104 protein-coding genes and 1 tRNA gene (1 of these 105 running past the window's edge) are annotated in these 115,343 nt (G+C 38.9%); 67 read left to right on the top strand and 38 right to left on the bottom strand.

Annotated features, from left to right (window positions below; all coding sequences use genetic code 11):
- Both rbp and P1K33_RS09585 read right to left on the bottom strand, forming a co-directional pair.
- Positions 1-127 carry the start of an RNA-binding regulator gene (rbp, locus tag P1K33_RS09590; RefSeq protein ID WP_284652736.1) on the bottom strand. It extends 245 nt beyond the left edge of the window, so only the first 127 of its 372 coding nucleotides appear in the window; it begins with the start codon at positions 125-127; its stop codon lies off the left edge, out of view.
- A 129-nt stretch (positions 128-256) separates the two neighbouring features.
- A complete protein-coding gene (locus P1K33_RS09585) occupies positions 257-1,012 on the bottom strand; it encodes a DUF6252 domain-containing protein (RefSeq protein ID WP_284652735.1) in 756 nt (251 codons plus the stop codon).
- 199 nt (positions 1,013-1,211) lie between these two features.
- On the opposite strand from P1K33_RS09585, the gene P1K33_RS09580 reads away from it, so the two are divergent.
- The 7 genes from P1K33_RS09580 (at position 1,212) to P1K33_RS09550 (ending at position 7,076) form a co-directional block, all read left to right on the top strand.
- Positions 1,212-1,865, top strand: coding sequence for a 30S ribosomal protein S16 (locus tag P1K33_RS09580; RefSeq protein WP_284652734.1), 654 nt, complete (start codon positions 1,212-1,214; stop codon positions 1,863-1,865).
- A 14-nt stretch (positions 1,866-1,879) separates the two neighbouring features.
- Complete coding sequence (rimM, locus tag P1K33_RS09575) at positions 1,880-2,404, top strand: ribosome maturation factor RimM (protein WP_284652733.1); 525 nt, start codon at positions 1,880-1,882, stop codon at positions 2,402-2,404.
- A gap of 139 nt (positions 2,405-2,543) precedes the next feature.
- Positions 2,544-3,233 (top strand): tRNA1(Val) (adenine(37)-N6)-methyltransferase, encoded by a 690-nt coding sequence (locus P1K33_RS09570; RefSeq protein WP_284652732.1) that lies wholly within the window; start codon positions 2,544-2,546, stop codon positions 3,231-3,233.
- A 103-nt stretch (positions 3,234-3,336) separates the two neighbouring features.
- Positions 3,337-4,071, top strand: a complete 735-nt coding sequence (locus tag P1K33_RS09565) for a BamP family beta-assembly machinery protein (protein ID WP_284652731.1) — start codon at positions 3,337-3,339, stop codon at positions 4,069-4,071.
- Positions 4,072-4,237: 166 nt separating this feature from the next.
- Positions 4,238-5,416, top strand: a complete 1,179-nt coding sequence (locus P1K33_RS09560; protein ID WP_284652730.1) for an acyl-CoA dehydrogenase family protein — start codon at positions 4,238-4,240, stop codon at positions 5,414-5,416.
- A gap of 122 nt (positions 5,417-5,538) precedes the next feature.
- A complete protein-coding gene (locus P1K33_RS09555) occupies positions 5,539-6,321 on the top strand; it encodes a DUF3050 domain-containing protein (RefSeq protein WP_284652729.1) in 783 nt (260 codons plus the stop codon).
- Between the two features lie 47 nt (positions 6,322-6,368).
- Positions 6,369-7,076 carry an SGNH/GDSL hydrolase family protein gene (locus P1K33_RS09550; protein WP_284652728.1) on the top strand — a complete coding sequence of 236 codons (708 nt, stop codon included), beginning with the start codon at positions 6,369-6,371 and terminating at the stop codon, positions 7,074-7,076.
- On the opposite strand, the gene P1K33_RS09545 is transcribed toward P1K33_RS09550, so the two are convergent.
- The 9 genes from P1K33_RS09545 to trmB form a co-directional block, all read right to left on the bottom strand.
- Positions 7,077-7,409, bottom strand: coding sequence for a 2Fe-2S iron-sulfur cluster-binding family protein (locus P1K33_RS09545; protein ID WP_284652727.1), 333 nt, complete (start codon positions 7,407-7,409; stop codon positions 7,077-7,079).
- Between the two features lie 6 nt (positions 7,410-7,415).
- Positions 7,416-7,979 (bottom strand): ferritin family protein, encoded by a 564-nt coding sequence (locus P1K33_RS09540; RefSeq protein ID WP_284652726.1) that lies wholly within the window; start codon positions 7,977-7,979, stop codon positions 7,416-7,418.
- A complete protein-coding gene (locus tag P1K33_RS09535) occupies positions 7,980-9,032 on the bottom strand; it encodes an NAD(P)/FAD-dependent oxidoreductase (RefSeq protein WP_284652725.1) in 1,053 nt (350 codons plus the stop codon).
- An 85-nt stretch (positions 9,033-9,117) separates the two neighbouring features.
- Positions 9,118-10,317 (bottom strand): porin family protein, encoded by a 1,200-nt coding sequence (locus P1K33_RS09530; protein WP_284652724.1) that lies wholly within the window; start codon positions 10,315-10,317, stop codon positions 9,118-9,120.
- A 4-nt stretch (positions 10,318-10,321) separates the two neighbouring features.
- Positions 10,322-10,561 carry a NifU family protein gene (locus P1K33_RS09525; protein ID WP_284652723.1) on the bottom strand — a complete coding sequence of 80 codons (240 nt, stop codon included), beginning with the start codon at positions 10,559-10,561 and terminating at the stop codon, positions 10,322-10,324.
- A 1-nt stretch (position 10,562) separates the two neighbouring features.
- Complete coding sequence (locus tag P1K33_RS09520) at positions 10,563-11,699, bottom strand: Mrp/NBP35 family ATP-binding protein (protein WP_284652722.1); 1,137 nt, start codon at positions 11,697-11,699, stop codon at positions 10,563-10,565.
- 168 nt (positions 11,700-11,867) lie between these two features.
- On the bottom strand, positions 11,868-12,194 hold the full coding sequence (locus tag P1K33_RS09515; RefSeq protein WP_284652721.1) for an MGMT family protein: 327 nt from the start codon (positions 12,192-12,194) through the stop codon (positions 11,868-11,870).
- 1 nt (position 12,195) lies between these two features.
- Positions 12,196-12,822 carry a lysine transporter LysE gene (locus P1K33_RS09510; RefSeq protein ID WP_284652720.1) on the bottom strand — a complete coding sequence of 209 codons (627 nt, stop codon included), beginning with the start codon at positions 12,820-12,822 and terminating at the stop codon, positions 12,196-12,198.
- Entirely contained in the window at positions 12,823-13,497 is a 675-nt protein-coding gene (gene trmB / locus P1K33_RS09505) for a tRNA (guanosine(46)-N7)-methyltransferase TrmB (RefSeq protein ID WP_284652905.1), read from the bottom strand.
- 118 nt (positions 13,498-13,615) lie between these two features.
- Here trmB and P1K33_RS09500 point away from each other — a divergent pair, with 118 nt between their 5' ends.
- Both P1K33_RS09500 and P1K33_RS09495 read left to right on the top strand, forming a co-directional pair.
- Positions 13,616-14,437: a UDP-2,3-diacylglucosamine diphosphatase gene (locus P1K33_RS09500; RefSeq protein ID WP_284652719.1), complete on the top strand. Its 822-nt coding sequence runs from the start codon at positions 13,616-13,618 to the stop codon at positions 14,435-14,437.
- A gap of 10 nt (positions 14,438-14,447) precedes the next feature.
- On the top strand, positions 14,448-15,503 hold the full coding sequence (locus tag P1K33_RS09495) for a glycosyltransferase (RefSeq protein ID WP_284652718.1): 1,056 nt from the start codon (positions 14,448-14,450) through the stop codon (positions 15,501-15,503).
- On the opposite strand, the gene P1K33_RS09490 is transcribed toward P1K33_RS09495, so the two are convergent.
- The gene (locus tag P1K33_RS09490; protein ID WP_284652717.1) at positions 15,477-16,520 is read right to left on the bottom strand and encodes a sensor histidine kinase; all 1,044 of its coding nucleotides are present in this window, start codon (positions 16,518-16,520) and stop codon (positions 15,477-15,479) included. The two genes, P1K33_RS09495 and P1K33_RS09490, sit on opposite strands and share 27 nt — an antisense overlap.
- Complete coding sequence (locus tag P1K33_RS09485; protein ID WP_284652716.1) at positions 16,521-17,204, bottom strand: response regulator transcription factor; 684 nt, start codon at positions 17,202-17,204, stop codon at positions 16,521-16,523.
- A gap of 194 nt (positions 17,205-17,398) precedes the next feature.
- Between P1K33_RS09485 and P1K33_RS09480 the strand changes: the two genes are divergently transcribed.
- The 7 genes from P1K33_RS09480 (at position 17,399) to P1K33_RS09450 (ending at position 27,760) form a co-directional block, all read left to right on the top strand.
- The gene (locus P1K33_RS09480; protein ID WP_284652715.1) at positions 17,399-20,146 is read left to right on the top strand and encodes a TonB-dependent receptor; all 2,748 of its coding nucleotides are present in this window, start codon (positions 17,399-17,401) and stop codon (positions 20,144-20,146) included.
- Between the two features lie 188 nt (positions 20,147-20,334).
- Positions 20,335-21,513, top strand: coding sequence for a beta-helix domain-containing protein (locus tag P1K33_RS09475; protein ID WP_284652714.1), 1,179 nt, complete (start codon positions 20,335-20,337; stop codon positions 21,511-21,513).
- A gap of 107 nt (positions 21,514-21,620) precedes the next feature.
- Positions 21,621-21,932, top strand: coding sequence for a T9SS type A sorting domain-containing protein (locus P1K33_RS09470; protein WP_284652713.1), 312 nt, complete (start codon positions 21,621-21,623; stop codon positions 21,930-21,932).
- 104 nt (positions 21,933-22,036) lie between these two features.
- Positions 22,037-23,938, top strand: a complete 1,902-nt coding sequence (locus P1K33_RS09465) for a T9SS type A sorting domain-containing protein (protein ID WP_284652712.1) — start codon at positions 22,037-22,039, stop codon at positions 23,936-23,938.
- 175 nt (positions 23,939-24,113) lie between these two features.
- Positions 24,114-25,988 (top strand): right-handed parallel beta-helix repeat-containing protein, encoded by a 1,875-nt coding sequence (locus tag P1K33_RS09460; protein WP_284652711.1) that lies wholly within the window; start codon positions 24,114-24,116, stop codon positions 25,986-25,988.
- Positions 25,989-26,074: 86 nt separating this feature from the next.
- Positions 26,075-27,055, top strand: coding sequence for a LuxE/PaaK family acyltransferase (locus P1K33_RS09455; RefSeq protein WP_284652710.1), 981 nt, complete (start codon positions 26,075-26,077; stop codon positions 27,053-27,055).
- 39 nt (positions 27,056-27,094) lie between these two features.
- The gene (locus P1K33_RS09450) at positions 27,095-27,760 is read left to right on the top strand and encodes a hypothetical protein (protein ID WP_284652709.1); all 666 of its coding nucleotides are present in this window, start codon (positions 27,095-27,097) and stop codon (positions 27,758-27,760) included.
- A gap of 29 nt (positions 27,761-27,789) precedes the next feature.
- Here P1K33_RS09450 and tyrS read toward each other — a convergent pair whose 3' ends face one another.
- Entirely contained in the window at positions 27,790-29,082 is a 1,293-nt protein-coding gene (tyrS, locus tag P1K33_RS09445) for a tyrosine--tRNA ligase (RefSeq protein WP_284652708.1), read from the bottom strand.
- Positions 29,083-29,177: 95 nt separating this feature from the next.
- Here tyrS and P1K33_RS09440 point away from each other — a divergent pair, with 95 nt between their 5' ends.
- A complete protein-coding gene (locus P1K33_RS09440) occupies positions 29,178-30,188 on the top strand; it encodes an NAD-dependent epimerase/dehydratase family protein (protein WP_284652707.1) in 1,011 nt (336 codons plus the stop codon).
- Here the strand turns inward: P1K33_RS09440 and P1K33_RS09435 are convergent, their stop codons facing one another.
- The 3 genes from P1K33_RS09435 to P1K33_RS09425 are packed head-to-tail and all read right to left on the bottom strand — an operon-like array spanning position 30,189 to position 32,655.
- Complete coding sequence (locus tag P1K33_RS09435; protein WP_284652706.1) at positions 30,189-30,566, bottom strand: DUF4296 domain-containing protein; 378 nt, start codon at positions 30,564-30,566, stop codon at positions 30,189-30,191.
- Between the two features lie 10 nt (positions 30,567-30,576).
- On the bottom strand, positions 30,577-31,917 hold the full coding sequence (locus tag P1K33_RS09430) for a dihydroorotase (RefSeq protein WP_284652705.1): 1,341 nt from the start codon (positions 31,915-31,917) through the stop codon (positions 30,577-30,579).
- 12 nt (positions 31,918-31,929) lie between these two features.
- A complete protein-coding gene (locus P1K33_RS09425; RefSeq protein ID WP_284652704.1) occupies positions 31,930-32,655 on the bottom strand; it encodes a polyprenol monophosphomannose synthase in 726 nt (241 codons plus the stop codon).
- Positions 32,656-32,760: 105 nt separating this feature from the next.
- Here P1K33_RS09425 and P1K33_RS09420 point away from each other — a divergent pair, with 105 nt between their 5' ends.
- The 3 genes from P1K33_RS09420 (at position 32,761) to P1K33_RS09410 (ending at position 36,276) form a co-directional block, all read left to right on the top strand.
- Entirely contained in the window at positions 32,761-33,435 is a 675-nt protein-coding gene (locus P1K33_RS09420) for a DUF4271 domain-containing protein (RefSeq protein WP_284652703.1), read from the top strand.
- Positions 33,436-33,446: 11 nt separating this feature from the next.
- Positions 33,447-34,196, top strand: coding sequence for a uroporphyrinogen-III synthase (locus P1K33_RS09415; RefSeq protein WP_121314971.1), 750 nt, complete (start codon positions 33,447-33,449; stop codon positions 34,194-34,196).
- 97 nt (positions 34,197-34,293) lie between these two features.
- The gene (locus tag P1K33_RS09410; RefSeq protein WP_284652702.1) at positions 34,294-36,276 is read left to right on the top strand and encodes an O-antigen ligase family protein; all 1,983 of its coding nucleotides are present in this window, start codon (positions 34,294-34,296) and stop codon (positions 36,274-36,276) included.
- 61 nt (positions 36,277-36,337) lie between these two features.
- Here P1K33_RS09410 and pckA read toward each other — a convergent pair whose 3' ends face one another.
- Both pckA and P1K33_RS09400 read right to left on the bottom strand, forming a co-directional pair.
- The gene (pckA, locus tag P1K33_RS09405) at positions 36,338-37,963 is read right to left on the bottom strand and encodes a phosphoenolpyruvate carboxykinase (ATP) (RefSeq protein WP_284652701.1); all 1,626 of its coding nucleotides are present in this window, start codon (positions 37,961-37,963) and stop codon (positions 36,338-36,340) included.
- 81 nt (positions 37,964-38,044) lie between these two features.
- Positions 38,045-38,431, bottom strand: coding sequence for a DUF423 domain-containing protein (locus P1K33_RS09400; RefSeq protein WP_284652699.1), 387 nt, complete (start codon positions 38,429-38,431; stop codon positions 38,045-38,047).
- Between the two features lie 124 nt (positions 38,432-38,555).
- Here P1K33_RS09400 and P1K33_RS09395 point away from each other — a divergent pair, with 124 nt between their 5' ends.
- The 4 genes from P1K33_RS09395 to P1K33_RS09380 all read left to right on the top strand — a co-directional run bounded on the left by P1K33_RS09395 (position 38,556) and on the right by P1K33_RS09380 (position 41,716).
- Entirely contained in the window at positions 38,556-39,317 is a 762-nt protein-coding gene (locus tag P1K33_RS09395; protein WP_284652698.1) for a DUF3108 domain-containing protein, read from the top strand.
- A gap of 11 nt (positions 39,318-39,328) precedes the next feature.
- The gene (locus P1K33_RS09390) at positions 39,329-39,652 is read left to right on the top strand and encodes a hypothetical protein (RefSeq protein WP_284652697.1); all 324 of its coding nucleotides are present in this window, start codon (positions 39,329-39,331) and stop codon (positions 39,650-39,652) included.
- Positions 39,653-39,766: 114 nt separating this feature from the next.
- Complete coding sequence (locus P1K33_RS09385; RefSeq protein ID WP_284652696.1) at positions 39,767-41,143, top strand: saccharopine dehydrogenase family protein; 1,377 nt, start codon at positions 39,767-39,769, stop codon at positions 41,141-41,143.
- Positions 41,144-41,245: 102 nt separating this feature from the next.
- On the top strand, positions 41,246-41,716 hold the full coding sequence (locus P1K33_RS09380) for an Lrp/AsnC family transcriptional regulator (protein WP_284652695.1): 471 nt from the start codon (positions 41,246-41,248) through the stop codon (positions 41,714-41,716).
- Between the two features lie 167 nt (positions 41,717-41,883).
- Here the strand turns inward: P1K33_RS09380 and P1K33_RS09375 are convergent, their stop codons facing one another.
- Positions 41,884-42,774 (bottom strand): NAD(P)H-binding protein, encoded by an 891-nt coding sequence (locus P1K33_RS09375; protein WP_284652693.1) that lies wholly within the window; start codon positions 42,772-42,774, stop codon positions 41,884-41,886.
- 82 nt (positions 42,775-42,856) lie between these two features.
- On the opposite strand from P1K33_RS09375, the gene P1K33_RS09370 reads away from it, so the two are divergent.
- Positions 42,857-43,207 carry a winged helix-turn-helix transcriptional regulator gene (locus P1K33_RS09370; protein ID WP_284652692.1) on the top strand — a complete coding sequence of 117 codons (351 nt, stop codon included), beginning with the start codon at positions 42,857-42,859 and terminating at the stop codon, positions 43,205-43,207.
- Positions 43,208-43,244: 37 nt separating this feature from the next.
- On the opposite strand, the gene P1K33_RS09365 is transcribed toward P1K33_RS09370, so the two are convergent.
- From P1K33_RS09365 to leuS, 3 genes are all read right to left on the bottom strand, one after another.
- Positions 43,245-43,940: a zinc metallopeptidase gene (locus tag P1K33_RS09365; protein ID WP_284652691.1), complete on the bottom strand. Its 696-nt coding sequence runs from the start codon at positions 43,938-43,940 to the stop codon at positions 43,245-43,247.
- Between the two features lie 71 nt (positions 43,941-44,011).
- Positions 44,012-44,197, bottom strand: a complete 186-nt coding sequence (locus P1K33_RS09360; protein WP_284652690.1) for a hypothetical protein — start codon at positions 44,195-44,197, stop codon at positions 44,012-44,014.
- A gap of 111 nt (positions 44,198-44,308) precedes the next feature.
- On the bottom strand, positions 44,309-47,149 hold the full coding sequence (gene leuS, locus P1K33_RS09355; protein ID WP_284652904.1) for a leucine--tRNA ligase: 2,841 nt from the start codon (positions 47,147-47,149) through the stop codon (positions 44,309-44,311).
- Positions 47,150-47,367: 218 nt separating this feature from the next.
- Here leuS and P1K33_RS09350 point away from each other — a divergent pair, with 218 nt between their 5' ends.
- The 4 genes from P1K33_RS09350 to truB are packed head-to-tail and all read left to right on the top strand — an operon-like array spanning position 47,368 to position 50,050.
- On the top strand, positions 47,368-48,243 hold the full coding sequence (locus P1K33_RS09350) for a cell division protein FtsX (RefSeq protein ID WP_284652689.1): 876 nt from the start codon (positions 47,368-47,370) through the stop codon (positions 48,241-48,243).
- Positions 48,244-48,296: 53 nt separating this feature from the next.
- Positions 48,297-48,539 (top strand): DUF3098 domain-containing protein, encoded by a 243-nt coding sequence (locus P1K33_RS09345; protein ID WP_284652688.1) that lies wholly within the window; start codon positions 48,297-48,299, stop codon positions 48,537-48,539.
- Positions 48,539-49,348, top strand: coding sequence for an undecaprenyl-diphosphate phosphatase (locus P1K33_RS09340; RefSeq protein ID WP_284652687.1), 810 nt, complete (start codon positions 48,539-48,541; stop codon positions 49,346-49,348). Before P1K33_RS09345 ends, P1K33_RS09340 begins: the two co-directional genes overlap by 1 nt.
- A 3-nt stretch (positions 49,349-49,351) precedes the next feature.
- Positions 49,352-50,050 (top strand): tRNA pseudouridine(55) synthase TruB, encoded by a 699-nt coding sequence (truB, locus tag P1K33_RS09335; RefSeq protein ID WP_284652686.1) that lies wholly within the window; start codon positions 49,352-49,354, stop codon positions 50,048-50,050.
- On the opposite strand, the gene P1K33_RS09330 is transcribed toward truB, so the two are convergent.
- Positions 50,010-50,639, bottom strand: coding sequence for a thioredoxin family protein (locus P1K33_RS09330; protein ID WP_284652685.1), 630 nt, complete (start codon positions 50,637-50,639; stop codon positions 50,010-50,012). The genes truB and P1K33_RS09330 overlap by 41 nt on opposite strands.
- Positions 50,640-50,863: 224 nt before the next feature.
- Here P1K33_RS09330 and pyrH point away from each other — a divergent pair, with 224 nt between their 5' ends.
- From pyrH to P1K33_RS09315, 3 genes are all read left to right on the top strand, one after another.
- A complete protein-coding gene (gene pyrH / locus P1K33_RS09325; protein ID WP_284652684.1) occupies positions 50,864-51,571 on the top strand; it encodes a UMP kinase in 708 nt (235 codons plus the stop codon).
- Positions 51,572-51,653: 82 nt separating this feature from the next.
- Positions 51,654-52,217 (top strand): ribosome recycling factor, encoded by a 564-nt coding sequence (frr, locus tag P1K33_RS09320; RefSeq protein ID WP_284652903.1) that lies wholly within the window; start codon positions 51,654-51,656, stop codon positions 52,215-52,217.
- 85 nt (positions 52,218-52,302) lie between these two features.
- The gene (locus P1K33_RS09315) at positions 52,303-54,789 is read left to right on the top strand and encodes a DUF5686 family protein (protein WP_284652683.1); all 2,487 of its coding nucleotides are present in this window, start codon (positions 52,303-52,305) and stop codon (positions 54,787-54,789) included.
- Between the two features lies 1 nt (position 54,790).
- Here the strand turns inward: P1K33_RS09315 and P1K33_RS09310 are convergent, their stop codons facing one another.
- Positions 54,791-57,061, bottom strand: coding sequence for a cation:proton antiporter (locus tag P1K33_RS09310; protein ID WP_284652682.1), 2,271 nt, complete (start codon positions 57,059-57,061; stop codon positions 54,791-54,793).
- Between the two features lie 184 nt (positions 57,062-57,245).
- Here P1K33_RS09310 and P1K33_RS09305 point away from each other — a divergent pair, with 184 nt between their 5' ends.
- The 4 genes from P1K33_RS09305 (at position 57,246) to P1K33_RS09290 (ending at position 63,333) form a co-directional block, all read left to right on the top strand.
- Complete coding sequence (locus P1K33_RS09305) at positions 57,246-59,666, top strand: efflux RND transporter permease subunit (RefSeq protein ID WP_284652681.1); 2,421 nt, start codon at positions 57,246-57,248, stop codon at positions 59,664-59,666.
- Between the two features lie 63 nt (positions 59,667-59,729).
- The gene (asnS, locus tag P1K33_RS09300; protein WP_284652680.1) at positions 59,730-61,175 is read left to right on the top strand and encodes an asparagine--tRNA ligase; all 1,446 of its coding nucleotides are present in this window, start codon (positions 59,730-59,732) and stop codon (positions 61,173-61,175) included.
- Positions 61,176-61,248: 73 nt separating this feature from the next.
- The gene (rpoN, locus tag P1K33_RS09295; RefSeq protein ID WP_284652679.1) at positions 61,249-62,715 is read left to right on the top strand and encodes an RNA polymerase factor sigma-54; all 1,467 of its coding nucleotides are present in this window, start codon (positions 61,249-61,251) and stop codon (positions 62,713-62,715) included.
- Positions 62,716-62,727: 12 nt separating this feature from the next.
- Positions 62,728-63,333, top strand: a complete 606-nt coding sequence (locus P1K33_RS09290) for a hypothetical protein (protein WP_284652678.1) — start codon at positions 62,728-62,730, stop codon at positions 63,331-63,333.
- On the opposite strand, the gene P1K33_RS09285 is transcribed toward P1K33_RS09290, so the two are convergent.
- A complete protein-coding gene (locus tag P1K33_RS09285) occupies positions 63,328-64,104 on the bottom strand; it encodes a porin family protein (protein ID WP_284652677.1) in 777 nt (258 codons plus the stop codon). The two genes, P1K33_RS09290 and P1K33_RS09285, sit on opposite strands and share 6 nt — an antisense overlap.
- 66 nt (positions 64,105-64,170) lie before the next feature.
- On the opposite strand from P1K33_RS09285, the gene P1K33_RS09280 reads away from it, so the two are divergent.
- Positions 64,171-64,257: transfer RNA gene (locus tag P1K33_RS09280), tRNA-Ser, on the top strand.
- Positions 64,258-64,331: 74 nt separating this feature from the next.
- Here P1K33_RS09280 and P1K33_RS09275 read toward each other — a convergent pair.
- The 3 genes from P1K33_RS09275 to P1K33_RS09265 form a co-directional block, all read right to left on the bottom strand.
- Positions 64,332-65,363: an asparaginase gene (locus P1K33_RS09275; RefSeq protein WP_284652676.1), complete on the bottom strand. Its 1,032-nt coding sequence runs from the start codon at positions 65,361-65,363 to the stop codon at positions 64,332-64,334.
- Positions 65,353-66,489 carry a 1-acyl-sn-glycerol-3-phosphate acyltransferase gene (locus P1K33_RS09270; RefSeq protein ID WP_284652675.1) on the bottom strand — a complete coding sequence of 379 codons (1,137 nt, stop codon included), beginning with the start codon at positions 66,487-66,489 and terminating at the stop codon, positions 65,353-65,355. Before P1K33_RS09270 ends, P1K33_RS09275 begins: the two co-directional genes overlap by 11 nt.
- Before the next feature lie 63 nt (positions 66,490-66,552).
- Positions 66,553-67,323 carry a TatD family hydrolase gene (locus P1K33_RS09265; RefSeq protein ID WP_284652674.1) on the bottom strand — a complete coding sequence of 257 codons (771 nt, stop codon included), beginning with the start codon at positions 67,321-67,323 and terminating at the stop codon, positions 66,553-66,555.
- Between the two features lie 104 nt (positions 67,324-67,427).
- Here P1K33_RS09265 and P1K33_RS09260 point away from each other — a divergent pair, with 104 nt between their 5' ends.
- The 3 genes from P1K33_RS09260 (at position 67,428) to P1K33_RS09250 (ending at position 71,002) form a co-directional block, all read left to right on the top strand.
- Positions 67,428-67,865, top strand: a complete 438-nt coding sequence (locus P1K33_RS09260) for a retropepsin-like aspartic protease (RefSeq protein ID WP_284652673.1) — start codon at positions 67,428-67,430, stop codon at positions 67,863-67,865.
- Positions 67,866-68,052: 187 nt separating this feature from the next.
- Positions 68,053-70,416, top strand: a complete 2,364-nt coding sequence (locus tag P1K33_RS09255; protein WP_284652672.1) for a T9SS type A sorting domain-containing protein — start codon at positions 68,053-68,055, stop codon at positions 70,414-70,416.
- A 190-nt stretch (positions 70,417-70,606) separates the two neighbouring features.
- Positions 70,607-71,002, top strand: a complete 396-nt coding sequence (locus P1K33_RS09250) for a hypothetical protein (protein ID WP_284652671.1) — start codon at positions 70,607-70,609, stop codon at positions 71,000-71,002.
- A 2-nt stretch (positions 71,003-71,004) separates the two neighbouring features.
- Here the strand turns inward: P1K33_RS09250 and P1K33_RS09245 are convergent, their stop codons facing one another.
- A complete protein-coding gene (locus P1K33_RS09245; protein WP_284652670.1) occupies positions 71,005-72,234 on the bottom strand; it encodes a TCR/Tet family MFS transporter in 1,230 nt (409 codons plus the stop codon).
- A gap of 163 nt (positions 72,235-72,397) precedes the next feature.
- Between P1K33_RS09245 and P1K33_RS09240 the strand changes: the two genes are divergently transcribed.
- Complete coding sequence (locus P1K33_RS09240; protein ID WP_284652669.1) at positions 72,398-73,399, top strand: hypothetical protein; 1,002 nt, start codon at positions 72,398-72,400, stop codon at positions 73,397-73,399.
- A gap of 108 nt (positions 73,400-73,507) precedes the next feature.
- Here P1K33_RS09240 and P1K33_RS09235 read toward each other — a convergent pair whose 3' ends face one another.
- The 4 genes from P1K33_RS09235 to P1K33_RS09220 form a co-directional block, all read right to left on the bottom strand.
- Positions 73,508-74,629 (bottom strand): hypothetical protein, encoded by a 1,122-nt coding sequence (locus tag P1K33_RS09235; RefSeq protein WP_284652668.1) that lies wholly within the window; start codon positions 74,627-74,629, stop codon positions 73,508-73,510.
- Positions 74,630-74,751: 122 nt separating this feature from the next.
- A complete protein-coding gene (locus P1K33_RS09230) occupies positions 74,752-76,458 on the bottom strand; it encodes a helix-turn-helix domain-containing protein (protein ID WP_284652667.1) in 1,707 nt (568 codons plus the stop codon).
- Positions 76,459-76,632: 174 nt separating this feature from the next.
- A complete protein-coding gene (gene odhB / locus P1K33_RS09225; RefSeq protein ID WP_284652666.1) occupies positions 76,633-77,865 on the bottom strand; it encodes a 2-oxoglutarate dehydrogenase complex dihydrolipoyllysine-residue succinyltransferase in 1,233 nt (410 codons plus the stop codon).
- 124 nt (positions 77,866-77,989) lie between these two features.
- Positions 77,990-80,761, bottom strand: a complete 2,772-nt coding sequence (locus P1K33_RS09220; protein WP_284652665.1) for a 2-oxoglutarate dehydrogenase E1 component — start codon at positions 80,759-80,761, stop codon at positions 77,990-77,992.
- Positions 80,762-80,877: 116 nt separating this feature from the next.
- Between P1K33_RS09220 and P1K33_RS09215 the strand changes: the two genes are divergently transcribed.
- Both P1K33_RS09215 and P1K33_RS09210 read left to right on the top strand, forming a co-directional pair.
- A complete protein-coding gene (locus P1K33_RS09215; protein ID WP_284652664.1) occupies positions 80,878-81,426 on the top strand; it encodes a hypothetical protein in 549 nt (182 codons plus the stop codon).
- A gap of 10 nt (positions 81,427-81,436) precedes the next feature.
- A complete protein-coding gene (locus P1K33_RS09210; RefSeq protein WP_284652663.1) occupies positions 81,437-81,823 on the top strand; it encodes a hypothetical protein in 387 nt (128 codons plus the stop codon).
- Here P1K33_RS09210 and P1K33_RS09205 read toward each other — a convergent pair.
- Both P1K33_RS09205 and P1K33_RS09200 read right to left on the bottom strand, forming a co-directional pair.
- Entirely contained in the window at positions 81,820-82,170 is a 351-nt protein-coding gene (locus P1K33_RS09205; protein ID WP_284652662.1) for a hypothetical protein, read from the bottom strand. The two genes, P1K33_RS09210 and P1K33_RS09205, sit on opposite strands and share 4 nt — an antisense overlap.
- Before the next feature lie 75 nt (positions 82,171-82,245).
- A complete protein-coding gene (locus P1K33_RS09200; RefSeq protein ID WP_284652661.1) occupies positions 82,246-83,220 on the bottom strand; it encodes a polyprenyl synthetase family protein in 975 nt (324 codons plus the stop codon).
- 144 nt (positions 83,221-83,364) lie between these two features.
- Between P1K33_RS09200 and P1K33_RS09195 the strand changes: the two genes are divergently transcribed.
- From P1K33_RS09195 to P1K33_RS09180, 4 genes are read left to right on the top strand one after another with little or no spacing between them, the layout of a single operon-like run.
- On the top strand, positions 83,365-83,961 hold the full coding sequence (locus P1K33_RS09195) for a TetR/AcrR family transcriptional regulator (protein ID WP_284652660.1): 597 nt from the start codon (positions 83,365-83,367) through the stop codon (positions 83,959-83,961).
- 9 nt (positions 83,962-83,970) lie between these two features.
- Positions 83,971-85,311, top strand: coding sequence for a TolC family protein (locus tag P1K33_RS09190; protein ID WP_284652659.1), 1,341 nt, complete (start codon positions 83,971-83,973; stop codon positions 85,309-85,311).
- A gap of 10 nt (positions 85,312-85,321) precedes the next feature.
- Positions 85,322-86,461: an efflux RND transporter periplasmic adaptor subunit gene (locus P1K33_RS09185; RefSeq protein ID WP_284652658.1), complete on the top strand. Its 1,140-nt coding sequence runs from the start codon at positions 85,322-85,324 to the stop codon at positions 86,459-86,461.
- Positions 86,462-86,488: 27 nt separating this feature from the next.
- Positions 86,489-89,938, top strand: coding sequence for an efflux RND transporter permease subunit (locus P1K33_RS09180; RefSeq protein WP_284652657.1), 3,450 nt, complete (start codon positions 86,489-86,491; stop codon positions 89,936-89,938).
- Between the two features lie 63 nt (positions 89,939-90,001).
- Here the strand turns inward: P1K33_RS09180 and P1K33_RS09175 are convergent, their stop codons facing one another.
- The gene (locus P1K33_RS09175) at positions 90,002-90,346 is read right to left on the bottom strand and encodes a toxin-antitoxin system YwqK family antitoxin (RefSeq protein ID WP_284652656.1); all 345 of its coding nucleotides are present in this window, start codon (positions 90,344-90,346) and stop codon (positions 90,002-90,004) included.
- 175 nt (positions 90,347-90,521) lie between these two features.
- Complete coding sequence (locus P1K33_RS09170; protein ID WP_284652655.1) at positions 90,522-91,514, bottom strand: TlpA family protein disulfide reductase; 993 nt, start codon at positions 91,512-91,514, stop codon at positions 90,522-90,524.
- A 176-nt stretch (positions 91,515-91,690) separates the two neighbouring features.
- Between P1K33_RS09170 and aspS the strand changes: the two genes are divergently transcribed.
- The 20 genes from aspS to P1K33_RS09070 all read left to right on the top strand — a co-directional run bounded on the left by aspS (position 91,691) and on the right by P1K33_RS09070 (position 115,154).
- On the top strand, positions 91,691-93,445 hold the full coding sequence (gene aspS / locus P1K33_RS09165; protein WP_284652654.1) for an aspartate--tRNA ligase: 1,755 nt from the start codon (positions 91,691-91,693) through the stop codon (positions 93,443-93,445).
- A 218-nt stretch (positions 93,446-93,663) separates the two neighbouring features.
- Entirely contained in the window at positions 93,664-93,864 is a 201-nt protein-coding gene (locus P1K33_RS09160) for a cold-shock protein (protein WP_284652653.1), read from the top strand.
- Between the two features lie 206 nt (positions 93,865-94,070).
- Positions 94,071-94,436, top strand: a complete 366-nt coding sequence (locus P1K33_RS09155; RefSeq protein WP_284652652.1) for an NADH-quinone oxidoreductase subunit A — start codon at positions 94,071-94,073, stop codon at positions 94,434-94,436.
- A gap of 82 nt (positions 94,437-94,518) precedes the next feature.
- Positions 94,519-95,064: an NADH-quinone oxidoreductase subunit B gene (locus P1K33_RS09150; protein ID WP_284652651.1), complete on the top strand. Its 546-nt coding sequence runs from the start codon at positions 94,519-94,521 to the stop codon at positions 95,062-95,064.
- Between the two features lies 1 nt (position 95,065).
- A complete protein-coding gene (locus P1K33_RS09145) occupies positions 95,066-95,590 on the top strand; it encodes an NADH-quinone oxidoreductase subunit C (protein WP_284652650.1) in 525 nt (174 codons plus the stop codon).
- Between the two features lie 17 nt (positions 95,591-95,607).
- Complete coding sequence (locus tag P1K33_RS09140; RefSeq protein ID WP_284652649.1) at positions 95,608-96,843, top strand: NADH-quinone oxidoreductase subunit D; 1,236 nt, start codon at positions 95,608-95,610, stop codon at positions 96,841-96,843.
- A gap of 82 nt (positions 96,844-96,925) precedes the next feature.
- Positions 96,926-97,456 carry a complex I 24 kDa subunit family protein gene (locus P1K33_RS09135; RefSeq protein ID WP_162126699.1) on the top strand — a complete coding sequence of 177 codons (531 nt, stop codon included), beginning with the start codon at positions 96,926-96,928 and terminating at the stop codon, positions 97,454-97,456.
- A 4-nt stretch (positions 97,457-97,460) separates the two neighbouring features.
- Positions 97,461-98,828, top strand: coding sequence for an NADH-quinone oxidoreductase subunit NuoF (gene nuoF / locus P1K33_RS09130; protein WP_284652648.1), 1,368 nt, complete (start codon positions 97,461-97,463; stop codon positions 98,826-98,828).
- 137 nt (positions 98,829-98,965) lie between these two features.
- On the top strand, positions 98,966-100,015 hold the full coding sequence (locus P1K33_RS09125; protein ID WP_284652647.1) for an NADH-quinone oxidoreductase subunit G: 1,050 nt from the start codon (positions 98,966-98,968) through the stop codon (positions 100,013-100,015).
- A complete protein-coding gene (nuoH, locus tag P1K33_RS09120; protein WP_284652646.1) occupies positions 100,008-101,039 on the top strand; it encodes an NADH-quinone oxidoreductase subunit NuoH in 1,032 nt (343 codons plus the stop codon). The genes P1K33_RS09125 and nuoH overlap by 8 nt, the downstream gene beginning before the upstream one ends.
- 12 nt (positions 101,040-101,051) lie before the next feature.
- Positions 101,052-101,603, top strand: coding sequence for a NuoI/complex I 23 kDa subunit family protein (locus P1K33_RS09115; protein ID WP_284652645.1), 552 nt, complete (start codon positions 101,052-101,054; stop codon positions 101,601-101,603).
- Positions 101,603-102,118: an NADH-quinone oxidoreductase subunit J family protein gene (locus tag P1K33_RS09110; protein WP_284652644.1), complete on the top strand. Its 516-nt coding sequence runs from the start codon at positions 101,603-101,605 to the stop codon at positions 102,116-102,118. Before P1K33_RS09115 ends, P1K33_RS09110 begins: the two co-directional genes overlap by 1 nt.
- Entirely contained in the window at positions 102,118-102,438 is a 321-nt protein-coding gene (gene nuoK / locus P1K33_RS09105; RefSeq protein WP_131474937.1) for an NADH-quinone oxidoreductase subunit NuoK, read from the top strand. The genes P1K33_RS09110 and nuoK overlap by 1 nt, the downstream gene beginning before the upstream one ends.
- A gap of 6 nt (positions 102,439-102,444) precedes the next feature.
- The gene (gene nuoL, locus P1K33_RS09100; RefSeq protein WP_284652643.1) at positions 102,445-104,346 is read left to right on the top strand and encodes an NADH-quinone oxidoreductase subunit L; all 1,902 of its coding nucleotides are present in this window, start codon (positions 102,445-102,447) and stop codon (positions 104,344-104,346) included.
- Between the two features lie 10 nt (positions 104,347-104,356).
- Entirely contained in the window at positions 104,357-105,793 is a 1,437-nt protein-coding gene (locus tag P1K33_RS09095; protein ID WP_284652642.1) for a complex I subunit 4 family protein, read from the top strand.
- Positions 105,794-105,802: 9 nt separating this feature from the next.
- Positions 105,803-107,173, top strand: coding sequence for an NADH-quinone oxidoreductase subunit N (locus tag P1K33_RS09090; RefSeq protein ID WP_284652641.1), 1,371 nt, complete (start codon positions 105,803-105,805; stop codon positions 107,171-107,173).
- Positions 107,174-107,279: 106 nt separating this feature from the next.
- Complete coding sequence (locus P1K33_RS09085; RefSeq protein ID WP_284652640.1) at positions 107,280-108,554, top strand: Y-family DNA polymerase; 1,275 nt, start codon at positions 107,280-107,282, stop codon at positions 108,552-108,554.
- Positions 108,555-108,703: 149 nt separating this feature from the next.
- On the top strand, positions 108,704-109,138 hold the full coding sequence (locus P1K33_RS09080; RefSeq protein ID WP_284652639.1) for a LexA family protein: 435 nt from the start codon (positions 108,704-108,706) through the stop codon (positions 109,136-109,138).
- 356 nt (positions 109,139-109,494) lie between these two features.
- On the top strand, positions 109,495-112,014 hold the full coding sequence (locus tag P1K33_RS09075; RefSeq protein WP_284652638.1) for a T9SS type B sorting domain-containing protein: 2,520 nt from the start codon (positions 109,495-109,497) through the stop codon (positions 112,012-112,014).
- A gap of 116 nt (positions 112,015-112,130) precedes the next feature.
- Positions 112,131-115,154, top strand: coding sequence for a T9SS type B sorting domain-containing protein (locus P1K33_RS09070; RefSeq protein ID WP_284652637.1), 3,024 nt, complete (start codon positions 112,131-112,133; stop codon positions 115,152-115,154).
- Positions 115,155-115,343 lie beyond the last annotated feature (189 nt).

Below are 115,343 nucleotides of genomic sequence, written 5' to 3'. Positions count from 1 at the left end.
CTTTACTTCTTCCAGTAAATTTATCAGTAATAATTTTTACGGAATTAACCGTACCATAAACCCCGAAAGATTCTCTTAAATCTGCTTCGTCAATACTAAACGGAAGACTCCCAACAAAAATGTTCATATTTTATATTTAAAATTCAGCTACAAAGGTAACCTAAATAAAACGTAAACGGCTATAAATTCGGACTTTATTACAAATAAATAAAAAAGCCATCCGAAGATGGCTTATGTATTGCAAATTAATTGATTCTTAAAGAGATGGATAAATTGGAATCTTATAAAACTTCCCGTATTGGAAATTCAAAATCGATCCTCCTAAAGGGTTGTTATTGGTGTTTGTCGCATTGAATTTAAACTTCCCTGTTACCGTCATATTTACCTGATCATATTCTTCAATTAAGATTTCTCCATTGCTGTTCTGAGTACTTAATACTCTAAGTTGACAATTAACATTTCCTAACGAAACAGTAACAACATCTCCAGGCACATAATCATTACCTCTTGCGGTTACCCTGACAACCGAAGTGACAACACCGGCGCTATTAGCCACTACAGCAACTGTCAATCCAGAACCCGAACCTCCGGTTGTATTGTGTGAAGAATCACAGGTATATTGCCCGTTGGTTTGAAGATCACAATCTGAAGTATAGCCTGTTCCACCATTGATTATCTCAACATTGTAAACCGGTCCGGAAATAGGCGTTGTAGCATATTCAAGCTCTACATCATTGATGTTAGATGAAAACGTAGCAAAATTATACGGATTAGTCGTGCCCAAAAGATAAGTCCCCGGATAGGCACTACTGGCATTCAATGTTAAAGTTTCATAAGCGGTCAATGCTTCAACCGATAAACGACCTGTCGATGAAACATAAGCTCTTGCGTCATTGGCCGTCCAGAGCATGTCGTCTTTTAAACCCTGGAAACCCGGATCATTAAATTTAACGTCTTCCTGACAAGAGGAAATTGCTATCGCAACTAAAATTAGGGACAAAAATCTTTTCATTTTTTCAATGTATTTCTCCACAAAAATAACTTTTTAATATAAAAATGCTAATTAAATTTGAAAAAAATAACGTTAAAATTAGACATAACAAGAACTTAGCCCTAAAAATATAATTTTCAATTAGTTTGTTTGCAAAAAATAACTATCTTTGCGCCCTTAAATAACCGAGGTCGAGTACCTCAAATTAATCAAAAAGATTATGTCAGTAAAAATTAGATTACAAAGACACGGTAAAAAACAAAAACCTTTTTACTGGATCGTAGCCGCTGATGCTAGATCAAAAAGAGATGGTAAATACCTAGAAAAATTAGGAACTTACAATCCAAACACAAACCCTGCAACTATTGATTTAAACATTGACCAAGCGGTTCAATGGTTACACAATGGTGCTCAACCAACAGATACTGCAAGAGCTATCCTTTCTTACAAAGGTGCCTTAATGAAACACCACCTTGATGGAGGAGTTCGTAAAGGAGCTTTAACGCAAGAGCAAGCTGATGCTAAATTGGCTAAATGGTTAGAAGAAAAAGCAGGTAAAGTAACCGCTAAAAAAGAAGGTTTATCAAAAGCACAAGAAGCTGCTAGAGTTAAAGCTTTAAAAGCAGAAAAAGAAGCCAATGACAAACGTGCTGCTGCCGCTGTTGAAGCTGCAAAAGTAGAAGAAGTTGCTGAAGAGGCAGCTGAAGAAGTTGTTGCTGAAACTGCTGTTGAGGAAACTCCTGCTGTTGAAGAAACTGTTGCTGAAGTAGCTGTAGAGGAAACTCCTGCTGCTGAGGAAGCTGTTGCTGAAGAAGCTCCGGCTACTGAAGAAGCACCTGCTGCTGAGGAAACCAGCGAAGAAACAGAAGCTTAATACTTCAGGCAATTATGCGTAAAGAAGATTGTTTCTATTTAGGTAAAATTGCCAAAAAGTTTAGTTTCAAAGGGGAAGTTCTGATCTATTTAGATACTGACGAACCCGAGTTATATGAAAATATGGAATCGGTATTTGTTGAATTCAACAAAAATCTGGTTCCATTTTTTATTGAAAATAGTGCCCTGCACAAAAATGACTTTCTTCGCGTACAATTCGAAGATGTTGACTCCGAAGAAGAAGCGGATAAGTTAATCGGTTGCGAAATTTATCTTCCTTTATCGATGTTGCCAAAACTGTCCGGCAACAAATTCTATTTCCATGAAGTAATTGGTTTCGAAATTGAAGACAAACGCCTTGGTGTTTTTGGAAAAATAGTTTCCATCAATGATACTTCAGCCCAACCTCTATTTGAAGTCGTAAATGGTTCCGTTGAAATTCTTGTACCCATGATTGATCAGTTTTTGGTGAAAATCGACAGAGAAAATAAAAAAGTCGTGATGGATTTACCGGAAGGCTTGGTTGAAATGTATTTATAGATTTTTGGACAAGCTGCGCTTTTAGATTGTTAGAAACGCTTCGCTTTAGAAAAAAATTTAAGAAGTCTAATAATCTAAGAAGTCCAAGGTGTCTCAATTCCAATTCAAAAAATTTACCGTTAAACAAGACCGTTGCGCCATGAAAGTAGGCACAGATGGTGTTTTGCTTGGCGCGTGGACATCAATAGAAAATCATCCTTTTTCGGTCTTGGATATTGGCGCCGGAACGGGAATTTTGGCTTTGATGTTGGCTCAAAGAAGTAATGCCGAACAAATCGACGCACTCGAAATTGACGAAAATGCATTCGAACAATGTGTGGACAATTTTGAAAACTCGCCTTGGTCTGACCGATTGTATTGCTATCACGCCGGCTTGGATGAGTTTATGGAAGAACCCGAAGACGACCCGAGCGATAGCGAACTGGCGCAGCAATACGATTTGATTATTTCGAATCCGCCGTTTTATAGCGAAGATTATAAAACCGAAAGCGAAGAAAGAGATATGGCGCGTTTTCAGGACGCTTTGCCTTTTGAGGATTTGATCGAAGCGGCTTCAGTCCTGCTTTCTGAAAACGGAATCTTCTCGGTCATCATTCCGTATAAGGAAGAAGCAAAATTTATCTTTTTGGCTAAAGAATGCAATTTGTTTCCTTTTAAGATTACCCGTGTCAAAGGCACGCCAACTACCGAAATCAAACGCAGTTTATTGGCTTTTTCATTTGTTGAAACTAAAAAAGTCGCGATTGACGAACTCATCATCGAAACCGCGAGACACCAATACACTGAAGACTACATTGCCCTGACCAAAGATTTTTACATGAAGATGTAATGCTTCGCCTACTGTTTTAAAAAAATCACAATTAACAATTCTTTATTACTAAGCGAATTTGAATTCTATAATTTAGAACTCAATATCCTAAACGCCTTTAGTATTGAAGCCATTTTTCCTCTTTTTTTTATTCTTTTTTAATGGTGCTATTGGCTTTGCCCAAAGTGAAAAAATCATTCACGGTAAAATTCTATTTGGCGAAAAAGCATTGTCTGCTATCGATATTGTTAATCTCAATTCGAGGGAAAGTACGATTACAGATAAGGATGGTCATTTTAGCATTAACGCTAAAATCAAGGACACCCTTTTCATTATCTCCAAAGAATACAACGACCGAAGAATCGCTTTGACAAAAGAACTATTAGACCAAAAAAACCTCATTCTCTATTTGGAAAAAAAACCGATTGAATTGGACGAAGTGGGTATTGTCGGGATAAAAAATCAGAAAATAACCATACAACAAGCCGATTTGGATAAAATTAAATTGGAAAAACAAGCCCGAACACTCAAAGTGCCTAATGTTTATACCGGTGAAATAGAAAACGGTGTTGATTTCATACGATTGGGAAAAGATATTATCGGATTATTCAAAAACAAAGACAAAGACAAATCCCAAAAACCACTTCCTCCTATCTCCTTCAGAGATTATCTCACTACCCATTTTGATACGAATTTTTATACCCAAAAACTCAAACTCAAACCAGAAGAAATAAGTTTGTTCATTTCCTTCTGTGAAGCCGACCCAAAAGCCAAAATCATTTCACAGCATCAGGATATATTAGAAGCCACCGGTTTTTTGATTTCGAAAAAAGAAGAGTTCCAAAAACTCGAGCGTTAATTTCAAGCCGACTAAACTTAGCCCAGATAGTAGCGGCATCCTTTTTCTCTGAAAAAGATAGAGCGAATAGCTGGAAAAAGCTCCAAAAATTATAACTATTGTTAATTGAGTTTTTGATTAAGATTATGTAGCTTTGCAAACGTTTTCGTAAACCAAATTAAAGACTATGCGACCAGATTTATTTCAAGCTCCAGATTATTATTTATTGGATGATTTACTAACCGAAGAGCACAAATTAGTGCGTGATTCAGCGCGTGCGTGGGTGAAACGCGAAGTGTCTCCAATCATCGAAGAATATGCACAACGCGCGGAATTCCCAACACAAATCATCAAAGGTTTGGGCGAAATTGGCGGATTTGGACCTTATATTCCGGAGGAATATGGCGGTGCCGGTTTAGACCAAATTTCGTATGGTTTAATCATGCAGGAGATCGAAAGAGGTGATTCGGGTGTGCGTTCTACATCATCAGTACAATCGTCTTTGGTAATGTATCCTATCTGGAAATTCGGAACGGAAGAACAACGTCAAAAATACTTGCCAAAATTAGCCACAGGTGAAATGATGGGCTGTTTTGGATTGACCGAACCTGATTTTGGTTCGAATCCAAGCGGCATGGTAACCAACTTCAAAGACATGGGCGACCATTATTTGTTGAACGGTGCCAAAATGTGGATTTCCAATGCGCCATTTGCAGACATTGCTGTGGTTTGGGCCAAAGATGAATCAGGAAGAATCCACGGATTAATCGTAGAAAGAGGCATGGAAGGTTTCACCACACCGGAAACCCATAACAAATGGTCACTTCGCGCTTCGGCCACAGGTGAATTGATTTTTGACAACGTAAAAGTGCCAAAAGAAAATTTGATGCCAGGCAAATCAGGTCTTGGTGCGCCAATGATGTGTTTGGATTCAGCTCGTTACGGAATCGCCTGGGGCGCTATCGGTGCAGCCATGGATTGTTACGACACCGCTTTGCGTTATGCTAAGGAAAGAGTACAATTTGACAAACCAATCGCGGGAACGCAATTGCAACAAAAGAAATTGGCCGAAATGATTACCGAAATCACCAAAGCACAATTATTGACCTGGAGATTGGGTGTTTTGAGAAACGAAGGCAAAGCCACTACAGCGCAAATCTCAATGGCGAAAAGAAACAACGTGAACATGGCAGTTGAAATCGCCCGCGAGGCCCGTCAGATTTTAGGCGGAATGGGAATCACCGGAGAATATTCAATCATGCGTCACATGATGAACTTAGAAAGTGTACTGACTTATGAAGGAACACACGATATTCACTTGTTGATTACCGGTGCGGACATCACAGGCATTCCGGCTTTCAAATAAAAAGATTAAACAATAAATAAAATTGATACAAAATGCTTCTCTTTTTCGGGAAGCATTTTTACATTTGTGAGGTATTGAAAAACACAATAGTGACACAATACGTAAATACCCTAAAAAAAGCTATGACAATCTCTACTATCAATAAAAAAATACAACCACAGAAAGACATTTTACTGCAACATCCGTTATACGAAAAAGTAAAAACCATTGACGACTTGCGCAAATTCCTCGAAAACCATGTGTATGCCGTATGGGATTTTATGTCGCTGTTAAAGGCATTGCAAAGCAAATTAACCTGTACGACCACGCCTTGGTTTGCTTCAGCAAATCCGGAAACGAGATATTTAATCAACGAAATTGTTTTGGCAGAAGAAAGCGATCTGACTCTGGACGGGAAGCGTTTGAGCCATTTCGAAATGTATGTCGAAGCCATGCAAAGTTGTGGCGCGGCAACCTCAGAATTGGAAGCTTTTCTGCAGAATGTTGTAGAAACCAAAAACGTTTTTATTGCCATCAAAAAAAGTGATTTACACCCCGAAGTAAAAGCATTTCTCGACTTTACTTTCCGCGTCATCGAAGAAGGAAAAGTGCACAAAATTGCGGCTGCGTTTACCTTTGGCAGAGAAGATCTGATTCCGAATATGTTTACCGAAATCCTGAAAAGTTTCCAGCAGAATTTCCCCGATGTAGATTTGACTAAATTGATTTACTATTTCGAAAGACACATCGAATTGGATGCCGATGAACACGGTCCGATGGCGATGCAGATGATTACCGAATTGTGCCAGGACGATACCCAAAAATGGAAAGAAGTGGAAGAAGTTTCCTTTTTGGCGTTGGAGAAAAGAATCGGACTCTGGAATGCTATCGAAGAAAAAATTGAAGCCAATTTAGCCTTGGTCTAAACCTAAAGCAGTTGCTTTACCGTAAATGCATGTATTAAAAATGACTTATGAAATACATTGCTAAAATATTGTTTTTGTTCTGTTTGATCTTATCGTTCATCAGTTGTAATTCTGACGTTGATGATGGCGATTTGGTGCCGGTAAATTACAAATACCTGGCCTTAGGCGACAGCTATACTTATGGTCAAAATGTTTGTGTCGATTGCCGTTTTCCCGAACAACTCAAAGACAGTGTTCTTAACTATTTGAATTTTGAAGACACTTTTAGCATCAAGCTAATTGCCCAAACCGGCTGGACGACTACCGATTTAAAATCAGCAATAGCCATCGAACCTTTGGCGAATGATTATGATTTGGTAACACTTTTAATTGGCGTCAACAATCAGTACCAAAACAAACCTTTTAGTTTATACGAACAGGAATTTGTGGAATTGGTCGAAACGGCGATAGCCCGAGGCAAAGGCGACAAAAACAACCTGATAGTCGTTTCCATTCCCGATTATGCCTATACGCCTTATGGTCAAGGCACAGGAAATCCTTCGGCTATTTCAGCAGAACTGGACACTTATAATGCCTTTGCTGAAAATTATTGTATAACCAACGGCATTACTTTTATCAACATCACTGATATCACGCGATTGGGATTGGCGCAACCCGAATTGGTAGCGACAGATGGCTTGCATCCGTCAACTATCGCTTATACTAAATTTGTGGAAAGAATTTTGCCTTTCGCCAGAATTAAATTAGGATTGTAATTAAGCCTCTGGAGCCAATTCTATTTCGAGTCCGTTAAGTTCTTCGGTGATGTGGATTTGACAACCCAAACGGCTATTATCCTTGACATTAAACGCTTCCCAAAGCATAGCCTCTTCATCGGCACTTTTTTCGGGCAACGGAAAATCATTGAGAACATAACACTGACAGGAAGCACACATCGCCATTCCGCCACAAATCCCAATCGTTCCTTCGGGCGCCAATTCATAGGCCCGAACCAATTCCATGATATTCATGTTCATATCGGTTGGTGCTTGCACTTCGTGAGCAATGCCTTCTCGGTCAGTGATGGTTATGGTAACGTCGTTTGCCATGTCAATTTATTTTTTGCAATATTGATTGGATTGTTCTACCGGGTATTTTTTATCTAAGTCGATATCATTAAAGCCTTTGCCTGTTCCCCATGAAAAAAGCTTTTCAAAAAAAGGAAGCAGTTTGCTGTCTTTTATTTTATCCAAAAAGTAGATTTCGTGTTCTTTTTCTTTGATGCCCATTTCATACAACACTTGATTATATTTGGTAATGCCTAATGAATTAAAGAAATGCATCATTCGGAAGTATTCACAAACGTTGCCGCTTTCCAATCTTCCGGCGAAATAGAATGGCATAAACCAACCGATGACATAACAACTTCTCGAAATCACTTTCCCGATGAGATGAAACTTAAACTCATACCATTTGGAAACGGAAATCCCAAAATCGTTCATGATTTCCAGTACTTCTTTTCTGTGGTTCCATTCATCGATTTCGATTTGGTGAATGGCTGTCTTTTGCGTCTTATCTTTCACTGAACCGGCATGGCCCTGATAAGCAAAAGCGGCTGCTTTCTCAGCAGAATAGGCTTTTTTTAAAAGGTCAACTAATTCAGGATGGTTTAACTGCATTTAATCTATGGCTTTAACGACTGCTTTTTCGGCTTCTTTTCTGGTTCCGTCGAATCCATCAATTCCGGAAACCGTGGTATATTTCAACACATACTTTTTCCCCGGATTCAATCGGTTGTAAACGCTTTGGCACATTAAAGTCGCTTCGTGGAAACCACACAAGATCAATTTTAATTTGCCCGGATAAATATTCACATCGCCAATGGCGTAAATCCCTTCGATGTTGGTTTGATAATCTAAGGCGTTGTTGACTTTAATCGCATTCTTTTCGATTTCCAATCCCCAATTGGCGATGGCGCCCAGTTTTGGTGTCAATCCGAAAAGCGGAATAAAATAATCGGTTTTAATGTTTCGGTGCGCACCATTTTCATCTATGTCAATAGACTCCAAATGTTCGGCACCATTTAATCCGATAACTTCTGCCGGTGTGATTAATTTTATTTTGCCTGAGTGTTTTAATTCCTGTACTTTTTCTACCGAATCCAGTGCACCACGGAACTCATTCCTGCGGTGGATCAAGGTTACGGAGGAAGCCACATCGGAAAGGAAAATACTCCAGTCGAGCGCAGAATCACCACCGCCGGCAATCACGATTTTCTTATCGCGGAATAATTCGGGATCTTTTACAAAATACTCTACGCCTTTTTCTTCGTAAAAAGCAATGTCTTCAATGATAGGTTTTCGCGGTTCAAAGGTTCCCAATCCGCCGGCAATTGCAATGGCTTTAGCATGGTGCTTTGTGCCTTTATTGGTTGTGACAATAAAAGTACCGTCTTCTAATTTGTCTATGTTTTCGGCTGTTTCGCCTAAAGTAAATCCGGGTTGGAATTGTTTGATTTGTTCCATTAAATTGGTCACCAAATCACCAGCCAATACTTCGGGATAGCCCGGAATATCATAAATGGGTTTTTTGGGATATAATTCTGCCAACTGTCCACCGGGTTGTGGCAAAGCATCAATTATGTGGCATTTAAGCTTTAATAATCCGGCTTCAAAAACAGTAAAAAGTCCTGTTGGCCCAGCACCGATTATAAGTATATCTGTTTCAATCATTTTTTGAGGTTCTAAGTTTCAGAGTCCAAAGTTGCAAAGCTGCAAAGTCTTAGACCATGATTTTTATCATTTAAATCCTTTATTTCTAAAGAAATTTGTAGGCTAACATAATTCCGACCGTGCTGAACTTGGATCTGGCACTACTGCTTTTGAACAAATTATTAACCACTTCATATCGCAATTCTAAAATATATTTTTTGTCATAGGCATAACCCAATCCTAATGCTGCTTGAGAAATCCTATTAACAACATCCAAATCCTGGGTTGCATTGCTGTAATTTAAAGTGGAATTCATAGCAAACTTATAGGTTAAATAACCGCTTAGATAGAGATTCGATTTAGAGGCTATTCCAAAATACCTGCGCAATCCGATAGACAAATCAACCGATTTGTAATTCAGTTCAGCAGTATAATCATTCACATAATCAAAATAATACGAATTGGAATATTGTTGATAACCCACTTCAACAAGCGCTGACCATCTTTTAAATTTTTCGGAAAAATTAATTTCACTTTCAACAGCTACTTCTAAGCTCGTTTTCTTTGAGAAATCTGCAGTATGACCGTCATAATTTATATAAAAATCCGAAATTCCTATCCCGGCTTTAGCGTACAACTCAAGGGTATTGTGTTTCTTTGCCCCGGAAGTTTTTTTGGTCACATCACCCGAACAAACATTATATTTTATAAAAAGCTTTGTCATGCTCGTTTCAATATACTCGAGTCTCTCTATTTCATTTTGAGTAATTGATTCACATTTCAAATCATTCAAAAGCTCTTGTCTGTAAGTTCTATTGGTTCGATAATCTCCCGCTTGCTGATCATAATAAACTTTATAAGAAAGCGGATGAATTAAATTTTCATCTTTACTGTAAAAAAATCGTAAATAATTGTCTGTTTTGTAGCTGTACAATGTTGCTTTACCTTCAACAATAACCCTGAGCAGTAATACATCGTCAACAAAATTTGTAGCCTTTATCGTGGAGGCATCGGCAATAGCATCACTCGACTTGTCAATCTTAACAGTTACCTTTTTGAATGTATATTCTTCACCTACGCTAAACTCCTGAAAGTCATCAAGCTTCATCGTATTTGAAGATGAATTCTCATCAGTCTTATATTCAAATTCTTTTGGGTTAAAGTCCCATTCCAAATTCTTTATTAAGCATTCGGTTTTTTTATTGTTATTATCGATAAAATATCCTTTTTCATATCGGCTGATTTGTGAAAACAGATCATTACAACACAAGATGATTACGATTACAAAGATGATTTTAAATTTCATATCTTTAATTAACGTTTTCTACTGTTTCTATTTGTGGTGCATACTTCTTAATGGTAGTTTCGACACCGGCTTTCATAGTGCTGATGCTCAAACTACATGAAGTACAGGCTCCCTGAAGACGCACTTTTACATGTTTCTCATCTTCAATAGAAACCAAACTGATATCACCTCCATCCGAATTCAGGAATGGCCTGATTTCATCGAGTGCTTTTTCAATGTTTAAAATCAATTCTTCGTTAGTCATCTTATTTTCCTTTAACGGCAGAACAGCCCGCCATGGTTGTTATTTTGATTGCTTCGGTTGGTGGCAAACTTTCGTTTCTGTTTACCGTTTCCTGCACTACATTTCGCGTAATTTCCTCAAAAACCCTTTCGATTACCGAGGCGGTTTGCAAGGCTGCCGGACGGCCATAATCGCCTGCTTCGCGGATGCTTTGCACCAATGGCACTTCACCTAGGAAAGGCACTTGTAAATCTTCCGCCAGGTTTTTGGCACCTTCTTTTCCGAAGATGTAATATTTGTTGTTTGGCAGTTCCTCCGGAGTGAAATAGGCCATATTTTCTATGATTCCCAATACCGGAACATTGATACTGTCGGACAAGAACATCGATACTCCTTTTTTGGCATCCGCCAAAGCCACAGCTTGTGGTGTACTTACGACAACCGCACCAGTGATTGGCAAAGACTGCATAATGGACAAGTGAATGTCTCCGGTTCCCGGTGGCAAATCGATAAGCATAAAATCCAATTCGCCCCAAGCGGCATCAAATATCATTTGGTTCAACGCTTTCGAAGCCATTGGTCCACGCCAAATCACCGCCTGACTCGGAGAAGTAAAGAATCCGATGGAAAGCAATTTGATTTCGTAGCTTTCGATTGGTTTCATTTTGGATTTGCCATCAACCTCAATCGAGATTGGTTTTTCGTTTTCCACGTCGAACATAATCGGCATTGATGGTCCGTAAATATCGGCATCCAGGATTCCGACTTTAAAACCCATTTTGGCCAAAGTCACCGCTAAATTAGCAGTCACTGTTGATTTTCCTACGCCACCTTTTCCTGAAGCTACGGCAATGATATTGCTGATGCCCGGAATGGCTTTGCCTTTGATTTCGTTAGGGTTTTGTGTTGATGTTTCTACTTTGATGTTCACTTTTACGTCAGCATCAGGAGAGAATTTCTCGTGGATTAATTTTTTGATGTCGTCTTCTGCACGTTTCTTGATGTGCATCGCCGGCGTTGAGATTACTAAATCAACTACGACTTCGTTGCCAAAGGTCAGTACGTTTTTCACGGCACCGCTCTCGACCATATTTTTTCCTTCACCGGCTATCGAAATGGTTTCTAAAGCCGATAAGATTTCTTTTCTGTCTAATTTCATCTTGTATGTTTGCGGCTCACCCTGAAAAGGTTACCGTTTTTTGTTATATTTATTTAAACTGATTTTAGATTGCAAAGATAACTTGAAAATAGTTAAAAGAGAAAAGGGAAAAGGGAAAAGTTTTTGATGGTTGGATAATTACAATTTATAACTGCCTACTGCTACTGATTACTGCTGACTAATCTCAGGCTGCCAAAAATATTGTTCAAAATTGACAATTTGATTGTCAACGACTTCTACACCTTCGTTTTCGAGGAGTTGCTGCATTAAGTTGGTTCCGTCAAAATGGTGTTTCCCCGAAAGCACTCCAATTCTATTCACGACTCTATGCGCCGGAACATCATCCCTGCCGTGACAGGCGTTCATGGCCCAACCGACCATTCGTGCAGAACGAGCGGTGCCTAAAGCCTTGGCAATGGCGCCATAAGAAGTGACTTTTCCTTCCGGAATCTGGCGCGCAATGGCGTAAACTCTTTCAAAGAAATTCTCTTCCATATTAATGATAAAGTAATTTAATTAGGGTAACAATCGTCATAAAAGTAGTGACTGAACCCATGACAATATTGATGTTCTGCATCAGGAATTCGGTCTTTTTTTCAATCTTTTTAAAGGCGACGATATAGAGGTAGAAAACACTGAACGAACCCAAAACCACGCCAATAACAAAAGAAAAAACCGGAATCTTATCAAAGCTGAAATAACCCGCCGCTGCCAAACCCATACTGGCAAAGACATAAAACGGAATCGGGATTAAATTGATCATCGACAACAACATTCCAAAAAAGAAACGATTGGATTTTCCTTTGACAATACGGTCTGCTTTAAGCTTTTTGGGTTTTTTGGCAATCCAGAAAAAATAAATACTCAAACCAGAAAAAATAAAGATGCCTATTTCCTGTAACGTCGTTACAATTTCATCGTGATTACTGATAAACCGGGCGAACATTACGGCAATAAAAGTCTGAAAAAAAACGATGGTTGAAGCACCTGCCGCAAAACTTAGCGCTTCATTTCTACTCTCCTGCAAACTGATTTTAGCTGCCGTCATATTGATTAAACCCGGAAGTACAACCGCCAAAAACGAAATGCAAAAACCCAAGACAAGAGGCAGAATAAAAGTCATCTATTTGATTTTGAAACGAATATACGTAATTGCTTTGTTGATTTCCAAATATTGTTTTTCGTAAAATGTTTGGATCCCAATTACTTCATCCGGCGCGCCTTCATTTTTGTAAACATTGTGGTTGGCATACAACACTTCGTGCCCTTCACCATGCAATAATCCAAGCGTATAACCGTGCATAAATTCACTGTCGGTTTTTAAGTTCACCACACCATCAGGTTTCAAAATTCTTTTGTACAATTTCAAAAAATCACTGTTGGTCATTCTGTGCTTGGTGCGTTTGTATTTGATTTGCGGATCAGGGAATGTAATCCAGATTTCGGACACTTCATGAGCGGCAAAAATCCCTTCAATTAATTCGATTTGTGTGCGGACAAAAGCCACATTGTGCATACCGTCTTCTACCGCAGTTTTGGCACCACGCCAAAATCTTGCCCCTTTGATATCGATGCCTATGAAGTTTTTATCGGGATAACGTTCGGCCAAACCCACAGAATATTCGCCTTTACCACAACCCAATTCGATGATGATCGGATGGTCATTTTTGAAGAAATCACTATTCCATTTGCCTTTTAGCGGAAATTGACCGCCTACTACTTCTTCTCTGGTTGGTTGGAAAACGTTTTGAAAGGTTTCGTTTTCCTTAAATCGTTTTAATTTATTCTTACTGCCCACAAACTTTAATTTTTTTGCCAAAATTACGGAAATAAAAGTCAGCACAAATAAAGTTTTGTTAATGTTTAAGTAACCTTACTGTTGCCGAAATTTCCTTGCTTTGACAAACACATTTATTTTGAAAAAAAGAAAAGTAGAAGTTGTTGTCATTTCCGATGTTCATTTAGGAACTTATGGTTGCCATGCTAAGGAATTATTGGATTATTTGTCTTCGGTTAAGCCCAAAACATTAATCCTGAACGGCGACATCATTGACATTTGGCAATTCAGAAAGTCTTATTTTCCGGCTTCGCACCTCAAAGTCATCAAGAAAATCATTTCGTTGAGTTCCAAAGGCACCAAAATTTATTACCTCACCGGAAACCACGATGAGTTCTTGAGAAAGTTTACCGATTTACATCTTGGAAATTTAAGCCTGCTCAACAAACTGGTCCTAAATTTAGATGGCAAAAAGGCTTGGATTTTTCATGGTGATGTTTTTGATGCATCCATCAATCATGCCAAATGGTTAGCCAAACTGGGTGGTTGGGGTTATGACCTGCTGATTTTAATCAATCGCTTTTTGAATTGGATTTTGGCCAAATGCAACAAAGAACCTTATTCTTTGTCAAAAAAAATAAAAGACAACGTAAAATCGGCGGTGAAATTTATCACTAATTTTGAAAATGTTTGTACCGAATTGGCCATAGAAAACCATTACGATTATGTAATTTGCGGTCACATTCACGAGCCGAAAATCACTGAGATAAAAACCGAAAAAGGAAATACAACCTATTTGAATTCGGGGGATTGGATAGAAAACCTGACGGCTCTGGAATACAACAATAAAAAATGGAAACTTCATACTCACAATCCGAATGAGTCTTTTTTGGAAGATGAACCTCATTTTGAATATGAAGACAAATTAGCCGAACAATTTATCAGCATTTTGAATAAATAATAAAAAAATAATGCCAAAAAACATACTCGTTGCGCCTTTAAATTGGGGTTTAGGTCACGCCACCCGCTGCATTCCGGTCATTAGGAAATTGGAGCAACATGGTTTTACGCCTGTCCTTGCTTCAGATGGTGTTGCCCTGAGCATTTTACAAAAGGAATTTCCACATTTACAATCAATCGCATTGCCTTCCTACGAAATTGAATATGCCAAAGATGGTGCTGATTTCAAATGGAAACTGATTAAAAACAGTCCGAAAATGATTCAGGCCATTTTGGACGAAAAGAAATTGGTCAAAAAACTGGTCAAAGAATATGAGCTGGCCGGTATTATCTCCGACAACCGCCTGGGTGTTTACAGCAAAAAAGTGCCAAGTGTTTTTATGACGCACCAATTGAATGTCTTATCTGGGAAAACCACCTGGATTTCGAGTAAGCTGCATCAATATTTCATCGGGAAATTTAATGAATGCTGGATTCCCGACATGAAGGAAAAACCCAATCTGACCGGTAAATTGGGTCATTTGAAAAGCAGTCATTTAACCCTGAAATACCTTGGTCCGTTGAGCCGTTTGGAGAAAAAGAATGCCGAATCAAAATACGAATTAATGGTTATCCTTTCCGGTCCGGAACCGCAGCGAACAATGTTAGAAGAGAAATTGACTGAAGAACTTCAAAACTATAGCGGCGATGTGATTTTCATCAAAGGAAAAGTGGAACCGGAACAAAAAAAGGAAGTTATTAAAAATGTAACCTATTACAACTTTATGACTTCCTCTGAAATTGAAACCGCATTTAATGAAAGTGAGATGGTGCTTTGCCGCTCGGGTTATACGACAGTCATGGATTTGGCCAAACTGGAAAAGAAAGCCTTTTTTATTCCGACACCGGGACAATTTGAACAGGAGTATTTGGCTAAAAGATTCAAAAGAAACGGCATTGCTCCTTTTGCCAAACAAGAGGATTTCAGAATAGAAAATTTGTTGGAAATTCAGTTGTACAAAGGATTACCGCAATTGAACGAACCGATAAACTGGAAACAGCTATTTGTACTTTTCCAGGGTGAATGAGAATTCGGAACCTTTTCCGAATTCGCTTTCCACATAGATTTTTTCGCCGTGGGCTTCGATAATATGTTTCACGATTGACAATCCAAGACCTGAACCGCCTTCACTTCTGGCACCACTTTTATCGACCCTGAAGAAACGCTCAAACAAACGCGGAATGTATTGTTTTTCGATGCCTTCACCATTGTCTCGGAAACGCACAATGATTTTGTCATTGACCAAGTCTTCGATAGTGACTTCTGTCGTTCCGTTTTCTTTTCCGTATTTAATGGAATTGGTCACCAAATTGGTGATGACCTGCTCAATTTTTTCCTTATCGGCAAAAACCTTGATGGGTTTGCTGTACTTTCGGTCGAACATCAAAATAATATTCTTTTTATCGGCTTTCATTTCAAGCAAATCAAAGACATTTTGAATCAGTTCGACAATATTGAATCTGGACAATTCGAGGTTCAAATCACCAGTTTCCAGTTTGGAAATCATGTCCAGATCTTCAACAATATAAATCAATCTTTCTACACCCTTTTCGGCGCGCTCCAAATATTTTTTACGCACATTTTTATCATTCATCGCACCATCCAACAGCGTTGACAAATAACCCTGAACCGTAAAAAGTGGTGTTTTTAATTCGTGCGAAACATTGCCCAGGAATTCACGTCGGTATTCTTCACGGACCTTGAGCGTTTCGATTTCCATTTTCTTATCGGTAGCAAACTTTTTCACCTGTCTGGTTAAAGTTGCCATATCGGTCGTAATCGGTTGGTTTCGGAAAGAAGTTGATTCCAGAAGGGAAATATCATCATAGATTTTCTTTACCCTGCGGTAAATAAATCTCTCTACGCGATACTGAATGACAAAAAAGGAAAAAACAAAAATGGAAATGGCAAAGGCTGAGACGATTGCCACAGAAAATTCATGAAAAAACCAAAGCAATAATCCAAGAAATCCGGAGGAAAAAATCGTAATATAGAGCGACGACTTTATCGCAAACGTATAGGTTTTCTTGAATTTTAGCTTCATTTATACTTCTAATTTGTAACCAACACCTTTGATGGTTTTGAATAAGTCTTCGCCAATTTTTTCGCGAAGTTTTCGAATATGAACGTCGATAGTTCTTCCGCCGACAATCACTTCATTGCCCCAAACCTTGTCGAGAATCTCTTCACGCTTGAAGACTTTTCCGGGTTTTGAAGCCAACAAATAAAACAATTCAAATTCTTTACGCGGCAGGACAATTTCTTTTCCTTCCTTGATGATTTTATATTCTTCGCGGTTGATTTCTATACCGCCAACATTGAGCGTTTCTGCATTTGCCTCGTCATTTTTCAATCGGCGCAACAAAGCTTTTACTTTACTGACCAATAATTTTGGCTTGATTGGTTTGGTAATATAATCATCGGCACCGGCATCAAAACCGGCTACCTGAGAGTAATCTTCGCTTCGGGCAGTTAAAAAAGTGATAATCACATTGCTCAATTCCGGCAGTTTGCGAATGTTTTCACAAGCTTCCATACCGTCCATTTCGGGCATCATTACATCCATAATGATGAGTTGTGGCAGCTCTTTTTTGGCTTTGGTAATGGCTTCTTTCCCATTGGTGGCCGTTACGATTTGGTATCCTTCCTGTGACAGGTTGTAGCCTACAATTTCCAGGATATCCTGCTCATCATCTACTAATAAAATCTTGATGTCTTTTTTTTTCATAACTGACGTTATTGCTTTTTTTCGGACGTAAAGGTAAAGATAATACAAAATGATTACATACGCTAAAAGTTGAGTTAACCGTAATTTAATCTGTTAACAATTTGGTAATGCTCAGCCAACAAAATGGTAATAATGAAGTAACACGTCCTTTACAATGCGGTGGTTTCTTTGCACCAAAATTAAACAGGACAGAAATGAAACTTAAATTAATTGTTACTTTTTTATTAATAAACGTTATTGGATTTGCCCAAAACAAAGGAACTATTACCGGTACATTAACGGATAAAGATTTAAACAACGAACCTTTGCCATTTGCCAATGTAGTAATAAAAGGAACTTCCATTGGAGTGACTACAGACGAAACCGGAAAATATACCATTGCTGTTGAAGCCGGAACCTATACCATCCAATTCAGCTTTTTGGGTTATGAAACCATCGAAGAGAAAATAGAGGTAAAAGCAGGAGAAACATTGACCATTAATAAAGCTTTGGGCTCAGGAAGTTATCAATTACAGGATGTGGTGATTCAAAAAACCGTAAGCCGTGAAAAAGAAACCGCTTTGTTATTGGAACAAAAAAATGCTGTGGAAATCAAGCAAAGCATTGGTGCTCAGGAATTATCAAGAAAAGGAGTTAGTGATGTGGCAACTGCCGTAACCAAAACTACCGGAATCACCAAACAGGAAGGTTCAGGAAATATATTTGTACGTGGTTTAGGTGACCGTTACAATTCAACAACAATGAATGGTTTGCCAATTCCTTCGAATGATCCTGAGAAGAAAAACATCAGTTTGGATATTTTTTCTACGGATATTGTAGAAACTGTTGGGATTGATAAAGTATACAACAGTAAATTATTTGGTGACTTTGCCGGAGGAAACGTTGATATTGTTTCTAAAGATTATAAAGGCAAAGGGTTTTTAAAATTGGATATCGGTTCTAAGATCAACACCAATGCATTGGCTGAAGATGATTTTACTTTACAAAAAGAATACAATTCGTTTGGATTTGACAGCAAGTCTATTCCGGGGAATTCATTGACCGAATATAATTTTAGCTCTTTACAGTTAGAAAGCAAAAATCCGGTTGCCGGTTCGTTTGGTCTTTCAGGTGGAAAATCATTTGATGTTGGAAGCGATGGAAAATTGAGCCTTTTTGGAACGGCCAATTATAGCAACGATTACGCCTCAATAAAAGACGGTAGTGCCAAAAGCATCAATGGCGCTGGCGTTGCGAATAAGGATTTTGAAAAATTTTCTTTCTTAAGCTTCAACACCAACTTTACCGGAATGTTGAATGCAGCTTATAAAATCAACCCAAGTAATAAAATCAATTTCAATTCTGTTTTTATCAATACGTCCTCTTTATCCAAAGAAGAATATACCGGATATTTTGTTGATGGTGCGGAAGACAACAATGGTTTTGTACGCAGAAATAAATACGATAAAAATGCACTTTGGATTAACCAATTGTTAGGTGACCACAAGTTATCGGAGCGTTCAAAATTCAACTGGGGCGTTTCTTATAACACCATTACCGGTGACCAACCGGACAGAACCCAAAACACCTTAAACAAGTACGATTTTGGCTATGTTCTTTTAGGTCAATCTGCGGCAAACAATCACCGTTATTTCCAAAAATTGGACGAAACTGAAATTGCAGCAAACTTATCGGTTGATTATAAATTCAACAAAAATGCTGAAGGTGATTATAAAGGAAAACTTACTGTAGGCTATTCCGCAAAAAGCAAAACCAGGGATTTCGAAGCGACGCAATTTAACTTTAAACCCAATACAGCTCACGCCGCTGATGTTGTTGACATCAACAATTTGGATTTGTTTTTCAATCAGCAAAATTACGCTAATGACTTCTTTGAAATTTCAACCTTCAGAGGAAACTCTCAAGCGCCTAATGCTACAAAACCTCAATTCTACAAAGGAGATTTATTTGTAAATGGTGGTTATGTGAACACTGAATACAAATTCAATAAATTGACTGCGGTTTTAGGATTAAGAGCCGAATATTTATTGCAAAAAGTAGAATGGAACACCTCATTAGACCCTGACGGAGGTGATGATGAGTTAGACAAAATTGCCTTTTTGCCAAGTTTAACCATGAAATATGAATTAAACGAAAAACAAAATCTGCGTTTCGGATTTAGCAAAACCTATACTTTACCACAATTCAAAGAAAGAGCTTTGTTTATTTATGAAGAAGTAAACGAAACCAAAATCGGAAATCCTTACTTATATGAATCGGATGATTACAATATTGATTTAAAATGGGAAATGTTCCCAAAAAGTGAAGAAGTAATTTCGGTTACCGCTTTTGGAAAATATATTCAAAATCCTATCAATGAAGTAACCATTGTTTCTTCAACTAATGACATTTCTTATGTAAATACAGGAGACTTTGGTTATGTTGCCGGTGCAGAAGTAGAATACCGAAAATTGCTTTTCAACTTTGATGAAAACAACACCAATAAACTATCTGCCGGAATCAATGCTTCTTATTTATACAGCAACCAGGAATTAAGCTCTGAAAAAGTAATCAAGGAAACCGATTACAATGTTGATTTTACCGAAGATGACAGTAAACTAACCGGTGCTTCAGACTTATTGTTGAATGCTGACATCTCTTTCTTAAAAGAATGGAACAACAAAGAAAGCAACCTTACTTCAACGATTGCTTACACCCGTTTCTCTGACCGTGTATATTCTATCGGAACCAACGGAAGAGGAAATCAGGTAGACAAAGCATTTGGTTCACTGGATTTTGTAACCAAATTAAAATTCAACAAAAACTTAGGTCTTGGATTCATTGCCAAAAACCTTTTGGACCCGGCAATCAAAAGGGTTCAGGAAAATGGTTCGGGCGATGTAAATGTATTGTCTTATAAGAAAGGCATCACCGTAAGTCTTGGAATAAATTATCAATTCTAAAAAATATCAAAAAGAGTAGCAATTGCTACTCTTTTTTGTTTAGTAAAAAGTTCAATTAACATAGGAAACATTAAATTAATATTTGATTGACTTTTAATAATCTAACAATCATATTGACTTAACTTTTAAACAACACAACAGCTGCAAATTTGTCTCAAATTAATAAAAACAAAAACAACTCAATAAAAATGAAAAAATCAATCTTAAAAGTATTTGGAATTTTTGCTTTAACAGCAAGCTTATTAACGGGATGTTCATCATCTGATGACAACGGACCTTCTTCTACATTTGAAGTAAATCCTAATGATTTCAAAGGAACTATTGCTGATGGAGAAGTAATTTTAAATGCAAACACAATTTACAACTTAACGGGAGCGTTGATTATTGCAGACGGAGCAACTTTAACAATTCCTGCCGGAACTGAAATTCATGCAACAGGTGGAACTGGTGCTTACATTGCAGTAGCACAAGGAGGAAAAATTTTCGTAAACGGAACTGCTTCAGAACCTGTGGTAATGACAAGTGGTAATGCTGTTCAGGCTCCAGCGGATTGGGGTGGATTAGTTTTGTGTGGAAGAGCTCCTATCAATACTGTTTCAGGTGGGACATCTACTGCTCAATCTGAAGTTGCCGATTTAACTTATGGAGGAACAATTTCTAATGACAGTTCAGGTTCAATCAGATATTTAAGAATTGAGTATACCGGTGCTAACTTTAGCGCAGTAAAAGAATTTAACGGTGTTTCTTTATTTGGTGTAGGTTCAGGAACTACATTTGAATATGTACAATGTTATCATGGTGCCGACGATGGATTTGAGTTCTTCGGTGGAACTGTAAACACCTCAAACTTGGTTTCTTACGGAAATGAAGATGATCAATTTGACTGGACAGAAGGTTGGAATGGAACTAACACTAACTGGTACGGTAAAGAAGCTTTCGGAAAAGGAAACAGAGGCATTGAAGCTGACAACTATGAATTTGGATTTACCAATACTCCAATTTCTAACCCTTCAATCACCAACCTTACATTAGTTGGTCCCGGAAGTACTGCTGATGCTGTGGTTTACGCAGAAAATCAAGCTTTGAAATGTAGAAGAGGAACAAAAGGAATCTTTACAAATGTTGTTTTGACAGGTTGGAAAACCGGTGTTGATGTAGAACACGATGAAACTATTGCTTTTGTTGGAACTGCCTTAAAAGTGAATAATGTACTTTTTACAGATATTACCACTAGTACAAAGGGTAAAACAACTGCGGCAACAACTGCTGATGTAACTGCTGTTGCAACTGTAGGTGCTGCAACAGGAGCCGGAAATGGTGCTTCAGCTCCAACATGGGCCGCCAACTGGACTGTAGGTTTGCAATAATCAATACCATATAAAAAGAGCATCCCGGAATTAATTTTTCGGGATGTTTTTTTTTGGTACAGTATTTGAAATATTTTTTATATCTTTGTTATAACCAAATTAGAGTCATGAAAAGAAACTACTTTTTAACTGCTTCTCTCTTCTTATTGTTTACGTTTGTGTCTTTGGCACAGGACGGGAAGCAACAAGGGGAAACTCTTGGTTTCTACCCAAACCCTGTTAGTAACGGAAAAATCTATATTACTTCAAAAACTTCTCTTGATAAAGAGATACTTATTTTTGATGTCTTGGGTAAAAAAGTATTACAAACTACAATCTCTTCCAAAGAGTTAAACATTACTACAATTCCACCGGGAGTTTATATTATCAAAATCACCGAAGGAGAAACTACCACCACTAGAAAACTAATTGTCAGATAGTTATTCTTAGGTTTTTTTAATCTTTATTTAATCATTTTTTTACATTCTTTTTTTCAGCGAACAAATATTGTCATTATATTTGTAGGCTAATTAAATTTAAAAAAATGAAAAAAATTTACTCTTTATTATTTTTTGCAGTTACCACTTTGTCATTCGGACAGGTTTTAACTGATGATTTCAACTATGCAGACAACTCGTTGCTTACAGCAAACGGATGGGTTGCTCATAGTGGTACTACTAACTTTATTGATGTTGGTGCTTCAAACGGATTGAGTTATCCAGGTTACAATACTGCTGCCAATAACGCTGCAAGACTAGATAATACCGGTGAAGATGTTAACAAATCATTCGCTGCGCCAGTTACTTCAGGAACATTATATTATTCGTTCTTAGTAAATGTTGCTTCTGGTGATGCTGGATATTTCACACATTTAGGAACAGGAACAAATTTCGCTGCCAGAATATTTGTTAAGCCATCAGCAAATGCAGGAAAAATTAATTTTGGTATTTCAAATACAGGTACAGCTTCATTTGCTGCTGCACCAACAGATTTTGATTTAAACACTACTTATCTAATCATTGTAAAATACGATGTTTCTGCAACAGGTGCTGCAAGCATCTGGGTTAAATCTGCGGGTGTTCCTGCAACAGAAGCTGCTGCCGGAACTCCGGAACACACTACTTCTGCGTCAGGTGTCGCTTCAATTGCAGGTGTATATTTAAGACAATATGTTGCCACTCAAAATATTACTCTTGATGAAATCAAAGTATACACAACTTGGTTCGGAGCAGCAGGTTGTCCTTTATCATTAGGATCTGAAACAGCTGCTTGTGATGCTGTTACCTTAAACCTTGACACATACAGTGTAAGCATTCCATTTACAGGAGGAAATTCAGGAGCATACAATTTATCAACCAATGCCGGTACAATCGGTGGTGATAATCCTTCAACCACTGAATCAGGAAGCATTACTATTTCAGGAGTTACTGAAGGAACAAACGTTACTTTAACCGTTAGCGGTGCTTGTGGGCTTACAAAAACTGTAACTGCTCCAGAATGTAAACCAATTAGTTTATTGCCTTATTATGAGCCATTTGCCTATGCTGAAGCTAGTAATTTAGGTCAAAGCCAACAATGGTCAAATGTTAACACCGGAGACAATATTATTGTTGCAGGTGGCCTTTTAACTCCGGCTTACCCAGGTTTATCTCCTAGTACAACCGGTTATGCAATTTTTGGTGCTGATGGTATGGAATGTTCAACTCCATTTACTCCAACAACTACAGGAACTGTATACTATTCTTTTATAATGAATGTTAATTCAATGGCTGGTGTTACTGATGCTAATGGTGGTTATTTTGCAACATTGGGTTCAAGCTCTACTACTTTTGGTGCAACATTATGGTCAAAAAGAGTTGATGATGGTGTTTTCAATCTTGGAATAGAAGTTAGAACTGCTAATGCTGCAAATACGACTTATGACACTACTGCTTTAGTAACCGGAACAACTTATTTTGTTGTTGTTGGATATACATTTGGTCCTGATGCTTCAGACGATACTGTTAGCCTTTGGATAAACCCTACAGTAGATGGTGCACAGCCAGCTGCCACAATTACAGATACTCATACCGGCACTGATTTAACAGGCATCTCAAACTTTATTTTGAGACAGGATAGCGCTACTGAAACACCAAGTATGAGTGTTGATGAGCTTAGAATCGGAACTACCTGGGCACAAGTTACCAATGGTACTTTAGGCACTAGCCAAAACAACATTTCTGGATTGAAAGTATATCCAAACCCTGTTGTTAACGGAACTTTATACATTGAAACTGCTGCTAATACTGAAAGAACAGTTACTGTTTATGATGTATTAGGAAAACAAGTTTTAAACACTGTAACTTCAGACAATGCAATCAACGTAAGCAACCTTAGAGGTGGCGTTTATGTAGTTAAAATTACTGAAGAAGGTAAAACTGCAACCAGAAAATTAGTGATTAAATAATCCAATTTTCGATATAGGTTATGAAAATAACCACATTATAAAAAGAGCCCTGAATCTAATGATTTGGGGCTTTTTTCATCTGTAACTTTATCAAAATTCAGAACAATTAATGAGCTCAAAGTTAAATTGGAACTATAATTGCTTACAGGAAATTGTTGGATAATAACTAATAACTATGAAAAAGTATAAAATATCGACAAAAAAACAGCAATCACTTTCAGCATATTGTGTTGTACTCATGTTATTCATCTCTTCCTATTCTAGTGCAAAGGAATGGTTCGCTTCCCCAAACGGTAAGGCAGTCAACACAAAAGCGTTAGGCGGAACTGTCACCAATCCTTTTAATTTAAACGCAGCACTTAACTTAACTGATGTGATATTACCGGGTGACATTTTATGGTTGAAAGGAGGCCGTTATACAGGAAGGTTTGTCAGCAAACTTTCCGGAAAAGCTATTGCCAAAATAACCATCGCCTCTTGGCCGGGAGAGTGGGCAATATTGGATGGAAATATTCTGAATACCAAATCTTCAAACTCAAATAACAATCAGGTTTTAAAAGTGCTGGGCGGAAATGTAATCTTCAAAGATTTTGAAGTCACCTATAGCAAGGTCATAAGATCTGATACGACACCCAATTATGCTCTTTGTGGCGGAATCGAACATACATCAGGTGAAGATTGCGAATTTATCAATTTGATCATCCATGACAATCCGGGAAAAGGAATGGGCAGTTGGAAGGAAGTTGGCGGGACATTTGTTTACGGATGCATTATTTACAACAATGGCTACCTAACGCCCCGCAAAGACAAAAGAGGTCATGGTCCCGGGCTTTATGTCCAAAATGAAAGCGACAAATACAGAGTATTCAAAAATAACATCGTATTTAACAATTTCCACGATGGATTTCAGTGTTATTCAACAGGAAAAGCTCCTGTCAAAAACATAACACTAGATGACAACACCGTATTTAACAATGGCTCTCCACATCATTCAGCCGCTTCACCCGGCGATAACAACATCAATGTCTCTAACGGCTCAAGCAATGGGGAAAGTGTCATACATAACATCAACATTATCAACAACACACTATACCATAACACAAATTACACTCAGAAAGAATCCGGTGGCGAAGCCTGCTCTCTCTTGATTGGCAATGAGTTCCCCCAAAGCTGCCCACCAAACCTCAAAGATCCCGGAATTGGTTCCCATCACATCATAGTGAAAAACAACTTTATTTCCGGCAGGAATAATTTTATCAACTTTAAAAACATCAATCAGATTGTTTTTCAAAATAATATGGCCTTAGGGAGATTTATTATTGTTGATGAGCGCAATAAACTGACCGGCAAAATTAACCCAACAAATTGGCAATTTTCAGACAACATCTATTTTACCCGAAACGGAAGTTTTTGTAAACCTCCCAATATCCATCCCATATTTAGAATGGAACACCAAAACTATTCTTTTAACGGAACAGTCTGCAAACCTGTCGGCCAAAAGGTCATAACAGATTATTATATATACAATCATCCCAAAGAAACTTTTTCAAAACCATTTGATCCGCAATTTATAAGCTGGGCCGAGACTTTTGGCATTGATTCCAACAGCCATTCCCGTTTCTTTCTTTTGGCCAACAATCCAATAAGAACCAAGAGTGCAAACGGTCCATGGTTGGACAATCCGCCCAATGTATTAAAAATCACTAAAAACACCTACAAACCCAACCAATACAAATTGGTCTTATTAAGTCCACCCAATGATAATGGCTGGGGCGGTGACAACGAAAAGCCTCTAATTAACCCGATGGTCACCGTAAACTTCGGCGATCATGGTATTAACATCCCAGATGGAACCCATTACATACTCAAGGATATTGAAAACCTGTCTAATCCAAAACCTGTTTCAGGCAGGATTTCCAATAATCAACTTATAATAAACTTAGGGACTGCTGGTTTCGATACGCCAAAAGGCAAATTGACCGATTTTAAAAACCAAGCGGAAAAGACGCCCAACTGTTTTGGTGTTTTCTTGGTGGAATTTAAAAAATAGGACCGCTTTGCAGTTACTTCATCTAAAAAGCCCTGACAAAAGTTAGGGCTTTTCTATTTTCCTTACTTTTGCCAAAAATTTACTTCTTGATTGATTCACAAGACATATTCACGATTTCTTCCCAAAAGCAATTTGAAAAAATAGCGCTGAAGGTTTTTCGTTTCCAATACGAAAACAATTTGGTCTATCGTGAGTTTTGTGATTTTCTTAATATTGATGTCCAAAAAGTAAAATCATTACAGCAAATTCCGTTTCTACCAATACAGTTTTTCAAAAGCCATAATGTCGTTTCCAATTCTAATCCGATTCAGGAAACATTTACAAGCAGCGGAACCACCGGAATGATTACTAGCAAACATTTGGTTACCGATGTTTCGTTATACGAACAAAGTTATCGACTGGCTTTCTCTGAATTCTATGGAAATATTGAAGACTATGCCGTTTTGGCCCTGCTTCCATCCTATTTAGAACGCAGCGGTTCATCCTTAATTTATATGGTAAAGGATTTAATCGAATTGTCAAACAACGAGCACAGCGGCTTTTACCTGCGCAATTATGACGAGCTAATTTCGAAACTGATTGAATTGGACAATTCCGGCCAAAATGTAATCCTGATTGGTGTAACTTATGCTTTATTGGATTTAATTGAGCAGCAAAATTTTCAGTTGAAAAACACCATCATTATGGAAACCGGCGGGATGAAAGGCAAACGCAAAGAAATCATCCGCGAGGAATTGCATGAAATCTTATGTCAGGGTTTTGGTGTTTCGAGCATTCATTCTGAATATGGCATGACTGAATTGTTATCGCAGGCCTATTCGTTAGGCAACGGTATTTTCGAATGTCCGGCTTGGATGCAGATACTCGTTCGCGATCCCGAAGATGCACTGACCTATGTTGATTATGGCAAAACCGGTGGTGTGAATGTCATTGACTTGGCCAATATCAATTCGTGTTCCTTTATTGCTACTCAGGATTTGGGCAAAAAATACGCCAATAATTCCTTTGAAGTTTTAGGACGCTTTGACAATTCCGATATTCGCGGTTGCAATTTAATGGTGTTATAATAAAATTCCTTTTCTTGCGTTTATATTAAAATCAAAGCCTTGAAATACTTAATCATTTTACTCTTTTCCATTACTACTTTTTCCCAATCCAAACCAATTGAATTGAAAATCGATGCGATTAAAACCGTAGATAATGATGACCATAGCCGAAAATTTACATTGCACTACCACATCACCAATCTGACGGAAAAGCCCATTGCTTTTGTTTTAGACACAACGCATATCGTTCCTATTGGCGGCGGTTCCTTGAGGCCAAATCCTTATTATAAAGTCTATGAAAATGAAACTTCCATTGATGTCAACTGGATTTTTACAAACCAATTAAGCCGCGTTTTCAAAGACGAGGCAGAACTGAACAAGTACAGGGATTCTTTGATGAACTACGTCGAAAGCCGAACGCCGGAACAGTTATCCCAATCGAGAAAAGAAGGTTTTTTGGAAAACATTCAAAAATTGGCCCCAAAAGAGACCAAACATTTTACTACTGTTTTGTCTTGGAATAAAGAACGATACCACAAAAATGACGTCATAGAATATTATATTTCAGAAAAGGAAAAACACTTTTTTGAACTCCATATCAACCTGATGACAGAAGAACTTTTGTCCCATTTTACCGAAGAAGAGAAAAAGGAAGTCCTCAAAGACAAAGTCCTGACCAAAGGCTGGTTTACTTCCAATAAAGTTGAAATCGATTTGAGCGAATAAAAAAAGGAACCGAGTTGGTTCCTTTTTCTTTATACTACTTTTATCAAATAATAATTTTTCTTTCCTTTCTGCAGCATCAGAAACTGACCGTGAATCAAATCTTTTTCAGTAACTAAATAATCGGCAGCCACTTTTTCTTTGTTCAGTGAAATCGAATTCTGTTGCAACTCTCTGCGCGCATCACTATTCGAAGCCAGAAAACCGGTCTTAGCCGAAAGTGCCGCAATCATATCCAGTCCATTTTCCAAATCAGCCTTTGCTACTTCCGCTTGCGGAACGCCTTCAAAAACTTCTGAGAATGTCTTTGTGTCCAATTTTTTCAAATCATCCATCGTCGGACTAAAGAAGGCTCCCGAAGCAAAAACTGCTTTTTCAAACTCTTCCTTTCCATGTACCAATGTCGTTACTTCTTCTGCCAAACGCTTTTGCAGCACTCTTAAATGTGGCGCCGTTTGATGCTCGGCAATCAAAGCGTCAATCGTATTTTTATCTAAAAAGGTAAATATCTTAATGTATTTCTCAGCATCAATATCAGTCGTGTTAACCCAAAACTGGTAAAATTTATAAACCGAAGTTTTATCGGCAGTCAGCCAAACGTTTCCGCCTTCAGATTTTCCGAATTTAGAACCATCGGCTTTGGTGATTAACGGACAAGTCATCGCAAAAGCTTTCGCGCCTTCGCCATTCATTCTGCGCACCAATTCTGTTCCCGTAGTGATATTTCCCCATTGGTCGCTTCCGCCCATTTGCAACAAGCAGTTATGCGTTTTATATAAATGATGGAAATCATAACCCTGAATCAACTGGTAGGTAAACTCAGTAAAACTCATTCCTTCTCCTTCAGCGCTCAAACGTTTCTTTACCGAATCCTTCGCCATCATATAGTTTACGGTAATGCGTTTCCCCACATCACGCGCAAAATTGATAAACGAGAAATCTTTCATCCAGTCGTAGTTGTTCACCAAAATCGGAGCATTGACTGCCTTCGAATTAAAATCTAAAAAACGGGACAAAACCGCTTTGATTCCGGCTACGTTTTTCTCCAACGTCGCTTCATCCAACAAATTTCTTTCATCCGATTTCCCGGAAGGATCACCAATCATACCAGTTGCACCACCAACCAAAGCGATTGGCTTGTGTCCGAATTTCTCCAGGTGCACCAATAAAATAATCGGCACCAAACTTCCAATGTGCAATGAATCACTCGTTGGGTCAAACCCAATGTAAGTCGTGGTCATTTCCTTTAAAAGTTGCTCCTCAGTTCCGGGCATGATGTCGTGAACCAAACCACGCCATTGTAATTCTTCAACTAAATTCCTCATTGTAATAATTCTAATGAGCGCAAAGATAAAATAAATGTTGATTTGGTCATTTGGTTATTTGGTTATTTGAAAAACAAAATTCGTAAATTCGCGATATGATATTAGTTACAGGCGGAACTGGTTTGGTTGGAGCGCATTTGCTGTTGCATTTGACAGAAAATGAGGCTGCTGTTCGTTCCATTTACCGAAGTCAAAAATCCATAGAAAAGACAAAATCACTTTTCCAGTTGTGTCATAAAGAGGCTTTGTTTTCCAAAATTGAATGGGTCAAAGCAGATATTATTGATATTCCATCCTTAGAAATTGCCTTTCAAAATATAGATTACGTTTATCATTGCGCCGGTTTTATTTCCTATGACCCAAAAGACGAAGACCAACTCCGAAAAATAAATATCGAAGGAACCGCTAATATTGTCAATTTCTGTTTGGCTTACCACATCAAAAAACTCTGCCATGTTAGTTCCATTGCGGCCTTAGGTGATTTGGCCCAAAACGAAAGAGAAGTCACTGAAGAAACCGAATGGAATCCCGAAGCCTTGCATAGCGATTATGCCATTTCAAAATATGGTGCCGAAATGGAAATTTGGCGCGGGCAACAGGAAGGCTTAAACGTAGTGGTTGTCAATCCCGGAGTTATTTTTGGTCCCGGTTTTAAGGAAAAGCTGAGCAGTGCATTCTTCTCAAAAATTAAAAAAGGCTTTCCATTTTACACCAAGGGTTCCACCGGATATGTCGGCGTTACTGATGTGGTTAGAATCATGATTCAGTTGATGAAAAGCAATATTTCAGGCGAACGCTTTACTTTGGTCGCTGAAAACCTCACCTTCAAAAAGGTAATCTTTAAAATCGCCGAAAAACAAAAAGCCAAAAAGCCAAAAATAGAAGTCAAACCCTGGATGCTTGCGATTGCCTGGCGGGTAGATTGGTTTATCTCGACTTTTTTCAGGACCAAAAGACATTTGTCTAAATATAGCGCCAACGCATTATGGTCTTCCGATTTTATTTCGAATGAGAAAATAAAAAATCCCGAAGTTTCGGGATTGAATTTTGAGTTCCAAAGCATTGAGTCTGTTATTGAAGAAGTAATCGATTTACAGCAAAAATAATTACTGTACCTGCGGCGTGTCCGGATTTGGCATTTCATTTTTCGGTGCTGCATTTCCTTCCATTTTTTTGGTTTGTTTTTCTAACCTGCTTTTGACTTCACCAAACATCTTTTTATATTCATCAACATCAGAAGCGTAATACTTATTGCTTTCTGCTAATTGAGTACTGTCGATTTTGTATTTTTCAAAGAGGTATTCATTAGCCTCTTTATTGCTGATTCCTCCGTCTATATTTTGGGTTTTGATCGCTTCAAGCAATGAGATATCGTACAAAATGTCAATCATTTTGTCTTTTTCAATCAGGTTTTTGGGTTTCTCAACCGCATCGTTGCAACTAATCAATGAAAGCAGCAAACCAATTAAAACTATTCTCTTCATACCACTATTTTTATCTATCAAACAACAATCGTTTCCCAACAGGTATTTCACTTACCTTAAAGTTTTTATAAACCAATTCTCCATTGACAAAAGTATGGGTAATTCTCGATTTAAAAGTATAACCTTCAAACGGTGACCAACCACATTTGGCCAAAATATTTTCCTTTTTCACATTCCAAGGCAAACTTGCATCGACAATCGCCAAATCGGCATAATAACCTTCTCTGATAAAACCGCGCTTTTCAATCTTAAAAATCTTCGCCGGATTGTGGCACATTTTTTCTACGATTTTTTCAATCGAAATTTTTCCCTGATGATGCGCTTCAAACATAGCCACGACTGCATGTTGGACTAACGGCCCGCCAGATGGTGCTTTTAAATAACTTTGGCTTTTCTCTTCCAACGTATGTGGCGCATGATCAGTTGCAATCACATCAATTCTGTCATCCAACAAAGCTTTCCACAAAGCTTCTCTGTCATTGGCTGTTTTTACTGCCGGATTCCATTTGATCAAATTGCCTTTGGTTTTATAATCTGCATCCGAAAACCATAAGTGATGGACACAAACTTCGGCTGTGATTTGCTTTTCCTCCAATGGAATTTTATTGGTAAACAAATCCATTTCCTTAGCGGTCGAAAGGTGAAAAACGTGTAATCTCGCTCCGGTTTTCTTAGCCAGTTCAATGGCTTTGGAAGACGAAAGATAACAAGCTTCTTCACTTCTGATTAAGTGATGGCATTCGACAGGAATGTCTTCGCCAAACTGTAATTTATATCGTTCCAAATTGGCTTTGATCGTCGCTTCATCTTCACAATGAACCGCAATCAGCATTTTGGTGGATGAAAATATTTTCTCTAAGGTTTCCTGATTATCGACCAGCATATTCCCGGTTGACGAACCGAGAAACAATTTGATTCCGGCTACGTTCTTCGGATTGGTTTTCAATACTTCCTCCAAATTGTCATTGGTTCCGCCCATCATAAACGAATAATTCGCATACGATGTTTTCGCGGCTATTTGATATTTGTCTTCTAACAATTCTTGGGTAACAGCATTTGGAACCGTATTCGGCTGCTCAATAAATGAGGTGATTCCACCGGCAACAGCGGCACGGCTTTCGGAAGCGATATTGCCTTTATGGGTTAGTCCCGGCTCGCGAAAATGCACTTGGTCATCAATCGCACCCGGAATCAAATAGCTTCCTTCGGCATCGATGATTTTGCAACTGGCTGATTTTGGACTGATGCTGTCGGCAATTTCAACAATAAATTCGTTTTCAATCAAAACATCGCCTTCAAAAATGGTTCCTTCATTTACAATTTTGGCATTCTTAATTAAAACGGTATTCATTTTTTGGGTATTTTATAATCGGTTTAAAAACTTTCTGAATCGGAGTGAAATCACTCCAAAAATGGCTTCCTTGATAATGGCGCCACTCATTTTGGATTGTCCTTTGGTCCTGTCGGTAAAAATAACCGGCACTTCCTGTATGTTGAAATTCTTGGCAAATGCCCTGTATTTCATTTCGATTTGGAACGCATAGCCAATAAACTTGATGGCATTCAAATTTACTTTTTCCAATACTTCTCTTCGGTAACAAATAAATCCGGCGGTCGCATCCATGATTTTCATTCCGGTGATCATTCGCACATAAACAGACGCAAAATAAGACAACAACACTCTGCTCAACGGCCAATTCACCACATTTACACCCGTCACATAACGCGAACCAATGGCTAAATCGGCGCCTTCATCATGACAGGCAGCGTATAATTTTTCCAGGTCATTTGGGTTATGGGAGAAATCGGCATCCATTTCGAAAATGTATTTGTACTCATTTTTCAAAGCCCATTTGAATCCATGGACATAAGCCGTTCCCAAACCTGACTTTTTCTTTCTGATGGATAAAAACAATTGATTGCCAAATTCCTGCTGCAATTCGATTACCTTGTCTGCGGTTTTATCGGGTGAATTGTCATCAACGATTAAAATGTGAAACTTTTTTGGTAAAGCAAAAACAGCCCGAATGATACTTTCGATGTTCTCAATTTCGTTATAGGTAGGAATAATTACAATGCCGTCGCTCATAAAGATATAGTCATACTAGGTTGCAAAAATAAACTTTTTATCAGAGCAGAATCTTAATAATTATATAATAATTTAACAAATAAAAAAAGTAATTTTGTCGGGATTATGATAGAAACTGTTTTAGAGCCGAGAGTTTTAGAAGCCAAAGATTGGGCAACCTATCTTTTTGTTTTTTCGTTTGCTTTAATTGCCATTACCCGAACTGCCTTTGAGACCAGATTTAATGATTTTCTCAAGATTTTAGTTTCGGATAAATACATCAAGGTCTATAAGGATACTTCTCATTTGATGAGTGGTTTTACCATACTTTTATTTATCGTTCAGATTATTTCCTTCTCCTTTTTTATCCAATTAATACTGAGCCACTTTGGTTATGTTTCCAAAACAGATTGGATACTCTTTATTCGGATTTTTACTTTCATTGGTGTTTTTATCCTTTCCAAATTCCTAATCGAAAAAATCATAGCGGCCACTTTTAACATTGAAGAATTCATAGAACAATTCAATTTACAAAAAGTTAGCTACAGAACGTTTATCAGTTTGTTGTTATTACCGATAAACATCTATCTGTATTATAACGATATCTCATCAAATCTTTTTATTTATTGCGTTATTGCTGTGATTTTAATAATAAACCTGCTGGCTTATCTGGTTTCTTTGAAGATTTATCAAAACTTAATCATCGGGAAGTTGTTTTATTTTATTTTGTATCTTTGCGCACTTGAAATAGCACCGTACTATTTTATATATTATTTGATTACAAAAAATTCAGCACATTAAGAATGTCAAATTTGAAAGTGAAAACAATTTTGGTGTCACAGCCAGAACCCAAGGTAGAGAATTCTCCTTATTTTGAACTACAACAAAAGCACAAGGTAAAAGTTGATTTCCGCTCTTTTATACATGTAGAAGGAGTTAGTGCTAAAGACGTTAGAGCTCAAAAAATTGACCTCAACAACTATACGGCCATAATCCTGACGAGTAGAAATTCTGTGGATCACTTCTTTAGAGTGGCAGAAGAAATGCGTTATAAAGTTCCTGAAGATTTGAAATATTTCTGTCAATCAGAAGCGATTGCTTTTTACCTGCAGAAATATGTAGTGTACAGAAAACGCAAAATCTATGTAGGTCAAAAAGACTTCGTTGATTTATCTCCACTGATTAAAAAATACAAAGAAGAAAAATTCTTGTTGCCGGCTTCAGACCAGTTGAATTATGACGTGCCACAAACACTGAACAATTTAAAGGTGGATTGGACACAAGCCACTTTTTACAAAACCGTAATGAGTGATTTGTCTGATTTGGCAGATGTTTATTATGATGTTTTGGCTTTCTTTAGCCCAACCGGAATCAAATCCTTGTTCAAAAACTTCCCTGATTTCCAACAAAACAATACACGTATTGCTGTTTTTGGAAGTACTACACAAAAAGAAGCTTTGGAACATGGATTGCGAATTGATATTTTAGCACCAACACCGGAAACACCTTCGATGACGATGGCTTTGGAAAAATATATCGCTGACGCCAATAAAGGAAAATAGATTTTAAAATATATCCACAAAAAAGTCCTGTTAAGTTCATTAGCAGGACTTTTTTTATGTAATAATGTTTATTTTTGAAAGGCTAAAACAAATCATTATGGGCGAAAAAGGAATTGAAAAGTTATATTTTGGATTTTTACTGTTATTGCCCTTAGTTTTTTTCAACACCATCATTGATCCGGTTTTGGTTCCCCGACAAATACTGCTCACGGTTTTTCTTTTCCTGGTGGTTGGGCTTCTGATTTTCCAAAAAAAAGAGATACGCTTCAATTTCAAAACACCCATTATCTATGCCGTTACCGGGTTTTTGTTTTTCAATTTTATCTCCTTTTTCCAGTCCTCGATAGTCGGTGAAAGCCATACCGTTTTTTCCAAACTCGCGGTAGTGTTTTCGTTTTTTGTGATTACCAGCATTCTGTTTTACAACAATATTATCCGATTGAATCAAATCGTTTTGGCCGCCATTCTTTTTGGCCTCATTTCGATATCATTCTCTTTTTTCGACATCATTGAAAAGGCACAAAAAGGCCAACATCTGCTCAGGCAAATTGAAACCATCAAAGGAAGTGCAGCCAATAAAAACCTATTGTCTTCTATACTTTTCCTCTGCATCCCGTTTTATTGCATAGGATTACAGCAAGCTAAAAAAGCAGTGGGATTTTTGTCTTTTGCTGCGTTGCTTTCAACATTATTTGTGTTAGTCACCATCAGAACCAGAGTCGTTTTGATTGCCTGTTTCGTTTTCTTTGCCCTATTGGTTTGCTATAAAATCAAACAACGTTTTGCGATTAAAAAACGCTATTTTCTGGTTTCCGGAATCGCATTACTGTTGGTTGCATTGGCATCATACAAATTCTATTTCGAAAGTAAAATTGCCAATCTGCAATCCTCATCAACCGATATCACACAACAATACCTTTATCGATTATCCGACTCAAAAACGCTTGAAAGCCGAATCTTGTTCTGGAAAAACTCAATGCAAATGTCAAAGGAACATCCTTTACTTGGCGTCGGCATTGGCAACTGGCAAATTCAATTTCCGAAATATGGCTTTAACAATTTCACCGAATATGGCATCGTAAATGGCGAAAGCACTTTGCAACGGCCACACAACGATTTTATCTGGATACTTTGTGAAACGGGAATTCTTGGATTGCTGGCTTATCTAATTCTCTTTGGCGTGATTTTCTACCAATCATATTCATTGATAAGACAGGCAACATCCTCTCATGAGAAATGGAAATTCTTCTTTATTCTTAGCGCCTTAATTGGTTATCTGCTTATTTCCTTTTTTGATTTCCCTTATGAAAGAATCGAGCATCAGGTTATCGTAATGCTGCTTTTTGCGATTGTGGCTTCAGCCTATTTAAAAACCATTCCGAATACTGATAAGAAACACAAATTGTTGTTTTTTGCACTGTTGATTCCAATTGGTTATTCCTTTTTAGTTTCCTTTTATCGATTTAGTGGTGAACACCATGCTGTAAAAATGTATGCCGCCAAAGCCGATAAAAACCAAAGCGAAATTATTTATGAAGCCCAAAAAGCAGACAATTATTTTTACCGATTGGATAATACATCGATGCCACTAACCTGGTATGAAGGCATTGCCCATTTTAATGAAGGCAGAATCGAGGAAAGTCAAGCCTGCTTTGAAAAAGCGTATCAACTAACGCCCTATAACATTCAGGTGATAACCAATCTCGCCAGTACTTATCAAGCTACCGGCAAAATGGATGAAGCGGTGGCTTTGTTTAATGAAGCTTTGAAAATCTCCAATAATTTTGATGAAGCCAAACTCAATCTGGCTGCTTTATATTTCAATAAAAAAGAATATGACAAAGCATATTCCATCATTAATGAAGTTGATGTTACTTCGCCAAATCCAAAGTATAAAACCTATTTGGTTCCTATACTCAACCAAAAAATCAATACCTATCTCAAGACGGCTACCGATAAAACTGTGGTTAACAATTTGGTTAAAAATGTGACAACCAAAGAAGCATTGCTCCAATTGTTCTTTGATGCCAAGAAGAATAATGTTGATTTCGAAACCTATTTGGCGAAGGCCAAATTCTAAATAAAAAAACCCGCCATAAAGCGGGATTTCTCAACTGGTTAGGTTAGGTTTAGTTAGTTTTTTATACCTGTGGCCCTGCTTTTACCAAGCTTTGCCCTTGTTCATTATCGGTATACTGTGCAAAATTTTTAATGAATCTTGACGCCAAATCGGTTGCTTTTGCATTCCAATCTGCTGCATCAGTATAAGTATCTCTAGGATCTAAAATCGCTGGATTAACATCATGCAAAGACGTTGGCACTTCAAGGTTGAAAACCGGAATTACTTTAGAATCGGCTTTTTCAATCGAACCATCTAAAATAGCGTCAATAATCGCACGGGTATCTTTAATCGAAATTCGTTTTCCTGTTCCGTTCCAACCGGTGTTTACCATATAAGCCGTTGCTTTGTGCTCTTCCATTTTCTTTACCAATTCTTCTCCGTATTTTGTTGGATGCAAGGTTAAGAATGCTTTTCCGAAACACGCTGAGAAGGTTGGCTCTGGCTGAGTCACACCTCTTTCTGTCCCAGCCAACTTAGCTGTAAATCCTGAAAGGAAGTAGTATTGTGTTTGTTCCGGAGTCAATTTGGAAACCGGCGGCATTACGCCAAAAGCATCTGCGGTTAAGAAGATCACTTTATTGGCATGACCTGCTTTGGAAACCGGTTTTACAATATTATGAATATGATGAATCGGGTAAGAAACACGGGTGTTTTGGGTTACCGAACCATCTTTGAAATCAATTACACCGTCAGCATCAACCGTTACATTTTCCAATAAGGCATCGCGTTTGATAGCGGCATAAATATCCGGTTCGTTGGCTGCACTTAAATCAATGGTTTTGGCATAACATCCGCCTTCAAAATTGAAGACCCCTTCATTGTCCCAACCATGCTCATCGTCACCGATTAATTCACGTTTTGGATCTGTAGATAAGGTTGTTTTCCCTGTTCCTGAAAGACCAAAGAAAACCGCAACATCACCAGCTGCTCCTTTATTGGCCGAACAGTGCATAGAGGCAATTCCTTGTAATGGCAAGTAGTAGTTCATCATCGCGAACATTCCTTTTTTCATTTCGCCACCATACCAGGTTCCGCCAATCAACTGCATTTTCTCAGTCAGGTTGAAAGCCACATAAACCTCTGAATTCAATCCGTGAGCGGCGTAATCTTTGAAAGAAGTTTTGGAACCGTTCATCACGATGAAATCCGGCTCACCAAAATTGGCCAATTCCTCTACCGTCGGACGGATAAACATATTGGTCACAAAATGCGCCTGCCAAGCCACTTCCATAATGAAGCGTACTTTTAATCTCGTATTTTCGTTGGCACCGCAAAAAGCATCTACCACATATAATTTTTTCCCTGAAAGTTGGTCAACTGTAGTTTCTTTTAAAGCTTCCCAAGTGTTTTGATTGATCGGTTTGTTGTCATTAACCGCTTTGTCTGAAGTCCACCAAATGCTGTTTTCGGTGATATTGTCTTTAACTATGTATTTGTCTTTTGGTGATCTTCCGGTAAAAACACCGGTCATTACATTTACCGCTCCAAGTTCTGTCAGTTGACCTTTTTCGTAACCTTCTAAATTTGGATTTAACTCGTCATTGTATAATTTTTCGAAAGAAGGATTGTGGATGATTTCGTTAACGTTTTTGATTCCGTATTTTTCTAACGAAATCGATTTCGTAATTTGAGCGTAGTTCTCCATAAAATTTTGTTTGTGTTGTATTATGAATCAGGCGACAAAGGTAAAAATTAAATTTTAGAAACTATTTTTTTTATTAAAATATTATCTTTTATCTTTCAGAATATTCCACAACAAAATAGCCCATCCCAGTATTAATAAGGTTCCGCCGACAGGTGTTAAAATTCCCAAAGGTTTGAAATCAATTCCGATTATCGTTTTGGTGGCCAACAAATAAATCGAACCTGAGAAGAAAATTACCCCAAAAATCACCAACTGAAAGATGGTTTTTTTGGCTTTTTCAGTCGTCAGGGAAGTCAGTCCCAAAAACAACAAAAACAGCGCATGATACATCTGATATTTAACACCGGTTTCAAAAGTTACGAGCTCGGCAACGGTCAAATGTTTTTTTAAGGCGTGAGCGCCAAAAGCTCCTAAAATGATGGCTGTCATTCCCATTACGACAGCTGCAGTAGTTATTTTTCTTTCCATTGTTTTTGATTTGAATACTAATTGGCAAATTTATCCGTTATCTTGTTAGCAATAAAGAAATTTCACTTTTCTTTTGGTCGCTTACCTTTTTTAAAATTTTATATTTGCACCTTAATTTTCCATTATGAAGAGAATTCTTTTTATACTGAGTGCCGTTTTCATCTTAAGTTCGGTCACTTCAACATACAGTCAAACCATCAAACCCGGAGAAAATTTGGTTTTTGCCGGCTCTTATAATATGAGCGGTTTGATGACACAATTGGCACAGGTTACCATGAGTACCGAAACGGTTGCAACCGCCAAAAACTCGTATCTGCATTTGAATTGTGAACTGACGACTTACAGCAAATGGGATTCCTTTTTCAAAATCAGGGATATCTATGAATCGTATGTCAATCCTGCGAATCTGAAACCAAGTTTATACAAGAGAAGCATAGACGAAGGCGGTTATACCAAAAAGGAAAAATATGTTTTCAAAGGCAATACGGTAAACAGTACGGTGAAGAAAAGAAAGAAGCCTGAAACCCAAAAAACCTTTACCATTGGCAGTTCTACACAAGATGTAATTTCGCTTTTGTACAAAGTAAGAACGATGGATTTCAGCAAATTCAAAGTGGGACAAACGCAATCGTTAATGATTGTCTTCGACGAAAAACAAATTCCGGTGACGTTGAAATACATGGGAAAAGAAACAGTTAATGCAGGAAACTTGGGCAAAAAAGAATGTTATAAATTATCGATTGGCGCCAAAACTGATGCGCTGCGTGGAAAAGATAAAAACCTGATTTGGCTGACTGCCGATGCTAAAAAAATTCCTGCTCTATTGAAATTCAGCATTCCTGTCGGTACAGGACAATTGGCTTTAACCTCAGCAACGGGAATATAATATAAGGAATCATGAGAAAACTGTTTTTAATTTTAGCCTGTGTTTTTGGTGCGTTGGGCATTGCCTTTACCATTTTACCGATGGACACATTGGCGTTCCTTCCGATTGGTTTGGCTTTGATCTTTGGCTTATTGACTTTAAGAAAGTCAGAAGAAAGCCAAAAGAAATTTCCAAAAATTGTATTGATAATCGGCGCGTTGTGTTCGATTGTAGTTCTCGGTAAAACTTTATTAATTAAAGATGAAGTCGCTACAGATACTCAATTTGAACAACAGAAAATAGAAACCAAACAGGAAGCGAAAAAAGAACTCGAAGAACTCGAAGGCTTAGAATAACGAAAAGCTCATCTGAAACGATGGGCTTTTTTATTTCAAATTCATACCTTTGCAGGTAACAAACAAACGCATGAAACCGCAGGTTCATGAACACCAAAAAAACAATTTTTAATCGTGAGTAGAAATATATTAATCATAGGAGCAGGTCGCTCTGCATCATCACTAATAAAATACCTTTTAAGAAAATCCCCTCAGGAAAACTTAAATGTGACCCTTGCTGATTTATCCATAGAATTGGCCAGAAGAAAAACATACAATCACCCTAATGCAACCCCGATTGCTTTAGACATTAATAATGTTGAACAGCGTCAGGCCGAAATTCAAAAAGCCGATATCGTCATTTCAATGTTACCGGCACACATGCACATTGAAGTAGCAAAAGACTGTATAACCTACAAGAAAAATATGGTTACCGCTTCCTATATTTCGGAGGAAATGCAAAGTTTGGACGAAGCTGTAAAAGCCAACGGACTAATTTTCATGAATGAAGTAGGACTCGATCCCGGCATTGACCATATGAGTGCCATGAAAGTGATTGACGAAATTCACGCCAAAGGCGGGACGATGATTTTATTTGAATCCTTTTGCGGCGGTTTGATTGCCCCTGAATCGGATGACAATCTTTGGAATTACAAATTCACCTGGGCGCCCCGAAATGTGGTTTTAGCCGGTCAGGGCGGCGCAGCCAAATTTATTCAGGAAGGCAAATACAAATACATCCCGTACCACAAATTATTCCGCAGAACAGAATTCTTTCATGTGGAAGGTTACGGAAAATTTGAAGGCTATGCCAATCGCGATTCTTTAAAATACAGAAGCATTTATGGCCTGGATGACATCCTGACTTTATACCGCGGAACCATTCGTAGGGTTGGTTTTTCAAAAGCCTGGAACATGTTTGTCCAATTGGGCATGACCGATGATTCTTATGTAATGGAGAATTCAGAAACGATGAGTTATCGTGATTTTATCAATTCTTTTTTACCATTTCACGCTTCAGATTCGGTAGAATTGAAAACCCGAATGGCATTAGGCATCGAACAGGATGACATCATGTGGGACAAATTAATGGAACTCGATATCTTTAATGCAAAGAAAATCGTTGGACTCAAAAATGCAACTCCGGCACAAATTTTAGAGCGTATCTTAAACGACAAATGGACCTTACAACCGGAAGACAAAGATATGATTGTGATGTACCACAAATTTGGCTACGAACACAACGGCGAGCGCAAACAAATAGATTCCAAAATGGTTTGCATTGGCGATGACCAAATCTATACCGCTATGGCCAAAACCGTAGGATTACCGGTTGCTATGGCGACTTTACATATCCTGAACGGTGACATCAAAACACCTGGTGTACAATTGCCAATCAAAAAAGAAGTATACGAACCTATTTTGAAAGAACTAGCCTTACACGGCATTGTTTTTAACGAAACCGAAATGCCTTATGTAGGTTACAATCCTGATAAATTGGTTGGAAATTAAACCCTGACTGACAACTATAGTAAAACCGAAATCTTAACCGATTTCGGTTTTTTATTTTAATATGTAAAGTAAATTGCTATTTTTACTTTAAATATATTGAATATGAAGATAAATCAACTACAAATAGAAATTGACGGCATCGACAAGGAAATCCTCCGCGACCTGATGGAAGATGCCCGAAAACCGATTCTGCAAATCGCCAACAAGATTGGCATTTCCGGTGCGGCAATTCACCAAAGATTGCGCAAACTCGAAGATGCCGGTGTGATTTCGGGTTCGAAATTTATTATTGACAACAAGGTTTTGGGTTATAAAACGATGGCATTTATCGGGATTTATCTGGACAAGGCTTCGAGCAATTCGGATGCTGTGCGGGAACTCAAAAAAATACCCGAAGTTTTGGAATGTCATTATACCACCGGAAATTGGTCCATATTAATCAAAATCATTTGCCGTGACAACGAGCATTTGATGCAACTGTTGAACAAAAAAGTCCAGCCGATTGATGGTGTTTCGAGAACAGAAACGTTTATTTCTCTCGAACAACAAATTGAAAGACAGATCCAATTGTAGTAATTTGGCGATTCGGTGATTTGAAAAATGGTTTACTCTTTAGCCCCGATGGAAGCAGAAATCCTTTTGCTTACGCTGAGCTTGCGAAGCGACAGCAAAAGATTGACGCGGACAGCGGGAACTAGCTTTAAATAAAAAATCCGCTACTCTCATAGCGGATTCTGTGTTTAGTTATTAAAGCCTGTTGCAAATTCTTTGGCAAAATCTTCCAGTTTTACTTTTCCTTGTGGTTGCTCCTTTCTGTTGAAATAATCTTCCTGAATCAATCCTTCCCGAATCGATTTACCCATTTGCACATAGCTTTTGGCAAAAACTTCCGGAAGACCGGCTTGTGTCATGCCTTGGAATGTATCTTCATCTGAAAAATGGATCCAAGGCAATTCAGGTTTCCCAATGGCTTCGCCCATTACTTTTACAATATCTGAAAACGAACGAACATCACTCGATACATACTCAATATTTTGTCCTTTAAAATCTAGCGCCAGCAACTGTTTTGCAGCAGCATCGGCTATATCGCTTGGATGTGTTAAGACTAATTGTTGGTTGGCACTGCCCAAATTCGAGCCCAAAATCCCGGCCTGTTTGATCATATCGGTCATCGTGTAGAAATTGGTGTAGAAATAAGAAGGTCGCAATTTTACCACATTGATTCCAGCAATGGTATCGAGTCTTTTTTCCAGATAAGCCAAGCCGTCAATCGGCCCTGCGCCTTCGCCCAAATGAGCACCAATGCTGCTCAGTTGCACAATGTTTTTGACATCACTTTGTTGAATAGCAGCTATAAAATTTTCAGCCACTTCTTTTTGATAGCCCAGCCAATCGCTAACACTAAAGGTTGGCGGAATCATCAGGTAAACTGCATCAGCGCCTGAAAAAGCATTGGTTAAAAATGTTTTATCCAATACACTTCCGATAGCCGCTTTTGCTCCTAGTTTTTCGATTTCTCCTTTTCGTGATTCATTACTGCTAATGATGGTCACGTCATGTCCGGCTCCAATTAATGTTGAAGCCAATGGTTTTGTAATATTTCCTGTAGAACCTGTTAAAACGTATTTCATGATTTTTATTTTTAAAATTATTGTACAAAGTTAATTTTATACTTACTTTTGTACAAGTACCTACCTAAAAGTATGTTATAAAATGATTAAAGAAACTTCAACTAATAATGAAAACCGCAAAACCATCAGCGCTGTTTGTCCGGTTAGTTTTGCCCTGGATAAAGTCGGCGGCCGTTGGAAACCGCTTATCCTTTGGAACCTTAAAGACGGAAGATTGCGTTATAGCGAACTTAAAAAAGCCATTCCGCCAATTACCGAAAAAATGCTGATTCAGCATCTGAAACAGCTCGAATCGGACAGCTTAGTGCTGCGAACCGTTGTTGAAGTTATGCCGCCACACGTTGAATACAGTCTTACCCATTCGGGTGCCGAATTACTTCCTGCTCTCACTGCCTTAGCGGATTGGGGTGTTCGCAACAGCAGCAAACCATAAAACAAAACCCGCTACTCTCGTAACGGGTTTATTATTTTTAATCTCTTCTTCCAAAAACTTGTACTGCCCAATATAGCAGCGAGGCCAGAGCTCCAATCGCGGCTACGACATAAGTTCTCGCAGCCCATTTCAAAGCGTCTTCGGCGCCTGCATATTCCTGTTGGCTCAACATATTTTTATTTTTCAACCAAGCCAAAGCACGGTTACTGGCATCATATTCTACCGGAAGTGTAATAAAGGCAAAGGCTGTTGCAATTGCCATCAATACCAAACCGATAACGGCGATGTAAAACCCAAAACCTAAACCGGCGGCTAGTGATAACATCAAACCGCCAATAATCAGGAACTGTGACAAAGTGGAAGAAACGTTTACAATCGGTACCAACTGGGAACGCAACTGTAGCATATTATAAGCCGTTGCGTGTTGAACGGCATGACCGCATTCGTGAGCGGCAACTGCAGCCGCAGCGGCATTTCTTTGGTTATAAACCCCTTCGCTCAGGTTCACTGTTTTATTCGTAGGATTGTAGTGGTCTGTTAATTCTCCTACGGCCGACTTAACTTCTACATCATAAATCCCATGATCGTGCAACATTTGCGTAGCAATTTCGGCTCCGCTCATGCCATTGCGCAAATGGATGTGTGAGTATTCTGCGAATTTGCTCTTTAGTTTCGAGCTTACGGCAAAACTGACTAAGGCAATCAAGCCGATTAAAATATAATATCCTAACATGATTTGTAATTTTTAGTTTCTAAAAGTTCATCAAATTACACGCCAAAGGATTGATAATGACAGCTTGTCACTTATCGGCAAATAGTGATAAAGGCAATTAATTCTGCTCCTTCGTAATAGGTGAAGGAAACGCTGACAATTTCGTAACCGGCATTGGCTTTTTCGTTGAGAAAATGTTCGACTTTTTCAGTCTTTCTTTCTTTCATACTGGCAAAGCCTGCTTTTTCAACAACAGTGTGGATTTCGTGTTTTTTCATATTCTTAGTTTTTCTGAATTAGTCGGAAGATATGATTTTCGGTTACAAAAAAAATCCCAAATTCATTTGCTGAATTTGGGATTGTTATTATTTGCATCGTCAGTTCGAGTGTTATCCTACCAAGTTAATCACTCTGCCCGGAACGATAATCACTTTATTGGGTGTTTTGCCATCCAATTGTTTGATGGTGCGCTCATCTGCCATGACAATTTCTTCAATTTCCTTAGCCGATAAATCCAAAGGCAGTTTGATGGTAAAACGCATTTTTCCGTTGAAAGAAACCGGATATTCTTTTTCAGATTCTACTAAGTATTTTTCGTTTACAATTGGGAATGCAACGGTTGAAATGGAACCTTCGTGTCCTAATTGCGACCAAAGTTCCTCAGCAATATGCGGCGCATAAGGCGAAATTACAATCGCCAATGGCTCTAAAATCGCTCTGTGGTGGCATTTCATTTGCGCCAATTCGTTCACACAAATCATAAACTGCGATACCGAAGTATTGAACGAAAAGTTCTCGATATCTTCCGTTACTTTTTTGATGGTTTTGTGTAACGATTTGTACATTTCCGGTGTTGGTTCGTCATTGGTCACAATCAAACCGTTGTCGTCAAAATACAAACGCCATAGTTTTTTTAAGAAACCTGAAACGCCTGTGATTCCTGCGGTGTTCCAAGGTTTGGCTTGTTCTAATGGCCCAAGGAACATTTCGTATAAACGCAAAGTATCCGCACCATAATCGTTGCAAATGTCATCGGGGTTCACGACGTTATACCAACGTTTTGACATTTTTTCAACTTCACGCCCAACAATATATTTACCGTTTTCTAAAATGAACTCGGCATCTTTAAATTCTGGAATCCAATTCCTTAATTTGTCCAAATCAATTTCATCTGAAGCATTAACAATATTTACATCAACTCTTAATTCTTCAGTTTCATAATCTTTTCTGAGATTTTTCGAAACATATTTATTTGTTCCGGAAACTCTATAGACTATGGCACTCATCCCCAAAATCATTCCCTGATTGATCAACTTTTTGAATGGTTCTTCCGTTGGTGCGTAACCTCTATCTTTTAGGAATTTGTTCCAAAAACGGGAGTACAACAAATGGCCGGTCGCGTGCTCGCTTCCGCCTATGTATAAATCTACGCTTTCCCAGTATTTTAAGGCATCTTGACTAGCAAACTCAGCGTCATTGTGCGCATCCATATAACGCATCCAATACCACGAACTTCCTGCCCAACCCGGCATGGTGTTGAGTTCCAAAGGAAACACATTCACGTTATCAATTAACTGCGTTCTGACTACTGCGTTCTGCGTTCTGTCCCAAGCCCAATCCGTGGCATTACCTAATGGTGGTTGGCCGTCTTCGGTGGGTAAATATTTTTCAACTTCAGGTAACACTATTGGTAAATGCTCATCGGCTATCATTTGTGGCAAGCCGTTTACATAATACACCGGGAACGGTTCGCCCCAATATCTTTGTCGGGAGAAAACCGCATCGCGCAAACGGTAATTGGTTTTGCCTTTCCCTTGATGAATCTTTTCTAATTCCTCTATAATTTTTTTAGTTCCGTCTTTGTAACCCAAACCGTTTAGGAAATCGGAATTCACCAATTGAAAATTATCTTTTGAAGCAAATGCCTCTTGTGAAATATCCTGGTTGAAAATGTTTTTGATTTCGGGCATCCCATTTTGACCTTTGAAATGATTGGCAAACGCATAATCTCTTTCATCGCCACAAGGAACCGCCATAACGGCTCCGGTTCCGTAACCTGCCAATACATAATCACCAATCCAAACCGGAATTGGTTCTTTGGTAAACGGATGTTCGGCAAATGCTCCTGTAAAAACACCTGAAATGGTTTTGACATCGGCCATTCTTTCTCTTTCTGAACGCTTGGCGGTCGCTTCAACATAAGCTTCCACGGCTGCTTTTTGTTCGGCAGTGGTGATTTGCGAAACCAATTCGTGTTCTGGTGCCAACGTCATAAACGTCACTCCGAATATTGTGTCAGGACGTGTTGTAAAGACGTCAATTTTATGAGAAGTTCCCTCGACTGCGCTCGGGATAACATTAAACGTAACAGACGCTCCAACCGATTTTCCAATCCAGTTTCGTTGTGATTCTTTTATAGATTCACTCCAGTCAATCGTGTCTAAACCTTGTAATAATCTTTCGGCATAAGCTGAAATTCGCATTGACCATTGGGTCATTTTTTTGCGGATGACCGGATGACCACCGCGTTCGGAAACACCGTTTACGATTTCGTCATTGGCCAATACCGTTCCGAGTGCCGGACACCAGTTGACTTCGGTTTCGGCCAAATAGGTCAATCGGTATTTTAAAAGGATTTGTTGTTGCTGTTCTTCTGAATAGGAATTCCAATCGGAAGGGAAAAAGATTTCGGTATCATCATCGCAAACCGCTTTAATGGTGGCGTTTCCGGCCATTTGAAAAATCTTAACCAACTCTGAAATGTCTTCTGCACGATCAGTTTCTAAATTGTACCAGGAGTTGAACAACTGGATAAAAATCCACTGCGTGTGTTTGTAATAATCGGCGTTGGACGTGCGTACTTCTCTGCTCCAATCGAAGGAGAAACCGATTTTGTCCAATTGCTCGCGGTAACGCACAATGTTTTCTCTAGTAGTTTTCTCCGGATGTTGCCCGGTTTGGATGGCGTATTGTTCCGCCGGAAGACCAAAAGAATCATAGCCTTGCGGATGCAACACATTGAAACCTTTATGGCGTTTGAAACGCGCCACGATATCGGAAGCGATGTAACCCAGCGGGTGCCCAACGTGCAATCCTGCTCCGGACGGATAAGGAAACATGTCGAGTACGTAATACTTGGGCTTATCTGAATTATTGGTTGCGGCGAAAGTTTGGTTTTGTGCCCAATACTGTTGCCATTTGGCTTCGATTTTTTCGTGGAAATACTTCATTATTTGTGTCGTCAATTGCGTTTGTTTTTAGCCCCGATTGTAGCGGTTACCATGTAACCCGAAAAGCGGGAAAACGGCTGGCTGAAACTGCCCGAACCATTCGCTCCTAAAAAATTTTAGCTGCAAATTTACATTTAATATAATAAAGTTAAAACTTTGTACGTTATAAAGGAGAAAAACAATTTTCTTTATTATTTTTACCGCTTAAATCACTGTTTATGTCAGACTCATTTGAAAAGTTTCAGAAGCGCAGAGTTATTACCTCCTATTTTTCGGTAGTGTTGAGTATCTTTTTGGTGTTGTTTTTATTGGGAACTTTGGGACTTTTTGTCATCAATTCCAAGCGTTTATCAGACAATTTCAAGGAAGAAATTGCGATGACGGTTTTCTTCAAGAACGAAGCAACCGATTCAGTGACTACAGCCTTTGCGGAAGAATTGAAAACGGCCAAATTTGCCAAATCTTTTGATTATGTTTCCAAAGAAAAAGCCGCTGAGCAGCACAAAAAAGTGATTGGTGAGGATTTTATGCAGTTTTTAGGTGTGAATCCGTTGCAGAATTCGTTTGACATTTACCTGAAAGCAGAGTTTGTCAACAATGTGGAAATTGCCAAAATCGAAAGCCGTTTGCGTAAAAACGAAATGGTTGCCGATATCGTTTATGACAAACAGTTGGTAACGATGGTGAACGACAACATCAACAACATTAGTATGTGGATTTTGATTGTCAGCGGTGTTTTTGCATTTGTTTCAGTATTGTTAATCAACAGTTCGCTGCGCTTATCAATTTATGCCAACCGATTTATCATCAAAACCATGCAAATGGTTGGTGCGACCAAATCATTTATCCGTAAACCTTTTATCAAAACCAGTGTAATCCTTGGGTTTGTTGGTGCGGTATTGGCTATTTTGGCGTTGATTGGCCTGTTGATTTACATCCAGACGAGTTTCCCGAATTTGGGCATTATGGAAGACCAATTGGCGATTAGCGCCGTACTTTTAGGTGTTCTGGTTTTGGGTATTGTGATTACTTTTATCAGCACTTATTTTGCTACCCAACGCTTTTTGAATCTGAGAACAGACGATTTATACTAGTGTTCAGTGCTCAGAAGGCAGTGTTCAGTTAAAAAATAAAAATATTCAGCTAAATGAAAAACAACGAGCAAAAACCCGATTTTCTTTTTGACAAGGCAAACTACAAAATATTATTAATCGGTATTGCCGTGATTGTCGTTGGCTTTATCCTGATGAGTGGCGGCGGAAGCGACGACCCGAAAGTCTTTAACGAAGATGTCTTTAGTTTCAGAAGAATCCGTTTGGCACCAACCGTGGTTTTGATTGGTTTCGGAATTACGATTTTCTCTATTTTCAAAAAGTCAAAATCTGAGTAATGGATTATATTCAGGCTGTCCTTATTGCGATTGTTGAAGGCTTAACCGAATACTTACCGGTTTCTTCAACGGCTCACATGATTTTTACCAGTTCCTATTTTGGCATCCAGGAAGATGATTTTGTAAAATTGTTTCAGGTTTCGATACAGTTTGGCGCTATCCTGGCCGTTGTGGTTTTGTACTGGAAAAAGTTTTTTGATTTCCGCAGGATAAACTTTTATATCAAATTGGCCTGCGCTGTCATTCCGGCTTTGGTTCTGGGTAAATTATTCGATGATAAAATTGATGCTGTACTTGGAAATCCGATTCCAATCGCGATTGTACTGATTGTTGGTGGAGTCGTTTTATTGTTTATTGACGGACGTTTTCATACTCCGACAGTCGCCAACGAAGAAGACATAACCATCAAAAAAGCAGTAACCATAGGATTTTGGCAATGTTTGGCCATGATGCCGGGCACAAGCCGTTCTGCCGCTTCGATTATTGGCGGGATGCAACAGGGATTGACCCGTGAAACGGCTGCGGAATTCTCGTTCTTTTTGGCGGTTCCAACAATGCTGGCGGTTACGACCTATTCGTTGTTTTTAAAAACATACGAAGTATCACAGTTGAAAGGATATGAATTATTGACACAATCGTCTGATAACCTAAAAATGTTTCTGATTGGCAATATCGTTGCCTTTATTGTGGCGGTGATTGCTATTAAATTCTTTATCGGAATCATCAAGAAATACGGTTTCAAACCTTGGGGTTATTACCGAATTATAGCGGGTGTTATCTTACTGGCTTATTTCTCTCTAAACAAATAAACATTGAAAACCGCTGAAGATTTTTTAGAAGGTCAAATCCTTTTGATTGACAAACCTCTGACTTGGTCTTCGTTTCAGGCGGTGAATAAATTGAAGTATGTTTTAAAACGCCAATTCAATCTTCCAAAGAAATTCAAAATCGGTCACGCCGGAACTTTAGATCCGTTGGCCTCTGGTTTGCTAATTGTCTGTACCGGAAAGTTTACCAAAAAAATTAATGAGATTCAGGGTCAGGCCAAAGAATACACCGGAACCATTACCGTTGGTGCCACAACACCTTCGTATGATATGGAAACCGAAGTGGATGCCACTTTCCCGACCGAACATATAACCCCCGAATTAATTCAGGAAACTACCCTAAAATTCATTGGTGAAATCGACCAAAAACCACCGGTTTTTTCGGCCATTAAAAAAGATGGTGTTCGATTATACGAACATGCACGTGTTGGAACTGAAGTAGAAATTCAAGCGCGAAAAACAACCATACACGAATTTGAAATCACGCGTATCGCTTTACCCGAAATTGACTTTAGAGTCGTTTGCAGCAAAGGAACTTATATCCGTTCGCTGGCTTTTGACTTTGGAAAAGCGTTGAATTCAGGCGGTTATTTATCGGTTTTACGCCGGACAAAAATTGGCGATTATTCCGTTGAGAACGGTGTTACTCCTGCGGAATTTGAACAGCAGTTAACTCAAGATTAGTCATAATTTCCATAATTTCTTTTTGAATCGATAATCCTTTGTCGTGCAAATACCACATATGCAAAGCGACTTTTCCTTTATCATCTACTACACCATGTTCGGCTTTATAATCTAAAATCAATTGCTTGGCTTCTTGTGGTCTTGGGCCAAATTCACCCAAAACTTCCAGCGTTTCTTTTGCCAAAACAATCATTTTAGGAATCGATCGCGTTCCGTTGGTTAAGAACAATTGCATGAGGTCTTCATTTTCATCTCTGAATACCAATTTCAATTCAATTTTTGGTGAAAGCTCAGCCAATTTATAAATCACCGGAACAATTTGTGCCGAGTCACCACACCAGCCTTCAGAAATCACCAACCAAATGTATTCGCGTTGTAATTCAATTAACTGTTTGGTGAATTCATCGGAAACTTTTATGGTCTTTTCCAAACGATTCATACGCGCTTCATTCAATTCGGTATAATGCGTCAACGCTTCCGATTGCTCATTTCCTGTTGCTTTTCCTTCTTTGAAAAGTGACGTTACTTTCTCTCTGTATTCGGTATAAGAATGACTTTTAGTCAAGCTGTTTTGGATGATAGATTCCATAAAATTTGAATTTGATGGTGCAAAGCTACAAAACCATTGAGGATAAAAAAGTGATAAATGTTACTTAACATTATTTTTAACGATTACCATAAAAAAAGAGAATATGTTTATATTTGCAACACTAAAAACAGAATCTTAAAAAAAGAGATTCTGAAATAAATTTAGAATAAATGACTTGAGCGAAAGCGACAGCATTACACAACTAAAAACAATAACAACGAGCAATGAAATACAAAAGGATTCTTCTAAAACTGAGTGGTGAAGCACTTATGGGCGAAAGACAATATGGAATCGACCCGAAAATATTGGCCGAATATGCCGATCAAATCAAAGAGATTCACGACAAAGGAGTTGAAATCGCCATAGTTATCGGAGGTGGAAATATCTTTAGAGGAGTTGCCGGAGCCAGCAATGGCATGGACAGGGTTCAGGGAGATTACATGGGAATGTTGGCCACCGTGATTAACGGAATGGCTTTACAAGGTGCGCTGGAAGACAAAGGCATGCTAACCCGTTTGCAAACGGCCTTAAAAATTGAAGCGATTGCCGAACCTTATATCAAAAGAAGAGCCGTGCGTCACTTGGAAAAGGGAAGAATCGTAATCTTCGGAGCCGGAACAGGAAATCCGTACTTTACTACTGATACTGCAGCCGTTTTACGCGGCGTTGAAGTTCATGCTGATGTCATTTTAAAAGGAACACGCGTAGATGGAATTTATGATTCTGATCCGGAGAAAAATAGCAATGCGGTGAAATTTGAAAGCATCACTTTTGATGATGTGATCAAAAAAGGATTGAATATCATGGACTCAACAGCGTTTACTTTAAGTCAGGAAAATGCTTTACCGATTGTGGTATTTGATATGAATAAAAAAGGAAATCTATTAAAAATTTGCGAAGGCGAAAACATAGGAACTGTAGTTAAAATATAAACTGCAGAAAGCAGAAGGCAGAAAGCAGGATACACAACTGTGATATCTGCGTTCTGAAAACTGCGTTCTGAAATCTTAAAAAATAATGGAAGAAATTGAATTTATTTTAGACAGCACAAAAGAATCAATGAATGGTTCAATTGCGCATTTAGAAAAAGAATTTTTAAACATCCGTGCAGGAAAAGCTTCTCCTCAAATGTTGGGTGGCGTTTTTGTAGATTATTATGGCTCACAAACACCATTATCCCAAGTAGCTAATATCAATGTGCCTGACGCCAGAACCATTACGGTTACACCTTGGGAAAAAAGCATGTTGCACCCAATTGAAAAAGCGATTATGTTGGCCAACTTAGGGTTTAACCCAATGAACAACGGAGACAACATTATTATCAATGTCCCGGCTTTGACCGAAGAAAGAAGACGCGACTTGGTAAAACAAGCCAAATCGGAAGCGGAAGATGCAAAAATCGGGATTAGAAATGCGCGTAAAGACGCCAATACCGAAATCAAAAAATTAGAAAAAGACGGCACTTCGGAAGACATCTGTAAAACGGCCGAAGACGATGTTCAAAAACTAACCGATGCTTTTATCAAAAAAATAGACGAACATTTGATGCACAAAGAAGCCGAAATCATGAAAGTGTAACTTTTGTTAATTCAATATTAAAATCCGCTCTGTGCGGATTTTTTTATTCCTATTTTTGTAAACGATACGTGCCAATCACTTTCTAATGAAACAACTATTTTATTTGTTTTTCTTTTTTTCACTGTCGCTTCAGGCACAATTTCAAATCAATGGAATTGTCAAAGACGCTGAAACCAAAAAAGGATTGCCTTTTGCCACGATCACTACTGAAAGAGGAACAGCCACAATTTCTGATGTGGACGGAAAGTTTAATCTGCTGCTGAATTCCCAACCCGAAACGCTCACCGTTTCCTATGTGGGTTATACTTCACAAACCATTTCCCTTTTTGAGAAAAAAGCTTTTTTTACGCTCTTTCTTGAACCCAAAGTTGATGAGTTAAAAGAAGTGGTACTCTCTAATGAAAATCCGGCACTGGCTATCATCGCCAAAGTCATCAAACAAAAAGACAGCAATAATCCGCAGAAAAGACTCAAAACCTTTCAATACAAAACCTACAACAAATTATTGGTGACTGCCAATCCGGATTCAATTTCGGGAAAGATTGATACTGTTTTTGTCAATGAGGTCACGAAAGGCAAAATTGCCAAAATCGATTCCTCCGATTATAAATTCAAAAAGATTATAGACAAACAACACTTATTCCTCACTGAGAAAGTATCGCTGTTTGAATTTGAAAAACCTACGCTCAAAGAAACCATCATCGGCACCAGAATGGCCGGATTTAAAGACCCAATTTATGAATTGCTTGGTTTTGGATTGCAATCGGCATCCGTCTATGATGATAAATATGAGCTTTTTGAAACCAAATACAAAAGCCCGATTTCAGATAATCCCTTTAAGGAATACCGCTATAAAATTTTAGATACCACTACGATTAGCAATCGCGAAATCATTGTGATTTATTTTAAAAACAAAATCAGTTCCAAAGGGTTGGAAGGTTTGTTGTATGTTGACAAAGAGAATTTTGCCATAACCAAAGCCGTGATGCGCATCCGGGGAGTTTTGAACATTACCGGCGTGCATGAATTCAATTATCTCAATGATGAAAACCTTTGGTTTCCCATCCGAAAAAACTTCAAAATTGTCAAAGGAAAAAGCAAGGAACCTACATCCATTTTAAATGGCAGAATTCAATTTACCGCAGAAAATGACGAAGAAACTTCCAAAAGAAGTGCTTCTGATTTTATCTATCTTTCTTCAGAAATGTTGGTGTATGATTTAAAAATCAATCCTGATTTAAATATCAAAAAATCAGCCATTGCCATTGATGTAAGACCGAATGCCAACAAACGTGAAGAATCTTTTTGGACCGAAAACCGAAAGGACAGCCTGGACATTCGCAGTCAAAGGACTTATGTGGTTTTGGACAGTGTGGTGGCCAAAGAAAATATCGAGACGAAAATCAAGTTTGGCCGCAAAGCCATCAACGGTTATTTGCCTTTTGGCCCAATTGATTTTGACCTGCGTTATCTGCTGAGTTATAATAATTATGAAGGTTTTCGCTTTGGAATCGGCGGCATTACCAATGAGCGGTTTTCCAAAAAATTTCGCATCGATGGCTATACCGCTTATGGTTTGAAAGACACGGATACCAAGTACAACCTTGGTGCCGCTTTCCGTATTGGGAATTTCTCCAATTCCTGGATTGGCGGTTCGTTTACCGATGATGTACGGGAGATTGCGAGTACCAGTTTTGTCATCGACAAACGCGTTTTCAAGCTGTATGATCCGCGGCCAATTAACATCAGTACCTTTTACAACCACAGAACCTGGCGTGCTTTTATAGAAACCAAAATCATACCGAAGACCGAAAGTATTTGGCAAATCACCCACAGCGATATCACGCCTTTATTTGATTATACATTCACCCATGATGGCACAGTATATCGCAAATTTGTGATGACCATGGGAATGTTTTCCATTCAATGGAATCCGTTTAGTGATTATATGCAAACGCCAAATGGTAAAATTGAGTTCGAAAAAAGATATCCGAAGTTCACCTTTCAGTTCACTAAATCCTTGTCGAATTTCTTTAACAATGACTTTGACTTCGGTAAAATTGACGCCCGAATTGACTATGAAAAGAAATACTTAGACGGCCAAAAATCGGCAGTACTGATTCAGGGCGGTTATGTTTTTGGAGCGCTTCCACTGACCCATTTGTACAATACTTCTCCCAATAATTTAACCAAAGACAAACTTTTACAAAGGCTTACCATTGCGGGGAAAAACAGTTTTGAGACGATGTATTTCAATGAGTTTTTCTCAAGCGAATTTGTGATGTTGCAACTCAAACATGGTTTCAAGCGAGTAGAATTGTTCAAGGATGTAAAACCTTCTTTTGTTTTGGTGACGCGAATGGCCTGGGGAGATCTTAAACATCCTGAGCGACATACCGGTATCGAATACAAAACCTTAAACGAAGGGTATTTCGAATCGGGAGTTGAACTGAATCAGATTTACAAAGGTTTCGGGCTGACCACATTTTACCGTTATGGCCCAAATCAATTGGAAGATTTTGAAGACAACATCGCCATCAAATTGAGCTTTGTGTTGGATTTAGGCTTCTAGATTACGGCTTAATAATCAGCACCGAAGGAATATCCTGTAACCAGGAAACTTCATCATCTACCAACTTTTTCCAGGTTTCCAAACTGAAAATCAATAAATCCTGATCGGATAAAAATGGCTTAGTGATTTGATTCGGCTGGAAAACCTCAAACTTATCAGCGTGTTTTTGTTCCAAAGCGGCTAAAGAATTCTGGATAAGGAAATTGTTTTTGGTATGATCATTATTATCTAAAATGGTCACTTTCGCATTGTTATTCTGCATTAATTTTTGGGCGTAATCCACTAAGAAAACATCACCAACGCTATACATTCCGACAAAGACTTTGCTTACCTGTTGTAAATCCTTATCGATTAAAATCCCAAGCGGTGTTTTGGTTTTAGAAATAATCAGTCGGGTTCTTTCGTCAAAAGGTGAGTTTTCAAACAAACCTTCTTTCCCTTTGAATTTGTCCAATAACCTGTCCGGATTGATGATTCGGGAAGTGAAACCTAATACCTTACCTAAAATGGTTCCTTCAAATATCGATTTTCCTAAACCTACCAAAACCAAATCATATTTTCCTTCAAAAGCCACATCCGCAATATCGGTTTCAATATCTCCGGTAGCTTTGAAAATCTTAGTAATTTCCTGATTCAGCTTTTTGGATTCTTTTACTATCGGTTCAAAGGTTTCTTTTTCGTATTCTTCAATATTAAAAGCATGCATCTCGTCACTCATTGTCAAATGCATTGCGGTAACGTTTGAGGCTTCCGGTTGTCCTTTGACCAAACTATTCGCCAAGCGCAAAAGTGATTTTCCTTTTTCATTATTCCCAAAAGAAATCAAGATTTTGAACTTCGAATTTTTCTTTACTTCGGATGGAATGATGATGTCTTTTGTTTTAAAAATATAATTGATGATATCCAATGCCGGACCGGTCATAAACGTAGTCACCAAGGCCATAATCACCATCATCGTAAATACTTTTGGCGACAGCACACCCAATTCGTATCCGATATTCAACACGACCAATTCCATCAATCCGCGGGTATTCATCAATGCTCCGATAGTCAAACTGTCTCGCCAAGTCTGACCCACAAATCTAGCGGCCAATGCACTTCCTAAAAACTTCCCTACTACGGCAACAGCAATAATACAACCGGTAACTTTCCACAAATAAGGCTCATTGATTAAGCCAATTTCAGTACGCAAACCGGTGAAAACAAAGAACAATGGTAAAAGCAAAATGACTGCAAGATCTTCTACTTTTTCAATAAAAACATTTCTGAATTTGGAAATATCCGGCATAATCGCACCCATCATAAAAGCGCCAAATAAAGCATGAATCCCTATAATTTCGGTAATATAAGCCGAAACAATCAAGGTTAGTAGAAAAATAGCGACTACTGATTTTTTGATATTATCTTTTTTGGCATACAAATCTCCGACGCGTTTTAAGAACGGTTTGACCACAAAAAGCATGGCCAAAACATAGAGAACCGCCAATCCGATTACGTAAAGAGAACTCACAAAACTTCCTGCTTTTACAATGGCAATAACAACTGCCAAAATACACCAGGCGGTGATATCATCGGCTGCGGCACAAGTAATTACAATGGTTCCCAATCGGGTTTTGTGAATGCCTCGTTCCTGCACAATTCTAGCCAAAACCGGAAATGCTGTGATACTCATCGCAATTCCCATAAACAAACTAAAGGCCAAAAATTCCACTCCGGCCGGAGCAAATTGATGGTATATAAAATAAGACAATCCAATCCCTAAAGCAAACGGAATCACAATACTCGCATGGCTGATTACGACGGCGTCATTGGCTTTGTTCTTCAGCACTTTCAAATCCAATTCCATTCCGATGACAAACATAAAGAGAATCAATCCGACCTGACTGAGCATTTGGAGATTTCCAAGTGATTCTACCGGGAACAACGCTTCTTTCATATCGGGAAAATAAAGCCCAAACAATGATGGCCCGAGGACAATACCTGCAATGATTTCACCAATTACAGAAGGTTGGCCAATCTTTCTGAAAATCCAGCCAAAAATACGCGCCACCAAAACAATGGCAATGATTTGAAAAAGCAGTAAGGCTAACGGATGTTTAAGATTGTGAAATAAAGAAGATAAAAACTGAATCCATTCACTGTCGGTCGATGAAGGTGATACAATTTTTCGGCCTACTTCCAACAATTTCCCCTGTTCGATTATCCAGTACATCAGGTAGCCAAAACCGCCTGTTATGACCAAATAGAATAAAGTGTTTTTTAAATTTCTCATTCGGTTAAGTTGTGCTTCTGCTTACAAAGATGCTAAAAAGCAACGTATTTTTTTTGGTTTTTTTCAGCTATTAACAATTATTTAAATTTCATTCGGAAATCGTTGTTAAATTAAGCAAATCTTTGTGTAAATCGGCCTGAAATTTTTAAGGTTTTGATTACCTTTGCAACCCATTTTAGGTTTTATGAAAAAGTTGTTAGGTATTGGTTTTTGGGAATTAATAGCCCGAATTATATTGAGGAACAGAATCACCATTTTAATTGGGATTGTCCTGATTACAATTCTGTTAGGCACTCAATGGAAAAACATCAGGTTTACCCAGACTGAAGCCAACTTAATTCCGGCCGATGACAAGGTCAATGTCGACTATAATAAATTCCTGTCCCATTTTGGCGAAGAAGGCAATCTGATTGTCATTGCGACCAAAGACCAAAAATTATTTACCCCGAAAGTTTACAAAGCCTGGAGCGAATTAATGAATGAAATCAAGTCACACAAACAAGTGAGCTTGGTGGTTTCGATAGATAATTTGCAAAAACTGGTGAAAAATGATTCACTCGAGACTTTCGAACTCAAGCCTTTGGTGGACGAAAGTAAAGTTCAGGATGAAAAATACCTAAAACAAATCCAAACCGAATTATTCACCAAACTGCCTTTTTACGAAGGCTTGTTGTTCAACAAAAAAACCGGCGCGATTCGCTCTGCGATTTATTTGGACAAAAAAATTGTCAATACCAAAGCCAGAAAGGATTATGTCTTAAACGATTTGATTCCGGCGATTGACAAGTTTAAAAAAGCAACAAATATAGACTTACATACTTCGGGCATGCCTTATATCCGAACACTGAATGCCAAAACCATTATTGATGAAATCGGTTTGTTTATCGGTGCCGCTTTATTGATTACCTCACTGATATTCTTCTATTTTTTCCGTTCGTTCCGCGCAACATTGATTTCCCTGATTGTGGTGATCATTGGCGTGATGTGGTCGTTCGGAATTATGGGCGCTTTGGGTTACGAAATCACGGTTTTGACGGCATTGGTACCAACTTTGGTTATCGTAATCGGGATTCCGAATTGTATTTTCTTTATTAACAAATACCATCAGGAATACCACAAACATTCGAACAAAGCCAAAGCACTGCAACGCGTAATCACCAAAACCGGAACAGCGACTTTGATGACCAACATCACGACAGCGGTTGGTTTTGCTACGTTTATTGCGACGAATAACGTTTTGCTAAGAGAATTTGGCGTAGTAACAACGATTAACATTTTAGCCATTTACCTGTTGAGTTTGTTGCTGATTCCTATTTTCTTCAGTTATATCCCATCACCAATCCCGAGACATTTGGGTCATTTGGAACGCGAATCACTGACATCTTTCCTGAGATGGATTGTGCGAACGGTAAAATACAATCGCCTTGGTGTTTATATCACGGCCATTTGCTTGTTGGTTTTCGGAATCATCGGTATTGGCAAGATTAAGGTTTCGGGAAGTATTATCGAAGACATGCCTAAAAACACCGCTTTTTATGATGACATTCGTTTCTTCGAAAAAGAATTTGACGGTGTGATGCCTTTGGAAATCATGATTGATACCAAAAAGAAAAACGGCGTGATGAAATTGACCAATCTGAGAAGAATGGAAGATTTGGAACAAACCATTACCGATATTCCTGAGCTTTCAAAACCGTTATCGATTGTCAATATTGCCAAAAGTTTTAATCAGGCTTACTATAACGGTAATCCCGATTTTTATGCTTTGCCTTCACCCAATGAAGAAGCATTCTTATTGCCTTATATCAAAAACTCACTAAAGAAATCCAAAGACAATCAGCTGAAAAGTTATATTTCTTCGGATGGCCGTTATGCCAGAATCACCACTTTTATCAAAGATGAAAACGGCGAAAGAATGGAAGCCATCGAAGCCCACATTCGCAACAAAGTCAGCAAAATTTTCCCTGAACCGCGATACGAAGTCATCATCACCGGAAAGCCTTCGGTATTCCAAAAAGGAACGAAATATTTGTTGGACAACCTGCTTTCGTCCTTGTTGTTTGCTTTCTTCCTGACCGGCGGATTGGTAGCGATCATGTTCCGTTCGTTCAAAATGGTTTTGGTTTCGATTATCCCGAATTTGTTGCCATTGTTGATGACAGCCGGTTTGATGGGATTCCTTGGCATTCCTTTAAAACCATCAACGCTTTTGGTATTCGGAATTGCTTTCGGAATGTCAGTTGATGACACTTTGAGATTCTTAGCACAATACCGATTAGAATTGTCGCGAAACGAATGGAGAATCAAAAAATCCGTTTATGCCACTTTTGACGATGCCGGAACGAGTATGTTCTATACTTCCATTGTTTTGTTCTTTGGATTCTCGGTATTTATGTTGTCGAGTTTTGGCGGAACTATAGCGCTTGGTGGCTTGGTGGCACTGACCTTGTTCTTCGGGATGTTGTCGAATTTGGTTTTGCTTCCATCATTGGTATTGACGCTGAACAAAACTTTGGCCAACCAACAGGAATTACCGGAACCAACTATTGATATCCTGGAACATACCGATGAAGAGATAGATGAGTTAGAAAAAAACAATAAATAATTTATATTTGCGTTTAGATTATATACAATCTGATATTTAATAGCTAAAATCACAGAATTTAAAATGAAACATTCAAAAGTTAAAGACTTACTAAGCAGCGAGAAAACGAACTATGAAGTAACCGTAAAAGGTTGGGTAAGAACTTTTAGAAACAATCAATTTATCGCGTTGAACGACGGTTCAACTATCAATAACTTACAGTGTGTAGTCGATTTTGAAAACACACCGGAAGACACTTTGAAAAGAATCAACACCGGAACGGCTGTGGCTTTGACAGGAAAACTTGTTGAGAGTCAGGGCGCCGGACAGAAATATGAAATTCAGGTAGCCCAATTGGAAATCCTTGGTGATTGTGATGCGGAGAAATTCCCAATGCAGCCTAAGAAACATTCCTTGGAATTCCTGAGAGAAAATGCGCATTTGAGAGTTAGAACCAATGCGTTCGGAGCGATTATGCGTGTGCGTTCAGTATTGGCGCATGCGGTGCATACTTATTTTCAGGACAGAGGTTTTGTTTATGTAAACACGCCGGTAATTACGGGTGCCGATGCCGAAGGCGCAGGTGAAATGTTCCAGGTGACTTCGTTGCCTTTGGACAGTTTGCCAATAACAGAAGACGGACAAATCGATTACAAAAAAGATTTCTTTGGCAAGCAAACCAACTTAACGGTTTCCGGACAATTGGAAGGTGAAACTTTTGCGATGGCTTTGGGTCAGATTTATACTTTCGGACCAACATTCCGTGCGGAAAACTCAAACACTTCACGTCACTTGGCTGAATTCTGGATGATTGAACCTGAAGTAGCGTTCAATGATTTGATTGACAACATGGATTTGGCTGAAGATTTCATCAAATTTGTCATCAACTATGCGGTTGAAAGATGTGGCGATGATTTGAAATTCCTAGAAGGAAGATTGATTGACGAAGAAAAACAAAAACCACAGGCCGAAAGAAGCGAAATGGCTTTGTTAGAAAAATTAAATTTCGTGTTGAACAATGATTTCAAACGTGTTTCCTATACTGAAGCGATTGATATTTTAAGGGATTCTACACCAAATAAAAAGAAGAAATTCCAATATTTAATCGAAGAATGGGGTGCTGATTTACAATCGGAGCACGAACGTTTCTTGGTGGAAAAGCACTTTAAATGTCCGGTAATCTTATTTGATTACCCAGCCAAAATCAAAGCGTTCTACATGCGTTTGAATGACAACACGGAACCTGGAAAAGAAACCGTTCGTGCGATGGACATTTTATTCCCCGGAATTGGTGAAATCGTTGGTGGTTCGCAAAGAGAAGAGCGTTATGATGTCTTGGTAGAAAAAATGAAAGCCATTGGCATTGACGAAGAAGAATTATGGTGGTACTTGGATACACGTCGATTTGGTTCGGCAGTACACTCAGGTTTCGGATTAGGATTTGAAAGACTGGTGCTTTTTGTAACCGGAATGACCAACATCAGAGACGTAATTCCTTTCCCGAGAACACCACAAAATGCAGAGTTTTAAAAAGTTAATTTGTGGATTTGGTAATTTGTCCATTCGAATAACCAAATAACCGAATAACCAAATAACCATAAAAATGTTAAAGCAGTTCCTAAATCTAAAATTATCACAAAAATTATCTCCACAGCAAATCCAGCTGATGAAGTTAATTCAATTGCCTACGCAAGCTTTTGAACAAAGGCTGAAAGAGGAATTGGTCGAAAACCCGGCTTTGGAAAGTGGTAAGGACGAAGAGGAATTGTATGAGAAAGATGAGTTTGACAACAATGATGATTATGATGAATATGAAGACAATGACAGCATTGGAGCAGACGAAATCAACATTGACGAATATTTAAGCGACGACGAAACGCCAGAATATAAATTACAATCCAACAATTACAGCGATGACGACGATGACCGCGAAATGCCGTTTGCGGCACCGGTGAGTTTTCATCAGGATTTGATCAATCAGCTGAATACTTTTATACTAACGGATGAGCAACGCGAAATTGCGGAATTCCTCGTTGGAAGTATTGATGACGATGGTTATCTGCGTAGAAGCATTCCCGATATGGTCGATGACATGGCATTTACCCAAGGGATTTATACCGATGAAAAAGTCGTTGAGAAAATACTTCATATCATACACGAATTGGAACCTTCAGGGGTTGGAGCACGCGACTTACAGGAATGTCTGTTGTTGCAGTTGAAACACAAAACACCCACGGAATATGTTGACTTGGCGATTGATATCCTCGAAAACCAATTTGATGCCTTTACCAAAAAGCACTACGAAAAGTTATTGCAGAAATATGAGATTTCGCAAGAGCGATTGAAAAAAGCGATTGAAGAAATTGAAAAACTAAATCCAAAACCGGGTGGTTCTTTCGACAGCACCAGTCGTGTGGTAGAACAAATCGTTCCCGATTTTGCCATCCGAATTGTTGATGGAGAACTGGAACTGACCTTAAACGGCAGAAATGCACCAACCTTACACGTTTCCAAAGATTATCAGGAAATGTTACAGACCTATAAAGATTCGCGTGACAAATCGCATTCACAAAAAGATGCGGTGCAGTTTATCAAGCAAAAACTGGATTCGGCGAAATGGTTTATCGATGCAATCCGCCAACGCCAGGAAACCCTTTTTGTAACGATGAATGCGATTATGCATTTCCAGCAGGAATACTTTTTGGACGGCGAAGAAACCAAGCTGAAACCGATGATTCTAAAAGACATCGCAGACATGGTTGGGTTGGATATTTCTACGGTTTCGCGTGTGGCCAACAGTAAATATGTCGATACGCCTTATGGTACCAAACTGATTAAGGAATTCTTCTCGGAAGCGATGAAAAACGATCAGGGTGAAGATGTTTCTACGCTCGAAATCAAAAAAATCCTGAAAAACGTTATCGAAGACGAAGACAAATCAAAACCACTTCCGGATGATCAATTGGCCGATATTCTCAAAGAAAAAGGCTATCCGATTGCCCGAAGAACTATTGCAAAATATAGAGAGTTATTGGATATTCCTGTGGCAAGAATGAGGAAGAAGATTTAAAACCAAATCATCTTGAAAAAATTCCTTCCCTTTTTTTCGTACGCCTTCCATCCTATTTTCATTCCGTTATTAGGAACCATGTCTTATGTGTTGCTTGAGGCACGCTATTTTACCTTAGCCCAATATTTGATCCTGTTTGTTCAAATAATCATCATCACTTTTTTGTTGCCGATTGCTTTTTTCTATCTGCTGAGAACTTTTGGAAAAATCGATACCATTATGCTTTCAGAACTTGGACATCGAAAAATCCCTTTGCTGCTGCATATTGCGTTGCTTTCCATTTTAGTCCAAAAAAGCATTACGATTGACCGTTTTCCGCCGTTATATTTTTTCTTTCTCGGCGGAATCATCAGCGCTATTCTCGCCTTTCTATTATTGTATGCCAAAACCAAAGCCAGCATTCACATGATTGGCATCAGTGCTTTGACCGTTTTTATCATTGGCTTAAGCCTGAAAAACCAAGAAAACACCATTAATTTGGTTGCCTTTCTTATTGTTTTAAATGGATTGGTTGCGTCCTCGCGATTAGAGATGAAAGCGCATAACAATAAGGAATTGCTGATTGGATTTCTTTGTGGCGTCTTACCACAAATAGGATTACTCTACGTTTGGCTATAGAATATAAAACATAATGCCAAAGTTGGCCGTATTCATCTCAATAGATTGGTTTTCGATCTTAGCCGAAGATTTAAACAAAGGATTCAAACCATAATACGCATAGATATTCCAGGTATTCCAACCGGTCGCAAGATAAACACCGTAGTGGAAATCATTTAAGTCTTCTAAATTGGTTTGACCGACATTTCCCTGAGAAGATTCTAATTTATATTGGTCATAAAAAAGATAGCTCAGCTTTAGGCCTAAATGAACGCGCCAAAACTTATGGCTGTCCGGTGTTGAATTTCTCCATCTGAATTCGATAGGCAAATCAACATAATGCAAAGACAATTTGTTTTTGGAAAAGGTAATATTATCGGGATCCAAAATGCTGTAAGTCGTCACATTATTGACATCAATAATCCCCATATTCTGATTGTAAATAGATAACGAATAACCCAAACCGGCAGCTATAGCAGTGGTTCTCTTTTTATTCAACGGCATATCACGTAAAAACCCAAAGGCAATTCCGGGAGAAAGCTTGTTCTGTTTCAAATCATCCGGGCGTTTTTGCAGTGTGTTGTAAGTGAAGTTTAAGTAAAATTGGTCTTCACGATAAAGCGAATCGAGAGCATCAAAATCTTTAGCAACATCTTGAGCAAAGCCGCTTAGCGTCATGAAAATAAAAGGAATAATGAGTTTGATTCGCATAATTGATTTGTCCTTAAGCGAAAGTACATCTTTTCGGCTGAAAAAACAAAAGGGATTGGTTGTGGTGATTTTATCTGGCACGTGGGAAAAATAAAATATTGTATTTTTTTTACTGAAAAAAAATGCTGTTCTTTGCACCACAAAATTAGAGAGGTGTCCGAGTGGTTGAAGGAGCAAGCCTGGAAAGTTTGTATATGGGTAACTGTATCGAGGGTTCGAATCCCTTCCTCTCTGCGATGAAAGCCGAAGCAAATGCTTCGGTTTTTTTATTTAAATTCGAAACGTGAATTTTGCCTAACCAGTCAATCTTATCCAATCATTTCACCACGCAGCGACGTCTCAAAAATAGTTTTGAAAACCGCTGGCGCTACATTCTGTCCAATTAGATACATTAATTTGGTAATGGCCGCTTCGGTCGTGATATCTTTTCCGGAAATCACGCCTATTTTCTTGAGTTGTGTGCTGGTTTCATATTGGCCCATATTCACACTTCCGCCGGAACATTGCGTCACATTAACCACATGCAAACCACTTTTGATGGCTTTCTTTAGGATTTGGATAAACCAATCTTCCGTTGGTGCATTTCCTGAGCCATACGTTTCCAGAACAATCCCTTTCAGATGTGGAATGGACACAATCGCCGACAAGACCGATTCACTGATTCCGGGAAACATTTTCACAATAACCACTTCGTCGTTCATTTCTTTGCGAACAGACAACTTCTTGGTGGTTTGTTTCTGCAAAACCGCATTCGGATTGATATTCAAATGCACCCCAGATTCTGCCAAAGGTGGATAATTGGGTGACGTAAAAGCATTGAAATGTTCGGCGTTGATTTTGGTCGTGCGGTTGCCTCGGTATAATTTGTATTCAAAATACAACCCGACTTCCTGAATGATAGGTTTTCCTTTGTGTTGCAACGAAGCGATTTGTATGGCGGTAATCAGGTTTTCTTTGGCATCAGTTCTCAAATCACCGATAGGCAATTGCGAACCGGTAAATACCACAGGTTTGTTCAAATTCTCCAGCATAAAACTCAAGGCCGACGCTGAATACGACATCGTATCTGAGCCATGTAACACTACAAAACCGTCAAATTTTTGGTAACCTTCCTCAATGATTGTGGCAATGGTAATCCACTTTTGCGGATTCATATTCGAAGAATCGATTGGTTTTTCAAAAGAAACCGTTTCGATATTACAATCCAGTTGTTTGAGTTCGGGGATTTTTTGCAACAGCTTTTTAAAGTTGAATGCTTTCAACGCGCCGGTTTCAAAGTCTTTCATCATTCCGATGGTTCCACCGGTATAGATCAAAAGTATATTGGGTTTAGACTGCATTCTGATATTTTGATTTATTCACTACAGGATTAGCATACATCGCCAGGAAACTTTCCACTACTTGTGAATTGTTTTCGTCAATTTTCATTTCGAGCCTTCTTTCAAAAAGAGACTTTTCATTTTCGGTGTAAAAGTCCTTGTATTTATCTGTTTTGTGGAGCAAATCATAAGCGATATAATTCGTTGGCCACAACATATAGCTTTGCAAAATAGAATCATCTATGGCTTGTGCCAAAGCCTGAATCTGTTTGTTGGTATTGTCAAATTCGGCCGCAATGGCATCCAATTCCTTGTCTAAAACATCACCGATATGAATGTGAATGCGTTTCTTTTGCCCGATGATTCCGCTTAAAAGCGTCACAAAATCTTCGTTCTTTTCCTTGATGTAGATTTCGTTTTTGGCTTCCGCAATCAACTGTGGCATTTTCAGGGCATCAGTTGGATCGTATTCATAGGAAATGGAAACCGGAACAATCTTTATTTTTTTGAAATAATCCAGCATTTTTGGCTCGTCCGAACCCATGGCCAACATTTTCAATACACCCGAATGCGTTGCATCGTTGCCATCTTTGGTTCTTCCTTCGCGTTGGGCAATCCAAACCGAACGGTTTTCGCGCAACAATAACTGACCAATATATTCCGACATCAATTTAGAACTTTCCAACAATTCCCTTGGCGGCAAACCACGTTGGACTAAAAAGTTTCGGTTGAGTTTGGAAAGCGTTTTCAGAAATGATTTTTGCACCAGATTATCACCTATTGCCGAAGCGGTCATCACCAATCCGTGGTCAAATAAAGCCACATTTAAAAGTGATGTATCCAGGATAATATCCCTGTGATTGGAAATAAAAAGATAGGACGTATTGGGTTCCAATTTTTCAAAGCCCGAGGTTGATAAACCTTCAGAACTTTTCTTCAGAACTTTTTGAACGGCCTGATAAATAAAATTACATTGAAAATCACGAATGGAATGCGTTTTTTTGAGTTGGTTTTTCCAAACCTCTTCGTCCACATCGGGAAATGTGAAACCCATTAAAGCCTTCATCATCGGATGATTGACTGCAGATTGAATGGCTTCATTCACTTCAGTATCATAAAACGGACGAATCGAATCGAATTTCTGCATTGAATCTTTCAATTTTGATGAACAAAAGAACAAAAAAAAACTCAATCTATAACGTTTTCTACGTTAAATCCCAAAAATGGCTTTTGAATTTTCTGTCGTAATTCGGGCAACTTCTTCTACCGGAAGTTGGTAAATCTGGGCTAATTTTTCGGCAACCAATTTGGTATAACTGCTTTCATTTCGCTTACCGCGGAAAGGCACCGGTGCCAAATAGGGAGAATCGGTTTCAAGGACAATGTGTTGCAAATCGATTTCGTTCAGAAACTGGTCAATCTTTCCGTTTTTGAAAGTTACCACGCCGCCGATTCCGAGTTTCATGTTCAATCCGATGGCTCTTTGGGCCTGATTGAAATCACCGGTAAAGCAATGGAAAATACCAAATAAATCATCGGAACGTTCGCTTTCCAATACTTCAAAAACTTCGTCAAAGGCATCACGACAATGGATGTTGATGGCTAAGTTGTATTTTTTGGCCAATTGGATTTGGCGACGAAAAGCTTCCTGTTGGATGGCCAAAGTGGTTTTGTCCCAATACAAATCGATTCCGATTTCGCCGACAGTGTAGAATCTTCTTTTGGCCAATTCGGTTTCTACGTGTGCCAATTCTTCCAGATACGTTTCCGGTTTTACATAACACGGATGCAAACCCATCATCAGAAAAATATTTTCGGGAAATTGGGTTTCCAAATCATACATTTTTTGAGTGTAAGACGAATCAATTGACGGCACAAAAAAGCGGGAAACACCGGCATCAATGGCGCGCTGAATCATTTCGGTTCGGTCGTTTTGGAATTCCTCGGAATACAAATGGGTATGCGTATCGGTTAAAATCATTGGGTTTTAAGGCACTAAGGTTCTGAGGTGCTAAGGTACTAAGTTTCTTTAGAATTTTTTGGGCTAATGGATTTTAGATTACATTTGGGTATCAATACAACGTTATGAAAAACCTGCACGAAGTACTAAAAAAAGAAAAGTACAAAAAGATAAACTTCAAAGTTTCCAAAACCCAGCATTTGCTGATCAAAGCTACTATTAATGGTGTTTCCGGAAATTTTATTTTGGATACCGGTGCGTCCAACAGTTGTGTAGGTTTTGACAGTATTGAAAAATTTAACCTAAAAGCCGGAAGATCAAAAACCAAAGCCGCCGGAGCCGGAGCTACGGGAATGATGACTCAGATTGCTAAGAATAATATTTTAAAAATAGGCCGTTGGAAAACCGAAGCGCTACATTTGGTCATTTTTGACATGACGCATGTCAATGATGCTTTGAAGCAATACAAAGCCAAACGCGTTGACGGTATTATCGGTGCTGATATTTTATTGGAAGGCAAAGGGATTATTGATTATTACAATCACTGTTTGTATCTGCAATAGGCCAAATTCTCGATGAGAGTTATCGAATGCTCATTTGAAGTGGTTTTATATAGAATTTTCTGCCTTTTGAAAGCAACCTTTTTCTAGTTTTATTCTCTATTCTTTAAAAAGTAAATTAATTTGATAATCCACATTTAACATTTCCTACAAAAAAAATTCATATATTTGATACTTAAACTTTTATAGTATGAAAAAAAAATACATTAATTCACTTCTGCTTTTTATTTTTGGATTGTTTTTTAGCCAAACGTCTCAAGGTCAGATTATCGCTAACTACGATCAGGGCGGTGTTTTTCATTCGAACACTGTTCAGATTGCCATTCAAAATGTATTAGGCAATGATACTTTAAACGGTATTCCTGTTACCCTATCTGATGTTACAATTACTCAGATTTCAGCTACCAGTGCCAACGTTTTTGTTCAGCCTAACGGGACAGTAGTCGTTAATCCTAATACACCCAATGGCAGCCATGAAGTTGTTTATCAAATTTGTGAAAATGCCAATTTGAGCAATTGCGATATTACTTCTGCTTTTGTCAACATAACTCCGGCACCGCCAACGATGAATGCGGTCAATGATGCAGTAACCATTTCGACCGGTTTAATAGCGCCTCAGATTGTTTTAGAAAATGTGCTGTCAAATGACTTACTGAACGGAATTCCGGTGTCAATAAGCCAAGTGAATATAACACAAGTTACGCCAACCACTTTTATGGTCGACCCGGATGGAAATCTGGTCTTGGTCAGCAGTGGTTATCAAACCGGTACTTATACGATTCCGTACTATGTATGCGAACAAGGAAGCCCAAATAATTGTGATCAGGCCTTTGTAACTGTTACCGTAATCAACTCGCTTTTAACCACGACCAATGCTTCTTATCAAGACCTAAACGGAGATGGTGTTACAAATGTGGGTGATGTTATTAATTATACTTATTCGATAGCCAATATTGGCACTACTCCTGTGTCAAACGTATCCATTACGGCTACAGACGTTAATATCAATGGTGGACCACCTATTGCGCTACTGAATAATGGCGCTTCGGATTCAACAACCTATACCGGCGTTCATGTCATAACACAAGAAGAGATCAACAATGGTGAGGTGATTGTATCAATACAGACCAATGGAACTTTATCCGGGAATCCAATTAGTGTATCTTCAACGAATTCGGTTAACTTAAATATTCCGAATGGAATCCATATGAGTGCGTTTTTGGATTATAACGGCAATGGTACCCGAGATAACGGAGAGCCTAATTTCACGAATGGATCATTCCAATATGAATTGAACAATAACGGTACGGTACACAATATTACGTCTACTTCGGGAACTCATTATTTATATGAAACAAATCCTTCGAACAGTTATGATTTTGGCTATACCATCGATCCGCAGCTTGCCTTACAATATGCAGTATCGCCATCATCATACAGCAACATAACCGTTGCGAATGGTTCAGGTATTGTAACCTATAATTTTGCGGTTACCCAAATTCCTTATAATGATTTAGCGATTTTTATTTATAACTCAGCACCTCCAAGACCTGGGTTTAATTATTATAGCGATATTGGATATAGAAACTATGGAAATCAAACTATTGCCTCCGGAACTATAACTTATACTACTGCCAGTAATGTAAGTATAACTACTTACCCTGCAGGCGCAGTCCCTACAGCGACCGGATTTACACTTAATTTCACTAATTTATTGGCGGGAGAAATGCGATTCATTTTTGTTGGGCTACAGGTTCCAACCATCCCAACGGTTAATTTAGGAGATTTGGTTACTACTACAGTTTCTATTAGTGTGCCACCAAACGATATCAATATCAACAATAACACTAGTACTTTGACCCAGGCTATTGTAGGCTCATGGGATCCAAACGATAAAGCCGAAAGTCACGGACCACAAATCCAGCATTCGACTTTCAGTGCCAATGATTATCTGACGTATACCATTCGATTTGAGAATACCGGAACCGCTGAAGCTATCAATATCAGAGTGACTGATGTATTGGATGCCGACCTTGATGAAACTACCGTTAGAATGGTTGCAGCGAGTCATCCTTATGTATTAGACAGAGTGGGAAGCAATCTAACCTGGCGTTTTGATGGTGTCAATTTAGAGCCTTCGATTCCAAATAACCAATTTATTGGTCATGGCTATATCGTGTTCCAAGTGAAGCCAAAAGCAGGATATGTGATTGGAGACATTATACCGAACACAGCCAATATCTATTTTGACTTTAATCCGGCGATTGTAACCAATACCTGGACCACTGAGTTTGTGTTGGCATTAGGCACATCTGATTTTGCCTTCGACAATTTTGTTTACCATCCAAACCCGGTGAAAAACAGTTTGACAATCTCTAATAATGAGATTATTGATACCATTGAAATCACTTCTGTCCTTGGACAAAAAGTAAAATCCATCAAGGTTAACAATCTGCAAACCGAAATAGATTTCTCTGAATTGACAAGCGGAATGTACTTTGTAAAAGTATCGAGCCTTGGTCAGGAAAAAACAGTAAAAATTATCAAGGAGTAAGCGCTCCAACTTAAAAATAAACCCCAAATGTCTTACGATATTTGGGGTTTTTTATTGGATAAAAAACACATTTAAATCACTGTTTTTTAATATGTTAACTAAAACACAAAACAATGTTAAAAATCATTTATTTGATATATCAAATAAATAAAATTAGCTAACTTTGTTAGACAATTTAATACAATGTACAATGAAAGCAAAAACTACTTTTTTCAGTATGGCATTGTTAATAGCATTTTTACTATTAGGATGCAGTAGTGATGATGAGAACACCAATTTTAGTTCGTCATCGTCAGTTCCTCAAGCTCCTTCCGGAGCTAAAACTCAATACTTCTCTATGGGTTCGACAGTTTCAGATATAAGGGTTGAAGGTCTTAACATCAAGTGGTATTTAAAACGCGATGAAGTTACTACTGATACCGATGAAGCTAATGATTCAGATGAGTTGAATACTTTTGTTACTATGGTTCAGGTTCCTTTAGACTCAGAAATAAAAACCGGTACTACTTATTATGCAACTCAAACCATAAACAACGTTGAAAGTCGAAATTTTTTAGGCGTAACGGTTTATGTTTTTGAACGATAACTCTAATCGGCTTTTTTTACTAAATGCTTTTTTAGCGAATAATAAGCCAAAACTGTACTCATCAACATCAAAAAACTACCTAGAATAAACGGAGCGCCGGGCAATTGAAACGGCGCTTCTTTATGGGTAAAAAAGTAGAAAGTATTAGTCATCATTGGCGGACCAAGAATAGCCGAAGCGCTCATTAAGCTTGCCAATGTTCCTTGAATTTCACCTTGCTCATTGGGCGGCACCTGACCCGATACTTGTGATTGTAATGCCGGTCCTGCGATTCCTCCAAGACAATATGGAACCAAGAAGGCAAACATCATCCAGCTTTCAGTAGCGAATGCAAAAAGCAACATTCCTATCGTATATAAAGCTAAACCCAAATAAATGCTTTTCTCATTCCCTAACCGAGGACTCGTCCAACGGATTAATCCTCCCTGAACGATTCCCACCAACAATCCTACGGTACCTAATGAAAGGCCGACCATTTTTTCATCCCAATTGAAACGATACATGGTAAAGAAACTCCAGTTGCTGTGAACGGCATGTGAACCAACATACAACAGAAAAATGGCAATGATTAGTCCAATCAGGGAAGGATACTTTTTAAGATTGATAAATGCTCCAATTGGATTGGCGCGTTTCCATTCAAATGCCCTGCGGTGCTTTTTAGACAATGATTCAGGCAAAATAAAGTAGCCATATAAAAAGTTCAGCATACACAATACTGCGGCGGCATAAAAAGGAACCCTTGAGCCAAATTGACCCAACAATCCTCCAATTACCGGCCCGATGATAAAGCCCAAACCAAATGCGGCACCAATCATTCCGAAATTCTTAGCCCGGTTTTCGGGCGTACTCACATCGGCGATATAAGCTGAAGCTGTAGTGATGCTCGCACCGGTTACTCCGGCAATAATCCTTCCTATAAAAAGCCAGACAATAGTGGGCGAAAAAGCAAGCAGTAAATAATCCAAGGTAAAAGCAAAAAGCGATATCAGGATAATAGGTCTTCGTCCGTATTTATCACTCAGGTTTCCAATCAGAGGCGCACAAAGAAATTGTGTAATGGCATAAGCAAAAGTCAGCCAGCCACCATATTTCGCCGCTTCACTGATATCGCCATGAATCAATTCCTTAATCAATTTTGGAATAACCGGTATGATAATTCCCCAACCGGTGATATCGATAAGCATCGTGATAAAAATAAATCCTATCGCTGCTTGTTTTTGATTTTTCTTCATAGCCTAAAAAGTGTGACACAAATAAACGAAAAACATATTAAAGCAAAGAGAATTTCACAATTAAGAAATTTTGTTACTGATAAAACAATTAATAATTTTACTACATTTGAAAAATGCCCGCAACCTTTTTAAGGTTATCGTATCCTAAAAAAAAATTATAGCTATGAAAAACAAAAAAATGCATTTAGTAAAGTCATTCCGTTCTATTTTAGCCGGTTTACTATTAACCCTGTTTGCTACGGGCTGTGGTGACAGTGACTCCGCAAGCAACTATCCTTCTGCAGGAGAATTCAATAACTTGAAAGACATTGCGCTTAACTCGATAACACAAACTTTCGATTTAAATGTTGCATCCGGACTGACGAATTTTACTACTGCCAATGGCGTTACCATTAGTATAGACGGAAGTGATTTAACCCTAAACGGCAATCCGGTTACGGGACAAGTCGATATCGAATATGTCGAAATTTTCAAAGGAGGAGATATGCTAACCACCGGAATGCACACCATGGGCAAGTTACCCGGAGGAGACAGAGCCATGCTGGTTTCCGGAGGGGAATTTTATATCAATGCCACTAAAAATGGGCAGCAATTGGAGTTAAACGGACACATAACATTACAAATTCCAACACAATTAACAGATGATAATGGCGGCAATAACGAGATGACTCTATGGGAATTTGTAGATGGTAATTTTTGGTTGGAACAACAGGTCGGTCCAAATGGCGTACCTGGTGCGTTTTTAGAAGGGCAAGGCGGTGTCGGCATAAATAGTATCTACTACGCTTTTGTTGATGATTTTGGATGGTGCAATGTCGACGTATTTTATAGTGACCCGAGACCTAAAACCACCATTTTAGCTTCTGTTCCTGATGGATATGACAATCAGAACTGCGCCATCTACTTACATTATGATGGTGAAGGAAATGGCTTAGCTAACTTAGATACGTATGATACTGCTACAGGATTATTCAGTGAACATTACGGGCAAATTCCAATCGGATTAGAATGTCATATCATTTTTGTTACCGAAGACAACGGACAATGGCGATATGCTATAAAACCGGCAACCATTTCAGCGAATGCTGTCTATGATTTCACTTTGGCAGAAACAAGCGTCGGGACGCAGGCACAATTAACTGCAGCCATAAACGCTCTCCCATAAAAACATAAATCCCGCTTGGAAAACCAAGCGGGATTTATCTATATAGACACTTCATCCGAAGCGGAAAAACTTTCCAGTTCTAAAACTTTCCGATCAAGCTTTGTGTGATTATTTCTCCAGTTTCAGCCAAAAGAAGTCATTCCACCCTTCAATTAATCGCGTTGGATCGGTGTTTTTGGTTCGGTCTTGTTCCGGAATTTGAACAATTCTTTTATCCTTTACATCAAACTTGTAGGTTCTAGGTTTGGCTTCACCTTCAATAGTAAGTTCAACTTTGTAAGCGCCATCGGCAAGGTCAGCAAATTTAATTTCTCCAGGTTTGTCCACTCTTTTAAATGCACACGAAACTTCATTCCATTTGGCTTGTTCTACCTGAGCAGTACTAGGACCGTTTCCATAATTCTGTGCAAATAATTTGTTGTCTTTGAACATCTTCACACTCCATTTTACACTCTTGTTGGTTTTTGCGCTGTTAGCCGGATTTGGCTTAAACTCTTCGTGAGTGATGTAATATCCAAACACCAAATTGCCGGTATCAGCATATTGCATATAAGCAAAATTATTCCATGGACCACGAACAACGTACATTTCGTTTTTGGTGGCGTAAGGATCGGAATTGGTTAGTTTTACCAATTCAAAATCGAATGAATAAAACATCTTATCACCGGCATAGAAATCTAATCTATAATTGCCCGGACCCCAATCTGTAATGAATGATTCCGAATGTCCTACCCATTCACCATCACGTTGGTAACGGCTGCTTGGCTCATTGAACTTGGTCTTTTTACCATCGTCAAAAACTTGGTCTCCGGCATATTCAAAATAGTTCATGTATTGGTTGTCTTTGAACACCTTGATTCTTAAATACTCCGACTGATCCGAAAAGGGATGAACTGTTCTTCCGTCAACCGTTTTATTAGGAATAAAAGTTGCTGTATAACTATTTATTAATCCCGGACTAGAACCCGTTCCATAAAGAAGAGAATTGAATGTTACAGCCGGCGTTTGTTTGAACATAGTCCAGTCCAGCTTTAAACCGCCAAATCCACCGCCTCCTTTTTTCTTTTTATCGCCTTTTTTGATAGCTTCTTTACCTTTCTCTGCGGTCTCCACCACTTCCGATGCTTGATTGGCTGTGTTTTTTGCTTTGGTGATTTTGTTCAATAATTGAGCATTAGTATTAGCAAAAGAGAATAATACTAATCCCAGAAGGATAACTTTTTTTTTCATTTTATTTGGTTTGATTTTAAACCAAAACTATAAGGAATGAACCACAGGTACAATTTATTGATTGGACTATTTATAAATAATCAACAGATTAAATGTGGTGTATTTTATTGATTTTAAAATACTTAAGCTGTATTTTTTAACTTTTCAATATAATAATTAGGAGAAAGGCCGGTTTGCTTTTTAAAAACACGAACCAGCGTATTGGCATCTTTATAACCAACTTCTTCAGCAATAGCCTGCAAGGTATATTTACGAAAATAAGGCACATCAATAAGCTTTTGGAGTACATAATGTATTCGCAATTCCTGTGTATATTCTGAAAAGGTCTTTTCCATAACCTGATTGAAGTATTGTGATAAATAAGCCGTATTGGTATTTAACTTTTTAGCCACAAAAGCCAACTTGAAATTCGGATCTAAAAAAGCTTCTTTCTGCTCTAATTTTTTTAACCCTAAAGCCAATTTCTCAATAAGCTCATCGTCTATAATCTGCTTAGGTTGTGCTTCAGTGGTAATGATTTGTGTTTTATGAATCCCCGAGGCTTTAGATTCTTTCAGGTCTTGAATAATTTTTAAAAATCGATAATGCTTTTCTTTCTGATACCTGTAATAATAATAAAAACTGAAAACAACTATCGCTAAAACGATCAAAATACTAAAAAGAGAAATTTTAAAATAATTCTTAGAAGCTATAATTTTATTGGATTCTTCTTTTATAATATTCAAGTCATAGTTGTGTAGAAAATTTAAAGATTTATTTTTTATCCCCTCTATGGATTGAATTAATACTAAACTTTTTTGGGCATAACGATAGGCGTTCTTATTGTCATTTTTTGCACCATAGCATTGTGCCATGATGTTATAGGCCATTAATAGATTTTCTTTGGAAACTTTAGTTATTTGATAACTTTTTATATATTTTTTACAATAGAAAAATGCTGAATCAACTTGCTTTAAATGATGGAAACAATCGGCCATCCCTAAATCAAACAACTGTACTGTTCTTATATTATCCTGAATAACGGTATACTTTTTCCCCTTTCTGTATAAAGACAATGATTTGGAGTAATCCCCTGCCAAAGCCGCACTTTTTGCTTCTCGCATGTACAACAATGCTTTGGTGTACTCAGGATAAAAATTGTCTTGTATCAACATAGTTGCTGCTGCATTAAAGTAATAATTTGCAGAATCCAAAAACACCGCTTTTTTTGACTTGATGTAATACGTTTGATAAGCTTCACCTATGATATTGTATTTATCTGCAAATAATTTTTTATTCATTACTTTTTTTTCACCTACTCCTAATTTCAGATGAGGTGTAGTCTTTAATTCTCTCTTTAACAAAGCTATTCCATTAACATAATCTCCCATAGCGACTTTTATTGAGCCATACTGTTCGTTAAAATGATTATTAGGAACACTATTCTTATATTTATCAAGATAAAATAATGCTAAGTCATACTCTCCCAAATTCTTATGGATATAGAAAAGTTTGTTGACACACATTCCCATCAAATCCTGGTATACTTTGTTTGATTTAGCCTTATCACTTTTCTCAATATTTTCTATAAGCGCTATAAGAAGTTGCTTGGAATGAGTAAACTCTGATTTATTGTAAAAATAATTGGCCACATAATATTTGCCAAAAAAGCTAAACAGCTCGTTTTTAGAATTGCTAATTTTCAAAGCTTCAGTGTAAGCTTTATCAGGATTAGAAATAAGTTGCTCTTGTATACTTCGGGTGCTTTTGATCTCAAACTCATTTAAATCCTGAGAAAATGCTGAAGAGAATGACAATAGTATTATAAAATAATAGATGATTTTATACATGTTGAAAAAACTGAAAAACGCTGCTAAAAAAAAATTTAAGGCGCTAAAATAGATAATAACCTATAGTTTTTTTAAAAAATTAAACTAAACCTTTGTGTTTTATAAAAAAATCCCGCTTGGTTTTCCAAGCGGGATTTTAAATATATAGGCGCTTCATCCGAAGCGGAAAAAACTTTACAGTTCCAATGCTTTCTTAGCATTTCCACCCATTAAGATTTCTACAGGGTTTTCCAACGCTTCTTTTACCGCTACAAGGAATCCAACCGACTCACGACCGTCTATGATTCTGTGGTCATAAGATAAAGCCACAAACATTACCGGAGCGATAACGATTTGACCGTTTCTTACGATTGGTCTTTCCACGACATTGTGCATCCCTAAGATTCCCGATTGTGGTGGATTGATAATTGGCGTGCTCAACATACTACCGAAAACACCGCCATTGGAAATAGTGAAAGTTCCGCCGGTCATTTCGTCAACAGTGATTTGTCCGTCACGGGCACGAATTGCCAATCTTTTGATTTCAGCTTCCACACCTCTGAAAGACAAGGTTTCTGCGTTTCTCATTACCGGTACCATCAAACCCTTTGGTCCTGAAACCGCTACCGAAATATCACAGAAGTCATAAGAAATTTTCTCCTGACCGTCGATCATGGAATTTACATCCGGGTATAATTGTAACGCACGGGTTACCGCTTTGGTAAAGAAAGACATAAAGCCCAATCCCAAACCGTGTTTTGCTTTGAATTCTTCTTTGTATTGGTCACGCAACGCATAGATATTGGTCATGTCTACTTCGTTGAAGGTAGTCAACATCGCGGTTTCGTTTTTAGCTGAAACCAAACGCTCTGCTACTTTACGACGCAACATCGATAATTTTGTTCTTTCTGAACCACGGGTTCCGCCGGTTGGCGTTCCCATAGAAGGTACCGCATTTACAGCATCTTCTTTGGTGATTCTTCCGTCTCTGCCTGTCCCAACAATGTCAGAAGGTTGGATGTTTTTTTCGTCCAATATTTTTTTGGCTGCCGGAGATGGTGCCTGCGCGGCATAAGTTGCTGCTGCAACCGGAGCGGCTTTAGGCGCTTCTACTTTTTTCTCTTCAGCTTTTGGAGCCTCAACTGTTGCAGGTTTTGCTTCCGCTGCCGGAGCACTTCCGCTTGGTTTTGCCGCATCAGTATCAATCAAACAAACTACAGCGCCAACGGCTACTGCGTCGCCTTCTTCCGCTTTTAGCGTGATGATTCCGCTGGCTTCTGCCGGTAACTCTAAGGTTGCTTTGTCAGAATCTACCTCAGCAATGGCTTGGTCTTTTTCTACATAATCGCCGTCTTTTACTAACCAAGTTGCAATTTCTACTTCTTTAATCGATTCTCCCGGTGATGGGACTTTCATCTCTAAAATCATCGTTGTAATATTTTAAATTATGAATTTTAAATTTTAAATGTGTTGTTTATCTTTTTTCTAGCCCCGATTGCAATGAAAATCCTCGAAGAGATTGTAATGGAAAGCGGGATTAAGCTCCTAATTATTATCTAAATAAATTCTTGTCAAATACCATTCTGATAGCATCGGCGTGACGTCTTCTGTCACGTGTATGACTTCCAGCGGCTGGTGCAGCGTAAGCTTTTAACGAAGCCAATCTCCACTGAACCAAGTCGAAATTCATTAGCATATAACTGTAAGCACCCATATTTTTTGGTTCTTCCTGTGCCCAAACAAAATCGTCGGCATTCGGATAACTTTTAATCACGGCTTTCAATTGATCCACCGGTAACGGGAACAATTGCTCGATGCGTACCAAAGCTACATCATTTCTGCCTAAATTTTCTCTTTCGGCCAAGATATCGTAATAGAATTTTCCGGTACAGAAAACTACGGTTTTTACTTTTTTCTTGTCGATTGATTTGTCATCAATTACTTCCTGGAAACTGCCTTTTGCCAATTCCTCACGAGTGGAAACGCACAATGGGTGACGCAACAAACTTTTTGGCGAGAATACCACCAACGGTTTGCGGAATTTGGTTTTCATCTGGCGACGCAACAAGTGGAAGAAATTCGCCGGTGTCGTACAATCGGCTACGAACATATTGTGTTTGGCACACAACTGTAAGTAACGCTCCATACGTGCCGAAGAGTGCTCTGCTCCTTGCCCTTCGTAACCGTGAGGCAACAATAATACGATTCCGTTTTGGTTGTTCCATTTGTCTTCCCCACACGAAATGTATTGGTCAATCATGATTTGGGCACCATTAGAGAAATCCCCGAACTGTGCTTCCCAAATCGTCAACGCGTTTGGATTGGCTAAGGCATAGCCATAATCAAATCCTAAAACGCCATATTCTGAAAGGAAGGAATTGAATACATTGAACTTCCCTTTTTTGTCTTTTAAAGTATTCAGCAATACTACTTCTTCTTCGCTGTCTTCCACTTTTACTACGGCATGACGGTGGGAAAAAGTTCCTCTTTCCACGTCCTGTCCCGAGATACGAACATCATATCCTTCGGTCAATAATGAACCGTAAGCCAGTGTTTCTGCCGTTCCCCAATCGATAGTATCGTTGTCATACATCGTTTTGCGGTCAGTTACAATTTTGGAAATCTTGCTGATGAATTTTTTGTCTGATGGTAAAGTTGAAATGGTTTCTAAGATGCCATCTAATTTCTTTTGGTCGAATTTGGTGTCTACTTTTTTCAACATTTCGTCATCCGAAACCTGAACAAAACCTTTCCATTCGTCCTGCATAAAAGGCTTGATGATAGTCAAATCTTTTTTACGCGAAGCTTGTAGGTTTTCATCCAGCTTGGCTTTGTAATCGTTTTCTATTTTGGTCACATAGGCCGCATCCACGATACCGGCTGTGATTAATTTTTCAGAATAAATGTCTCTCGGGTTTTTGTGACGCGCAATCAATTTGTATAACAATGGTTGCGTGAAACGAGGTTCGTCACCTTCGTTGTGCCCATATTTTCTATAGCCCAACAAATCGATGAAAACATCTCTTCCGAATGCCATTCTGAAATCCAACGCGAACAACATCGCATGAACCACAGCTTCCGCATCATCCGAATTCACGTGTAATATCGGTGACAAAGTAACTTTAGCCACATCAGTACAATACGTTGACGAGCGTGCATCCAAATAGTTAGTTGTAAATCCAACCTGGTTGTTGATGACAATATGGATTGTTCCACCGGTTTTGTAACCGTCCAACAACGCCATTTGTACAATTTCGTATACGATTCCCTGTCCGGCCACTGCGGCATCACCGTGAACGGCAATTGGCAATACCTTGGAAAAATCTTCCGGGAAATATTTGTCTTGTTTGGCTCTGGTAATTCCTTCAATCACGGCACCAACGGTTTCCAGGTGAGATGGATTGGGAGCCAAATTGATATTGATTTTTTTACCCGATTTGGTTTTTCTTTCCGAGGTTAACCCTAAATGGTACTTCACGTCACCATCGAAATATTCTTTATCGTAATCTTTTCCGTCAAATTCAGAGAAGATGTCTTGTGTTGCTTTTCCAAAAATATTGGCCAGCGTATTCAATCTTCCTCTGTGTGCCATTCCCATTACGAAATGCTCGACACCTCTTTCAGCAGCTGTTTCAATCAACGCATCTAAAGCCGGAATGATGCTTTCACCACCTTCGAGCGAGAAACGTTTTTGCCCAACGTACTTGGTATGCAAAAAGTTCTCGAAAGAAACGGCTTCGTTTAGTTTGCCTAAAATGTGTTTCTTTTGCTCTGCGTTGAAATCAGGTTGGTTGTCATTTTTATTCAATCTTTCCTGCACCCAATTCACAAAAATCGGATTTTCCATGTGCATGTACTCGATACCAATGTGCTGGCAATACATGCGATTCAAAACCTCAAGGATTTGCTTTAAGGTTAACGGTTGTTTTCCTAAAATTTTAGCGGCATCAAAAACGGTATCCAAATCGGCGTCAGACAAACCGAAGTTCACCAAATCAAGATTTGGCTCATAAACCCTTCTGTCACGAACCGGATTGGTTTGGGTAAACAAATGTCCACGGGTTCTGTAACCGTCAATTAATCTTAATACATCAAACTCTTTTTGTAATTTATTCGAAACCTGTCCGTTTTGTGGAACACTAGCGGCATACTGCGCTAATTCTTGTACGGCATTTTCCTCGTTATAGGTCGTCATTCCAAAGTCGAAACCTTGTAAAAAGGCTCTCCAGCTTGGCTCTACGCTATCGGGATTTTGAAGGTATTGTTCGTATAAATCGGCAAAAAATTCTGTGTGTGCTGCGTTTAAAAAGGAAAACCTATCCATGATTTTTTCAGTAAATAATCTTAGTATTAGAAAATCAGTTGCAAAAGTATGACATTTGTAATAATCTTTCAATGTTTTTGCTACATTTATAACGCGATTTTAACGTGCTGGTTGAGATGAAAAAGAATACGATTCAAATTTCAAAGCCTTTTTTGCTATTGCTGTTCTTTTTGGGCATTTCCCAGACTGTTTTCTCGCAGGAAAAACCGTTGCCGAAAGCCAAAACAGGAGATTTTTGGGAACATGTACAATTTGGCGGCGGACTAGGTGTATCGGTTGGGAATGGTTACACCGATATTACCGTGGCACCGAGTGCCATTTACAACTTCAACGAAGTCTTCGCGTTGGGCGCAGGATTGCAATACAGTCATTTGAAAAGAAAGAATTATTATTCCTCTGATTTGGTTGGCGGAAGTTTGATTGGTTTGGTCAATCCGATTGAGGTCGTTCAGCTTTCTTTAGAGCTTGAACAAGTTCATGTGAATACCGCTTATGAAGATTTGGGCGGTAATGTCAAAAGAAGTTTTTGGAATACCGGTTTGTATATTGGTGCCGGTTATCGGGCAGAAAATGTTACCTTTGGTGTTCGATGCAATTTGCTTTTTGACAAAGACAAGGATGTATACGGTGATGCTTTTATGCCATTTATCAGAGCTTATTTTTAAATTTGAACTTATGAAAAATATTTTTTGTTTATCGTTTTTGCTTTTGAGTTGTATCGGGTTTTCCCAAAATCCCACTTCATTCGTATTAGGCAAAGCTAACCGACCATTTTCTTCCAATGTTTCCGTTCTTAGCCTTAAGGACTTTTCTTTTGTAGTGAATCTTTCCGATAAAAGAAGTTATGCAGACAAGTATTTTCTGTCTGTTTACAACCCGATGACGCAAATGAATGACAATTATGTGAAGGTCAACAACCAATATTACCAAACCAACAACAAGTCGTTTCCGATTTATAATTTCAACGGAATGAAAACAGATTCTCTCAATCCAAATGGTGTAAGTGATTTTGGAAGTGCGATTGCGTCCGGTATTTTGAACTTGTTTTTCGAGAAATTTTAGTACTTATTCCGGAACCAAACCTTCATCCATTCCCTTTTCAAAACCAAAAAGGCAATTTGTTCGGCCAGTTCGACGGTATCACTTCCGTCCAATTGCTTGACATTTTCCTCGGGAACATCGACGATGTAAAGCAAGTTGAGTAATTCTGCATATCTGTGTTGGATTAAGCGGTAAATTTTTTCGTGGAGTTGGACTTTCAACTCATAGGGCGAAGTGCTTTGCGGAAAGTCAATCGGTTCGTTGGCAAAGTTGAAATCCTTGTTGATCTGTTCCAATAATTTAGCATAGAGGTTTTCCTTTTCGGCTTCCGAAAGTAAATTATCTGTAGTGGTTGGTGGTTGGTACATCTTAGAATGCAGAATTGAGAACGCAGAACGCAGAAAGTTTTAATGCTTTCTGAAATCTGCCTTCTGATTACTTTTTTACACGTTTCTACTCATTAAATTGTCACCGAAAGTTCTCAATAACTCTTTTTTATCTGCACTGATATTCATTTTTTCCAAGGTTTCAAAAGCCTTAAAAGTATACTCCTGAATGGCACTTTGCGTTGCATCGCTTGCTCCGGTTTGGTTGAAAAGCAGTTTTACCGAGTTAATCTTATCCGTATTATCGCTCGGTTGTATCGAGAACAAATGCAACAACTGTTCCTTTTCTTCTGCTTTGGCATATTCCATTGCTTTAAGATACAAATAGGTTTTTTTGTTTTCTATGATATCGCCTCCAACCTGTTTTCCGAAAGTTTCCGGATTGCCAAACGCATCTAAATAATCATCCTGCAATTGAAAGGCAATACCAAGATTCAAGCCGAAATCATAAATGGAATTGGCATTTTCCGTTGACGTTTCGGCGACGATAGCACCCATTTTCATGGCAGCACCAACCAAAACTGCGGTTTTGAATTCGATCATTTTCAGGTATTCCGGAATGCTAACATCGTCACGCGTTTCAAAATCGACATCATATTGTTGCCCTTCGCAAACTTCCAACGCCGTTTTGCTGAACAATTTGGCCAAATCCCTAAAAACATCAGCCTCATAGGTTTCAAAAAACTGATACGCTAAAATCAGCATCGCATCACCCGAAAGGATTCCTGTATTCAGATTCCATTTTTCATGCACGGTTTCGTTGCCTCTTCTGAGCGGCGCATCATCCATGATATCATCGTGAATCAATGAAAAGTTGTGAAAAACCTCTACCGCAGTCGCTGCTGCAATCGCTTTTTTTGCATCAGCATCAAAAACTTCGGCTGCCATCAATGTCAGCACCGGACGCAATCTTTTTCCTCCAAGCGAAAGGATATAGCGAATCGGCTCATATAGATTGTTGGGCTCTTTTTGAAAAGTCAAAGACTCAAAATGGGATATAATCAAGTCCTGGTAATAAGAGATAGCGCGCATGAAAAATATTTTCGGCTAATTTAGACTATTCTTCCCGCATTACAAAAGCGTCTTTTTCCAATGTTAAATTTTCGTTAATACTTTGGAAACTATTTTAGTGTTTAAAGTTTCCATCTTACTTTTGCACCATAATTTTTACATATCATGAAAGATAAAATCATCAAAAAAGCCACCGACATGTTCCTGAAACTGGGGTTCAAGAGTGTTACTATGGATGATATTGCCGGGGAAATGTGTATTTCAAAAAAAACGATTTATAAATATTTCAGCAATAAAGAGAAACTAATTGAAGAAGGAACCGAAGTAGTGCATCAAAACATTCATCGCCTAATGGAAAGTGTCATCGCTGAAAACCACAATGCAATCAAGGAAAATTTCCAAATGCGTGAGATGTTCAAGCAGATGTTCCAGTCCTTTGACCAATCGCCGGCCTATCAGCTTAAAAAACATTATCCTGAGATCTATGAAAAAATGATGGCTAACGAAATTGAAGACTGTAGCCAGTTCTTCCGCAGCAATATTGAAAAAGGAATTGCAGAAGGTTTATACCGCAAGGAAACCGACATTGAAGCAGCTGTAAAGTTTTATTACACGCTGATTTTTTCAATCAATGAGAATACACCTTTAGAAAAAGAAGCCTATGAACTGGAAGCCAAAGCCCTCGAATACCACACCCGGGCCATTGCCACAGCCGAAGGTATTTTGGAACTTCAAAAAAACTTAAATAATCTAAATACTTAACATCAATCTATGAAAAACAAACTAATAATAACCTTACTCTTGATTGTAAGCAGCTTACAGGCCCAAGACCAAAAGCAGAGCTATTCGTTCAGTCTGCAGCAGGCAATTGACCATGCGTTGCAAAACAATTATTCGGTCATCAATGCCGGCAGGGACATTGACGCTGCTAAGAAGAAAAAATGGGAAACCACCGCAGCAGGTTTGCCTCAAATCAACGCCGGTGTGGATTATCAAAACAATTTTGAATTGCAAAAATCACTGATTCCTGCTGAGTTCTTTGGCGGAAATCCCGGTGAATTTGCCGAAGTAGCTTTTGGAACCAAACACAATATGACGGCGCGTGCCAACTTAAGCCAATTGATTTTTGACGGTTCTTATATCGTAGCGCTACAGGCTTCTAAAACCTATTTGAAATACTATGAAAATGCCAAGCAAAAAACCAATTCTGAAATCAGGGAAATGGTCATCAATGCTTATGGCAATGTATTATTAGCAGAGGAAAGCGTTGTGATTCTGGAAAAGAACAAAGCCACTTTATCAAAGACCTTAACCGATACCGAGGAAACTTATAAAAACGGTTTGATTGAGGAAGAAAATGTGGAGCAACTGCAAATCACTTTGGCTTCAATCAACAGCAATCTGAACAACACCAGACGTTTATTGGATGTGGCTTATAAAATGTTGAAATACACTTTGGGTATCGATATCAGTTCAGAACTGAAACTAACCGATAAACTGGACAACCTGACTATTTCAAATTTGGATTTGGCTTTTGGTCAAGGCGAATTTTCGGTAACCAATAATATTGATTACCAAATGGCGTCCAACTTCCAGGAGCAAAGAACTTTGGAGTTAAAATTACAAAGAAGCAAAGCCTTACCAACATTATCGGCCAATCTGAACTTTGGCTACAATGCCTTTAATGATCAGTTTGCCTTTTTCCAAAAAGACCAAAAATGGTTGAATTACTCCAATTTAGGAGTGAGCCTTAACGTTCCGATCTTCAGCAGTTTTGCCAGAAGTGCCAGAACACAGCAGGCCAAGATAGCTTTGGATCAAGCCAAAACCCAACTTACCGCTACGGAGCAACGATTGAAATTGGAGTACGAAAAAGTCAAAAGCGAATATGAATTCAGTATTGAAGAATATGCGACTTCCAAAAACAATCTGAATTTGGCCGAACGCATCGAAAGAAAACAACAAATCAAGTTTACTGAAGGTTTGTCATCGAGCTTTGACTTCAGTGAAGCCCAAAGACAATTGTACACGGCACAGCAAACTTATTTGCAATGTATGATAAACATCATCAACAAAAAAGCAACTTTAGAAAAAATCATCAATAAAAACTAATTTATAACTAATGAGAAAATTATTATACCTATCCGCATTTTCAATTTTTTTACTGTCGTGTTCGAATGGTGAAAAGAAGGAAAGCATTGATGCCTTAATCAGTGCCAAAAATGTAAAAGCACTTCAGGAAAAGAAAACCGCTTTACAGGCTGAAATTGCCAAAATTGAAGGCGCTTTGGCCACTTTAGACGTTAAAAAAGAAGAAGCTTTGGTTTCTGTATTGACGGTAAAAGATACCATTTTCAAACATTATCTTGACATTCAGGGAAATGTTGACACTAAAGAAAACATCCTGGTTCAACCCGAATTCAGTGGGACTTTGACTTCTTTAACCGTTAAAGCCGGGCAAAAAGTTTCCAAAGGGCAAATCTTAGGGCGTGTGGATGATGCCGGAATGAGCCAACAATTGGCGAGTGCCGAAAATCAATATGCTTTAGCTAAAACAACTTATGAAAGACAAAAAAATCTTTGGGACAAAAAAATAGGCTCTGAAATCCAGTATTTACAAGCGCAAACCCAAATGGTTTCAGCTCAAAAATCGGTAGCCCAAATCAAAGCGCAATTGGCTAAAACCGTTATTCGTGCTCCATTCACGGGAACTATCGACGAAGTTTTTGTTGAAAAAGGTGAAGTGGTGGCGCCAAGTCCGCAAGGCTTGATGCGAATTGTAAACCTGAGCAATATGTATGTTTCTACGACAGTTCCTGAAACCTATATCGGGAAATTAAAAGTAGGCACTGAAGTAGATGTTTATTTGACTTCTCTCGGTAAAACTTATAAAGGAAAAGTACGTCAGGTGGGCAATTTCATCAATCCAAGCAACAGAAGTTTCGGGATTGAAGTAAGCGTTCCGAATCCGGATAATTTATTACGCCCAAATCAGGTGGCTAAACTTAAAATCATTGATTACGTAAGCAAAGACGCAATTGTGGTTCCAACCAATGTGGTTCAGGAAGACGGACAAGGAAACAAATTCATTTATACGGTTGAAGGCAGTAATGGCAAAACCGGAACCGCTAAAAAAGTGGTGGTGACTGTTGGAAAATCATCGGATAACGTTACTGAAATCATGAGTGGTTTGTCTGCCAATGATATTATTGTGACTGAAGGAGTGAACAACATCTCTGAAGGAATGAAACTAAACTTCTAAAAATCTAACCTCATAATAATATAAAGAATGAGTCATCAAAGTAAAGAATTCGGTATATCGAGCTGGGCAGTCGACAATAGGGTCACTGTTTACATCTTCACCTTTTTGATCGTTATTACAGGTTTGATTGCCTATGTAACGATGCCACGTGAAGATTTCCCGGAAATCATCGAAAATAAAGTGTACGTTTCTTCTGTTTTCCCCGGAAATTCAGCTGAAGACGTTGAGAAACTGATCATAAAGCCACTGGAGAAAGAGTTTAAAAACATCAGTGGAATTGAAAAAATAACCGCCAGTTCATTCCAGGATTACGGAATGATTATCGTTGAATTTGGTGATAAAATCGGAATTGAAGAAGCCAAAACCAAAATCAAAGACAAAGTCGATGTGGTAAAAGCGGATACCGATTGGCCCAATCTGGACAACGGAAGTAAAGTGGAACCTAGTGTTTTTGAATTGAACATTTCGGAAGAAGTGCCGATTTTGAACATCAACCTAAAAGGAAACTACACTACGCAGCAACTTAAAAAGTATGGCGAATTGCTTCAGGATGATATAGAGGAAATTGCCGAAGTAAAGAAAGTGGACATCCTTGGTGTGGATGACAAAGAGGTTGAAATTGCCGTTGACATTTTCAAAATGACCGCGGCTCAGGTTTCGTTTGACGACATTCAAAATGCCGTAAAATATGAAAACATGACGCTTTCGGGCGGAAATCTGACATCTCAGGGTTCGCGAAACAACATCAGGATTATTGGAGAAATCAAAGATCCAAAAGAATTAGAAAATGTAATCGTAAAATCGCATGGCGGTAGCGTTTACTTAAAAGATATTGCAACGGTAAGTTTCAAGGAAAAAGAGAAAACCACTTATGCCCGTGAGAAAGGAAAAGAAGTGGTGATGCTGAACGTAAAGAAACGTTCGGGTCAAAACATGATTTCTGCGATTGAACAGGTAAAGGAAAGAATCGAATTGGCAAAAGAAAACTATCTGCCTAAAGACCTTGAAATTGACTTAACCAATGACCAATCATCCCGCGTAGAACACCAGGTAGATGAGTTATCCAACCACATTATCTTTGGTATCGTACTGGTAATGATTGTTTTGATGTTTACCATGGGATTGCGTAACTCCTTATTTGTTGGCGCGGCAATTCCACTCTCCATGTTGATGGCATTTACCATACTTTCCGCTTTAGGACTGACATTGAATACGATGGTCCTTTTCGGATTGGTTATGGGATTGGGAATGCTGGTGGATGACGGAATTGTGGTCGTTGACAACGTGTTTGCCAATATGAAGAAAGGCATGCCGCGCATACAAGCTTCCAAAATTGGTATTGGTGAAATCGCATGGCCGGTAATTTCTTCAACCGCTACAACCTTAATGGCCTTTTTACCATTCGCTTTGTGGCCCGGAACTATGGGTAAATTCATGATGTATTTCCCATTGACACTTTCGGTTACGTTGGGCGCGTCATTATTCGTGGCGATGATCGTAAATGCTGCGATGACCGGTGGTTCGATGGATATCGAAGACCGAAATGTAAAAACAAAAACTGCCAAAACCTATTCGATTATATTCGGAATCATAGCCTTAATTTTTGTGATTGTCGGAAATGTTTATGACAGCAAAGGCGCAAGAGCCATTGGTCACTTAGCCATCATTGCTTTAGGGTTAATGTGGTTATATAAAATCAAATTGTACCAATGGACACAAGATTTCCAACATGGCTTCTTCCCAAGAATGGAAGAGAAGTACAAACGCTTTTTGGCCAAAATCCTAACCGGAAGAAACGCGTGGATTGCGCTTGGAAGCATCATTGGAATGTTGTTTTTATCGTTCATCTTATTGGGTGTTTTCCCGAGAAAAGTATTGTTCTTCCCGGATAACATCCCGAATCAGGCCATAGTATATATAGAATATCCGCAAGGAACCGATATAGAGAAAACCAATAAGGCGACCTTATTTGTAGAAAAACAGGTAATCAATATTTTAAGCAAATATGTTGACCCTAAAACCAATGAGAATTTCTTAGCGGAAAGCATTGTTTCACAGGTTGGTGTTGGCGCCGGAAATCCAAATGTGGATGCAGGTTCGGCTTCGGAAACGCCATTTAAAGGAAAAGTAACCGTGAACTTCTCAGAGTTTAAATTCCGTCAGGGAATAAACACTTCTGATGTTTTGGAAGAAATTCGTGCCAAAGTAAAAGGCATTGCCGGAGCAATCATTACCGTTGAAAAAGATGCCAATGGTCCGCCGGCTGGTTATCCAATCTCTGTGCAATTGACTGGTTCTGATTATGACCAAATGATCAAGGAAGCAGACAAAATGATTGCGTATATTGACAGCAAAAACATTCCGGGAATTGAGAAATTGAGCGTTGATGTAAACAAACAAAGTCCGGAACTTGAAGTAAGCGTTGACCGTGTCAATGCAGGAAGCGCCGGAGTTACTACAGGACAATTAGGATTCAATTTGCGTCGTTCGCTTTATGGACAGGAAATTTCTACCTATAAAGAAGGTGATGATGATTATAATATTGTAGTGCGTTTGCAGGAAGACCAACGTAAAAATGAAAACATCCTTTTCAATCAATCGTTGACTTTCAGAAACCAAAACAATGGTCAAATCGTTCAGGTGCCAATATCGGCAGTATCTAATACAGAGAAAGCCTATACGTATAACCAAATCAAAAGAAAAGGTTACAAACGTATCATGACGGTATATTCGAATGTATTGACCGGATATAACGGTGACGAAATCACCAAACAGATAGCCACTGAGTTAAAAGGATATGAATTGCCGAAAGGCATTACCTATTCGTTCTCGGGTGTTCAGGAAGAACAAGGCAAAAACCAAAGTTTCCTGATGTATGCGTTGTTCCTAGCCATGGCCGGAATCACGATTATCATTGTATTACAGTTCAATTCGGTTTCCAAAACCATCGTGATTTTATTTACGGTATTGCTTAGTTTCAGTGGGGTTTTCTATGGTTATGTTATCGCCAATATGGATTTCGTAATCCTGATGACAATGATGGGAATCATATCGCTGGCGGGAATTGTGGTGAAGAACGGAATTGTATTGATGGACTTCTTTGTCTTATTGTTAGACAAAAAAGTAGCCGAAAAAGCCGTGGAAAGCCATGACGATTTATCGCTTGAGGAAATCAAGGAAGTAATCATCGAAAGTGGAAAATCCCGTTTGCGTCCGGTATTGTTAACCGCGTTAACTGCGGTATTGGGATTGATCCCTTTGGCTATCGGTTTGAATTTTGACTTCTTTGGATTGGTAACCGATTTGAATCCGCACTTATATATGGGCGGTGATAACGTTATTTTCTGGTCACCATTGGCTTGGACGATTATCTTCGGATTGACTTACGCCACAGTATTGACTTTAGTAATGGTACCGGTAATGTTCTATCTGGTAAAAAGAACTAAGTATTGGATCAGAGACAGTAGAGGATTGTAATAAATACTTAAAATAAAAAAAGTCCCGATGGTATCGGGACTTTTTTATATATGCAATTAATTTTTATTTGTTAACGATTGCTTCTTGTTTCCAAGTTTTGATTGAAGCCACACGGCTGTCAGAATAATCAACCTCACTTAGTGATTTGTTGTTCCAGAAAAACCATTTTCCGGTTTTCTCTCCATTTGCATATTCCCCGATTGATTTTTTATCACCGTTTTCATCATACGCTATCCATTGCCCGGTAAGTTTTCCGTCTTTGAAATAACCTTGCTGTTGAACTTTACCATTTTCATAGTAATAGGTTGCTTTTACTAAATCTCCTTCTTGCTCTAAAAACGGCTTAGCAGTTTGAGCAAAAGCGAATCCTGAGATTAAAAATGCTCCTAAAATGAATATCTTTTTCATAGTCGTAGGTTTTAAGTTGTTCATAATTACATAACAAAGCTACAATTTAATTTACATTAAAAAAACTTTTACTTAACAATTTGATAACATTGGATGAAAACTTAACATTGGAAATTATTTTTAGAAACAAAAAACCACGCAAATTGCGTGGCTTATGCATTGATTTTATTGACTTTTAGTTCAATAGTTTATTCAACTGTTCCTGAAGTCTTGGGTCTGAAGGTCTTTTTGCATCAGCGTCAACAACCACACCGTTTGGATCAATTAATATGAATCTTGGGATTGAATTCACTTCAAACGCTTTGACAAATTCAGTTTGGTTCGCTTTGGCCGCATACAACTGCGTTCCTGTCAATTGTTTTTCGGTTACAAATGTTTTCCATTTCTCATAATCCTTTTCAGCATCAATAGAAACACTCACAAATTCAATGTTTTTCCCATGAAATGTTTCTTCCATTTTCTTTAACGAAGGAATCTCGGCACGACATGGGCCACACCAGGTTGCCCAAAGATCAACATAAACGTATTTGCCTTTTAAACTGGCCAAAGTGGTATTGCCGCCTTTATGGTTTTCAAAATCAAAATTAGGTGCCGCAACATTGTTCATTTTTTTCTTGGCGGCTGACATGGTGTAGAATTGTTGCAATTGCATAACATTCATATCCGTTTGCTTTTTCAAAGATGAAGCAAGATTTGGATCAATTTTGGAAGCATCTACAGAGGCATTCTGACTTGCTTTCAAGTCTTCTGAAGCTTTTTTGAAACCATCTGCGTCCAATTCAAGCATTTCCTGGAAATTAATTTTTCCTTCTTCTAAAGTCCTTTTAGCTAAAAAATTGTTTTCAACTGAACCTTTTCCGGTAAACGCAATCGACTCGTCAAACTTTGAGGCATCGAGTTTCATCTTTAAATCATAACCGTTTTTCAGATACAAATTAGCATATTCCGTACCATCAAAAAGTTGGTACAATCCTTCTTTAATAGGAAAAGTGGCTTTGAAATTTCCTTTGGCATCCGCCTCAATTTTCTGAATCGTTTCCCTACCGCTATTGATAAAAAGCGTATTGCCGTTCTTGTTTGCAATTTCTGCCTGGAAAGTCATGTTTTCCTGAGCAAATCCAAGCGATGAAATCAATACAGTAAAAATAAAGCTAACTATTTTCTTCATAAGTGCGTGTGTTTAGTTTTTTAAGATATCAAATATACTTGTTTTGTCAATTCGAAAATTAAAGATTAACTTAAATTTGATTTGATACTTCGGCCTTTTAATTGATATAAGTTTTTTACTTTTGCCACTCGAAGACCGTTAGGTCGAATTGTTACGAAGTAAAAAATTTTATTCTAATGTACAGAAGTCATAATTGTGGCCAATTAAATGCCACACATATTAATGCAACAGTAACGCTGGCCGGTTGGGTTCAAAAATCACGTGATAAAGGTTTTATGATTTGGGTTGATTTGCGCGACCGCTATGGCATTACGCAATTAATCTTTGACGAACAAAGAACAGACAAAGCCGTTTTTGAAAAAGCCAAATCGCTTGGAAGAGAATTTGTGATTCAGGTAAAAGGAACCGTGATTGAGCGCGAATCCAAAAACCCTAATATGGCTACCGGTGATATTGAAATCCTGGTTTCTGAATTAACTGTTCTGAACACTGCAATGCTTCCACCTTTTACCATTGAAGATGACACCGATGGTGGTGAAGAAACGAGAATGAAATACCGTTATCTGGATATCCGCAGAAATCCGGTGAAAAACGCCTTGCTTTTCCGTCACAAAGTAGCGATGGAAGTGCGTAAATATTTATCTGATTTGGATTTCTGTGAAGTGGAAACACCATACCTGATCAAATCAACTCCGGAAGGTGCCCGTGATTTCGTGGTGCCAAGCCGAATGAATGAAGGACAATTTTATGCTTTGCCACAATCACCGCAAACCTTCAAACAATTGTTGATGGTGGGCGGCATGGACAAATATTTCCAAATTGTGAAATGTTTCCGTGACGAGGATTTGCGTGCCGACAGACAACCGGAATTTACACAAATCGATTGCGAAATGGCCTTTGTAGAACAAGAAGATATTTTGAATGTCTTCGAAGGTTTGACCAGACATTTATTAAAAGAAATTAAAGGCATAGATGTAGCGGAATTCCCGAGAATAACCTACGATTATGCGATGAAAACATACGGTAACGACAAGCCGGATATTCGTTTCGATATGAAATTCGGAGAATTGAATGCTGTGGCTCAAAACAAAGATTTCGGTGTATTCAATTCGGCCGAATTGGTGGTCGGGATTGCAGCTCCGGGTTGTGCCTCTTACACCCGTAAAGAAATTGATGCACTGATTGACTGGGTAAAACGCCCACAGATTGGTGCTTCAGGAATGGTTTATGTAAAATGTGAAGAAGACGAAACATTCAAATCTTCGGTAGATAAATTCTACAATCAGGAAGATTTGAAAAAATGGGCAGAAGCCACCAATGCCAAAACAGGCGATATGATTTTTGTCCTTTCCGGACCGGCCGATAAAACCCGCACGCAGCTATCAGCGCTTCGTATGGAGTTGGCAACCCGTTTGGGATTGCGCAATCCGGAAGTATTTGCCCCGCTATGGGTTGTTGATTTTCCTTTATTGGAATGGGACGAACAAAGTGGTCGTTATCATGCGATGCACCATCCGTTTACGTCACCAAAACCGGAAGATATGAAACTGATTGAAACCGAACCCAGAAAAGTTCGCGCCAATGCTTATGATATGGTATTGAACGGAAATGAAATCGGCGGTGGTTCTATCAGAATCCACGATAAAGAATTACAAAGCAGAATGTTCTGCCTCTTAGGATTTACGCCTGAACAGGCTCAGGATCAATTTGGCTTCCTGATGAATGCATTCCAATTTGGCGCACCGCCACACGGTGGTCTGGCTTTTGGATTGGACAGATTAGTAGCTATTTTAGGCGGACAGGAAACCATTCGTGACTTTATTGCATTCCCAAAAAACAATTCGGGTCGTGACGTCATGATTGATGCGCCATCGGCAATTGATGAAGCCCAATTAAAAGAATTGTACATTAAATTAGATTTACAGCAATAAATATCAAATTCGCATTTTCAGAGAGCGCCATTATTTAAAAGTTTATAAATGATGGCGATTTTTGTTGCCATTTTTCGGATAATTCAAATACTCTGTTGAAAATCATTCAATTATAATTTGAAAATATTGAAAAAAATTTAACTTTTTATTTGATTTTTGTTGTCTATGTCGCAAATAAGTATATCTTTGGGCATTATTAATTATTTTTATATTACAAAATGCGCACAGGTAAAGTTAAATTCTTCAATGAATCAAAAGGTTACGGTTTTATTACTGACGATGAGACAGGAAAAGACATTTTCGTACATGCTACCGGAGTTAGAACAGAAGGTCTAAGCGAAGGAGATAAAGTATCTTACGAAGAAGAAGAAGGTAGAAAAGGTAAAGTAGCGGCTCAAGTAGTAGCTATCGAAGACTAATATATATTATTTTTTGATTACCTAGAATGACTCAACGTCCCGAAAATTTTCGGGACGTTTTTTTATGTTGTAACTTTGTTATTTAAACTGATTTTAAATAGGCTGTTTTGCAACAATAAATGCCAAAGGAACAGCCCTGATTTTTGCGAATTAAATATTGCGATGTATATTTGTGGCTATTTTAATTACTTCTAATTTTGAGCATTATGCAGTCTAATCAATTAGATTATTTACCAATCCTGATGCAAGCTGGTTTAGCAGTAGGATTTGTGGTCTTAACCATTATCGGCTCTAGCTTTTTAGGTCCGAAAAGACATTCAAAAAGCAAAGACAAAAACTTCGAATGTGGTATTGAATCCGTTGGAAATGCCAGAATTCCTTTTTCAGTAAAATATTTCCTGGTCGCCATCCTTTTTGTACTGTTTGATGTGGAGGTGATTTTCCTTTATCCTTGGGCAATCAATTTCAAAGCTTTGGGAATTGAAGGGATGATTAAGATGGTTATTTTTATGATGTTGCTTTTAGTAGGCTTCTTCTATATTATCAAGAAGAAAGCTTTAGAGTGGGAATAAAGAAATTATTTTAAATTATAAATGTTGAATTTTAAATTAGTTTTTCATTTAAAATTTATAATTCAAAATTCAGAATAGAACAATGAGTACTACAAAACCAAATATGGTCGCTCCACCAGAAGGAGTAGTGGGTGAAGGTTTCTTCGCTACCAAATTAAACGATGTTGTCGGTTTGGCTCGTGCCAATTCGCTTTGGCCTTTACCATTCGCGACTTCTTGTTGCGGAATTGAGTTTATGGCGACTATGGCATCTCACTATGACTTAGCGCGTTTTGGTTCGGAAAGGGTAAGTTTCTCTCCGCGTCAGGCCGATATGTTGATGGTAATGGGAACCATTTCTAAAAAAATGGCGCCGATTTTACGTCAGGTTTACGAACAAATGTCAGAACCACGTTGGGTAATTGCCGTTGGAGCCTGTGCTTCATCTGGTGGTGTTTTCGACACTTACTCTGTTTTGCAGGGCATTGACAAGGTAATTCCGGTTGACGTTTACGTGCCCGGTTGTCCGCCTAGACCGGAACAAATCGTTCAGGGCGTAATGCAATTACAGGAATTGGTGAAAAATGAATCTGTCCGCAGAAGAAATTCACCTGAATATAAAGAATTATTAGCTTCTTATAACCTATAATATGGCTTTAGAAACGGCTTATATACAAGAAAAATTGTCTCAGGCATTCGGCAACAATGTGCTGAATTTTGAAATGAAAAGAGATATTTTCACTTTAGAGGCAACTCCAGCTACGGTTCACGAAGTGATTCGTTTTCTGAAAGAACAAGAAGATTTAAACTTCCATTTCTTAACGGATTTAACCGGAATCCATTTCCCGGACAATGACGCCGAACACCAATTTGCAGTGGTTTACCAAATGCACAACTGGATTGAAAACGTCAGAATCCGTGTGAAAACCTATTTACCGGATCCGGCAGAAGTGGAAACCGTTTCTGATTTGTTTTTATGTGCCAATTGGATGGAAAGAGAAGCCTGGGATTTCTTCGGCATCAATTTCAAAGGACATCCGCAGTTGAAAAGAATTTTGAACATGGATGAAATGGTTTCTCATCCGATGCGAAAAGAATTCCCATTGGAAGACAGCGGAAGAACAGATAAAGACGACCGTTTCTTCGGAAGAACACCGGTCAACACAGTTAAATAAATAATTCAACATTATAAATGTCAGATTTATTATTATCACCAGAGCATCGATATGCTAAAGTCATAGAAAAGAAACGCAACGAAGACGGAAGCGAACTTTCTATATTGAACTTGGGACCAACACACCCGGCGACTCACGGAATTTTCCAAAACATCTTATTGATGGATGGTGAAAGAATCCTAGATGCCGAGCCAACTGTAGGTTACATTCACCGTGCGTTTGAAAAAATTGCCGAAAACCGTCCGTTTTACCAAATCAACGTATTGACTGACCGCATGAACTACTGTTCTTCGCCTATCAATAATATGGGTTGGTGGATGTCGGTAGAAAAATTATTAAGTATTGATGTTCCCAAAAGAGCCCAATATTTAAGAGTTATCGTAATGGAATTGGCCAGAATTACAGACCACTTAATCTGTAATTCGATTTTAGGGGTTGACACCGGAGCTTATACCGGTTTCTTGTATGTGTTCCAATTTAGAGAAAAAGTATACGAGATTTACGAAGAAATTTGTGGTGCCCGTTTGACCACCAATATGGGAAGAATCGGCGGTTTCGAAAGAGATTGGTCACCAAAAGCCTTTGAATTGCTAAACACTTTCCTTGAAGAATTTCCGGTAGCCTGGAAAGAATTTGAAAACCTTTTTGAAAGAAACAGAATCTTTATAGACCGTACCGTTAATGTTGGTCCGCTTACCCCTGAACAAGCCATGGGTTACGGATTTACCGGTCCAAATTTACGCGCAGCCGGAATCGATTATGACGTTCGCAAAGCTGCACCGTATTCTTCTTATGAAGATTTTGAATTTGATGTTCCGGTTGGAAAATCAGGAGATACTTATGACAGATTCTGTGTGCGTAACGCAGAAGTTTGGGAAAGTTTGAGCATTATCAGACAAGCTTTGGCGAAATTACCGGAAGGCCCAATCCACGCTGACGTTCCCGATTATTATTTACCTCCAAAAGAAGACGTTTATACCAATATGGAAAGCTTAATCTATCACTTCAAAATTGTGATGGGTGAAGTTCCGGTTCCTGTTGACGAAATCTATCATGCGGTTGAAGGCGGAAACGGAGAATTAGGTTTCTATCTAACGACTGACGGAAGCAGAACACCATACCGATTAAAATTCAGAAGACCTTGTTTCATTTTTTATCAAGCCTATCCGGAAATGATAAAAGGAGCCATGTTGTCTGATGCTATCGTAATATTATCAAGTTTAAATGTAATTGCAGGCGAATTAGACGCCTAAAGGAAATTATAAATGATGAATTTTAAATTCTAAATTATTCCAAACATTTAAAATTTATAATTCAAAATTTAAAATAATACAAATGGAAAGATCACATATCAAACAAGAGATAAACATTACTGAACCGTTGATGGCTCGCATCAATGAGTTAATCAGTCATTATCCTGCCGATAAAAAGAAATCAGCACTATTACCTGTTTTACACGAAGTTCAGGATGCTCACGACAACTGGTTGAGTATCGAATTGCAAAACAAAGTTGCTGAAATCTTAGAAATATTGCCAATCGAAGTATATGAAGTAGTTACTTTTTATACTATGTTCAACCAAAGACCCATCGGAAAATACATGTTCGAATTCTGTCAAACTGCCGCCTGTTGTCAAAACGGCGTAGAAGATTTGATGGATTATACCTGTTCCAAATTGGGCGTAGGTATCGGCGAACCAACCGCAGACGGGATGTTTGAAGTGCGCGGTGTAGAATGTTTAGGCGCTTGTGGTTATGCACCAATGATGCAGTTAGGTGATTTCTACCAAGAACATTTGACCAAAGAAAAAGTAGATCAGTTAATCGCTGATTGCAAAGACGGAAAAATCACTTTACACGATAAATAATATCATGGGAAGAAAAATATTATTAGACAAAATCAACGTTCCGGGTATCAAAACCTATGAAGTGTATCGTCGTGAAGGTGGTTATGCTTCGGTGGAAAAAGCCCTGAAAAAAATGACTCCGGATGAAGTAGTCGAAGAAGTAAAAACTTCAGGATTACGTGGTCGTGGTGGCGCAGGCTTCCCTGCCGGAATGAAATGGAGTTTTATCGACAAAAAATCGGGTAATCCAAGACACTTGGTGTGTAACGCCGATGAGTCGGAACCGGGAACTTTCAAAGACCGTTACTTAATGGAATACATTCCGCATCTTTTGATTGAAGGAATGATTACGTCGAGTTATGCTTTGGGTGCCAACCTATCCTACATCTACATCCGTGGAGAATACATGTGGGTGTACAAAATTTTAGAAAAAGCCATCGCCGAAGCGAAAGCTGCCGGGTGGTTGGGTAAAAATATATTAGGCTCAGGCTACGATTTGGAATTGTATGTCCAAATTGGTGGCGGTGCTTACATCTGTGGTGAAGAAACTGCCTTAATCGAAAGCTTGGAAGGAAAACGTGGTAATCCTCGTTTGAAACCACCATTTCCTGCTGTGAAAGGTCTTTGGCAAAATCCAACCGTAGTCAATAACGTAGAAACGATAGCGGCTGTGCCATGGATTGTCAACAATTCAGGGGCTGATTATGCCGGAATTGGGATTGGTCGTTCGACTGGAACCAAATTAATTTCGGCTTCCGGAAATATTAAAAATCAAGGCGTTTACGAAATTGAATTGGGCGTTTCTGTTTACGAATTCATGAATTCTGATGAGTATTGTGGCGGAATGCAAACGGACAGACCTTTAAAGGCTCTAGTTCCCGGAGGTTCTTCGGTGCCAATTCTTCCTGCCAATTTAATCTACAAAACCGCTGCAGGTGAAGACCGTTTGATGACTTACGAAAGTTTGGCTGATGGTGGCTTTGCAACGGGTTCGATGTTAGGTTCTGGAGGATTTATCGTTTATGATGATAGAGCTTGTATCGTTCGCAATACCTGGAATTTCTCCCGTTTCTATCACCATGAATCTTGCGGTCAATGTACACCTTGTCGTGAAGGAACGGGTTGGTTGGAAAAAGTATTGTGGAGAATCGAAAACGGACAAGGACGCGAAGAAGACATTGAATTGTTATGGAGCATCCAATCCAAAATTGAAGGAAATACGATTTGTCCTTTAGGTGATGCGGCTTCATGGCCGGTTGCTGCGGCAATTCGTCACTTCAGAGACGAGTTTGAATACCATATTCGTTTCCCTGAAAAAATTAAAAATAGAGATCACTTTGTGGCTGAACCTTTTGAAAAGGTAAAGCACTTAATCACAAAGCAAGAAGTTTAAAATAAATTAGAGCGAATGGCTCGGGCGTTTTTGCCATCCATTTTCCCGCTTTCCACGCTGCATGGCAGCCAGTTGCAATCGGGGCTAAAGAATAAACATTAGTATTAAAATACTCCATAGGAGTTAAATATTGGTAAATGAAAGTAACCATAGACGGTCAAGAAATTGAAGTAGCACCAGGAACAACTATCCTGCAGGCTGCTCGTATGATTGGTGGAGAATCTGTTCCGCCAGCCATGTGTTATTATTCGAAACTAGAAGGAACCGGCGGAAAATGTCGTTGTTGTTTGGTGGATGTAACCAAAGGAAGTGAAGCCGATCCAAGACCAATGCCAAAATTGGTAGCGTCTTGTGTAACCGGTTGTCAGGACGGAATGGAAGTCGCCAGCAAAGGTTCAGACCGTGTTTTTGAAGCCCGCAAAGCCGTAACAGAATTCCTTTTGATCAATCACCCATTGGATTGTCCGGTTTGTGACCAGGCAGGCGAATGTGATTTGCAAAATTTAAGTTTCGAACACGGAAAATTACAACAACGTTTTATTGAAGAGAAAAGAACTTTCGAACCGGAAGATATCGGGGACAAAATTCAATTGCACATGAACCGTTGCATTGTTTGCCAACGTTGTGTGGAAGTAGCCGATCAATTGACCGACAAAAGAGTTCATGGCGTGTTGAATCGTGGCGATCACTCGCAAATTTCAACTTGCATTTCAACCGCAATCGATAACGAATTCTCAGGAAACATGATTGATGTTTGTCCGGTTGGCGCTTTGACCGATAAGACTTTCCGATTCAAATCGAGAGTTTGGTTTAACAAACCTTTCAATGCCCACAGGGATTGTGATAAATGTTGTGGGAAAACGACCGTTTGGATGTTTGGTAACGAAATTCAAAGAGTTACTGCCCGTAAAGATGAATACCACGAAGTGGAAGAGTTCATCTGTAACACTTGTCGTTTTGACAAAAAAGACGTTGCCGACTGGGTAATCGAAGGACCTCGTAAATTCGAAAAAGATTCGGTAATCAACCAAAATAAATATTTCGGAAAAACAGATACTGTAGTGATCGAAACCGAAAAAGGAATCCTTCAGGGAAGAGATATCGACCGCAAAAAAATCAGTATGGCTGACATTGATTACAACGAAAAAATAGATGGTAACCCAGTAAACTCTAAGAAAAATGGATAGTGCCTTTATTATAGAAAAAAGTGTTTTAATCGTTGTGGTTTTTGCCATAACCATGGTCATGGCGATGTATTCCACTTGGGCCGAACGTAAAGTTGCGGCTTATTTGCAAGACAGAGTTGGACCAAACCGCGCCGGTTGGGGTGGATTATTACAACCGCTTGCCGATGGTATGAAATTATTCGCCAAAGAAGAATTCGAACCGGATACCAAAAATAAATTCCTTTTCTTTTTAGGACCAGCCATTGCCATGAGTGCGGCCTTGATGACGAGCGCCGTAATTCCATGGGGTGATAAACTGGAAATCTTCGGAAGAACAGTTCAACTACAAGCTACCGATACGGATAGTGCATTATTGTACATTTTTGCCGTAGTTTCTATCGGTGTTTACGGCATCATGATTGGTGGCTGGGCTTCGAACAACAAGTTCTCTTTGATGGGTGCTGTTCGTGCGGCTTCGCAAATGGTTTCTTATGAAGTAGCGATGGGATTATCGATGATTGCCTTATTGATGATGACCGGAACTTTGAGCTTAAAGGAAATTTCAGCACAACAATACGGCTTTCACTGGAATGTATTCTACCAACCGTTATCCTTCTTAATCTTCCTGATTTGTGCTTTCGCCGAAACCAACAGAACACCATTTGACTTGGCAGAATGTGAATCGGAATTGATTGGTGGTTATCACACCGAATATTCTTCGATGAAAATGGGATTCTACCTGTTTGCGGAATACGCTAATATGTTTATCTCTTCAACGATTATTGCCGTTTTATTCTTTGGTGGTTACAACTATCCTGGAATGGGCTGGGCAGTAGAACATTGGGGCGTCAACATTGCGAACGTCATTGGAATCGCCGCTTTATTTGCCAAATTGTGCTTCTTCATCTTCTTCTTTATGTGGGTGCGTTGGACCATCCCGCGTTTCAGATACGATCAATTGATGAACTTAGGCTGGAAGATTTTAATTCCGCTTTCAATCTTGAATATAATAATAACCGGAATTTGCATTTTAGCTTTTAAATAAGATACAGCAATCATGTCAACAGCAATTCAAAGTATATCGCTTTCGGGTAAAAAGAAACAAGTTTCCAATAAGGAAATGACGTTCCTCGAGCGACTCTATTTGGTAGCCATCATCAAAGGCCTACTGATTACCATCAAACACTTTTTCAGAAAAAAAGCTACGATTCATTATCCGGAGCAAACCCGTGAATTCAGCCCTGTTTACCGTGGTCAACACATGTTGAAACGCGACGAACAAGGTCGTGAAAACTGTACGGCTTGTGGATTGTGTGCCTTAGCCTGTCCGGCGGAAGCCATCACGATGAAAGCGGCCGAACGCAAAAAAGGCGAAGAACATCTGTACAGAGAAGAAAAATATGCCGAAATCTATGAAATCAACATGTTGCGTTGTATTTTCTGTGGTTTGTGTGAAGAAGCCTGTCCAAAAGATGCTATTTACCTAACCATTTCTAAGGAATTGGTTCCTGCGAATTACGATCGTGAAGATTTCATCTTCGGAAAAGATAAACTGGTTATGCCTTTGGAAATGGCCATGAAAAACGCTCAACTTAAAAACGCTAACTAATGTCGCCAATATTAATTACATTCTACTTTTTAGCAGCCATTACTTTGGCCACGGCGTTTTTGACGATTTACAGTAAAAACCCAATTCACAGCGCGATTTATTTGGTGCTTTGCTTTTTCTCGATTGCCGGTCATTACTTGCTTTTCAACGCACAGTTCCTGGCCATTGTACATATTATAGTGTATTCGGGTGCAATCATGGTACTCTTCCTGTTTACGATTATGTTGATGAATTTAAATAAGGAAAATGAAGTCCATAAACCAAGAATTACCAGACTTGGGGCTATTGTCGTTTTCATTTTAATGAGTATTGTTTTGGTGACTATTTTCATCAACTCCAAAACCATCATGGGTGATTACGATACATCAGGTGAAGATTTCCAATCAATCAGAAAACTGGGAACGATATTGCTAAACGAATATATGGTGCCATTCGAATTTGCCTCTATCCTATTGTTAGTGGCGATGATTGGTGTGGTTTTATTGTCTAAAAAAGAAAAAACGGAGAAGAAATAATGAACAATATTTTAAATGAAATAGGAATAGAAAACTACATTTTCCTTTCGGTACTGCTTTTTTGTATCGGTGTTTTCGGAGTGTTGTACCGCAGAAATGCCATCATTGTTTTTATGTCAATTGAAATCATGCTGAATGCGGTGAACTTATTGTTTGTAGCTTTTTCTACGTATCATCAGGATGCCGAAGGACAAGTATTCGTGTTTTTCTCGATGGCAGTTGCCGCAGCGGAAGTTGCCGTAGGATTGGCCATATTGGTTTCTGTCTTCAGGAACTTAGGCTCAATCGATATTGATAATTTAAAGAATTTAAAAGGATAATCTGGGATGGAAACAAATTTAGCTTTAGTATTACTCTTATCTCCATTTGTTGGATTTCTTTTCAATATTTTCTTTGGAAAAAAAGTGAGCAGAAATGTGGCCGGTGCTATCGGAACATTAACCGTAGTGGTTTCGTTCTTATTGAGCATCTGCTTTTTTGCCCAATTGAACCAAAACGGAAAACCATTTCAAATCTCTTTATTTGATTGGATTTCAGTTCATAATTTCAAATTAGACTTCGGGATTTTATTAGACCAATTGTCTTTATTGTGGTTGTTATTCGTAACCGGAATCGGCTCGTTGATTCACCTCTACTCTATCAGTTATATGCACGACGACGAGAACATGCATAAGTTCTTTGCCTATTTAAATCTGTTCGTATTCTTCATGATTACGCTGGTTGTTGGAAGCAACTTATTGGTGATGTTTATCGGTTGGGAAGGCGTTGGATTGTGTTCGTATTTGTTGATCGGATTCTGGTATAAAAACCAACCCTATAACGATGCCGCCAAGAAAGCTTTCATCATGAACAGAATTGGGGATTTAGGTTTCCTAATCGGAATGTTTATTTTGGCATATGCGCTTAACACACTCGATTTTGTTCAATTAAGCCATTTGATGTCTCCTAATGTTGTTCTTAAGAGTCCAGGCTGGACTTTAATGTCTGTTGCCGCTTTATGCTTGTTCATCGGAGCTTGTGGTAAATCAGCTCAATTACCTTTATACACTTGGTTACCCGATGCGATGGCTGGTCCAACACCGGTTTCGGCATTAATCCACGCTGCTACGATGGTTACCGCAGGTATCTTTATGGTGACCAGAATGAACTTCTTATTTGACTTACATCCGGAAGTACAAAATATAATTGCCATTGTTGGTGCTGCCACCGCTTTAGTAGCCGCTTCCATTGGTTTATTACAAAACGATATTAAAAAGGTATTGGCCTACTCTACCGTTTCCCAATTGGGATTAATGTTCCTCGCTTTAGGACTTGGAGCGTATAACGTAGCGGTATTCCACGTAATCACACATGCATTCTTCAAAGCGTGTTTGTTCTTAGGTTCAGGTTCGGTAATCCACGGATTGCATGGCGAACAGGACATGAGAAAAATGGGCGGTTTGCGCAAAGCCATGCCAATCACCTTCTGGACGATGATGATTTCGACCTTAGCGATTGCCGGTATTTTCCCGTTCGCAGGTTTCTGGTCAAAAGACGAAATCTTAATGGTGGCTTTTGAACACAATAAAGTATTATGGATTGTGGCTTCGATTGCTTCCATTATGACCGCATTCTATATGTTCCGATTGATGTACCTAACATTCTTCAAAGAATTCAGAGGCACCGAAGAACAAAAACACCATTTACACGAAAGCCCAAGTTTAATAACCATTCCATTGATCATCTTAGCGATTTTAGCGGTTATCGGTGGTGCGATTAACTTACCGGGAAGTATGTGGCTGAATCATTTCATGGAACCAATTTTAGCGGCGAAACACGAAGCGCATCATTTAGGAACGCAGGAATTTATGTTGATGGGAATCGCTTTAGCGGGCGCTATCGTGGGTATTATTTGGGCGAATGCCAAATACATCAAAAGTGGGTTTGTGCCAAAAGAAGATGTAGACATTACCGGTTTTTCAAAAACGGTATACAACAAATATTATGTGGATGAATTCTATACTTTCTTAATTGTGAAACCAATCAACGGTTTGGCTAATTTCTTCAGAACAACCTTGGAGCCAGCTTTAGGCAAAGTGGTTTTCAGTTTTGGAACTTTGGCTAACGGATTGGGAACACAAGGAAAGAAATTACAAAACGGAAACATCGGTTTATACCTTTTCGCCTTTGTGATTGGGGTTTGTGCCATCATAACTTATTTATTTATCACTACGCCTGTAGCGCAATAATTTTTACATAATGGATGTAACTACTATATTATTATTACTTCTTGTTGGTTCGATTGCCACATTTTTTGCCGGAGACAAATTGGCTTCTAAAGTCGCGCTGGTTTTCAGTTTGGGCGCTTTAGGCTTGTCTTTGTATTTACTCAACTTATTGACTCACGGAACGGACATCAGTTTCACGGGAAGTTGGATTGACAACCCAAAAGTAGCCTTAGCTTTCAAAGCCGATGGTTTATCAATGGCGATGGTTTTATTGACTACAGCCTTGACGCCGTTGATTGTTTTTTCTTCGTTTGGAAACAGTTTTGCCAACAGTAAAAACTTCTACGCCTTAGTATTGTTCATGTCTTTTGCGATGACCGGAACATTCTTAGCAGCAGATGGATTATTATACTATGTATTCTGGGAATTGGCTTTGATCCCGATTTACTTCATCGCTTTGATTTGGGGTAACGGTGATGCCGAAGAACGCAAAAAAGCGGTCTTGAAATTCTTTATCTATACGCTTGGAGGTTCATTATTCATGCTAATCGCTTTTGCTTATTTGTATTCAAAAGCCGGAAGTTTCCTTTTGGAAGATTTATACAAATTAGATTTAACCGCTACTGAAGAATGCTGGATTTTCTTCGCTTTCTTCTTGGCTTATGCCATTAAAATTCCAATCATTCCTTTCCATACCTGGCAGGCGAAAGTATACCAAAAAGCACCTACTGTTGGGACGATGCTGTTATCAGGGATCATGTTGAAAATGGGATTGTACAGCGTTATCCGTTGGCAATTGCCAATCGCACCAAATGCAGCTAAATGTTGGATGCCGGTTCTAATTGGATTGAGCATCGCCGGTGTAATTTATGGTTCGATAGTGGCTTTACGCCAAAAAGATTTAAAGAAATTATTGGCTTATTCATCGTTGGCACACGTTGGTTTAATTGCCGCAGGTTGTTATACTCTAACGCTTGACGGATTAAGCGGCGCGGTTTCGCAAATGATTGCCCACGGTTTTGTAATCGTAGGTTTGTTCTTTGCGGCTGAAATCATTTTCAGAAGATACGAAACCAGAACCATTGCCGATTTAGGTGGCATTCGTTCACAAACGCCTAAGTTCACTTCGATGTTTATGATTTTGGTATTAGCTTCTGTGGCCTTACCGGGAACATTCAACTTCGTCGGAGAGTTTACCGTGTTGTACAGTTTGAGCCAGGCCAATATCTGGTTTGCCGTTTTAGGTGGAACAACCATTATTTTGGGTGCTTACTATATGCTGAAAATGTTCCAGAATGTGATGTTGGGCGAAACCAACACCAAAGTATTCGCCGACGTAACCACCAGTGAAGCCATAACGCTTGTCGTTATCATCGCCTTTTTGTTATTCTTCGGATTGTATCCAAAACCGATAGTGGATTTGGTAACGCCAAGTTTAAAAGAAATTTTAACCAATATTAATAACTAAGTCCTACCAATGAATACATTAATTGCCATATCAGGTTTAGGTGTTTTTTGCCTTATCGCTGAAATCTTTAATTTAAGAAAGCTGTTAGTTCCGGTTGCGATACTTGGATTATTAGCGATTCTTGGACTTACCATTTCCGAATTCAACACACCGGCGTCTTACTACAACAACATGATTGCAGTAGATAAATTCTCGGTAGCATTCTCTAGCTTATTCATTGTGCTGACTATTTTCTTGGTAGCCTTAAGTGGAGATTTTTATAAAGACCATCAAACCAAACTATCCGATTTCATTTCGATTAAAATATTCCTTTTGGCCGGAGCCGTAGCGATGGTTTCTTTCGGAAACTTATCGATGTTCTTCTTAGGCATTGAAGTGTTGTCTATCGCGTTATACATCTTGGCTGCCAGCCGAAGATTAGACCTAAAAAGCAACGAAGCCGGAATGAAATATTTCCTAATGGGTTCGTTTGCTTCGGGGATTTTATTGTTCGGAATCTGTTTGGTTTACGGAGCGACGGGTTATTTTGACATCGCTGAAATCCACGATTTATCACAAGGTGCCGGATTACCGATTTGGTTTCCAATCGGAATCACTTTGATGATTATCGGGATGTTGTTCAAAATTGCTGCTGCGCCTTTCCACTTCTGGGCTCCGGATGTTTATGAAGGCTCACCTTCTATGACAACGGCTACGATGAGTACGTTGGCCAAAGTGGTAGCGATGGCCGCTTTATACAAATTGTTGAGCGGCATGACGACTTCATTGACACCAACTTTTGAAATGGTAATTGTGATTGTATCCATACTGTCAATGACCATCGGAAATATCATGGCATTGCGTCAGGATAATGTAAAACGTATGTTGGCTTTCTCGGGTATTTCACATGCCGGATTTATGTTGATGGCAATTTTAAGTTTAACTACAGCCGCAAGTACACTTTTATATTATACCGCAGCTTACGCCCTAGCCGGTATCGCTTCTTTTGCCGTAATCATTTATGTGACAAGAAACAAAGACAACGAAGGCATTGCCAACTTCAACGGTCTTGGAAAAACCAATCCATTGATGGCAGCCATCTTAACGGCTTCGCTCTTATCGATGGCGGGAATCCCGATTTTCTCAGGATTCTTTGCTAAGTTTATGTTGTTCAGCAATACGATCAAAGCGGGTTATTTATTCTTAGTGATTGTTGGGGTTATCAACTCAATCATCAGTGTAGGCTATTATTTCAAATTGATTTTGGCGATGTACACCAAAGAAGCAACCGAAGCAAAACAAGCAGTTCCGTTTGTGTATTACTTCGTAGCGGTATTGGCGATTCTATTAAACATCGCGATTGGAATCTATCCGTCATTTGTAACCAATTTATTGAACTAAATAAGTTCATTACTTCATTATACAGGAAACCATCAAGAGTCATTTTGATGGTTTTTTATTTATCAACATCCAACAAAAACTATCGACTATTGCGTAATTTTATACCATGTATGCTTTAGTCGATTGCAATAACTTTTACGCTTCGTGCGAACGTGTTTTCCAGCCACAACTGGTAGGGAAACCGATTGTTATTCTATCCAATAACGACGGCTGCATTATCTCGCGCAGTGACGAAGCCAAAGCACTCGGTATTCCGATGGGCGTGCCCGAATACCAGGTTCGACAGGAATTAAAGGAAAAAGGCATTCACGTTTTTTCTTCCAATTATCCTTTGTATGGCGATTTGAGTCATCGGGTAATGAAAATACTGGGCGGCTTTACGCCTCATGTTGAAGTCTACAGCATTGATGAAGCTTTTTTGAATTTTGACGGTTTCAAGTCTGATTTTGATTATAATGATTGTGGTCTGCAGATGAAAAGCCGTATCATGAAATGGCTCAGCATTCCGGTATGTGTCGGTTTTGGAGAAAGCAAAGCCTTGTCGAAAGTCGCCAATAAAATCGCCCGAAAGTTTCCCGAACAAACGAAAGGCGTCTATGTCATCGATACCGAAGAAAAACGCATCAAAGCCTTAAAATGGACCAAGATTGAAGACGTTTGGGGTATTGGTTTTCGGCTAAAAAAGAAAATGAAAGCCAAAGGCATCAACACCGCCTATGATTTTACATTGCCGCAATACGAAAGTTTTATCAAAACCACTATGGGCGTAACCGGACTTCGCTTGCGACTGGAGCTTCAGGGCAAACCGGTATTGGAGCTGGATGATCCAACAGTCGACAAGAAAAGCATTGCCATCACCCGCATGTTCAAATACAAGCTTACGGATTATAACGAAATCAAGGAACGGGTTTCTACTTTCGCGACTGTTTGTGCCGAAAAACTGCGAACGCAAAAATCCTGTTGCCACAATATCGTCGTGCTTTTAATCAAAGACAAACACCACCGAAATGACGGAGGCCGAATCTATTTCAGTGAAATGGTAACACTTCCCTTTGCCAGTAATTCGAGCCTGACCATCAGCAATGAAGCCATTAAACTTTTGAAAAGATTGTATGAAAAAGGCGAGCGTTATTCCAAAGCAGGTGTCATTGTAACCGGATTGATTCCCGAAAATCGAAAACAACTGCATCTTTTTGAAGAGGAAAATCCAAAACATTTAAAACTCATGAAAGTGATGGATGACTATTATCAAAAGACCGGCGAACGCAAAATACGCTTGGGCAATCAGGATTTACAGCATACCTGGAAAATGAAACAAGACCATCTGTCGAAAAGATACACCACTGAGTTTAAGGAAATACTGGAAATACAATGTCGATAAAACAAACACCATCACTTCGAGTGTTTTTGGCTCTTGAAAGCCGTTAGAAAAAATAATATTTTTGCCAAAAATGTATCGAGAAGTTTTGGCTTTTTGAACTGTTCTCGATACAATTCCAATACCTCGGAATCACTCGAACTGACGAATCTATGATAAAACGAAATAACCTTATTTTTTTCACTCCGGATGTGGATGCGGCAATGGAAATTCCCTATTTCGCCGGCGGTATCAAAGCCGGTTTCCCTTCACCTGCCACCGATTTTGAAGGAAGCCAAATTAGTCTCGACAAAGTACTGGTCAAAAACTTTGAAGCCACTTTCTATGCCAAAGCTTCGGGAACTTCTATGATTGGCGCCGGTATTGATGATGGTGATATTATGGTCATCGACCGAAGCCTGGAACCCGGAAATGGCAAAATTGCGGTTTGCTTTATCGACGGAGAATTCACCGTAAAACGCATCAAAATTGAAAAAGACGCGGTCTATCTGATGCCGGAAAACCAAGACTTCAAACCCATCAAAATCGAAGAAGAAAACAAACTTATCATTTGGGGTATTGTGACCTATGTCATCAAAAGTGTGTAATACTATCGATTTCCCTTTTTCCTACTTCATTCCATTACAAATTGAGAATTTTGAACTCACAAACCCAAAATTGAGCCTCTATTTTTACGGTTGTTGTGTAAAGGTTTTAACAACAATAACACACATTTTTCTCTAATTACCTGAAAAAAAACCAACGAAAACGTTTGAACCAACTTAACATTACTACAACATTGGGCATAAAACGTCAAAACTCATCAGACAAAAGTTAAAACAATAAATAATTATTTGTTGTGTTGTTTAATGAGAAATAGGAATTGTATAGTTTTTATATCATATAATTTAAATATGTGTAAAAAAACATATAGTATTTTTATAATCTACAAATTTTATAAATTATGAAAAGAGAATTGCACTACTTTTTTAGAAAAACACCTTTATTATTCTTTTTGCTGCTTGTAGGAAGTATTAATTCAAACGCACAGATACTAACCAATGGTGGTTTTGAAACTGGCGGTAGCGGTGTTGGATTTATGGTACATGACTATACTTTGATTAATCCTCTTACCGGAACCAGCAATCCTGGCCAATATGCCAGAACAACCAATCCGGCTTTAATGAATTCCACATACAATGTGGGAGGAGATCACACTACCGGAACCGGTAATATGTTAGTTTTTGACGGATCACTTTTGGCTAACAGATTCTTTTGGACCACAGGAAATACCGGTGGTGCTATTGGAGGATTTACAGCTGGAACCACTTATACTTTCAGCTTCTGGATTAAATCTGTTTCCAATGCGGTAACAACAGATGATACCACCAGAGCAAGTATTGGTGCCTTTTTTGTAAATGCCAATAATATAAACCCCGCCAATTTAAACACGCTTGCTCCTCTGCCTTCGGAAGGTTGGGTAAGAATCGCTTATTCGTTTGTGGCGACTGCCAACAATGTAATGGTGCGTTTAAAAACCAATAATGCAGGACCGATTGGACATGATTTTGCGGTAGACGACTTTTCTATCGTGGAAGGCGGACTTCCATTTGTCGGTTCCTATACTTCAACCAATCCAACTTGTCCAACCAGTCTTGATGGCTCTATCACCGTTAACCTAACGGGTGGTACTTTGCCTTATACCGCTTATGTCTTAACCGGTACAACGACTCAAACCAACAACAATGGAATCTTTACCGGTTTAGGAGAAGGAACCTATAATGTAACGGTTTCAGATTCTGCCGGTCAACAATATACTCAAACAGGCATTGTACTGACTGCTCCAAACAATTTAGTAGTGAGTGCTCCGGTAACGATATGTTCCGGAAGTTCAACTACCTTAAGCGCAAGCGGAGGAACGGGTTCCTATAACTGGACAGCCAGTCCGCCTGATGCTTCTCTTACCAATCCGAGTGGTGCTTCGCAAACAGTTAGCCCAACACAAACCACCACTTATACGGTGACATCAGGATCTGTTTCTTCACCGGTGAATCTGATTCAAAATGGGGATTTCTCTCAGGGAAACACTTTATTCGTAACAGAATATACACAGGTAGATGACCCGAACCCGTTTGGTGTTCAAACTTCTTATAATATCGTTACAAATCCGGCGGCATGGTTTGCTCCTTTCTCTTCTTGTGGTGACCACACAACGGGTAGCGGAAATTTAATGGTATTTGACGGATCAACAGACCCAACAGGAAATACAATCGCCTGGAGCAATCAAAACCCGGTTAATGTAGTGCCTAACACCAATTATACTTTTTCTTATTATGTAGCTTCAGTATCTCCAGATAATTTGGCCCGATTGGAAGTATTTATCAATGGCGTTTCCCAAGGAGCACCATTAACCGCTCCGGGAGCCACTTGTTTGTGGACTCAGGTATCATACAACTGGAATTCAGGCGCAAATACCACTGCAAACATGGTAATCTACGATAGAAATTTTGTAGACTACGGAAATGATTTCGCTTTAGATGATATTACTTTTAAGGAAACGGTAACTTGTTTGTACCAACAAACGGTAACGGTAACGGTAAATCCAGCTACTACGCCAACGTTCAATCCCGTAGCTCCGATTTGTGCGGGTCAAACATTGAATGCCTTGCCAACCACTTCCACCAATGCAATTACAGGAACCTGGTCACCAGCCTTGAATAATATGGCGACAACCACTTATACCTTTACGCCAACAGCCGGACAGTCTTGTGTTTCAAATGCAACCTTAACCATAACGGTAAACCAAAATGTAGCGGCCACTTTTGATCCTGTGGCGCCTATTTGTTCAGGTACCGCTTTAAGTGCATTGCCAACAACATCAACCAATGGTTTTACAGGAATCTGGTCACCGGCTTTAGACAATACAACAACAACCACTTATACCTTTGCGCCAACAGCCGGACAATGTGCTTTGGGTTCAACCCTTACCATAACGGTAAACCCGGCACCTCAATTTGCAATAACCGAAGGATGTGATGGTGTAAGCTATACGCTGACTGCCGATGAAATCAATACAAACAATCCACTTTATGCTTGGTTTGACCCGGCAGGTACTCAAATCGGAAACGGTGCTGAAGTGGTGATTTCAACTCCCGGAATATATGAGTTAGTATTAACCCAAGGCGGATGTAGTGCTCAGGAAACCATCAATGTCCTTTCACCGACTTGTGGAATCCAAAAGGGAATTTCTGCCAACAATGATGGTCTGAATGACAATTTTGATTTGGAAGGTTATAATGTAAAACAACTGAAAATTTTCAACCGCTATGGTTCGGAGGTTTATTCTAAAGCCAATTACGAAAACGAATGGTATGGTCAATCGGATAACGGTGACGAATTACCGGACGGCACTTATTATTTCGTAATCGATTTTGACGATTTAAAAACCGAAACCGGCTGGATCTATATCAACAGAGTCCAATAATTAGTAGCCTTTTGCCCTTATTGCCCCAATTTAATTTAATAACCTAAAACCAAACCAATCGGTTCACAAAGAAAAAGAATCCTATAGGACCTAATTTTTAGTTCTATTCCAAATAAATGAATCACTATAAAAAAATATTCTCCTTTTTGCTTTTATTGCTGTCTGCCACCGGGTATTCCCAACTAGGATTCTGTGGCGGAAGTAAAGGTGATCCTATTTTTAGTGAAAATTTTGGTAACGGAACCAATTATGGTCCGGCTTTGCCTGCCGGAATCACCAATTATTCTTTTGTCGTAGGCAATCCAAATGACGGAAGCTATACGTTGTATTACCGAACCAATTTATACAGCACCTGGCATTATTCATTAGACCATACGCCCGATGCGATGAATGGAACCAACGGAAAGGCTTTGATTGTCAATGCAAATGCCAGTACTACGGGTGATTTTTACAAAAGAACCGTTACCGGATTATGTGCCAATACTACTTTTGAGTTTTCGGCCTGGCTGATGAATATTTACAATCCGGGTTCGGGATTTTGCGGAGCCGGTGAAATCCCTATCAATGTTCGTTTTGAAATCTGGAATGATACCGAAACAGTACTGTTAGGTTCAGGAAATACAGGAAGTATCATGGGAAGTGCCGCACCGCTTTGGCAGCAATTCGCCTTGGTTTTTACCACTGTTAGTGAAACCTCAGTCGTACTGAAAATGAAAAACAATGGTTTGGGTGGCTGCGGAAACGATTTGGCCATCGACGACATTGAATTCAGGTCTTGTGGTGATTTAACAACCATTACAAGCCCATCGGTTGTTGGGGATACTTTTGTTACCTGCCAAACCCCAATTTCGATAGCATTACAGGCGGTTACCGCCGGAGTTGGACCTTATTTTTACCAATGGCAATCGAGTACAAACGGCGGCATCTGGACCGATATTCCGGGCGAAACCCATGCAAACCTCACCACTCCAAGCTTAAGCACTACAACCTATTTCAGAACCAAGATCGCACAGGACATCGCCAATATAAACAACCCGTTTTGTTCTACCCTATCAAACGTATTTACCGTTTCTTTTTTGGCACAACCCACAAACAGTGTCAGCAATGGGGACCAAACCATTTGCAGCAATCAATCCATCCCGGCACTTACAGTTACAGCAACTGCCGGAAACGGAGTGAATTGGTATGACGCTGCAACCGGTGGCAATTTATTATTAGCCAATTCAACCTCATTTACACCAACGACTCCCGGGACTTATTATGCCGAAACATACAACACAAGTTCAAACTGTATCAACAGTACCAGAGTGCCTGTTAGCCTTACCATTATTTCCCAACCGACAGCGGCCATCTCCGGAACCAATTCGGTTTGCACCGGAAGTACCGCCGTGATTGCCTTTAACGGAACGCCAAACGCGATTGTGACCTATAATATCGATAGCGGTTCCTATCAAACCATCACTTTAAACGCTAGTGGTTCAGCTACGCTTACGACTCCGGCTTTGACCGCAAACAACACTTATCATTTGGTTTCTGTTGCTTTGAACACCTGTAGTGCAACCTTAACCGGTTCGGCTGCAATCACGGTGAATTCAACGGCAACGGCTTCCGTTTCCGGAAATACTTCGGTTTGCAATGGTGGCAATGCAACGCTCACGTTTAGCGGAACCGCAAATGCTACCGTAACTTACAACATCAATAGCGGCGCGAATCAGACTGTCGTTTTAAATGCTGCAGGAACAGCCACTGCGGTGATTTCAAATATAACTTCCACCACGGTTTGTAACCTGATCAGTGTTACTTCAGCCGGAGCAAACGCCTGTACGCAATTGCTGTCTCAATCTTTTACTATATCAGTTGTCGCTTTACCAACAGCAACCATCAGTGCGAATCCAACAGCAGTTTGTGCCAACCAAACCAGTACCATCAGTTTTACCGGAACGGCTAATGCCATCGTGACTTATACGGTTAACGGCGGTGCCAATCAAACGATAACCTTAAACGCCTCGGGTCAGGCTTCTGTCACTACACCAAATATTACCTCAAATACCACTTTTCAATTAGTAAGTGTCGCCCTTTCGGGAACATTGGGTTGTAGCCAATCGGTTTCCGGTTCGGCAACTGTTTCGATAAACCCAACACCGATTGCCAATTTCACCGGAAGCTTAAATTATTGTTCGGGTGAAACCACCGCGATTACCTTAACTGCGGACATTGCCGGAACTACCTTTTCATGGACGGCAACCCAAACCGGAGTTACAGGTTCCACATCGGGAACAGGAAATCAGATCAATCAAACATTAACCAACAACAATACTGCAAACGGCACAGCAACTTATATTGTCACGCCTTTCTATAGTGGCTGTGCTGGTCTTCCGATAACCATAAATGCCACCGTTTATCCTATCCCAAAACCTACGATTGCCGACGGTGTAATTTGTTTGAATAGCGGAAGTACGCCTTCATCACAATTCCACACCCTAACGACTAATTTGTCTCCGACACAGTATAGTTTTGTGTGGTATTTTGAAGGAGCACTTATTCCGACTGCTCACAATAGTTTTTACAATGCTTATCAGATCGGAACTTATTCTGTCATAGCAACACACCTTGTATCGGGTTGTGTTTCCGATTTGGCTTTTGCCGAAATAACCGAATCCAGTCAGGGTGAAAGTTTAATCATTGATCAGTCTTCTGCTTTTAGTGACAACCCAAGAATTGTTGTTACGGTTGTCGGTGGTGACGGTCCGTTTCTATACCAATTGGATGGCGGTGAATTTCAATCCTCCAATATCTTTACGGATGTATCCTCAGGAACACACACGATTACCGTTGTAGATGATACCTATTGCACCAACTTATCCACCACGGTAACCATCATCAATTATCCTCATTATTTTACACCCAATGGCGACGGCATTCATGAAACCTGGAATATCAAAGGCGTCAATGGCAATGCACGAATCATCATTTTTGACCGCTATGGCAAAATACTCACCCAAATCAGTCCGAGTACGCCCGGTTGGGACGGAACCTATAACGGACATATGATGTTTGCCGATGATTATTGGTTTACCATTGAGTATTTGGAAAACGGCAGCGAGAAAACCTTCAGGGCACATTTTACTTTAAAAAGATAACCACTAAAACAGACAAACCAACCATGAAACAAAACCACACGAGCACAATAGGACAAACAAATTTGGATTTAAAATAAAACACAACAAAATGAAGAAACTATATTTCATTGCAGTATTAGCTTTAGCAGTAACAGAGTTAAGAGCACAGCAAGATCCTCATTACACGCAGTACATGTATAACATGAGTGT

Origin of the sequence: Flavobacterium terrisoli (assembly GCF_030167905.1) — a bacterium.
In the GTDB taxonomy this organism is placed as follows: Bacteria; Bacteroidota; Bacteroidia; order Flavobacteriales; family Flavobacteriaceae; genus Flavobacterium; species Flavobacterium terrisoli.
The sequence above is the reverse complement of the archived record's forward strand: the minus strand, read 5'-3'. Positions and strand labels throughout refer to the sequence as shown.

What these genes read in the sequence shown, in the direction of transcription:
- P1K33_RS09140 (WP_284652649.1), top strand. Translation starts at nt 95,608, where the DNA reads ATGTCAGATTTATTATTATCACCAGAGCATCGATATGCTAAAGTCATA.
- P1K33_RS09155 (WP_284652652.1), top strand. Translation starts at nt 94,071, where the DNA reads ATGCAGTCTAATCAATTAGATTATTTACCAATCCTGATGCAAGCTGGT.
- P1K33_RS09270 (WP_284652675.1), bottom strand. Translation starts at nt 66,489, where the DNA reads ATGCAGAAATTCGATTCGATTCGTCCGTTTTATGATACTGAAGTGAAT.
- nuoK (WP_131474937.1), top strand. Translation starts at nt 102,118, where the DNA reads ATGAACAATATTTTAAATGAAATAGGAATAGAAAACTACATTTTCCTT.
- P1K33_RS09190 (WP_284652659.1), top strand. Translation starts at nt 83,971, where the DNA reads ATGAAAAACAAACTAATAATAACCTTACTCTTGATTGTAAGCAGCTTA.
- P1K33_RS09580 (WP_284652734.1), top strand. Translation starts at nt 1,212, where the DNA reads ATGTCAGTAAAAATTAGATTACAAAGACACGGTAAAAAACAAAAACCT.
- P1K33_RS09535 (WP_284652725.1), bottom strand. Translation starts at nt 9,032, where the DNA reads ATGATTGAAACAGATATACTTATAATCGGTGCTGGGCCAACAGGACTT.
- P1K33_RS09110 (WP_284652644.1), top strand. Translation starts at nt 101,603, where the DNA reads ATGTCGCCAATATTAATTACATTCTACTTTTTAGCAGCCATTACTTTG.
- P1K33_RS09230 (WP_284652667.1), bottom strand. Translation starts at nt 76,458, where the DNA reads ATGTATAAAATCATCTATTATTTTATAATACTATTGTCATTCTCTTCA.
- P1K33_RS09360 (WP_284652690.1), bottom strand. Translation starts at nt 44,197, where the DNA reads ATGAAAAAACACGAAATCCACACTGTTGTTGAAAAAGCAGGCTTTGCC.
- P1K33_RS09185 (WP_284652658.1), top strand. Translation starts at nt 85,322, where the DNA reads ATGAGAAAATTATTATACCTATCCGCATTTTCAATTTTTTTACTGTCG.
- leuS (WP_284652904.1), bottom strand. Translation starts at nt 47,149, where the DNA reads ATGAAGTATTTCCACGAAAAAATCGAAGCCAAATGGCAACAGTATTGG.
- P1K33_RS09585 (WP_284652735.1), bottom strand. Translation starts at nt 1,012, where the DNA reads ATGAAAAGATTTTTGTCCCTAATTTTAGTTGCGATAGCAATTTCCTCT.
- tyrS (WP_284652708.1), bottom strand. Translation starts at nt 29,082, where the DNA reads ATGAGGAATTTAGTTGAAGAATTACAATGGCGTGGTTTGGTTCACGAC.
- P1K33_RS09315 (WP_284652683.1), top strand. Translation starts at nt 52,303, where the DNA reads ATGAAACAACTATTTTATTTGTTTTTCTTTTTTTCACTGTCGCTTCAG.
- P1K33_RS09400 (WP_284652699.1), bottom strand. Translation starts at nt 38,431, where the DNA reads ATGGAAAGAAAAATAACTACTGCAGCTGTCGTAATGGGAATGACAGCC.
- P1K33_RS09125 (WP_284652647.1), top strand. Translation starts at nt 98,966, where the DNA reads ATGAAAGTAACCATAGACGGTCAAGAAATTGAAGTAGCACCAGGAACA.
- P1K33_RS09205 (WP_284652662.1), bottom strand. Translation starts at nt 82,170, where the DNA reads ATGTACCAACCACCAACCACTACAGATAATTTACTTTCGGAAGCCGAA.
- P1K33_RS09265 (WP_284652674.1), bottom strand. Translation starts at nt 67,323, where the DNA reads ATGATTTTAACCGATACGCATACCCATTTGTATTCCGAGGAATTCCAA.
- P1K33_RS09275 (WP_284652676.1), bottom strand. Translation starts at nt 65,363, where the DNA reads ATGCAGTCTAAACCCAATATACTTTTGATCTATACCGGTGGAACCATC.
- P1K33_RS09430 (WP_284652705.1), bottom strand. Translation starts at nt 31,917, where the DNA reads ATGAATACCGTTTTAATTAAGAATGCCAAAATTGTAAATGAAGGAACC.
- P1K33_RS09345 (WP_284652688.1), top strand. Translation starts at nt 48,297, where the DNA reads ATGAAAAACAACGAGCAAAAACCCGATTTTCTTTTTGACAAGGCAAAC.
- P1K33_RS09425 (WP_284652704.1), bottom strand. Translation starts at nt 32,655, where the DNA reads ATGAGCGACGGCATTGTAATTATTCCTACCTATAACGAAATTGAGAAC.
- P1K33_RS09260 (WP_284652673.1), top strand. Translation starts at nt 67,428, where the DNA reads ATGAAAAACCTGCACGAAGTACTAAAAAAAGAAAAGTACAAAAAGATA.
- pyrH (WP_284652684.1), top strand. Translation starts at nt 50,864, where the DNA reads ATGAAATACAAAAGGATTCTTCTAAAACTGAGTGGTGAAGCACTTATG.
- P1K33_RS09115 (WP_284652645.1), top strand. Translation starts at nt 101,052, where the DNA reads ATGTCAACAGCAATTCAAAGTATATCGCTTTCGGGTAAAAAGAAACAA.
- P1K33_RS09525 (WP_284652723.1), bottom strand. Translation starts at nt 10,561, where the DNA reads ATGACTAACGAAGAATTGATTTTAAACATTGAAAAAGCACTCGATGAA.
- P1K33_RS09510 (WP_284652720.1), bottom strand. Translation starts at nt 12,822, where the DNA reads ATGACTTTTATTCTGCCTCTTGTCTTGGGTTTTTGCATTTCGTTTTTG.
- P1K33_RS09545 (WP_284652727.1), bottom strand. Translation starts at nt 7,409, where the DNA reads ATGGCAAACGACGTTACCATAACCATCACTGACCGAGAAGGCATTGCT.
- P1K33_RS09255 (WP_284652672.1), top strand. Translation starts at nt 68,053, where the DNA reads ATGAAAAAAAAATACATTAATTCACTTCTGCTTTTTATTTTTGGATTG.
- P1K33_RS09350 (WP_284652689.1), top strand. Translation starts at nt 47,368, where the DNA reads ATGTCAGACTCATTTGAAAAGTTTCAGAAGCGCAGAGTTATTACCTCC.
- P1K33_RS09330 (WP_284652685.1), bottom strand. Translation starts at nt 50,639, where the DNA reads ATGGAATCTATCATCCAAAACAGCTTGACTAAAAGTCATTCTTATACC.
- P1K33_RS09475 (WP_284652714.1), top strand. Translation starts at nt 20,335, where the DNA reads ATGAAAAAATCAATCTTAAAAGTATTTGGAATTTTTGCTTTAACAGCA.
- rpoN (WP_284652679.1), top strand. Translation starts at nt 61,249, where the DNA reads ATGTTAAAGCAGTTCCTAAATCTAAAATTATCACAAAAATTATCTCCA.
- P1K33_RS09240 (WP_284652669.1), top strand. Translation starts at nt 72,398, where the DNA reads ATGAAAAACAAAAAAATGCATTTAGTAAAGTCATTCCGTTCTATTTTA.
- P1K33_RS09245 (WP_284652670.1), bottom strand. Translation starts at nt 72,234, where the DNA reads ATGAAGAAAAATCAAAAACAAGCAGCGATAGGATTTATTTTTATCACG.
- P1K33_RS09395 (WP_284652698.1), top strand. Translation starts at nt 38,556, where the DNA reads ATGAAGAGAATTCTTTTTATACTGAGTGCCGTTTTCATCTTAAGTTCG.
- P1K33_RS09460 (WP_284652711.1), top strand. Translation starts at nt 24,114, where the DNA reads ATGAAAAAGTATAAAATATCGACAAAAAAACAGCAATCACTTTCAGCA.
- P1K33_RS09135 (WP_162126699.1), top strand. Translation starts at nt 96,926, where the DNA reads ATGGAAAGATCACATATCAAACAAGAGATAAACATTACTGAACCGTTG.
- P1K33_RS09540 (WP_284652726.1), bottom strand. Translation starts at nt 7,979, where the DNA reads ATGCAGTTAAACCATCCTGAATTAGTTGACCTTTTAAAAAAAGCCTAT.
- P1K33_RS09420 (WP_284652703.1), top strand. Translation starts at nt 32,761, where the DNA reads ATGATAGAAACTGTTTTAGAGCCGAGAGTTTTAGAAGCCAAAGATTGG.
- nuoF (WP_284652648.1), top strand. Translation starts at nt 97,461, where the DNA reads ATGGGAAGAAAAATATTATTAGACAAAATCAACGTTCCGGGTATCAAA.
- P1K33_RS09340 (WP_284652687.1), top strand. Translation starts at nt 48,539, where the DNA reads ATGGATTATATTCAGGCTGTCCTTATTGCGATTGTTGAAGGCTTAACC.
- P1K33_RS09380 (WP_284652695.1), top strand. Translation starts at nt 41,246, where the DNA reads ATGAAGATAAATCAACTACAAATAGAAATTGACGGCATCGACAAGGAA.
- P1K33_RS09210 (WP_284652663.1), top strand. Translation starts at nt 81,437, where the DNA reads ATGAAAAATATTTTTTGTTTATCGTTTTTGCTTTTGAGTTGTATCGGG.
- P1K33_RS09560 (WP_284652730.1), top strand. Translation starts at nt 4,238, where the DNA reads ATGCGACCAGATTTATTTCAAGCTCCAGATTATTATTTATTGGATGAT.
- P1K33_RS09160 (WP_284652653.1), top strand. Translation starts at nt 93,664, where the DNA reads ATGCGCACAGGTAAAGTTAAATTCTTCAATGAATCAAAAGGTTACGGT.
- P1K33_RS09465 (WP_284652712.1), top strand. Translation starts at nt 22,037, where the DNA reads ATGAAAAAAATTTACTCTTTATTATTTTTTGCAGTTACCACTTTGTCA.
- P1K33_RS09085 (WP_284652640.1), top strand. Translation starts at nt 107,280, where the DNA reads ATGTATGCTTTAGTCGATTGCAATAACTTTTACGCTTCGTGCGAACGT.
- P1K33_RS09200 (WP_284652661.1), bottom strand. Translation starts at nt 83,220, where the DNA reads ATGCGCGCTATCTCTTATTACCAGGACTTGATTATATCCCATTTTGAG.
- P1K33_RS09180 (WP_284652657.1), top strand. Translation starts at nt 86,489, where the DNA reads ATGAGTCATCAAAGTAAAGAATTCGGTATATCGAGCTGGGCAGTCGAC.
- P1K33_RS09375 (WP_284652693.1), bottom strand. Translation starts at nt 42,774, where the DNA reads ATGAAATACGTTTTAACAGGTTCTACAGGAAATATTACAAAACCATTG.
- odhB (WP_284652666.1), bottom strand. Translation starts at nt 77,865, where the DNA reads ATGATTTTAGAGATGAAAGTCCCATCACCGGGAGAATCGATTAAAGAA.
- P1K33_RS09090 (WP_284652641.1), top strand. Translation starts at nt 105,803, where the DNA reads ATGAATACATTAATTGCCATATCAGGTTTAGGTGTTTTTTGCCTTATC.
- rimM (WP_284652733.1), top strand. Translation starts at nt 1,880, where the DNA reads ATGCGTAAAGAAGATTGTTTCTATTTAGGTAAAATTGCCAAAAAGTTT.
- P1K33_RS09235 (WP_284652668.1), bottom strand. Translation starts at nt 74,629, where the DNA reads ATGAAAAAAAAAGTTATCCTTCTGGGATTAGTATTATTCTCTTTTGCT.
- P1K33_RS09530 (WP_284652724.1), bottom strand. Translation starts at nt 10,317, where the DNA reads ATGAAATTTAAAATCATCTTTGTAATCGTAATCATCTTGTGTTGTAAT.
- P1K33_RS09550 (WP_284652728.1), top strand. Translation starts at nt 6,369, where the DNA reads ATGAAATACATTGCTAAAATATTGTTTTTGTTCTGTTTGATCTTATCG.
- P1K33_RS09175 (WP_284652656.1), bottom strand. Translation starts at nt 90,346, where the DNA reads ATGAAAAAGATATTCATTTTAGGAGCATTTTTAATCTCAGGATTCGCT.
- P1K33_RS09370 (WP_284652692.1), top strand. Translation starts at nt 42,857, where the DNA reads ATGATTAAAGAAACTTCAACTAATAATGAAAACCGCAAAACCATCAGC.
- P1K33_RS09390 (WP_284652697.1), top strand. Translation starts at nt 39,329, where the DNA reads ATGAGAAAACTGTTTTTAATTTTAGCCTGTGTTTTTGGTGCGTTGGGC.
- P1K33_RS09440 (WP_284652707.1), top strand. Translation starts at nt 29,178, where the DNA reads ATGATATTAGTTACAGGCGGAACTGGTTTGGTTGGAGCGCATTTGCTG.
- P1K33_RS09365 (WP_284652691.1), bottom strand. Translation starts at nt 43,940, where the DNA reads ATGTTAGGATATTATATTTTAATCGGCTTGATTGCCTTAGTCAGTTTT.
- asnS (WP_284652680.1), top strand. Translation starts at nt 59,730, where the DNA reads ATGAAACATTCAAAAGTTAAAGACTTACTAAGCAGCGAGAAAACGAAC.
- P1K33_RS09070 (WP_284652637.1), top strand. Translation starts at nt 112,131, where the DNA reads ATGAATCACTATAAAAAAATATTCTCCTTTTTGCTTTTATTGCTGTCT.
- P1K33_RS09145 (WP_284652650.1), top strand. Translation starts at nt 95,066, where the DNA reads ATGGCTTTAGAAACGGCTTATATACAAGAAAAATTGTCTCAGGCATTC.
- P1K33_RS09220 (WP_284652665.1), bottom strand. Translation starts at nt 80,761, where the DNA reads ATGGATAGGTTTTCCTTTTTAAACGCAGCACACACAGAATTTTTTGCC.
- P1K33_RS09490 (WP_284652717.1), bottom strand. Translation starts at nt 16,520, where the DNA reads ATGAAGCTAAAATTCAAGAAAACCTATACGTTTGCGATAAAGTCGTCG.
- pckA (WP_284652701.1), bottom strand. Translation starts at nt 37,963, where the DNA reads ATGGAGAACTACGCTCAAATTACGAAATCGATTTCGTTAGAAAAATAC.
- P1K33_RS09095 (WP_284652642.1), top strand. Translation starts at nt 104,357, where the DNA reads ATGGATGTAACTACTATATTATTATTACTTCTTGTTGGTTCGATTGCC.
- nuoL (WP_284652643.1), top strand. Translation starts at nt 102,445, where the DNA reads ATGGAAACAAATTTAGCTTTAGTATTACTCTTATCTCCATTTGTTGGA.
- P1K33_RS09075 (WP_284652638.1), top strand. Translation starts at nt 109,495, where the DNA reads ATGAAAAGAGAATTGCACTACTTTTTTAGAAAAACACCTTTATTATTC.
- P1K33_RS09170 (WP_284652655.1), bottom strand. Translation starts at nt 91,514, where the DNA reads ATGAAGAAAATAGTTAGCTTTATTTTTACTGTATTGATTTCATCGCTT.
- P1K33_RS09515 (WP_284652721.1), bottom strand. Translation starts at nt 12,194, where the DNA reads ATGGAAGAGAATTTCTTTGAAAGAGTTTACGCCATTGCGCGCCAGATT.
- P1K33_RS09480 (WP_284652715.1), top strand. Translation starts at nt 17,399, where the DNA reads ATGAAACTTAAATTAATTGTTACTTTTTTATTAATAAACGTTATTGGA.
- aspS (WP_284652654.1), top strand. Translation starts at nt 91,691, where the DNA reads ATGTACAGAAGTCATAATTGTGGCCAATTAAATGCCACACATATTAAT.
- P1K33_RS09555 (WP_284652729.1), top strand. Translation starts at nt 5,539, where the DNA reads ATGACAATCTCTACTATCAATAAAAAAATACAACCACAGAAAGACATT.
- P1K33_RS09470 (WP_284652713.1), top strand. Translation starts at nt 21,621, where the DNA reads ATGAAAAGAAACTACTTTTTAACTGCTTCTCTCTTCTTATTGTTTACG.
- P1K33_RS09250 (WP_284652671.1), top strand. Translation starts at nt 70,607, where the DNA reads ATGAAAGCAAAAACTACTTTTTTCAGTATGGCATTGTTAATAGCATTT.
- P1K33_RS09410 (WP_284652702.1), top strand. Translation starts at nt 34,294, where the DNA reads ATGGGCGAAAAAGGAATTGAAAAGTTATATTTTGGATTTTTACTGTTA.
- P1K33_RS09435 (WP_284652706.1), bottom strand. Translation starts at nt 30,566, where the DNA reads ATGAAGAGAATAGTTTTAATTGGTTTGCTGCTTTCATTGATTAGTTGC.
- P1K33_RS09485 (WP_284652716.1), bottom strand. Translation starts at nt 17,204, where the DNA reads ATGAAAAAAAAAGACATCAAGATTTTATTAGTAGATGATGAGCAGGAT.
- P1K33_RS09150 (WP_284652651.1), top strand. Translation starts at nt 94,519, where the DNA reads ATGAGTACTACAAAACCAAATATGGTCGCTCCACCAGAAGGAGTAGTG.
- P1K33_RS09215 (WP_284652664.1), top strand. Translation starts at nt 80,878, where the DNA reads ATGAAAAAGAATACGATTCAAATTTCAAAGCCTTTTTTGCTATTGCTG.
- P1K33_RS09310 (WP_284652682.1), bottom strand. Translation starts at nt 57,061, where the DNA reads ATGAGAAATTTAAAAAACACTTTATTCTATTTGGTCATAACAGGCGGT.
- P1K33_RS09570 (WP_284652732.1), top strand. Translation starts at nt 2,544, where the DNA reads ATGAAAGTAGGCACAGATGGTGTTTTGCTTGGCGCGTGGACATCAATA.
- P1K33_RS09195 (WP_284652660.1), top strand. Translation starts at nt 83,365, where the DNA reads ATGAAAGATAAAATCATCAAAAAAGCCACCGACATGTTCCTGAAACTG.
- P1K33_RS09305 (WP_284652681.1), top strand. Translation starts at nt 57,246, where the DNA reads ATGAAAAAGTTGTTAGGTATTGGTTTTTGGGAATTAATAGCCCGAATT.
- P1K33_RS09080 (WP_284652639.1), top strand. Translation starts at nt 108,704, where the DNA reads ATGATAAAACGAAATAACCTTATTTTTTTCACTCCGGATGTGGATGCG.
- P1K33_RS09495 (WP_284652718.1), top strand. Translation starts at nt 14,448, where the DNA reads ATGCCAAAAAACATACTCGTTGCGCCTTTAAATTGGGGTTTAGGTCAC.
- nuoH (WP_284652646.1), top strand. Translation starts at nt 100,008, where the DNA reads ATGGATAGTGCCTTTATTATAGAAAAAAGTGTTTTAATCGTTGTGGTT.
- P1K33_RS09520 (WP_284652722.1), bottom strand. Translation starts at nt 11,699, where the DNA reads ATGAAATTAGACAGAAAAGAAATCTTATCGGCTTTAGAAACCATTTCG.